The 115,082-nt window shown below is 62.5% G+C and carries 106 protein-coding genes, 1 tRNA gene and 2 pseudogenes (1 of these 109 running past the window's edge); 86 read left to right on the plus strand and 23 right to left on the minus strand.

Annotated features, from left to right (window positions below; genetic code table 11):
* The coding region (locus O0882_RS21285) for a hypothetical protein (RefSeq protein ID WP_289951249.1) at positions 1-196 on the plus strand (196 nt) is incomplete at its 5' end.
* Here the strand turns inward: O0882_RS21285 and O0882_RS21290 are convergent.
* A complete protein-coding gene (locus O0882_RS21290; RefSeq protein WP_289951252.1) occupies positions 177-2,522 on the minus strand; it encodes a penicillin-binding protein 1A in 2,346 nt (781 codons plus the stop codon). The two genes, O0882_RS21285 and O0882_RS21290, sit on opposite strands and share 20 nt — an antisense overlap.
* A gap of 291 nt (positions 2,523-2,813) precedes the next feature.
* On the opposite strand from O0882_RS21290, the gene pilM reads away from it, so the two are divergent.
* The 10 genes and pseudogenes from pilM to O0882_RS21340 all read left to right on the plus strand — a co-directional run bounded on the left by pilM (position 2,814) and on the right by O0882_RS21340 (position 16,965).
* Entirely contained in the window at positions 2,814-3,455 is a 642-nt protein-coding gene (pilM, locus tag O0882_RS21295) for a pilus assembly protein PilM (protein ID WP_289951254.1), read from the plus strand.
* On the plus strand, positions 3,452-4,012 hold the full coding sequence (locus O0882_RS21300; protein WP_289951256.1) for a PilN domain-containing protein: 561 nt from the start codon (positions 3,452-3,454) through the stop codon (positions 4,010-4,012). Before pilM ends, O0882_RS21300 begins: the two co-directional genes overlap by 4 nt.
* 15 nt (positions 4,013-4,027) lie before the next feature.
* Positions 4,028-5,056 (plus strand): pilus assembly protein PilP, encoded by a 1,029-nt coding sequence (locus O0882_RS21305; protein ID WP_289951258.1) that lies wholly within the window; start codon positions 4,028-4,030, stop codon positions 5,054-5,056.
* Between the two features lie 92 nt (positions 5,057-5,148).
* Positions 5,149-6,480: pseudogene (locus O0882_RS21310) on the plus strand (type IV pilus secretin PilQ family protein); the annotation flags it as partial.
* 97 nt (positions 6,481-6,577) lie between these two features.
* Positions 6,578-8,803, plus strand: coding sequence for a hypothetical protein (locus tag O0882_RS21315; RefSeq protein ID WP_289951260.1), 2,226 nt, complete (start codon positions 6,578-6,580; stop codon positions 8,801-8,803).
* A 60-nt stretch (positions 8,804-8,863) separates the two neighbouring features.
* A complete protein-coding gene (gene aroKB, locus O0882_RS21320) occupies positions 8,864-10,525 on the plus strand; it encodes a bifunctional shikimate kinase/3-dehydroquinate synthase AroKB (protein WP_289951261.1) in 1,662 nt (553 codons plus the stop codon).
* 1 nt (position 10,526) lies between these two features.
* On the plus strand, positions 10,527-11,663 hold the full coding sequence (locus tag O0882_RS21325; protein ID WP_289951264.1) for a deoxyguanosinetriphosphate triphosphohydrolase: 1,137 nt from the start codon (positions 10,527-10,529) through the stop codon (positions 11,661-11,663).
* A 243-nt stretch (positions 11,664-11,906) separates the two neighbouring features.
* Positions 11,907-12,617: a sulfate reduction electron transfer complex DsrMKJOP subunit DsrO gene (gene dsrO, locus O0882_RS21330; RefSeq protein WP_071079747.1), complete on the plus strand. Its 711-nt coding sequence runs from the start codon at positions 11,907-11,909 to the stop codon at positions 12,615-12,617.
* A gap of 3 nt (positions 12,618-12,620) precedes the next feature.
* Entirely contained in the window at positions 12,621-13,733 is a 1,113-nt protein-coding gene (gene nrfD, locus O0882_RS21335; RefSeq protein WP_289951266.1) for an NrfD/PsrC family molybdoenzyme membrane anchor subunit, read from the plus strand.
* A 10-nt stretch (positions 13,734-13,743) separates the two neighbouring features.
* A complete protein-coding gene (locus O0882_RS21340; RefSeq protein ID WP_289951267.1) occupies positions 13,744-16,965 on the plus strand; it encodes a molybdopterin dinucleotide binding domain-containing protein in 3,222 nt (1,073 codons plus the stop codon).
* Positions 16,966-17,087: 122 nt separating this feature from the next.
* Here the strand turns inward: O0882_RS21340 and O0882_RS21345 are convergent, their stop codons facing one another.
* From O0882_RS21345 to mutM, 5 genes are read right to left on the minus strand one after another with little or no spacing between them, the layout of a single operon-like run.
* A complete protein-coding gene (locus tag O0882_RS21345; protein WP_289951268.1) occupies positions 17,088-17,711 on the minus strand; it encodes a response regulator in 624 nt (207 codons plus the stop codon).
* Positions 17,708-19,501 carry a sensor histidine kinase gene (locus O0882_RS21350; protein WP_289951270.1) on the minus strand — a complete coding sequence of 598 codons (1,794 nt, stop codon included), beginning with the start codon at positions 19,499-19,501 and terminating at the stop codon, positions 17,708-17,710. The genes O0882_RS21345 and O0882_RS21350 overlap by 4 nt, the downstream gene beginning before the upstream one ends.
* Positions 19,501-20,664 carry an A/G-specific adenine glycosylase gene (gene mutY / locus O0882_RS21355; protein WP_289951271.1) on the minus strand — a complete coding sequence of 388 codons (1,164 nt, stop codon included), beginning with the start codon at positions 20,662-20,664 and terminating at the stop codon, positions 19,501-19,503. The genes O0882_RS21350 and mutY overlap by 1 nt, the downstream gene beginning before the upstream one ends.
* Before the next feature lie 33 nt (positions 20,665-20,697).
* A complete protein-coding gene (locus O0882_RS21360; protein WP_289951616.1) occupies positions 20,698-22,599 on the minus strand; it encodes a dynamin family protein in 1,902 nt (633 codons plus the stop codon).
* A gap of 34 nt (positions 22,600-22,633) precedes the next feature.
* A complete protein-coding gene (gene mutM, locus O0882_RS21365; RefSeq protein WP_071079741.1) occupies positions 22,634-23,470 on the minus strand; it encodes a bifunctional DNA-formamidopyrimidine glycosylase/DNA-(apurinic or apyrimidinic site) lyase in 837 nt (278 codons plus the stop codon).
* 166 nt (positions 23,471-23,636) lie between these two features.
* On the opposite strand from mutM, the gene O0882_RS21370 reads away from it, so the two are divergent.
* From O0882_RS21370 to O0882_RS21470, 21 genes are all read left to right on the plus strand, one after another.
* On the plus strand, positions 23,637-25,427 hold the full coding sequence (locus O0882_RS21370) for a tetratricopeptide repeat protein (protein ID WP_289951275.1): 1,791 nt from the start codon (positions 23,637-23,639) through the stop codon (positions 25,425-25,427).
* A gap of 61 nt (positions 25,428-25,488) precedes the next feature.
* Complete coding sequence (locus O0882_RS21375) at positions 25,489-26,139, plus strand: outer membrane lipoprotein LolB (protein WP_289951277.1); 651 nt, start codon at positions 25,489-25,491, stop codon at positions 26,137-26,139.
* Positions 26,136-27,020: a 4-(cytidine 5'-diphospho)-2-C-methyl-D-erythritol kinase gene (gene ispE, locus O0882_RS21380; RefSeq protein WP_289951279.1), complete on the plus strand. Its 885-nt coding sequence runs from the start codon at positions 26,136-26,138 to the stop codon at positions 27,018-27,020. The genes O0882_RS21375 and ispE overlap by 4 nt, the downstream gene beginning before the upstream one ends.
* Before the next feature lie 78 nt (positions 27,021-27,098).
* Positions 27,099-27,175: transfer RNA gene (locus O0882_RS21385), tRNA-Gln, on the plus strand.
* Between the two features lie 150 nt (positions 27,176-27,325).
* Positions 27,326-28,276, plus strand: a complete 951-nt coding sequence (locus O0882_RS21390; protein ID WP_034753270.1) for a ribose-phosphate pyrophosphokinase — start codon at positions 27,326-27,328, stop codon at positions 28,274-28,276.
* A gap of 166 nt (positions 28,277-28,442) precedes the next feature.
* On the plus strand, positions 28,443-29,051 hold the full coding sequence (locus O0882_RS21395) for a 50S ribosomal protein L25/general stress protein Ctc (protein WP_289951281.1): 609 nt from the start codon (positions 28,443-28,445) through the stop codon (positions 29,049-29,051).
* A 115-nt stretch (positions 29,052-29,166) separates the two neighbouring features.
* Complete coding sequence (gene pth / locus O0882_RS21400; RefSeq protein WP_071079737.1) at positions 29,167-29,751, plus strand: aminoacyl-tRNA hydrolase; 585 nt, start codon at positions 29,167-29,169, stop codon at positions 29,749-29,751.
* A 215-nt stretch (positions 29,752-29,966) separates the two neighbouring features.
* Positions 29,967-31,058 (plus strand): redox-regulated ATPase YchF, encoded by a 1,092-nt coding sequence (ychF, locus tag O0882_RS21405; RefSeq protein ID WP_219136128.1) that lies wholly within the window; start codon positions 29,967-29,969, stop codon positions 31,056-31,058.
* A 109-nt stretch (positions 31,059-31,167) separates the two neighbouring features.
* Complete coding sequence (locus O0882_RS21410) at positions 31,168-32,091, plus strand: glycosyltransferase family A protein (RefSeq protein ID WP_289951285.1); 924 nt, start codon at positions 31,168-31,170, stop codon at positions 32,089-32,091.
* Between the two features lie 55 nt (positions 32,092-32,146).
* Positions 32,147-32,695 (plus strand): dTDP-4-dehydrorhamnose 3,5-epimerase family protein, encoded by a 549-nt coding sequence (locus O0882_RS21415; protein WP_289951286.1) that lies wholly within the window; start codon positions 32,147-32,149, stop codon positions 32,693-32,695.
* A gap of 21 nt (positions 32,696-32,716) precedes the next feature.
* Positions 32,717-34,129 carry an oligosaccharide flippase family protein gene (locus O0882_RS21420; protein WP_289951288.1) on the plus strand — a complete coding sequence of 471 codons (1,413 nt, stop codon included), beginning with the start codon at positions 32,717-32,719 and terminating at the stop codon, positions 34,127-34,129.
* A gap of 121 nt (positions 34,130-34,250) precedes the next feature.
* Positions 34,251-34,769, plus strand: a complete 519-nt coding sequence (locus tag O0882_RS21425; protein WP_289951291.1) for a sigma-70 family RNA polymerase sigma factor — start codon at positions 34,251-34,253, stop codon at positions 34,767-34,769.
* 3 nt (positions 34,770-34,772) lie between these two features.
* Positions 34,773-35,753: a FecR domain-containing protein gene (locus tag O0882_RS21430; protein ID WP_289951293.1), complete on the plus strand. Its 981-nt coding sequence runs from the start codon at positions 34,773-34,775 to the stop codon at positions 35,751-35,753.
* Between the two features lie 103 nt (positions 35,754-35,856).
* Positions 35,857-37,623, plus strand: a complete 1,767-nt coding sequence (locus tag O0882_RS21435; RefSeq protein WP_289951295.1) for an ABC transporter ATP-binding protein — start codon at positions 35,857-35,859, stop codon at positions 37,621-37,623.
* Positions 37,617-39,386 (plus strand): ABC transporter ATP-binding protein, encoded by a 1,770-nt coding sequence (locus O0882_RS21440; protein ID WP_289951296.1) that lies wholly within the window; start codon positions 37,617-37,619, stop codon positions 39,384-39,386. The genes O0882_RS21435 and O0882_RS21440 overlap by 7 nt, the downstream gene beginning before the upstream one ends.
* Entirely contained in the window at positions 39,383-40,360 is a 978-nt protein-coding gene (locus tag O0882_RS21445) for an iron chelate uptake ABC transporter family permease subunit (protein WP_289951298.1), read from the plus strand. Before O0882_RS21440 ends, O0882_RS21445 begins: the two co-directional genes overlap by 4 nt.
* Positions 40,357-41,307: an iron chelate uptake ABC transporter family permease subunit gene (locus O0882_RS21450; RefSeq protein WP_289951301.1), complete on the plus strand. Its 951-nt coding sequence runs from the start codon at positions 40,357-40,359 to the stop codon at positions 41,305-41,307. Before O0882_RS21445 ends, O0882_RS21450 begins: the two co-directional genes overlap by 4 nt.
* The gene (locus O0882_RS21455) at positions 41,304-42,074 is read left to right on the plus strand and encodes an ATP-binding cassette domain-containing protein (protein WP_289951303.1); all 771 of its coding nucleotides are present in this window, start codon (positions 41,304-41,306) and stop codon (positions 42,072-42,074) included. Before O0882_RS21450 ends, O0882_RS21455 begins: the two co-directional genes overlap by 4 nt.
* Before the next feature lies 1 nt (position 42,075).
* Positions 42,076-43,059, plus strand: a complete 984-nt coding sequence (locus O0882_RS21460) for a siderophore ABC transporter substrate-binding protein (RefSeq protein WP_289951306.1) — start codon at positions 42,076-42,078, stop codon at positions 43,057-43,059.
* 106 nt (positions 43,060-43,165) lie between these two features.
* Positions 43,166-45,613: a TonB-dependent receptor gene (locus O0882_RS21465; RefSeq protein WP_289951308.1), complete on the plus strand. Its 2,448-nt coding sequence runs from the start codon at positions 43,166-43,168 to the stop codon at positions 45,611-45,613.
* 303 nt (positions 45,614-45,916) lie between these two features.
* Positions 45,917-46,600: a class I SAM-dependent methyltransferase gene (locus O0882_RS21470; protein WP_289951309.1), complete on the plus strand. Its 684-nt coding sequence runs from the start codon at positions 45,917-45,919 to the stop codon at positions 46,598-46,600.
* A gap of 169 nt (positions 46,601-46,769) precedes the next feature.
* Here O0882_RS21470 and O0882_RS21475 read toward each other — a convergent pair whose 3' ends face one another.
* Together O0882_RS21475 and O0882_RS21480 are read right to left on the minus strand one after the other, a co-directional pair.
* Positions 46,770-47,717: an acyltransferase gene (locus O0882_RS21475; RefSeq protein WP_289951311.1), complete on the minus strand. Its 948-nt coding sequence runs from the start codon at positions 47,715-47,717 to the stop codon at positions 46,770-46,772.
* Positions 47,718-47,982: 265 nt separating this feature from the next.
* Positions 47,983-48,510 carry a tetratricopeptide repeat protein gene (locus tag O0882_RS21480; protein ID WP_289951313.1) on the minus strand — a complete coding sequence of 176 codons (528 nt, stop codon included), beginning with the start codon at positions 48,508-48,510 and terminating at the stop codon, positions 47,983-47,985.
* Positions 48,511-48,643: 133 nt separating this feature from the next.
* On the opposite strand from O0882_RS21480, the gene O0882_RS21485 reads away from it, so the two are divergent.
* The 3 genes from O0882_RS21485 (at position 48,644) to O0882_RS21495 (ending at position 51,916) form a co-directional block, all read left to right on the plus strand.
* Entirely contained in the window at positions 48,644-49,738 is a 1,095-nt protein-coding gene (locus O0882_RS21485) for a type II asparaginase (protein ID WP_289951314.1), read from the plus strand.
* A 128-nt stretch (positions 49,739-49,866) separates the two neighbouring features.
* The gene (locus O0882_RS21490; protein WP_289951316.1) at positions 49,867-50,718 is read left to right on the plus strand and encodes an MOSC N-terminal beta barrel domain-containing protein; all 852 of its coding nucleotides are present in this window, start codon (positions 49,867-49,869) and stop codon (positions 50,716-50,718) included.
* A gap of 34 nt (positions 50,719-50,752) precedes the next feature.
* Complete coding sequence (locus tag O0882_RS21495; RefSeq protein WP_289951318.1) at positions 50,753-51,916, plus strand: DUF484 family protein; 1,164 nt, start codon at positions 50,753-50,755, stop codon at positions 51,914-51,916.
* Here O0882_RS21495 and O0882_RS21500 read toward each other — a convergent pair whose 3' ends face one another.
* Positions 51,917-53,896, minus strand: a complete 1,980-nt coding sequence (locus tag O0882_RS21500) for a monovalent cation:proton antiporter family protein (RefSeq protein WP_289951319.1) — start codon at positions 53,894-53,896, stop codon at positions 51,917-51,919.
* A gap of 108 nt (positions 53,897-54,004) precedes the next feature.
* On the opposite strand from O0882_RS21500, the gene O0882_RS21505 reads away from it, so the two are divergent.
* From O0882_RS21505 to O0882_RS21540, 8 genes are all read left to right on the plus strand, one after another.
* Positions 54,005-55,015, plus strand: a complete 1,011-nt coding sequence (locus tag O0882_RS21505; protein ID WP_289951320.1) for a KpsF/GutQ family sugar-phosphate isomerase — start codon at positions 54,005-54,007, stop codon at positions 55,013-55,015.
* On the plus strand, positions 55,015-55,548 hold the full coding sequence (locus O0882_RS21510; RefSeq protein WP_141171517.1) for an HAD hydrolase family protein: 534 nt from the start codon (positions 55,015-55,017) through the stop codon (positions 55,546-55,548). The genes O0882_RS21505 and O0882_RS21510 overlap by 1 nt, the downstream gene beginning before the upstream one ends.
* Before the next feature lie 45 nt (positions 55,549-55,593).
* The gene (gene lptC / locus O0882_RS21515; protein WP_289951324.1) at positions 55,594-56,205 is read left to right on the plus strand and encodes an LPS export ABC transporter periplasmic protein LptC; all 612 of its coding nucleotides are present in this window, start codon (positions 55,594-55,596) and stop codon (positions 56,203-56,205) included.
* A gap of 25 nt (positions 56,206-56,230) precedes the next feature.
* Entirely contained in the window at positions 56,231-56,812 is a 582-nt protein-coding gene (lptA, locus tag O0882_RS21520; protein WP_289951326.1) for a lipopolysaccharide transport periplasmic protein LptA, read from the plus strand.
* Positions 56,812-57,567: an LPS export ABC transporter ATP-binding protein gene (gene lptB / locus O0882_RS21525; RefSeq protein ID WP_099760888.1), complete on the plus strand. Its 756-nt coding sequence runs from the start codon at positions 56,812-56,814 to the stop codon at positions 57,565-57,567. The genes lptA and lptB overlap by 1 nt, the downstream gene beginning before the upstream one ends.
* Before the next feature lie 4 nt (positions 57,568-57,571).
* The gene (locus O0882_RS21530; protein WP_035824120.1) at positions 57,572-59,050 is read left to right on the plus strand and encodes an RNA polymerase factor sigma-54; all 1,479 of its coding nucleotides are present in this window, start codon (positions 57,572-57,574) and stop codon (positions 59,048-59,050) included.
* 69 nt (positions 59,051-59,119) lie between these two features.
* Positions 59,120-59,479 (plus strand): ribosome-associated translation inhibitor RaiA, encoded by a 360-nt coding sequence (raiA, locus tag O0882_RS21535; RefSeq protein WP_289951330.1) that lies wholly within the window; start codon positions 59,120-59,122, stop codon positions 59,477-59,479.
* A gap of 135 nt (positions 59,480-59,614) precedes the next feature.
* Entirely contained in the window at positions 59,615-60,700 is a 1,086-nt protein-coding gene (locus O0882_RS21540; protein WP_289951333.1) for an enoyl-CoA hydratase/isomerase family protein, read from the plus strand.
* On the opposite strand, the gene rapZ is transcribed toward O0882_RS21540, so the two are convergent.
* From rapZ to ilvA, 5 genes are all read right to left on the minus strand, one after another.
* On the minus strand, positions 60,701-61,564 hold the full coding sequence (rapZ, locus tag O0882_RS21545) for an RNase adapter RapZ (protein ID WP_289951335.1): 864 nt from the start codon (positions 61,562-61,564) through the stop codon (positions 60,701-60,703).
* Positions 61,565-61,817: 253 nt separating this feature from the next.
* Positions 61,818-62,753: an HPr(Ser) kinase/phosphatase gene (gene hprK / locus O0882_RS21550; protein WP_034753337.1), complete on the minus strand. Its 936-nt coding sequence runs from the start codon at positions 62,751-62,753 to the stop codon at positions 61,818-61,820.
* 36 nt (positions 62,754-62,789) lie between these two features.
* Complete coding sequence (locus O0882_RS21555; RefSeq protein WP_071079718.1) at positions 62,790-63,272, minus strand: PTS sugar transporter subunit IIA; 483 nt, start codon at positions 63,270-63,272, stop codon at positions 62,790-62,792.
* A 333-nt stretch (positions 63,273-63,605) separates the two neighbouring features.
* Complete coding sequence (gene queF, locus O0882_RS21560) at positions 63,606-64,448, minus strand: NADPH-dependent 7-cyano-7-deazaguanine reductase QueF (RefSeq protein ID WP_289951617.1); 843 nt, start codon at positions 64,446-64,448, stop codon at positions 63,606-63,608.
* A 111-nt stretch (positions 64,449-64,559) separates the two neighbouring features.
* Positions 64,560-66,095 carry a threonine ammonia-lyase, biosynthetic gene (ilvA, locus tag O0882_RS21565; protein WP_289951336.1) on the minus strand — a complete coding sequence of 512 codons (1,536 nt, stop codon included), beginning with the start codon at positions 66,093-66,095 and terminating at the stop codon, positions 64,560-64,562.
* A 201-nt stretch (positions 66,096-66,296) separates the two neighbouring features.
* On the opposite strand from ilvA, the gene O0882_RS21570 reads away from it, so the two are divergent.
* The 26 genes from O0882_RS21570 (at position 66,297) to O0882_RS21695 (ending at position 92,831) form a co-directional block, all read left to right on the plus strand.
* Positions 66,297-66,788, plus strand: a complete 492-nt coding sequence (locus O0882_RS21570; protein WP_289951338.1) for a YqaA family protein — start codon at positions 66,297-66,299, stop codon at positions 66,786-66,788.
* Between the two features lie 268 nt (positions 66,789-67,056).
* Positions 67,057-71,097, plus strand: a complete 4,041-nt coding sequence (locus tag O0882_RS21575; protein ID WP_289951339.1) for a DUF3683 domain-containing protein — start codon at positions 67,057-67,059, stop codon at positions 71,095-71,097.
* Complete coding sequence (locus tag O0882_RS21580; protein ID WP_289951341.1) at positions 71,097-71,546, plus strand: HIT family protein; 450 nt, start codon at positions 71,097-71,099, stop codon at positions 71,544-71,546. The genes O0882_RS21575 and O0882_RS21580 overlap by 1 nt, the downstream gene beginning before the upstream one ends.
* Before the next feature lie 9 nt (positions 71,547-71,555).
* The gene (locus O0882_RS21585; RefSeq protein ID WP_289951343.1) at positions 71,556-72,005 is read left to right on the plus strand and encodes a DUF971 domain-containing protein; all 450 of its coding nucleotides are present in this window, start codon (positions 71,556-71,558) and stop codon (positions 72,003-72,005) included.
* Positions 72,006-72,103: 98 nt separating this feature from the next.
* Positions 72,104-72,448, plus strand: coding sequence for a YciI family protein (locus tag O0882_RS21590; protein ID WP_289951345.1), 345 nt, complete (start codon positions 72,104-72,106; stop codon positions 72,446-72,448).
* 2 nt (positions 72,449-72,450) lie between these two features.
* Positions 72,451-73,695 carry a sigma-70 family RNA polymerase sigma factor gene (locus tag O0882_RS21595; protein ID WP_289951347.1) on the plus strand — a complete coding sequence of 415 codons (1,245 nt, stop codon included), beginning with the start codon at positions 72,451-72,453 and terminating at the stop codon, positions 73,693-73,695.
* Positions 73,696-73,724: 29 nt separating this feature from the next.
* A complete protein-coding gene (ubiE, locus tag O0882_RS21600; RefSeq protein WP_010394608.1) occupies positions 73,725-74,459 on the plus strand; it encodes a bifunctional demethylmenaquinone methyltransferase/2-methoxy-6-polyprenyl-1,4-benzoquinol methylase UbiE in 735 nt (244 codons plus the stop codon).
* A 31-nt stretch (positions 74,460-74,490) separates the two neighbouring features.
* Positions 74,491-75,435, plus strand: coding sequence for a Tim44-like domain-containing protein (locus O0882_RS21605; RefSeq protein WP_289951350.1), 945 nt, complete (start codon positions 74,491-74,493; stop codon positions 75,433-75,435).
* Positions 75,436-75,587: 152 nt separating this feature from the next.
* A complete protein-coding gene (locus O0882_RS21610) occupies positions 75,588-76,226 on the plus strand; it encodes an SCP2 sterol-binding domain-containing protein (protein WP_289951351.1) in 639 nt (212 codons plus the stop codon).
* Positions 76,223-77,794, plus strand: coding sequence for a ubiquinone biosynthesis regulatory protein kinase UbiB (gene ubiB, locus O0882_RS21615; RefSeq protein ID WP_289951352.1), 1,572 nt, complete (start codon positions 76,223-76,225; stop codon positions 77,792-77,794). The genes O0882_RS21610 and ubiB overlap by 4 nt, the downstream gene beginning before the upstream one ends.
* 18 nt (positions 77,795-77,812) lie before the next feature.
* Positions 77,813-78,415, plus strand: a complete 603-nt coding sequence (locus O0882_RS21620) for a methyltransferase (RefSeq protein WP_289951353.1) — start codon at positions 77,813-77,815, stop codon at positions 78,413-78,415.
* A gap of 90 nt (positions 78,416-78,505) precedes the next feature.
* Complete coding sequence (locus O0882_RS21625; protein WP_116743048.1) at positions 78,506-78,814, plus strand: FmdB family zinc ribbon protein; 309 nt, start codon at positions 78,506-78,508, stop codon at positions 78,812-78,814.
* A 39-nt stretch (positions 78,815-78,853) separates the two neighbouring features.
* The gene (locus tag O0882_RS21630) at positions 78,854-79,495 is read left to right on the plus strand and encodes a DUF502 domain-containing protein (RefSeq protein ID WP_096233558.1); all 642 of its coding nucleotides are present in this window, start codon (positions 78,854-78,856) and stop codon (positions 79,493-79,495) included.
* 63 nt (positions 79,496-79,558) lie between these two features.
* A complete protein-coding gene (gene aspS, locus O0882_RS21635; protein ID WP_289951355.1) occupies positions 79,559-81,361 on the plus strand; it encodes an aspartate--tRNA ligase in 1,803 nt (600 codons plus the stop codon).
* 85 nt (positions 81,362-81,446) lie between these two features.
* Positions 81,447-81,911 carry a dihydroneopterin triphosphate diphosphatase gene (nudB, locus tag O0882_RS21640; protein WP_289951356.1) on the plus strand — a complete coding sequence of 155 codons (465 nt, stop codon included), beginning with the start codon at positions 81,447-81,449 and terminating at the stop codon, positions 81,909-81,911.
* 19 nt (positions 81,912-81,930) lie between these two features.
* On the plus strand, positions 81,931-82,224 hold the full coding sequence (locus tag O0882_RS21645) for a hypothetical protein (protein ID WP_072457749.1): 294 nt from the start codon (positions 81,931-81,933) through the stop codon (positions 82,222-82,224).
* A 73-nt stretch (positions 82,225-82,297) separates the two neighbouring features.
* Positions 82,298-83,119, plus strand: a complete 822-nt coding sequence (locus tag O0882_RS21650) for an endonuclease/exonuclease/phosphatase family protein (protein ID WP_071079700.1) — start codon at positions 82,298-82,300, stop codon at positions 83,117-83,119.
* A gap of 9 nt (positions 83,120-83,128) precedes the next feature.
* On the plus strand, positions 83,129-84,292 hold the full coding sequence (clsB, locus tag O0882_RS21655; RefSeq protein ID WP_289951362.1) for a cardiolipin synthase ClsB: 1,164 nt from the start codon (positions 83,129-83,131) through the stop codon (positions 84,290-84,292).
* The gene (locus O0882_RS21660; protein ID WP_289951363.1) at positions 84,289-84,678 is read left to right on the plus strand and encodes an RNA-binding S4 domain-containing protein; all 390 of its coding nucleotides are present in this window, start codon (positions 84,289-84,291) and stop codon (positions 84,676-84,678) included. The genes clsB and O0882_RS21660 overlap by 4 nt, the downstream gene beginning before the upstream one ends.
* 258 nt (positions 84,679-84,936) lie before the next feature.
* Positions 84,937-85,539: a TetR/AcrR family transcriptional regulator gene (locus O0882_RS21665; protein WP_289951619.1), complete on the plus strand. Its 603-nt coding sequence runs from the start codon at positions 84,937-84,939 to the stop codon at positions 85,537-85,539.
* A gap of 79 nt (positions 85,540-85,618) precedes the next feature.
* Complete coding sequence (locus O0882_RS21670) at positions 85,619-87,409, plus strand: acyl-CoA dehydrogenase C-terminal domain-containing protein (protein WP_289951364.1); 1,791 nt, start codon at positions 85,619-85,621, stop codon at positions 87,407-87,409.
* Positions 87,410-87,423: 14 nt separating this feature from the next.
* Positions 87,424-89,823, plus strand: a complete 2,400-nt coding sequence (locus tag O0882_RS21675) for a 3-hydroxyacyl-CoA dehydrogenase/enoyl-CoA hydratase family protein (protein ID WP_289951366.1) — start codon at positions 87,424-87,426, stop codon at positions 89,821-89,823.
* Positions 89,824-89,834: 11 nt separating this feature from the next.
* Complete coding sequence (locus tag O0882_RS21680) at positions 89,835-90,332, plus strand: YiiD C-terminal domain-containing protein (protein WP_242428537.1); 498 nt, start codon at positions 89,835-89,837, stop codon at positions 90,330-90,332.
* A gap of 58 nt (positions 90,333-90,390) precedes the next feature.
* The gene (locus O0882_RS21685; RefSeq protein WP_100875372.1) at positions 90,391-91,587 is read left to right on the plus strand and encodes an acetyl-CoA C-acyltransferase; all 1,197 of its coding nucleotides are present in this window, start codon (positions 90,391-90,393) and stop codon (positions 91,585-91,587) included.
* Positions 91,588-91,660: 73 nt separating this feature from the next.
* Positions 91,661-92,440, plus strand: coding sequence for an enoyl-CoA hydratase (locus O0882_RS21690; protein ID WP_289951370.1), 780 nt, complete (start codon positions 91,661-91,663; stop codon positions 92,438-92,440).
* A gap of 13 nt (positions 92,441-92,453) precedes the next feature.
* Positions 92,454-92,831 (plus strand): hypothetical protein, encoded by a 378-nt coding sequence (locus O0882_RS21695; RefSeq protein WP_289951371.1) that lies wholly within the window; start codon positions 92,454-92,456, stop codon positions 92,829-92,831.
* A 63-nt stretch (positions 92,832-92,894) separates the two neighbouring features.
* On the opposite strand, the gene O0882_RS21700 is transcribed toward O0882_RS21695, so the two are convergent.
* A complete protein-coding gene (locus O0882_RS21700) occupies positions 92,895-93,482 on the minus strand; it encodes a TetR/AcrR family transcriptional regulator (RefSeq protein WP_289951373.1) in 588 nt (195 codons plus the stop codon).
* A 41-nt stretch (positions 93,483-93,523) separates the two neighbouring features.
* Here O0882_RS21700 and O0882_RS21705 point away from each other — a divergent pair, with 41 nt between their 5' ends.
* Complete coding sequence (locus O0882_RS21705; protein ID WP_289951375.1) at positions 93,524-94,051, plus strand: dihydrofolate reductase family protein; 528 nt, start codon at positions 93,524-93,526, stop codon at positions 94,049-94,051.
* On the opposite strand, the gene O0882_RS21710 is transcribed toward O0882_RS21705, so the two are convergent.
* Positions 94,048-94,851: a metallophosphoesterase family protein gene (locus O0882_RS21710; protein ID WP_289951376.1), complete on the minus strand. Its 804-nt coding sequence runs from the start codon at positions 94,849-94,851 to the stop codon at positions 94,048-94,050. The two genes, O0882_RS21705 and O0882_RS21710, sit on opposite strands and share 4 nt — an antisense overlap.
* A gap of 139 nt (positions 94,852-94,990) precedes the next feature.
* Here O0882_RS21710 and bla point away from each other — a divergent pair, with 139 nt between their 5' ends.
* From bla to O0882_RS21725, 3 genes are all read left to right on the plus strand, one after another.
* Positions 94,991-95,935: a subclass B3 metallo-beta-lactamase gene (gene bla, locus O0882_RS21715; protein WP_289951378.1), complete on the plus strand. Its 945-nt coding sequence runs from the start codon at positions 94,991-94,993 to the stop codon at positions 95,933-95,935.
* A 278-nt stretch (positions 95,936-96,213) separates the two neighbouring features.
* Positions 96,214-97,422: an RtcB family protein gene (locus O0882_RS21720; protein ID WP_289951380.1), complete on the plus strand. Its 1,209-nt coding sequence runs from the start codon at positions 96,214-96,216 to the stop codon at positions 97,420-97,422.
* 11 nt (positions 97,423-97,433) lie between these two features.
* Positions 97,434-97,607: a hypothetical protein gene (locus O0882_RS21725; RefSeq protein WP_289951382.1), complete on the plus strand. Its 174-nt coding sequence runs from the start codon at positions 97,434-97,436 to the stop codon at positions 97,605-97,607.
* On the opposite strand, the gene O0882_RS21730 is transcribed toward O0882_RS21725, so the two are convergent.
* Both O0882_RS21730 and O0882_RS21735 read right to left on the minus strand, forming a co-directional pair.
* Positions 97,604-98,407, minus strand: a complete 804-nt coding sequence (locus O0882_RS21730) for a metallophosphoesterase (protein WP_289951384.1) — start codon at positions 98,405-98,407, stop codon at positions 97,604-97,606. The genes O0882_RS21725 and O0882_RS21730 overlap by 4 nt on opposite strands.
* A 46-nt stretch (positions 98,408-98,453) precedes the next feature.
* A complete protein-coding gene (locus O0882_RS21735) occupies positions 98,454-99,359 on the minus strand; it encodes a LysR family transcriptional regulator (protein ID WP_289951385.1) in 906 nt (301 codons plus the stop codon).
* A 117-nt stretch (positions 99,360-99,476) separates the two neighbouring features.
* On the opposite strand from O0882_RS21735, the gene O0882_RS21740 reads away from it, so the two are divergent.
* Positions 99,477-100,343, plus strand: coding sequence for a pirin family protein (locus tag O0882_RS21740; RefSeq protein ID WP_289951386.1), 867 nt, complete (start codon positions 99,477-99,479; stop codon positions 100,341-100,343).
* 65 nt (positions 100,344-100,408) lie between these two features.
* Positions 100,409-101,110: an isochorismatase family protein gene (locus O0882_RS21745; protein WP_289951387.1), complete on the plus strand. Its 702-nt coding sequence runs from the start codon at positions 100,409-100,411 to the stop codon at positions 101,108-101,110.
* A 6-nt stretch (positions 101,111-101,116) separates the two neighbouring features.
* Here O0882_RS21745 and O0882_RS21750 read toward each other — a convergent pair whose 3' ends face one another.
* Positions 101,117-101,872 carry a transporter substrate-binding domain-containing protein gene (locus tag O0882_RS21750; protein ID WP_289951390.1) on the minus strand — a complete coding sequence of 252 codons (756 nt, stop codon included), beginning with the start codon at positions 101,870-101,872 and terminating at the stop codon, positions 101,117-101,119.
* Between the two features lie 228 nt (positions 101,873-102,100).
* Between O0882_RS21750 and pnuC the strand changes: the two genes are divergently transcribed.
* A complete protein-coding gene (gene pnuC / locus O0882_RS21755) occupies positions 102,101-102,703 on the plus strand; it encodes a nicotinamide riboside transporter PnuC (RefSeq protein WP_289951393.1) in 603 nt (200 codons plus the stop codon).
* A 331-nt stretch (positions 102,704-103,034) separates the two neighbouring features.
* Positions 103,035-105,593 carry a TonB-dependent receptor gene (locus tag O0882_RS21760; RefSeq protein ID WP_289951395.1) on the plus strand — a complete coding sequence of 853 codons (2,559 nt, stop codon included), beginning with the start codon at positions 103,035-103,037 and terminating at the stop codon, positions 105,591-105,593.
* A gap of 9 nt (positions 105,594-105,602) precedes the next feature.
* On the opposite strand, the gene O0882_RS21765 is transcribed toward O0882_RS21760, so the two are convergent.
* Positions 105,603-106,409 carry a response regulator gene (locus O0882_RS21765; RefSeq protein WP_289951397.1) on the minus strand — a complete coding sequence of 269 codons (807 nt, stop codon included), beginning with the start codon at positions 106,407-106,409 and terminating at the stop codon, positions 105,603-105,605.
* 12 nt (positions 106,410-106,421) lie between these two features.
* Positions 106,422-106,550, minus strand: a complete 129-nt coding sequence (locus tag O0882_RS21770) for a hypothetical protein (protein WP_289951402.1) — start codon at positions 106,548-106,550, stop codon at positions 106,422-106,424.
* A 281-nt stretch (positions 106,551-106,831) separates the two neighbouring features.
* Here O0882_RS21770 and O0882_RS21775 point away from each other — a divergent pair.
* The 4 genes and pseudogenes from O0882_RS21775 to O0882_RS21790 all read left to right on the plus strand — a co-directional run.
* Positions 106,832-106,987: pseudogene (locus O0882_RS21775) on the plus strand (spore coat protein U domain-containing protein); the annotation flags it as partial.
* A 201-nt stretch (positions 106,988-107,188) separates the two neighbouring features.
* Positions 107,189-107,746 (plus strand): helix-turn-helix domain-containing protein, encoded by a 558-nt coding sequence (locus O0882_RS21780; protein WP_100875388.1) that lies wholly within the window; start codon positions 107,189-107,191, stop codon positions 107,744-107,746.
* A 155-nt stretch (positions 107,747-107,901) separates the two neighbouring features.
* Positions 107,902-108,327, plus strand: coding sequence for a CHRD domain-containing protein (locus O0882_RS21785; RefSeq protein WP_289951403.1), 426 nt, complete (start codon positions 107,902-107,904; stop codon positions 108,325-108,327).
* Positions 108,328-108,422: 95 nt separating this feature from the next.
* Entirely contained in the window at positions 108,423-109,376 is a 954-nt protein-coding gene (locus tag O0882_RS21790) for an AEC family transporter (RefSeq protein WP_289951405.1), read from the plus strand.
* Here the strand turns inward: O0882_RS21790 and O0882_RS21795 are convergent.
* Complete coding sequence (locus O0882_RS21795; protein ID WP_289951407.1) at positions 109,360-110,013, minus strand: FMN-binding negative transcriptional regulator; 654 nt, start codon at positions 110,011-110,013, stop codon at positions 109,360-109,362. The genes O0882_RS21790 and O0882_RS21795 overlap by 17 nt on opposite strands.
* On the minus strand, positions 110,014-110,475 hold the full coding sequence (locus O0882_RS21800) for an OsmC family protein (protein WP_289951408.1): 462 nt from the start codon (positions 110,473-110,475) through the stop codon (positions 110,014-110,016). It abuts the gene before it with no gap.
* 106 nt (positions 110,476-110,581) lie between these two features.
* Between O0882_RS21800 and O0882_RS21805 the strand changes: the two genes are divergently transcribed.
* The 5 genes from O0882_RS21805 to epsC form a co-directional block, all read left to right on the plus strand.
* Entirely contained in the window at positions 110,582-112,066 is a 1,485-nt protein-coding gene (locus O0882_RS21805) for a PLP-dependent aminotransferase family protein (RefSeq protein ID WP_289951409.1), read from the plus strand.
* Positions 112,067-112,104: 38 nt separating this feature from the next.
* Complete coding sequence (locus O0882_RS21810; RefSeq protein ID WP_289951410.1) at positions 112,105-112,668, plus strand: DNA-3-methyladenine glycosylase I; 564 nt, start codon at positions 112,105-112,107, stop codon at positions 112,666-112,668.
* Positions 112,668-114,299 carry an FAD-dependent 5-carboxymethylaminomethyl-2-thiouridine(34) oxidoreductase MnmC gene (gene mnmC / locus O0882_RS21815; protein WP_289951412.1) on the plus strand — a complete coding sequence of 544 codons (1,632 nt, stop codon included), beginning with the start codon at positions 112,668-112,670 and terminating at the stop codon, positions 114,297-114,299. The genes O0882_RS21810 and mnmC overlap by 1 nt, the downstream gene beginning before the upstream one ends.
* Positions 114,300-114,496: 197 nt before the next feature.
* On the plus strand, positions 114,497-114,994 hold the full coding sequence (locus O0882_RS21820; protein WP_289951414.1) for a rhodanese-like domain-containing protein: 498 nt from the start codon (positions 114,497-114,499) through the stop codon (positions 114,992-114,994).
* Positions 114,995-115,013: 19 nt separating this feature from the next.
* Positions 115,014-115,082, plus strand: the beginning of a protein-coding gene (gene epsC / locus O0882_RS21825) for a serine O-acetyltransferase EpsC (RefSeq protein ID WP_289951416.1). It continues 918 nt past the right edge of the window; only the first 69 of its 987 coding nucleotides appear in the window; it begins with the start codon at positions 115,014-115,016; its stop codon lies off the right edge, out of view.

Below are 115,082 nucleotides of genomic sequence, written 5' to 3' on the forward strand. Positions count from 1 at the left end.
CCTGCTCGACAACGCTCAATTTAAAAGCCAGGCTGTAATCTCGCTGACTGCGTCGAAACCCTTGTTCCATCGGACACTCCTTCTCTGTAACGAAAAAGTGTCAACTTATTCCAGGACGGGTCAGCGCAATAAAAAAGGGCAGCCTCTTCAGGCTGCCCTTTTTGCATCAAACGATCTTAAAACAATTCGTTCTTGACCGCTTCCTTGGCTTTCTCTTCCTCCGGCGTGCCGCGCGCCGCGCCTTCCAGGCTGCCGACGCCCGTGCCCGGTGGATTTTCCGCATAGTAATACTCGTCGCCCACGCGGATCAGGCCTTCCGGCACGGCGCGTTCCTCGACGGGAATGCTTTTCAATGCCTTCGCCATGTAGTTGATCCAGATCGGCAAGGCCAGGCCGCCGCCCGTTTCCCGGTTGCCCAGGTTGCGCGGCTGGTCGTAGCCGATCCAGGCGATGCCCACCAGCTTGGCCTGGTAACCGGCGAACCAGGCGTCGATGGAATCGTTGGTGGTGCCTGTCTTGCCGGCCAGGTCAGGGCGCTTCAAGGCCATGGCCTTGTTCGCCGTGCCGAAGCGCACGACATCGTTGAGCATGCTGTTCATCATGAAGGCATTGCGCTCGTCGATGACTCTGTTGGCTTCCTCGCCCGCCAGGTCCGGCTTGGCTTGCGACAGGATATTGCCATCGCTATCGGTCACCTTGGCGATCAGGTAGGGGTTGATCTTGTAGCCGCCATTGGCGAACACGGCGTACGCGCCCGCCATCTGCAGCGGTGTCACGTTGCCGGCGCCCAGGGCCAGGGTCAGGTACGGCGGGTTCTTGTCCGCATCAAAGCCGAAACGCGTCGCGTATTCCTGGCCATACTTGGCGCCGATCTTGTGCAGGATGCGGATGGAAATCATGTTCTTCGATTTCATCAAGCCCTTGCGCATGGTCATCGGACCATCGTATTTGCTGTCGTAGTTTTTCGGTTCCCACGCCTGGCCGCCCGTCTGGCCCGCGTCGAACGAGATCGGCGCATCGTTGATGATGGTGGCCGGCGACAGGCCCCGTTCCAGCGAAGCGGAATAGATGAAGGGCTTGAAGGCCGAACCGGGCTGGCGCCACGCCTGCGTGACGTGGTTGAACTTGTTGCGGTTGTAATCGAAGCCGCCCACCATGGCGCGAATGGCGCCGTCCGTGGTGCTGGCCGAGACGAACGCCGATTGCACTTCCGGCATCTGCGTCAAGACCCAGGTATTGCCTTCCTGCATGACGCGGATCACGGCGCCGCGCTTGATGCGGCGGTTCGGCGCCGCTTTTTCCGACAGCCAGGCCGCGCCGAAGGTCAGGCCGGGCCCGGTAATGGTGATTTCCTCGCCGGCCGAGGTGACTGCCTGCAAGGACTTGGGCGACGCTTGCAGCACCATGGCGGCGATGATGTCGTCGCTGTCCGGGTGGTCGGCCAGTTCCGTCTCGATGGCGTCATCCGCTTCGGCCTTGGTTTTCGGAATCTCGATGTAGGCTTCCGGGCCGCGGTAGCCGTGGCGTTTCTCGTAATCCATCACGCCCTTGCGCAAGGCGATGTAGGCGGCGTCCTGGTCGGCCTTGGTGATGGTGGTGTAGACGTTCAGGCCGCGCGTATAGGTATCTTCCTTGAATTGCTCGTAGACCAGCTGGCGCGCCATTTCCGATACGTATTCCGCGTGCACGCCGAAGGCGCTGCTGTCGGTCTTCACTTTCAGCTCTTCATTTTTCGCTTCTTCGAACTGCGCCGGCGTGATGTAGCCCAGCTGGGCCATGCGCTGCAGAATGTATTGCTGGCGCATGCGCGCGCGTTTCGGATTGACGACGGGGTTGTAGGCCGACGGCGCCTTCGGCAAGCCGGCCAGCATGGCCGCTTCGGCGACGGTGAGATCCTGGATATTCTTGCCGAAATAGATTTGCGCGGCCGAGGCGAAGCCGTAGGCGCGCTGTCCCAGATAAATCTGGTTCATATACACTTCGAGGATCTGGTCCTTGCTGAGGTTTTTCTCGATTTTCCACGCCAGCAAGACTTCATACGCCTTGCGTTTCAAGGTCTGTTCGCTGGACAGGAAGAAATTGCGCGCCACCTGTTGCGTGATGGTCGAGGCACCTTGCTTGGCGCCGCCCGTCAGGTTGTGCAGGGCCGCGCGCGTGATGCCCAGATAGTCGACGCCGCCATGTTCATAGAAACGGTCATCTTCGATGGCCAGCACGGCTTTCTTCATGACATCGGGAATATCCTTGATGTGCACCATGTTGCGCCGTTCTTCGCCGAACTCGCCGATCAGCACACTGTCGGACGTGAACACGCGCAGTGGCATCTTTGGCTTGTAATCGGTCAAGGTATCGAGCGCCGGCAGGTTCGGATAGGCCATGGCCAGGCCAAAGACCACCAGCAAGACGCCGACGATGCCCAGGCCCAGCAGCGATACCAGGGCCATCAGCAGAAAACGTTTGGGTTTGCTGCCCTTGGTGGGCGGCTTCGAGCCAGCGGAGCCAGCGGAGTTTGAAGATGTCATGCGTCGTATGTCTTTCGGTTAATTATGCCGGTCAATTATAAGCGAGCTTGCCGGGGTGGCAGCGCGCCGTGGCGCTTGCCGGGGGAGTGTTGAAACTTGTCGATACTCTATATAAGCGTGTATTGGCCCGCTGGCAACCAGGATTTGGTAACAATTATTCTGCGCCAGATCACGGCCGGGCCAGATAGGCGCCGCGCACCGCAGACACCAGCGTGAAATCCGTTTACAAGCCAGCGCTGCCAGGACTAGGCTTGCCGATGGCAGCACCCCCTCCCACGCTGATGTTTCTCTATGAAAAACATATCCATCCGCAGTTTTCTTGGCATCGGTTTGCTGGGCATCGACATGGCGGACGATGCCGTGCGCGTGGTCGAGTTGCGGCGCCGGCGAGGGAAATTGTCGTGCCGGCATTGCGGCAGCGCCGCGCTGGCGGCAGGAGTGATGCTTGAAGGTCATGTCGAAGATCCGCAGGGCCTGGCCAGCGCCGTGCGCCTGGCATGCCGCAACAGTGGCAGCGCCTGCACCCGCGTGGCACTGGCCATGCCAGCCACGGCCCTGATCACGCATGCGATCCGCCTGCCCGCCGGTTTGCCGGAGGAACAGCTGGAAATCCTGGTGGAACTGGAAGCGGCCCAATACATGCCGTTTGCACTGGAAGACGCCAGCCTGGATTTTTACCAGCTGGGGCCGGCGCCACCGTTTGCCGGCCAGACGCAGCAGGAGATCGAAGTGCTGCTGGTGGCGGCGCGGCGCGCCAGCGTGCAGCGCCGCCTCGATGCGGCTACGGCGGCCGGCTTGACGCCCATCGTCATGGATAGCGAGGCGCTGGCCCTGCAGGCGGCACTCGCGCAGGGTGGCTGGCAAGCATTGCCGGACGGCGGCCTCAGTTATCAGCTGGCCTGGGGCCTGGCCATGCACCGGTACGCGCGATGACGGCCGTGGCGGAAGTGCCAGGCATCAACCTGTTGCCGCATCGGCAGGCGGCACGGCGCCGACGCAGTCAGCTGTTGCTGTGGCAACTGGCCGGTGGGGCGGTGCTGGGATTGCTGTTGGCCCTGGCGGCGGGCGCCTGGCTGCAGCAGCGGCTCGACGTGCAGCTGCGTCGCCAGCAAGGCTGGCGTCATGCCATGCAGCAAGTGAATGCCGTCCTCGTCTCCGGCAAGCTGGTGCAGGGCGAGACGGCGGCGCTGTTGCTGCGCCAACAGGCCATTGCCAATTTGCAAGAGCAACGCCATGCCTGGGTGCGCATGCTGGACGTGTTGGCCCAGGCGATGCCGGCTGGCGTGGCCTTGCACAGTGTGCGCCAGGAAACGGCGATGGTGCGCCTGCAGGGGCAGGCTGCGTCGCAAGACAAGGTCGCGGCACTGCTGCTGGCGCTGGAGCGGGCCGCGCCCTGGTCCCGTCCGGAATTGGTGGAAGTGCGCGGCGCGGCAGATGGCGCCGTGGAATGGACGATACGGCTGGCGTTGGCACCCGCTGGGCAATCTTAGTCGTGGAGGTTGATCATGCTGAGCTTGAAGACCGCGTCGCTGTGGCCGCTATCGGTGCGCGTCGCTTGCGCTGCCCTGGCGGGCATGCTGGTGACCGGGTTGCTGCACGCCGTGTGGCTCGATGGACTGAGTGCGGCCGTGCAGGTGGCGCAAGGCGAGGAGGGCCGCTTGCGCGCCGGGTATCTGGCGGCGCAAGCCAGGGCGAGCCAGTTGCCGCAGTGGCGTGCGCAGCGGTGCCAGGCCGGCGCCGAGCTGGCCCAGCTGGAACAGCAATTGCCCGACCAGCAGGCGATGGCGGTGTTGTTGACGGACATTAACGCCGCAGGCCAGTCGCGCGGCCTGCAATTTTCGCTGTTCAAGCCGGGCGCGGCCCGGCCGCAAGCGCCGTATGTCGCTTTGCCGATTGCCATCCAGTTGCGCGGCGGCTATCACGCCATGGGCGCGTTGCTGGGGGACCTGGCGCGCCTGCCGCGCATCGTTACGGTGCATGAGCTGGCCTTGACCCTGGGCAAGGATCGCTTGCTGACCCTGGATGCCGTGCTGCAGGCGTATCGCTTGCCCGACGCGGGGGAACGGGCGGCACAAGCGGCTTTGGCGCCCCAGGCGGCCGTACCCGCAGCGGCATGGCGCCCGCTTGCCGCTGTCGCGCCGCAGCCGTACGCCGCCGCCACCCTGGCCGACCCTTTTGGCGCCTTGCAGGCGGCAAGCGCGCCGGGTCAGCATGGCAGCGTGGCCGGACCCGACCCGCGTCGTGTGCGCGAGCCGCTGGAAAGCGTCGCCTTGCCGGCCATCAGCATGGTGGGCAGCGTGCAGCAGGAAGGGCGCCTGAGCGCGCTGCTGCTGGCGGGCCAGCGCGTGTACCGGGTGGCGGTGGGCCAGTATCTGGGGCCAGACCACGGCCGGGTCACGCAAATCAGCGAACAGGCGCTGCAGTACAAAGAGTTGCTGCCGGACGCGGGCGGCGGGTGGCGCGAACGGCATGGCAGCCTGTCCCTGCAAAGGCCGGGTGACGCCAGGGCCAGTGTGCCGGAGGCCACGCCATGAAGCCGTCTGTGTGGATGTGTTCGATGTGTTGGCTATTGCTGCATGGCGCCGCCCTGGCCGGCGACGAAGCGGTGGTGCAGGTGACGGCGCCGCGCCTGTATGCGGGCGAGAAAATCTCCGTCGACTTTCAGAACGTGGGCGTGCGCGCGGCCCTGCACATCCTGGCCGACGCGTCGGGGCAAAACATCATCGCCAGCGACAGCGTGACGGGCAACCTGACGCTGCGACTGCGCAACTTGCCGTGGGACCAGGCGCTCGACGTGCTGCTGCAGGCGAAGGGACTGGACATGCGGCGCAATGGCAACGTGTTGTGGATCGCGCCGCGTGAGGAAATGCTGGCGCGCGAAAAACTGGAGCTCGAAGCGCGCGCCCAGATCGCGGAACTGGAACCCTTGCAATCAGCCATCTTCCAGCTCAACTACCAGAAGGCGGAAGCGTTCCGCAGCGTGTTCGGCCTCGATGCGGGGGAAGGCCGCAGCCGGCTGCTGTCGCGCCGTGGCAGCGTGCTGATCGAGCCGCGCACGAATCAGTTGTTCGTCACCGACGTGCCGGCGCGCCTGGAGCAGATCCGTCAGCTGATCGCCAAGACAGATATTGCCACGCGGCAAGTGATGATCGAGGCGCGCATCGTCGAGGCGAACGACAGTTTCAGCCGCAACCTGGGCGCCCGCCTGGGTTTTACGGACCAACGACTGGCAGCGGGTCAGTTGCCCGGTTTTTCCCTGGGCGGCAGCGGGCGCCGTGCGGCCATCGGCGGCACGTATCAGGGCGTGGGCGAGGCAACGGGGCAAACGGTGGCCGGCGCCGGCGCCTTCGTGCCGAACACGCAATTCGTCAACTTGCCTGCCGCCAGCATCAATGGCTTGCAACCGGCCAGCTTCGCCCTGAGCCTGTTTTCGGCGGCCGCCAACCGCTTTTTGAACCTGGAATTGTCCGCATTGGAAGCCGATGGCAGGGGCAAGATCATTTCCAGCCCCCGCGTGGTGACGGCCGACAAGGTGCTGGCGCTGATCGAGCAGGGCATCGAGCTGCCGTACCAGGTGGCCACCAGCAGCGGCGCCACCTCGATCACGTTCCGCAAGGCGAACCTGCGCCTGGAGGTCACGCCGCAGATCACGCCGGACGGCAACGTGGTACTGGAAGTGGATGTGAACAAGGATAGCGTGGGCCAGGAAACGCGTTCCGGCTTCGCCATCGACACCAAGCACGTGCGTACACAAGTGATGGTGGAAGACGGCGGCACGGTGGTGCTGGGTGGCATTTATCAGCAGTCCGAACGGGGTACGGACAGCAAGGTGCCGCTGCTGGGCGACATCCCCGTGCTCGGTGTTTTTTTCCGCAGCACGGGCCGCAGTCAAGAAAAAACGGAACTGATGGTGTTTATTACGCCGAAAATAGTGGCAGATCGGCCAGCAACACGTTAATGTCACATCTTTACGTTTAAGTAACAATGCAAACGAAAGCGGACTGATGGCGACTATGCGGAATTTTTCTTTAGGCAATACTTCTTGGAGTAGGGCATTGAATTGGCTGGCTTTGCTGGTCTTGAGCACTGTGCTGGCCGCCTGTGGCGGCGGTGGCGGCGATCCGACCATTGATGGCGGCAAGGGCGGTGGTACCACCGGTGGTGTGGCCGCGACGGTCACGGTGAGCCTGTTGAACGCGGCCGACCAGCCTGCCAGTACGTTAAGCAGCACTGCGCCGCTGACGGCCAAGGCGCTGGTGATCGATAAAAATGGTGCTCCGGTCAGCAATACGATAGTCACTTTCGCCTCCGACGCCACACTGGTAAAGCTGTCGTCGAGCAATGGCACGGCGCTGACGGACGCCAAGGGCTATGCCAGCATCACTGTCTCGGCCTTGAATCCGACGGTCACCGGTGCGGGCAAGCTGACGGCCACTGTCGCGGCGGGCACCGCCACGGTCACCGGCGAGGCGAGTTATGAAGTCAAGGCGGCGCAGGCTGCGGGCGCGAAAATGACGCTGTCGCTGTTCAGTGGTGGCAGCGCCAGTAACGCGCTGTCGAGCGCCACGCCGCTGACAGCCAAGGCCCTGGTGACCGATTTAAACGGCAAGCCAATCGCCAACGCCCTGGTCGCGTTCTCCACTGACAACACTCTGGCCGTCATGTCGTCATCGGTGGGAACGGCACTGACCGATGCGACAGGCACGGCCAGCGTCACGCTGCGGCCATTCAGCCTGTCCGCCAGCGGCGCGGCCACTTTGCAGGCGACGACGACGGCCAATGGCGCCGTTGCCAGCAGCCAGATCAATTATGTGCTGGGAGCCACCGACCTGACAGCGAGCAACATGCAGTTTTCGCCCGCCAGTATCGCGGCCTATGGCACCACCAACGTCACGGTCGATGTCATGGCTGGCACCAGCCTGTACACGGGATCAGGTCAGACGGTCAATTTCAGTTCGACTTGCGTGCAGGCCGGCAAGGCTAGCGTGACCAGCGGCGTGCCGGTAGTCAACGGCAAGGCTACGGCTGTTTTCCGCGACCTGGGCTGCAATGACTACGATATGGTCAATGCCACAGTGATGGGCAGCGCTTCCATGTATCACGCGACGCTGCCGATCGGCCACGTCGCGCCGGCATCGGTACAGTTTTCCGCCGTCAGTCCGGTAGGAAAATCGATCGTGATTCAAGGGCAGGGCGGCATAGCGCGCACGGAAATGGCCACGCTGACTTTCCGCGTATTCGATACTTTCAACAAACCGCTGGTCGGCCAGAAAGTGACGTTTGCGCTGCTGAACGGCCCTGGCATGACACTCAATAAAGTGACAGACACCACGGATGACAACGGTGACGTCATCACCACCGTCAATTCCGGCACCACCCCGACCACCTTCCGCGTCAAGGCCAGCCTGGCCTCTGGCATTTCCACCTTGTCCGATTCCATCCTGGTAACAACTGGTTTGCCTGTGCAAACGGCGTTTTCGCTCAGCTCCGTCAAGTCCAGCGTGGAAGGCTGGTCGTATGACAGCCCCGTGGGCAACCCTGCCACGACCGTCACTATCTTGCTGGCGGATCAAGCGGGCAACCCCGTTCCTGACGGCACGCCAGTGGCATTTCAGAGCAATTTGGGCGCCATCGGCTCGTCCAGCATGGGCGGCTGCACCACCATGAACGGCGGCTGCTCGGTCGACTTCCGCAGCCAGAACCCGCGCGTGGCGACCAATCCGCCGCTCACGCCCTGCAATGACGTCAGCAATGGCGGCACGGCCGACAGCCTGTGGCCAGGCCTGGCAACCGTCTGCGCCAGCACTTCGGACGGCAGCAAGACGCTGTTCGCGAAGATCGCCATCTTCCTGAGCGGCAGCCGTGCCGACAATGTCACGCTGTTCGATCAGTCGGCCCAGGTAAGCCTGGATCGCAGCACTTATGATCTGGGGAGCGTTTCAGCCGCTGGCGTGCGTCAATTCAGTCTGCGATTGAGCGATTTGCGTCAAAATCCCATGCCTTCCGGGACGACTGTCGCGATCACGAACATGATCAATGGAGTCGGCTCCATCACCCCGGATAGCATCCAAAATATCTATCCGCACAACACGCTTGGCGTGGATGACCGTACCGGAGGCAACATTCAAGGTAACCAGGGAAGCCGGCATGCCGTTACAATTAACAGCCTGACGCCGACAAATTGTGTAGCGGATGTGGTCAGTACGTTTAATGTAACAGTGACGACGCCGCTGGGTAACGCCACCAGTTACCCGTTTAGACTGACATTCTCCTGTCCTTGACGCAAGGGGAAACGGGCGCCGTAGAGGCGGTGCCCGCTTATTTTCTGATTGATATAAAAAGTGTCTGAAATTTCCAACAGTAATATTTTCCTTGTCGGCCTCATGGGCGCAGGCAAGACCACCATCGGGCGCATCCTGGCCCGCAAGCTGGGCTTGCGTTTTGTCGATTCCGACCACGAGATCGAGGCGCGTACGGGGGCCACCATCCCGTGGATCTTCGAAATCGAGGGCGAGGCCAGCTTTCGCCGGCGCGAGGCCGAGGTCATTCGCGACCTGAGCGCCCAGGAAGGCATCGTCATGGCCACGGGCGGCGGGGCCATCCTCAATGCCGACAGCCGCGCCTACCTGAAGGAACGGGGCACGGTCGTGTATCTGCGCGCCAGCGTCAGCAACATCCTGGCGCGCACCAGCCATGACAAGAATCGCCCCCTGCTGCAGACGGCCGATCCGCGCCGCAAACTGGAAGAATTGACGACCCAGCGCGAACCCCATTACATGGAAGTGGCCGACATTGTCATCGACACGGGCCGTCCTAACGTACAATCGATGGTCCAGACAATTCTGATGCAGTTGGCCAGCCTCGAATGCGAGGCCTCGCCCAACTGCGTCATTCATGCAGAGCCTTCGATGAACGAGCAATCCAAAATGTTGTTGAGCGTAGACCTCGACGAACGCAGTTACCCGATCGCCATCGGTCCCGGCTTGCTGGCCGACGCCGATGCGCTGCTGCGCCATATCAGCGGCCACAAGGTGGCCATCGTCACCAATACCACCGTCGCGCCCCTGTATCTGGGCCGCCTGCAGGCGGCGCTGGCCAGCGACGGCCGCGACGTGATCAGTATCGTCCTGCCGGACGGTGAAGAATATAAAAACTGGGCCAGCCTGATGCAGATCTTCGACGCGCTGCTGGCCAACAAATGCGACCGCAAGACCACCCTGGTGGCGCTGGGCGGCGGCGTGATCGGCGACCTGACCGGCTATGCGGCCGCCAGTTACATGCGCGGCATCGGCTTCGTGCAGGTGCCCACCACCTTGCTGGCGCAGGTCGATTCTTCCGTCGGCGGCAAGACGGGCATCAACCACCCGCTGGGCAAGAACATGATCGGCGCGTTCTATCAGCCGCGCGCCGTGATCGCCGACACCTCGACCCTGGAAACCCTGCCGGCGCGCGAGCTGTCGGCCGGCCTGGCCGAAGTGATCAAGCATGGCGCCATCATCGATGCCGCCTTTTTCGACTGGATCGAGGCGAACATGGCCAAGCTGATGGCGCGCGACAAGGGCGCCCTGGCCTACGCCATCGCCCGTTCCTGCGAAATCAAGGCCGACGTGGTGCGCCAGGATGAACGCGAAGGCGGCTTGCGCGCCATCCTGAACTTCGGCCACACCTTCGGCCACGCCATTGAAGCGGGCCTGGGCTATGGCCACTGGCTGCATGGCGAAGCCGTCGGCTGCGGCATGGTGATGGCGGCCGACCTGTCCTGCCGCATGGGCTATATCGACCAGGCAGCCGTGGAGCGCTTGCGCAAGCTCGTCGCCGCCGCCGGCCTGCCCGTCAAGGCGCCGGACCTCGGTGTCGAGCGCTGGCTGGAACTGATGGAAGTGGACAAGAAGAACGAGGGCGGCGCCATCAAGTTCATCCTGTTGAAACCGCTGGGCAGCCCCTGCATCACGTCCGCGCCCCACGAACTGGTGCTGGCCACCCTGGCCGCCGGAGTGCAATAACATGCTGCCCGAAGACTTCCTTGCTCCCTACGCGGCTCACTCGGCACAGGGGCAGGGACGTCGCTTTGCCGAGGCGCCGCACGCCTCGCGCAGCCAGTTCCAGCGCGACCGCGACCGCATCATCCATTCCTCGGCCTTCCGCCGCCTCGAATACAAGACCCAGGTTTTCCTCAATCACGAGGGGGACCTGTTCCGCACGCGCCTGACGCACAGCCTGGAAGTGGCGCAGGTGGGCCGCTCCATCGCGCGCAACCTGCGCCTGAATGAAGATCTGGTGGAAGCCATCGCGCTCGCGCATGACCTGGGCCACACGCCATTCGGCCACGTGGGCCAGGACGTACTCAATGAATGCATGCAGGCGCACGGCGGCTTCGAGCACAACCTGCAAAGCTTGCGCGTGGTCGATACGCTGGAAGAGCACTACGGCGCCTTCGATGGCTTGAACCTGATGTTCGAGACGCGCGAAGGCATATTGAAACACTGCTCGCTGGCGCATGCGCGCGAACTGGGGCCCGTGGCCCAGCGCTTCATCGACCGCACGCAACCGACCCTGGAAGCGCAGCTGACCAATCTGGCCGATGAAATCGCCTACAACAGCCACGATATCGACGACGGCCTGCGTTCGGGCCTGATCACCATCAAACAGCTGGAAGAGGTGGAATTCTTCGGCCGCCTGTGGCGCGACGTGCAGCAGGCGTTTCCCGGCCTGTCGGGCCGGCGCGCCATCTACGAAACCCTGCGCCGCCTGATCACGGCGCTGGCGGACGATCTGATCGTCACCTCGAATGCGCTGATCCTCGATGCGGCGCCGCGCGATGTGAACGAAGTGCGCGCCAGCCCCCCGCTGATCCGCTTTTCGGATGCCATGCGGCGCGATGCGACGGACCTGAAACGCTTCCTGCGCGCGAACCTGTACCGCCACTACCAGGTCAACCGCATGCGCGTGAAAGCGAGCCGTATCGTGCGCGAACTGTATGACAGCTTCATGGCCGAACCGGCCCTGCTGCCGCCCGATTATCAAGTCAATGGCGATGATGTGACCAGGCAGGCGCGCAAGATCGCCGACTATATCGCCGGCATGACGGACCGCTACGCGATCCGCGAGCACCGCCGGCTGTATTCGCTCGACGAGCTGTAAGCGTCATTTTGGGGTCAGTCGCTTCGCGATCGCAACACGCCCCACTGGGGCGCGTTCCCCCGCCGGGTCTGACCCCAGCATTTGCCGTTGGGTTACAAGCGCGTACACCCATCCGACATCCTCTGTCAATTGGCATGATCATCTAGGTCCCCACCCGATCACCCCAATATCCGTACGGCAACTTCTTTTCTATCATGGCAGCAAGTCAACAAGGGCTTGCCGCCCATAGTCAAGGAGAGTGTCATGATTGAATCGCGCCGCAGTTTTTTGCGCGCCTTGCCAGCCGTTACCATCGGGGCGGCCATCGCGCCGCTGCCCGGCAAGGCTGCCACCAAGGGCGAGGGCGGGCAGCGCTGGGCGATGGTGGTCGATGTGCAGAAGTGCATCGGCTGCCAGGCGTGCACGGTCTCCTGCATCATGGAAAACGCCGTACCGGAAAACAGCTTCCGCACCGTCGTCTCGACCTATGAAGTCAAGGAAGAGAACCGCTGCGGCACCTACATGCTGCCGCGCCTGTGCAACCACTGCGCCAATCCCCCCTGCATTCCCGTCTGTCCCGTGGGCGCCACCTTCCAGCGCAAGGATGGCGTTGTCGTCGTCGATGGCGATCGCTGCGTGGGCTGCGCCTACTGCGTGCAGGCCTGCCCGTACGACGCGCGCTTCATCAACCACGAAACGGGCAAGGCCGACAAATGCACATTCTGCGCGCACCGCGTCGACGAAGGCCTGCTGCCTGCCTGCGTGGAAACCTGCGTGGGCGGCGCGCGCATCTTCGGCGACCTGAATGATCCGGAAAGCATGGTGCATCAGCTGCTCACCGAGAACAAGGTGAAGGTGCTGAAACCCGAGCAGGGCACCCAGCCCCACGTGTTCTACCTGGGACTGGACACGCGCTTCGCCGGCCACGTCGAGGGCGAAGCGACACTTTGGCAACCGAGCAAACACGGGAAATAAACCATGGACAGCCACATCACCGAAATTCTCAACGTCACGCGCGAAGCGGCATGGCTGCCGTGGGCGGTGCAGTATTTTTTCCTCATCGGCCTCAGTTACGGCAGCTTCATGCTGACCTTGCCGTACTTCGTCTTCGGCCGCAAGGCGTATGAACGTCTGGGGCGCATCGCGCTGCTGGCGTCCCTCGTGTGCGGCATGACGGCGCCCGTGGCGCTGCTGGCCGACCTGCACGGGCCGGGTCGCTTCTATCACTTCTATATTTACTTCCAGCCGCAGTCGTGGATGTCGTGGGGCTCGTTCTTCATTCCCCTGTATCTGGGCTGCCTGATGCTGTACGCATGGCTGGCGCTGCGCGTGGACTTCGCCACGCGGGGGCAGGGCCAGGACCGTCTGGCCTTCCTGTATCGCCTGGCCGGGCGCGGTGGCGCCGCCTCCCTGCGGGCCATCCGTATCGCCGCCGTCTTCACCTTGCTCGCTGCGTTTGTCGTGGGCCTGTACACGGGCATGGAGGTGATGGTGGTGCGCGCCCGTCCTCTGTGGTTCACGCCTTTCCTGCCGGCGCAATTTGCCGCCACGGCCTTTGTCGGGGCCGTTGGCCTGGCGTTGCTGTTCAACCGCTTCCTGCCGGGCCGCGACCAGGCCCTGGAAGTGTCGCTGAACCGCGCGCTGGCCCTGTCGCTGGCGCTGGTGCTGGCGCTGGGCGGCGGCTGGCTGTTCGTCAGTCTCTCCGGCGTGAGCGCCAGCCACAGCATGGCGTTTACCCAGGTGGCCGGCATGCCGCAATGGCAGCTCACGGCTGTCTGGGCCGTGCTGTCGTCCATCGTGCCGATGGCGCTGGCCATCTGGCGCCCGGCCACGAGTGGCCTGGTGAATGGCCTGATCGCGCTGCATAGCGCCTGGATGATGCGCTGGACGATTTTCATCGGCGGCCAGACGATCCCGAAAACGGGCGCGGGCCTGTACGACTACCACCTGCCGATGGGGAACGACGGCTTGCTGGGGATCATCGGCACGGCCGGCCTGTGGATCGCGCTGCTGTTGCTGATGCTGGAATTTTTGCCATGGGCGGGACGCGCGATTGCTACACGCAGCCGTCCTGCCATGGCCACGCACTGAGGAGTCAAAAATGAACGAACACACAAATAACGACGACCGCAACGACGTCCCTGAAGATGAAAACGAAAAGCGCCGCAAGCTGCTGCGCTACGGCGCCATCGGCGGCGGCCTGGCCGCCTTTGCCGCCAGCTTTTCCACCACGGCCGGCCGCATGGTCGACCACGCCCTGGGCAAGGACAAACCCGTACAGCGCTTGCACGGCAATTCCCTGCCGCCCGAGTTTTCCGTCGACACGGCCACGGGAAAATTGACCGTCAACCCGGACCAGCAGGTCAGCTACACCATGTGCATGGGCTGCACCACGTTTTGCGGCGTGCGCGTGCGCCTGGATAAAAAAAGCGGCAAGGTGCTGCGCGTGGCGGGCAATCCCTACAGCCCCATGTCGGCCGACCCGGCGCTGCCGTACCAGACCTCGATACGCGACAGTTTTGTGTCGCTCTCGCGCTTCCAGGAAAAGGGGCTGAAAGGGCGCTCGACCGCTTGCGGCCGCGGCAATGGCGTGCTGGAACAGATGGAGTCGCCGTTCCGCGTGCTGGCGCCCATGAAGCGCGTGGGACCGCGTGGCGGCGGCCAGTGGGAGCCGATCGCCTTCGATCAGTTGGTGAAGGAAGTGACGGAAGGCGGCGACCTGTTTGGCGAAGGCCAGGTGCAGGGCTTGCGCGCCTTGCGCGAGCTGGAAAAACCGATCGATCCGGCGCAGCCGGAACTGGGTCCGCAAGTCAACCAGGTGGGTCTGATGTGCAGCACTGACGATGGCCGCCTGGCGTTCGGCACGCGCTTTTTCAAGCAGTCGTACGGCAGTTTGAACCTGGTCAACCACGGCTCGTATTGCGGCGGCGCCTACCGCAGCGGCTCGGGCGCCATGTTCGGCGACATGAAGAAAATGCCGCACGCGAAAGTGGACCTGGAAAACACGGAGTTCTGCATTTTCGTCGGCACGGCGCCGGGCAATGCGGGCAACCCGTTCAAGCGCCAGGGCACCCTGATCGCGAAAGCCCGTTCGGGCAAGCGCGATTTCAGCTACGTCGTCGTCGACCCGGTGCTGACGAATGCCGACAGCCTGGCCGCGGGCGACCGCAGCCGCTGGGTACCGATCAAGCCGGGTACGGATGGCGCGCTGGCCATGGCCATGATCCGCTGGATCATCGAACACGAACGCTATGACCGCAACTTCCTCGTGCAGCCGAACCTGAAGGTGGCGGAAGCGGCGGGCGAGGCCGCCTGGTGCAATGCCACGCATTTGATCATCAACGAAAAGGGCCATCCGCGCGACGGCCGCTACCTGCGCGCTTCGGACATCGGCGCGGTGGAGCTGGCGGAAGAAGAGCGCTACAAGGATGGCGACGCATTTTGCGTGATCGACGCCGCCACGCAAGCCATCGTGCCGCACAACGCGGCCAAGGGCGAGGGGCGCCTGTTCTTCGACGGTCCGCTGGAGGTGGCGGGCGCGCCGCTGCACCTGAAGACGGCCATGACGATGCTCAACGAAGAAGCGCAGCGCCACAGCATGGATGAATATTCAAGCGCCTGCGGCATCGGGCGCGACATCATCGAGGGCCTGGCGCAGGAACTGACCAGCCACGGCAAGCGCGCAGCCGTCAATGCGCATGGCGGCATGATGTCGGGCGCGGGTTTTTATAACGCGTATGCGCTGGTCATGCTCAACACCCTGATCGGCAATTTGAACCGCAAGGGTGGCACCCTGGTTAATGGCGGCAGCTTCAAGGATGCGGGGCCTGGGCCGCGCTATAACCTGGAGAGTTTCGACGGCGAGATCAAGGCGACGGGCATGCCGATCGGGCGCAATGTGCCCTATGAGAAAACCTCGGAATTCAAGCTGAAGAAGGAAGCGGGCAAGGCGTATCCGGCCAGGGCGCCGTGGTATCCGAATGCGCCCGCGCTGGCGACCGAGTGGCTCACCAGCGCCATGAACGGCTATCCGTACACCTTGAAGGCGCTGATCCTGTGGAGCTGCAATCCCGTCTACGGCATCACGGGCTTGCGCGCGCAGATAGGCAAGGAGCTGGCCGATCCGAAGAAGATTCCCCTGATCGTCGCCATCGACCCCTTCATCAATGAAAGCTCGGCGTTTGCCGACTACCTGCTGCCCGATACCTTGCTGTATGAAAGCTGGGGCTGGGCCGGCGCCTGGGGCGGCATGCCTGTCAAGATGAGCACGGCGCGCTGGCCCGTGGTCGAACCGCGCGTGCAGAAAACGCCGGATGGCCAGACCATCTGCATGGAATCGTTCTTCATCGCGCTGGCCAAAACGATGGCCTTGCCGGGCTTCGGCCCCGAGGCCTTGCAGGACATGGATGGCCAGCGCTTCCCCTTGCTGCGCGCGGAAGACTGGTATCTGCGCGGCGGCGCCAACATCGCCTGGCAGGGCAAGACGGCCGTGCCGGAGGCGAGCGACGACGACATTGCGCTCTCTGGCGTGGCCCGCATCCGCCCCGAACTGGAGCGCACCCTGAAGCCGGAAGAGTGGCGCAAGGTGGCCTTCATGCTGGCGCGCGGAGGACGCTACCAGAGCTATGGCGAGATGTTCGGCCTGCGCCTGCCGCCACCGGCGAATGCCAAGGCGCCGGCAGCTCCCGTGCCGGTGCTTGATGAGACGCCGTATCCGCAGGACTGGTCCACACACCGCTATCTGAAACCGATGATGCTGTACAACGAGGGCCTGGGCGTGAGCAAGAACAGCTTGAGCGGCAAACGCTTCTCCGGCACGCCCGCCTGGAGAGTGGCGGCGTTTGCCGACGGCACGCCCGTGCGCAAGGCGTATCCGGCCAGCGAGTGGCCATTCGAGTTGATCAGTTTTAAATCGGCGCTGCAGAACTCCTACAGCATCGGCGCACGGCGCTTGCGCGGCATCCACCCGGACAATCCGGTTGCCGTGCATCCCGACGATGCGGCGCGTTTGAAACTGGAAAATGGCGATGAAATATATCTGGAAACGCCGGGCGGCAGGGCCAGGGCCACGGTGATGCTGCGCCATGGGGTGCAGCGCGGCGTGATCGCCATTGAACATGGCTTTGGCCACAAGGAGCATGGCGCGCGGGCCCACCGCATCGGCAAGTCGCGTCAGCCCGACGAGCCGGCCATCGGCGCGGGCATCAACCTGAACGATCTGGGATTGACGGACCCGAGCCGCGGCGACAAGAACGTGTTTGTCGATCCCGTTTCGGGCACGTCGGTGCGGCAAGGGCTGCCGGCACGTATCATTCGTGCATAACGAAGGCCCAACAAAACCGTAGCGAGCGGAAGGGAGGTGCGGTCGAGAAGCTCAGCTGTGCGAATGCACAGTGAGCATCGCAGGCCGTAAATCACGACGCGCAGTAGGTTTGGTTGGGCGTTCTAGATCTCGCCGCTGGCCATCAGCAACCGGGCTACCTCGGCTGCTGAGTGCAGGCCCAGTTTTTCCATCGTGTTATGGCGATGCACCTGTACCGTCTTGTCGCTGATGCCCAGCTCGCGGGCGATGACTTTCGAGGCTTTGCCTTCGGCCATCAGCAGCGCCACTTCGCGCTCGCGCGCGGTCAGCCTGGCCAGCGCCGATTGCGCCGTATTCGCGCTGGCGGCGTTGCGGCTCTCATCCACGCTGCGGGCCACGGCGCGCGAGACGGCATCCAGCAACACCTGGTCCTTGCACGGCTTTTCCAGGAAGTCACAGGCGCCGGCCTTCATCGTCTGCACGGCCATGGCCAGGTCGCCATGGCCACTGAGGAAAATCACGGGCAGCGATATGGCGTGCCCGGTTTTATTATTCAACTCCTGTTGCAGTTCCAGTCCGCTCATCAAAGGCATGCGCACGTCGAGCAGCAAGCAACCGGGCGCGTGGCCATCATAGCGCTGCAGGAAGTCGCGCGCCGATTCGAACGTCGCCACTTGCCAGCCGGCCGAATCGAACAGATAGGCCAGCGAACGGCGCATGGCCGCGTCGTCGTCGACGACAAAGATGATCGCATCGCTTTCATTCATGGTGTTTCCTTGTTTGCTTCCATACCGGTATCTTCGGGCAGGCGGAACCAGACCGTCAAGCCTGGTGCATCGGCGTTGGCATGCGCCGACAGGCTGCCGCCGAACGATTCGATGATGCTTTTGCTGAGTGACATGCCCAGGCCCAGGCCTTCGGCCTTGGTGGTAAAAAAAGGTTCGAACAGGCGCGCCATCTGCGTCGCCTGCAGGCCGCAACCGGCGTCGCGCACGGCCACCGTGCAGGCGCCGTTTTCGCGGTGCAGCAGCACGCCGATGGGGTGACCCGGATTGTCGTTTTCCACTTGCGCATCGAGCGCATTCTTGAGCAAATTGAGCAGCACCTGCTGCACTTGCTGCGGGTCGGCCAGCACGCGCGCGTCAGGGCTGGTGCTGTCGTGGCGCCAATCGATCCGCGCTTGCGGATGGGCCGCGCGGAACAGTGATACCGATTGCTCCACTGCGTCGGCCAGGGCGAAGGGCGTGCTGTGCGCGGGACGTTTTTGCGCCATCGCGCGGATGTGCCGGATGATGGCGCCCGCGCGTTCGCTTTGCGTGGCGATTTCCTGCGCGCCATCGAGCAGTGGCGCCGCGTCGAGCCGGCCTGCCGTGATGCGGCGCGCCATGCCGCGCGCGAAATTGCCGATGGCCGCCAGCGGCTGGTTCAATTCGTGCGCGATGGCGCTGGCCATCTCGCCCAGGATGGCCAGGCGCGCCGTGTGGTCGAGCGTGGCCTGGCGCTGGCGCGCCTGTTCTTCCAGCGCCCGCTGCTGGTGCTGGGCCGCGCGCAATTGCTCCGTGCGCCGGCTGACCAGGTATTCCACGCGCACCGTATGCACGGCCCAGGCCACCAGCAAGGCCAGCACGAGCAGCATCCAGCCCCAGTAGCGGCGCAGCGCCGTTTCGAACGTCAGCTTGTCCAGGTAGGCGTAGGGACCGATGCGCAGCTCGCGGAACAGTTCATCGACGATCTGGTAATCGCTGGGCACCGTCCAGCTGTAACCTTCATCGGTACGCGGCATGGCCAGCAGGGCCTGCGCCACTTTTTTCGCCAGCGCTGGCGGCGTCTGGCGCAGGGCCACGAAGGGCCAGTCCGGATACAGCCGCGACGAGCTGGCGCAGCGAAAACCGGGAATCGGGCGCGTGGTGATCACGCGCAGTTCATCGGCGCGCACTTCGCCGCGCGCCACCATCTGTTCCAGCAGACAGGTACGCACGATGCCGGCATCCATGCGTCCCGCCCGCACGGCTTCGACGATCTGCTGCGAGGGGAAACCGCTGTAGCGCAGGCTGGCAAAATCATGCGTGGGATCGATGCCAACTTCGCGCAGTTCGCGCGCGGCGATCTGGTAGCCGCCAAACGCATCGGGCGCCACCGCCATCACGTTCTTGCCCGCCAGGTCGGCCAGGTCATGCAGCGGTGACGCGCTGCGCACGACGATGGCCGAACCGATGGCCTGACGCGGCGAGTCCGTCCACGGCGATTCAATCGTGGCGATGCGGCTGGCGCCATCGCTGTGTTCGAGTGCCACGTAATGGCCGCTGCTGGTGATGGCGAAGGCGATCGATTGCGACTGCACGGCACGCGTCAGGCCCGCCTGGTCGTAGTCGGCCAATGTAAAACGGATGCCGGGGATGCTCGCCTGCAGGTGGCGCGTCACGTACGACCAGTCCTGCTGCACGGCGTCGCCGCCCTTGTAGGCGAGTACACCGATGCGTACCTCCGGCAGCGCGTCAGCTGCTTGCGCGCCATGCAAACACAGCGCCGTCAGCGCGAACAGTAAAAAACGTCGCACTAGAACATGCTGCGCTGCGCCGCGCGCGCATCGCCGAACAGTTCCAGCAGCAGTTTCTTGATGGGCGCGGGCAGCGGCGCGTCGGCGATGTTCGCGCCGTCGTACCAGACGTGCGTCGCTTCCCCGGCCAGCGCCAGGCGCCGCGCCAGGGTGATGCGACAGGGCACGATGTGCAGCTTGTAATGGGTGAAGACGTGCACGATGGGCAGCAGCCGTTCCTGCGTCTCGATTGCGCCGAACGGCGCCACCGCGCGTGCCAGTACCTGCTGGTCTATCTCTCGCGGCGAGTCCGCATCGGCCAGCATATGGCCATCGAGTTCGGGCAGCGACAGCAAGCCGCCCCAGATGCCCGAGCCGGGGCGCTGCTCCAGCAGCACCTGGCCGTCGTCGACGATGAGCAGCATGACGGCATGTTTTTCCGGGCTGGTTTTCTTCGGCTTGCGTACAGGCAGATCCTTGGTGCGGCCGGTGGCGTAAGCCACGCAGCGCGGTTGCAGCGGGCAGCGGCCGCAATCGGGGCTGCTGCGCGTGCACAGGGTGGCGCCGAAGTCCATCAAGCCCTGCGTGTAGGCTTCGATGCCAGTCTCCGGGAGTAGCGCTTCGGCACGGCGCCACATGGCTTCCTCGACGCGCTTTTCACCGGGATAGGCATCGATGCCGAAGGTGCGCGCAAACACGCGCTTGACGTTGCCGTCCATGATGGCCGCACGCGTGCCGCTGGAAAACGCCGAGATGGCGGCCGCCGTCGAGCGGCCGATGCCGGGCAGGTCGGCCAGCAGGGCCGGGTCGCTGGGGAAGACGCCATCGTATTCGGCCACCACGCGCTGCGCGCATTTGTGCAGGTTGCGCGCCCGCGTGTAGTAGCCCAGGCCGCTCCATTGCGCCATCACGTCTTCCACCGGTGCTGCCGCCAAATCGCGCAGGGTGGGGAAGCGTTCGAGGAAGCGCGCGTAGTAGCCGAGTACTGCGGTGACCTGTGTTTGCTGCAGCATGATTTCGGACAGCCAGATCAGGTAGGCATCGCGCGTGTTTTGCCATGGCAGCGCGTGGCGGCCATGCTGCTTTTGCCAGGCGATGACGGTGGCGGAAAAAGTCGGGTCGACGTAATCTTTCAAAGGTGCCGCGCCGTTGGCGGGCGAGAGCGGATGCAGCAGACGTTTCATGCGGGATTCCAGTGTTCTGTTGTTTGATGGTGCTCAGCTTGCGCTGGCCGCGCGCAAGGCGGCCAGCAATTGCGCCAGCTGCGCCTTGTCGCGCTCGAGCGCCGCCAGGCTGGCCTCGAAGCCGGCGATTTTCTGTTCCAGGCTGCCGGTGGCGTCGTGGATGCGCTGAATCGAGGCAAAGCGCAGTTTCAGCTGTTCCTTGTACTCGACGATCTGCGCTTCGAGGGGCGCCATGATGACTTTCAGCCAGGCGCTGGCGTCGTCGTTGGCGTTGGTGAAACTGCGGCGCACGCGCGAGGCGATGGTGTCGAAGAATTTTTCCATCAGCACGACCCGACTGGTGGTGAGCAGGGTCGCCGTGCCGAACTGTTTATGGTAGACGGCTTCGATGTCGGCGATCTCCTGGCGGTAGCGGGCCAGCGAAAACGGCATCGGCAAGGCCAGCGCCAGGCCATGTTCGGAGGCGAATTTGCGGTACATCACGTTCATCATTTCCGTGATCTCGGCCGTCTTGCCTTCCGAGCGATCCAGGTTACTGGCGATGCGCTCGAAGTACTGGCGCACGGCTTCGCGCAGGCCCGTGAAAAAGCGGCTGCGCTGCATGGCCGCGCGCACGCCATCGATATCGTCGCGCACGATGTCCATGCCCAGGCTCGTATACAGCTCCGTCGACAGGCGGGTAAATACGGCGCGCGTCGCTTGCAGCTTGAACAGGCTGCTGTCGAATTCCTTCTTCTCGATATCGATGCGCCGCATCATGTGGGCGATCACGCTCTGGTTCTTGCCGCGCAGGCTGTGCAGCTCGTGCAACTGCTCGGCGATGCCGCGCGCGCGCGCCGCCGCCTGCACCTGTTGCGCCGCTTCGATGGCGTCCAGGTCGAACGCCAGCTGGCGCCGGATGATGTCCTTGCGCGCGGGGATCAGCTCCTCGAACAGGGCCGTCTCCAGCGCCTGCAGGCGGCTCTTTTCCAGCAGCGCCGCATCGTGGTTGATCTTGCCCACCAGGGCTTTTTGCGCCGAGACGGGAAACACCTGGCCAGCGTCCAGCGTCAACAGATGCGCCACGCTGGCCTGCTGGCGCTCAATGGCTTGCGCCACCTCGGCGTCGCCGCGCAATTCATCCCACATGCTGTCGATCTTGTTGAGCACCACCAGGCGCCCCGCGCCAGCGCCGATATGGTTGCGCCATACCTCGATATCGCTGCGCGTGACGCCCGTGTCGGCCGCCAGAATAAACAGCACCGCGTGCGCATTCGGGATCAGGTTCAGGGTCAGTTCCGGTTCCGTGCCGATGGCGTTCAGGCCGGGCGTATCGAGGATGACCAGGCCCTGTTTCAGCAGCGGATGGGGGAAGTTGATGATGGCGTGGCGCCACATGGAAATTTCCACCTGGCCGTCTTCGTCCAGCATGGCGGGAGCGTCCGCGTCGTCGGCGTCGTACAGGCCGTAGCGCGCCGCTTCTTCCACGCTGACTTTTTTCGTCAGGCTGACCTGGCGGATGGCTTCCTGCATGTCGCCGCCCGCATCGATGTTCAGGGGCAGGACGGTCCAGGCGGCGGGCAGGTCGCGGTAGTCGCTGGTCGACAGGTTCTGCGCGCGCGTCTCGATGGGCAGCAGCCGGATCGATGGCGGCCAGGCCGCGTCGTACAGCAGCTCGGTGGGGCACATGGTGGTGCGGCCCGCGCCCGAGGGCAGGATGCGCTGGCCATAGCCGGCAAAGAAGATGGCGTTGATCAGCTCGGATTTGCCGCGCGAAAATTCCGCCACGAAGGCGACAGACAAACGGTCGTCGAGCAGGCGGGAACCACAGCGCGCCAGGCGCAGCGCGGAAGCGCCGTCGACCAGGCCCGCCGCGCTGGCGGCTTGCCGGTATGCCTGCAAGGCGGCCTGCACGTCCTGCCGCCATGCGCTGTATTGTTCCAGGTCCCTGACCATCTGACTCCCTTTTTCCATGACTTACTTTTGACCGCTATTTCTGACAATTCACGCAGTAAAACGTGGAACGCTGTCCCTGCACGATTTGCCGGATCGGCGCGCCGCATACGCGGCACGGCTTGCCCGCGCGGTTGTACGTGAAATACGTCTGCTGGAAGTAGCCGGACTGGCCGTTCACGCCGATGAAGTCGCGCAGGGTGCTGCCGCCTTGCACGATGGCTTCGGCCAGCACGTCGCGGATCGCTTGCGCCAGTTTCTCATAGCGCGCCAGACCGATGCGCCGGGCCGGCGTCTTCGGGTTGATCCCCGCGCGAAACAGGCTTTCGGAACAATAGATATTGCCCACGCCGACGACGATATCGCCCGCCATCAGTACCTGCTTGATGTTGGTGCCCTTGTTGCGTGTTTTTTCGAACAGTAGCCGGCCCGTGAAGCCGCCTTCCAGCGGTTCCGTACCCAGGCCGCGCAGCAGCGCGTGGCCATCGAGCGGGCCGTCTGCCTCGTCGTGCCACAGAACGGCGCCGAAGCGGCGCGGGTCCGTCATGCGCAGCACCTGGCTGCCGCCGTCCGCGTCTTCCACGACGAGGTCGAAATGGTCGTGCTTTTGCGCCTCCGTCCCCGTCGGCAGCACGCGCAAATGGCCCGACATGCCCAGGTGGATGATCAAGGTGCCGTGGCGGAAGTGGATCAGCAGGTATTTGCCGCGCCGCCCCGTCAGGCCGATGGTTTGCCCCGACAGTTGTTCGCCCAGGGCCGGGGGGAAGGGCCAGCGCAGGCCGTCGCGGCGCAGCACGACGGCGCGCACGGCGCGGCCCTCGATGTGGGGCGCGACACCGCGCCGTGTGACTTCGACTTCTGGCAATTCTGGCATAGGGCTCGAATGGTTGAAAACCGGGTAAAAACAGGCGGGTTGCCGGCGCAGGGCTGGCCCGGGCCGGCTACGCCGCCACGACGTATATATTTCGTTACATACGTGAAGTACGCGATAGCCGCGTTGGGCGTAGAATCAAACTTTGCCGTTTAGCCAGGATCAGCCTTTGAAAAACGCTTTCGCCATTGTAACCTTGTCCGCCCTGATGGCCACGCATGCCATGGCGCAGACGCCTGTCGCCCCCGCCGATGCCGCGGCCGGCCCCTCTGCGGCCGCGCCCGCCGCGCCGCAGGAGCCGGACGCCACCTCCAAGGCGGGGCCCGGCGGCGACGAGCTGCCGAAGGTCGAGCTGAGCAGCGATTTGCTGTACAAGCTGACCAAGGCCGAGATGGAATTCAAGAGCGGCCAGTGGCAAGGGCCGTACGTGACGATGATGGTGGCGGCGCAGCAGACGCGCGATCCGCGCCTGGCGCGCCGCGCATCCGAAATGGCGCTGGCCGCCAAGCAGGGCAGCGAAGCGCTGGCGGCCATCCGCCTGTGGCGCGAGCTGGCGCCCGATTCGGACGAGGCGACGCAGTTCTTCCTCGGCTTTGTCGTGTTGACGGACAAGATCGAAGAGGCGGAACCGATTTTCGCCGAGCGCCTGGCCAATGCGCCGGCGGGCGCGCGCGGCGTGGCCCTGTTTCAGATGCAACAGATCCTGTCGCGCTCGAATGACAAGCTGTATGCCTATTCGATGGTGACGCGCCTGGCGCAGCCTTACCTGGACATGTTCGAAGCGCATCTGGTGCTGGCGCAGGGCGCCCTGTCGATCGGTGAGCGTGAACGCGCCATCGGCGAAGCGAACAAGGCGCTGGCCATCAAGCCGAACTCCGAGCTGGCTGCGCTGACCCTGGCGCAGGTGACGGGCGAGCCCGAGGCGGCGGGCAAGGTGCTGGCCACTTTCCTGCAAAAGAATCCGGACGCCGTCGAAGTGCGCGGCGCGTATGCGCGCCTGCTGGTCGAACAAAAACAGCTCGAGCCGGCGCGCGACCAGTTCCTGCTGCTGCTGAAAAGCGCGCCCGATAACGTGGGCGCCCTGTATGCGCTGGGTATCGTGGCGTTGCAGCTGGAAGACACCAAGGGCGCGGAGCAGTACTTCAAGCGTTTCCTGGCCGTGCTTGAAAAATCCCCTGGCGATACGCGCGATCCGTTCAAGGCCCTGATGATTTTGTCGCAGATCGCCGAGACGCGCGGCGACACGGCCGGTGCGATCGCCTGGCTGGACAAGGTCGACAACAGCGCTTCCGCCGGCTATGTCGAGGCGCGCTTGCGCCGCGCCCAGTTGATCGCCCGTGGCGGCAATCTCGATGCGGCGCGCAAGGCGCTGACGGAAATCGAAACGGACGATCCGGCAAGCCAGGCGCAGGTGTTGCTGGTCGATGCGCAATTCCTGCGCGACGCCGGCTATGTGCAAAGCGCCTACACGGTGCTGGAAAACGCCTTGCTGCGCTTCCCCGACAATCCGGAACTGCTGTACGACTACGCCTTGCTGGCCGAGCGCCTGGATAAACTCGAGCTGATGGAAGCGAGCCTGCGCCGCGTGATGGCGCTGGCGCCCGACAATCAGCATGCGTATAACGCCCTGGGCTACTCGCTGGCCGAGCGGGGCATCCGCTTGCCGGAAGCCCATGCGCTGATCGAAAAAGCCTTGCAGATGGCGCCGGGCGACCCGTTCATCATGGACAGCATGGGCTGGGTGCAGTTCCGCATGGGCAACTTGGCTGCCGCGGAAAACGCCTTGCGCCGTGCCTATGCCGTGCGCAGCGATCCGGAAATCGCCGTCCACCTGGGCGAAGTGCTGTGGCAGAAGGGCGACAAGGATGAAGCGCAAAAACTGTGGCGCGATGCGCGAAGCAAGGACCCGAAAAACGATGCGCTGAAAAGCACCCTGGCGCGCCTGAATGTCAGTTTGTGATTGAATCGATTAACTCAACTATAAAAAACCAGCGCCATGGCGCTGGTTTTTCCTTGTGCCCATGTTAAAAAAACTCCTTCCCCTCACGCTCGTCTGCCTGTCCCTCTCGGCCTGCTCGACCCTGACTTCCCCCTTTTCGTCCGGCGCCGCGCCATCCGCTCAAACCGTCGCCCCATACCGCGAGCAGGTGGAGCTGACGGGCCGCTTGAATGTCGTGTACCAGAAGGATGACAAGCCCGAATCGGCGACCGTCAATTTCAACTGGCAGCAGACGGCGCAGCGCACGGACGTGACCCTGTATTCGCCCGTCGGCAGCACTCTGGCGACGATTGCCGTCACGCCGCAGCAGGCCGTGTTGACGCAAAGCGGAAAGGCGCCGCGCAGCGCGCCCGATGTCGATACCCTGAGCGCGCAGATGCTGGGCTGGTCCTTGCCCGTGTCGGGCTTGCGCGACTGGCTGCAGGGATACGCCGTGGGCGCCGACGGCAAGCGCTTTGTCGCTTCGCCCGCGAACGACAGCGTGACCACCAAAGACGGCTGGCGTTTGCGCTATGTGTCGTGGCAAGAAGTAGGGCAAAATGCGGCCGACAATACACCGGGCGCCTTGCCGCAACCGCGGCGTATCGATGCCGAACGCAATGCCAGCGCGCAGGCCGATGCCGTCTCGCTGCGCATCGTGCTCGATCCCGCCACTTCCGCACCTGCACCATGACACTGACGACCCTGAACAATTGCCCGGCACCGGCCAAGCTGAACTTATTTCTACACGTCAACGGCCGCCGCGCCGATGGCTACCATCTGCTGCAGACGGTGTTCCAATTGCTCGACCATGGCGACACCTTGCACTTCGCGCTGCGCGACGACACGGCGATTGTCCGCGTGACGGCGCTCGCCGGTGTGCCGCAGGAGCAGGACCTGATCATCCGCGCCGCGAAACTGCTGCAGGCCGAGGTGCTGCGCCGCAAGGGCGCCTTGCCGCGCGGCGTCGATATCGCCATCGATAAAGTGTTGCCCATGGGCGGCGGCCTGGGGGGCGGCTCGTCCGACGCGGCCACGGCGTTGATGGCGCTGAACCGTTTGTGGCAAGCGGGGTTGACGCGCGAGGAATTGATGGCGCTGGGCTTGCCGCTGGGCGCCGATATCCCGTTTTTTATCTTTGGCGAGAATGCCTTTGCCGAAGGCGTGGGCGAGGCCTTGCAGCCTGTCGCCACGCCAGCATGCTGGTATGTGGTGATCGAGCCGGGCGTGCAAGTACCCACCGCCGCAATTTTTTGCGCGGAAGGCTTGACGAGAAATACCGAACCCGTCACAATAGCGGACTTTTCCAGGTACCTCGCAGACGGAAACGATGCGGGCGGGTTTGGTAAGAATGATTTACAGCAAGTAGCATGCAGTCTTTTCAAGCCGGTAGCAGATGCGGTAAAATGGCTGGGTGCTTACGGTGAGGCCAGGATGACTGGTTCCGGTGCTTGTGTGTTTAGTGCGTTTGGCAGTCAGGAAGAAGCGGATGCGGTGCTCAGCAATGTGCCACCAGTCTGGATCGCCTGGAAGGCAAAAGCGCTGAGTCGCCATCCGATGCTCACCATGTTGTAGAGAGTAAAAAAAGATTTTGCTTAGCGTCAAATAGTCGGTATAATACTGGCCAACATGACGGCAAGCAGTCAGTAACGTAGGGGAATCGCCAAGCTGGTTAAGGCACTGGATTTTGATTCCAGCATGCGAAGGTTCGAATCCTTCTTCCCCTGCCACCATTTCACCGTAGTCTGTCGATGCGAAGTTGGCGTCCAGTGCGGGAAAAAGCAGATATGTCGCCACGCGGCATATTCTAAACAATGACTGACCGGGCCTATGCCCGGTTAGTGCTTTTCAAGACTTCTATATCACCTCTTGGGACTCCCATGGCTTACGAAAACCTGATGGTTTTTACCGGCAACGCGAATCCAGCGTTGGCAGAGGGGGTCGCAAAAAACCTCGGCATCCCTCTCGGTAAAGCAAACGTTTCGAAATTCTCCGACGGCGAAGTAATGGTCGAGATTAACGAAAACGTGCGCGGCAAGGATGTTTTTGTTTTGCAATCCACCTGCGCTCCAACCAACGACAGCCTGATGGAAATCATGCTGATGGTTGATGCCTTGAAACGTGCTTCCGCTGGCCGCATCACCGCCGCGATTCCTTACTTCGGCTACGCCCGCCAAGACCGTCGTCCCCGCTCCGCGCGTGTGGCGATTTCGGCCAAGGTGGTGGCGAACATGCTGGAAGAAGCCGGTGTCGAGCGCGTCCTGATCATGGACTTGCACGCTGACCAGATTCAAGGTTTCTTCGATATTCCAGTCGACAATATTTACGCTTCGCCAATTTTGCTGGGCGACCTGCAAAAGAAAAACTACCAGGATTTGCTGGTGGTGTCGCCGGACGTCGGCGGTGTGGTACGTGCGCGCGCCCTGGCTAAACGCCTGGGCTGCGACCTGGCCATCATCGACAAGCGTCGTCCAAAAGCGAACGTGTCCGAAGTGATGAACATCATCGGTGAAGTCGAAGGCCGCAACTGCGTGATCATGGATGACATGGTCGACACGGCAGGCACCCTGACCAAGGCTGCCGAAGTGCTCAAAGAGCGCGGCGCGAAAAAAGTCGTGGCGTATTGCACGCACGCGGTGCTGTCGGGCCCGGCGATCGACCGTATTTCGGCTTCGCCACTCGATGAGCTGGTCGTGACCGACACGATCCCCCTGTCCGAAGCGGCCCTGGCCTGCGGCAAGATTCGTCAATTGACGTGCGCGCCGCTGCTGGCCGAGACGTTCAAGCGCATCATCAAGGGTGATTCGGTTATTTCCCTCTTTATCGACTAATTCGGTAAATAGAAACAGACGTAATGCCTGCGGCGCGACCGGCTTTTTGCCTGTTGCGCCGCAGTGTTTTAGTTTTCGGGGTGCGTATGCGCCCATTTCCGAAGATTCCTGGTCGCGGGAATCTTCATAACACAAGGCGCAAGCCTTGTTCTTCTTGGAGTTTCACATGAAAGTTATCGCATTTAAACGCGAATTGCAAGGTTCCGGAGCGAGCCGCCGCCTGCGCATTTCCGGCCAAACCCCTGGTATCGTCTACGGTGGCGCTGAAGCCCCGGTGCTGATCTCGCTGGATCACAACGCCCTGTACCACGCGTTGAAAAAAGAAGTGTTCCACTCGTCGATCCTGGATCTGGAAATCGACGGCGTTTCCCAGCAAGTTCTGTTGCGCGACTTCCAAGTCCACGCATACAAACAACTGGTTCTGCACGCTGACTTCCAGCGCGTTGACGCTAAGCAAGCTATCCACGTGAAAGTGGCGCTGCACTTCATCAACGCTGACGTTTCGCCAGCAGTCAAACTGCACGGCGCGACCATCAGCCACGTAGCCAACGAAATCGAAGTTTCGTGCCTGCCAGGCCAACTGCCGGAATTCATCAACGTTGACCTGTCGAACATCGACGTCGGTCACTCGCTGCACGTCGGCGACCTGGTCCTGCCAGCTGGCGTGACCGTTGTCGCCCATGGCGACAACCTGACCATCGCTACCGCTTCGGTACCGGCTGGCCACGTTGCCGCTGAAGCCGAAGCCGCTGCTGCCGAAGCCGACAAGAAGTAATTTTGCCGCCGCAGCAATGCGGTAGTCGCAAGGAAAAACCCGCCAGGTTCGCCGCGCGGGTTTTTTTCTGCCTGTTTTCACCGATAATGTTTTCTTTTTCATTGCAGACACAGCCATGCCCATACGCCTGATCGTCGGCCTCGGCAACCCGGGACCCGAATACGAACAAACCCGCCACAATGCCGGTTTCTGGCTGGTGGACAATCTTGCCAACAGCTTGCCCGGCACGCGCTTGCAGCGCGATTCGCGCTATAACGCCATGCTGGCAAAAACGTCGATCGCCGGCAAGGAAGTCTGGCTGCTCGAACCGCTGACCTTCATGAACCGCTCGGGCCAGTCCGTGGGCGCGCTGGCGCGCTTTTTCAAGATCGCCGCCGATGAAGTGCTGGTGGTGCACGACGAGCTCGATCTGATGCCCGGCATTGCGCGCCTGAAGAAAGGTGGCTCGGCCGGCGGCCACAATGGCTTGAAAGACATCACGGCCGCGCTGGGCACGCAGGATTACTGGCGCTTGCGCCTGGGCATCGGTCACCCGCGCACCCTGAGCCTGCAGCAGCAGGTGGCCGACTTCGTGCTGCACCGGCCGCGCCGCGAAGACCAGGAATTGATCGAGCAAGCGATCGAGAAATCCTTGCAGGTGATGCCGCAGATCGTCGAAGGCAAGTTCGAGGCGGCGACCATGAAGCTGCATACGGCTTGAGAACAGGGCCTGATGGCGTCACGATACGGCTGTTTTGGCGTCATTTGCCCATCATCGGGCTTTTGAAGCGCGCCTGTCAGGGGTACAATTGACCCCTTGAAATGCAGCACACGCACCATTCCCGGAAAACGGCGAGCGATAGCTCCGTTTTCCCTAACAGCACGGCAAGCACGCCGATAGACGGCGCCATGTGCTTTGATTATTAAAGGTTTTCCATGAGTCTCCAATGCGGTATCGTCGGCTTGCCGAACGTCGGCAAGTCCACCCTGTTCAATGCACTGACGAAAGCCGGCATTCCGGCTGAAAACTATCCGTTCTGCACCATCGAGCCGAACGTCGGCGTCGTTGAAGTGCCGGATCCACGCATGGATGCGCTGGCCGCCATCGTCAAGCCGGAACGCACGGTCAACGCCATCGTGGAATTCGTCGACATCGCCGGCCTGGTGGCTGGCGCATCGAAGGGCGAGGGCCTGGGCAACCAGTTCCTGTCGCACATTCGCGAAACGGACGCTATCGTCAACGTCGTGCGCTGTTTTGAGGATGATAACGTCATCCACGTGGCCGGCAAGATCAGCCCGCTCGACGATATCGAAGTCATCCAGACCGAACTGGCGCTGGCCGACATGGGCACCGTGGAAAAAGCGATTCATCGCGAAAACAAGAAAGCCCGCTCGGGCGACAAGGACGCGGCCAAGCTGCTGGCCATCATGGAACGCATGATGCCTTACCTGAACGACGCCAAACCGGTGCGCGCGATGGGCCTGGACGCCGACGAAATGGAACTGATCAAGCCCTTGTGCCTGATCACGGCCAAGCCGGCCATGTTCGTGGCCAACGTCTCCGACACGGGCTTTACCAACAACCCGCTGCTGGACCAGCTGACCACCTACGCACAATCGCAAAACGCGCCCATCGTCGCCATCTGCGCATCGATGGAAGCGGAAATCGCCGATCTGGATGCCGCCGACAAGGGCGCTTTCCTGGCTGACATGGGCCTGGAAGAGCCCGGCCTGGACCGCCTGATCCGCAGCGCCTACAAGCTGCTGGGCCTGCAAACCTACTTCACGGCGGGCGTGAAGGAAGTGCGCGCCTGGACCATCCATGTGGGCGACACGGCACCGCAAGCGGCCGGCGTGATCCATACCGACTTCGAACGCGGCTTCATCCGCGCGCAAACCATCGCCTATGACGATTTCATCGCCTACAAGGGAGAAGCCGGCGCCAAGGAAGCGGGCAAGATGCGCGCCGAAGGCAAGGAATACGTGGTCAAGGATGGCGACGTGCTGAACTTCCTGTTCAACGTCTAGCACAGACGCTTGCTGGCGAACACCAGCAACATATTGCATCAGTCCATTGCGAAATGCCGCTCAATATATCTGGGCGGCATTTTTGTTTGTATATTTGAAAAGGCCAGCCATGCAGTCAGAGAAACAACCGCTCGTTTCCATTGTCATGGCCACGTATAACCGTAGCAATATCCTCGGCTATGCGATTCAATCGGCACTCGCCAGCACTCTGCAGGACTGGGAGCTGATTGTCGTCGGTGACTGCTGCACCGATGATACTGCCGAGGTGGTCGCCGCGTTCGGCGACGCGCGTATCCGCTTTGTGAATCTGGAAACCAATTACGGCGAGCAGACGGGGCCAAACAATATGGGCGTCAGCCTGGCGCGCGGCACCTATCTGGCATTCCTGAACCACGATGACCTGTGGTTGCCCGATCATTTGCAAAGTAATATCGATGTCCTCGAGCGCACCGGGGCCGACCTGGTCTTTGGCCAGGGACTGGTGGTCTTGCCGGTGGGATATCACATGGTGGGGGCGCTGGTGGACGGTGTGCAACCTTACCGTCCGTGGATGGACGTGCCGGCTACCCTGTGGGTCATGCGGTGTGAACTGGCCCGGCAGATCGGGCCATGGCAGCCATCATGGGAAGTGCGCTGCTGGCCATCGCAAGCCTGGTTGCACCGCGTCTATCGTGCGGGACGGCCGATGTTGGCCCATCCCCGCATCGGCGCCATCCTGATCCAGTCTGGCAGCCGCAGCAATGCCTATCTGGACCGGCAGCACAGCGAGCATGCATACTGGTGGGCGCACATGCAAGATCCGCTGAATATTTTGCAGGCGGTCAGCACGCTATATGGCAAGGTGGGCCATGAACGGCTGATTGCGCCGCTACAGTCTGCCATGACGACCATGAAAGTGTTGTCGCGCCGCCTTTGTTATATGTTGGGGTTGTGGCCGCCGCATCCCGGTTTCTGGCTCAGGTATTGGCGCAAAGGGACGTTTATACGTGAATTACGCCGCCGCCGGGGATTAAAGGACATGCCGCGGCGATAGATAATACGCTGGCAATACATAAGCGCATTTTTATAAAATTTCGGGGGTAAATCTGGTGGCTGAGAAAAATAACTGGTTGTTGGCTGGCGCGAAACAGGATGGTGAAAGCATTACCAAGGAATGGAAGCCGACGGCTCCTTTCTTGATCGATGGCGTGATCTTTCAGGAAATCAAGCCCGTGCTGACGGCGTACGGCAGCCTGACGGAAATTTTCCGGACTGAATGGGTGCCCGATGCAGCCCAGATAGGCCAGATATTCGCCTCGACCCTGGAGCCCGGCGGACTGAGCGCCTGGCATGCGCATGCCATCACGACGGACCGTCTGTTCGTGGCGGCAGGCCAGATGCGCGTGGTGCTGTACGACGCGCGCGAGGACTCGCCCACCTTTGGCATGCTCAACGAATTCAAGCTGGGCACCAAGCGTCCCGGCCTGCTCGTCGTGCCGCCGCGCGTCTGGCATGGTGTGCAAAATTACTGCAGCACGCCTGCCATCCTCGTCAATGCGGTGGACCATGCGTATCGCTATGATGCACCGGACCACTGGCGCGTGCCGGCCGATTCGGACACGGTGCCGTATCGCTTTTCCAACGACAGGCACGGCTGAGATGCCTGGCCCGGCTGAACGATGCGCCTGAACCGTCTCGCGGGTTTTTCAGCCGGTCCCATTTTGTCGCTGCTGTGCAGCCTTGCCATCGTGCCTGCCGTAGCCTGGCTGTTTCCCCCTGCCGACATCGGCAAGCTGGATTTCTTCATGACCGCGTGCACGGTGGCCGGTTTGCTGCTGTCGCTGGGGCTGGATAAGGCCTTTCTGCATGAATACCATTACAGCACGAGTCGTAGCGGCTTGCTGAAAGCGTGCCTGCTGCCGGCCGTGCTGCTCGCCCCGGTGGCGCTGGCTGTGATATTCGTGTTTGCCATGCCGGTAGCGCGACTGTTATTTGATGTGACGCAACCAGCACTGGCCTTCCTGTTCGCTGCGGGCATGCTGAGCGCCCTGGCCAATCGCCTGATCGCGCAGTTATTTCGCATGCAGGAGCGCGCCTGGGTATTCAGCCTGGCGCAGGTGCTGCCAAAAATCACACTGCTGTTGCTGCTGCCTGTCCTGTGGTGGGATCCGCAGCGCAATTTCGTGCACCTGGCAAGCCTGGTTGTGGCCACCACCTGGGTGGTCACGCTCTGGCTGCTGTGGCATGCGCGCGCATCGCTGGCGCAAGCCTGGAACGCCGCCATGGACCGCGCGCTGCTGCGGCGCCTGCTTTCCGAGGCGGGGCCCCTGCTGGTGAGCGGTATTTTCTACCTGTCCATGCTGTCGGCCGGCATGGGTTTGCTGCGTTTCTTTGCCGGCTTTGACGAGCTTGGGATTTATGCGCTGGCCACGCGCGTGGCCGCCGGCGCCTGGCTGGTGCAGTCGATTTTTACGATTGTCTGGGTGCCGCAAGTGCACAAATGGGCCGCCGTCGGCGGCGACCTGTCGAATATCGCGGCCATTTGCCGTCATGCGCAGGCCATCGTGGTCGTGGGTTTTTGCCTGGCGGGCGCTCTTGCCTGGCTGATCGGATGGGTCTTGCCTCCCAACTATCATGGCGTCGCCTATCTGGCGGTGGCCACCGTGGGCCAGCCGCTGTTGTATGCCCTGGCGGAAGTGACCGGTGTCGGCATCAATCTGGCCCGCCGGCCCGCCTTGGTCATCCTCTCCTTCGCGCCAGGTTTGCTGACGACGTTGCTGATCGGCGCCTTGCTGGTACCTTCCTGTGGCGCCACGGGCGCCGCCGTGGCGCAGCTGCTGGGTTTCCTCGTGTATTTTGTCATCAAGACGGAACTGGGCATGCGCGTCTGGCGTCCGTTGCCGCGCCGTTCGCTGTATCTGAGTGCCGTCCTGCTGTCGCTGCTGGCGGCGGGCCATGCGTTTTTTGCGCAGCGTCTGGGGCCGCTTGCCCCGCTGGCATGGTGCGTGCTGCTGGCGGCCGCACTGCACGTCTACCGGCCTTCGCTGTGGGCCGCCTTCAGGCTGCTGAGGCCGGTCCAACAGCAGGGCTGACAGCATTTGCTGCGCATAGCCGTATTGCGCTTTCCTTGTCACTCCGCGTACAATGAGAATAATTCTCATTTATAATCCGATGCGCCTGTTCTTGCCGGCCGTTGGCGACAGGAAGGGTATCGTGAGCACCGCCGAGTTAGCGCTTCAGCAGCAAGTCCGCAGTTTGTACACCGACCACCATGGCTGGCTGCGGGGCTTGTTGCGCCGAAAGCTGGGCAATGCCTTCGATGCAGCCGACCTGGCGCACGACGTGTACCTGCACCTGATGAAGACGGGGCGCGTACCGCCGGCCGGGGAGTCGCGGCGTCATCTGACGCAGATCGCCAACGGCATGGTCATCGACCTGTACCGCCGCCGCCAGATCGAAGCGGCCTACCTGGCAGTGCTGGCCCTGGTGCCCGAAGCGCTGGCGCCGTCCGAGGAAGAGCGCGCCCTGGTGCTGGAAGCGCTGGCGGAAATCGACGCCGTGCTGCACCGGCTGCCGGCCAAGGCGCGCCAAGCCTTGCTGCTGTGCAAGCTCGACGGCATGAGTTACCGCGACATCGCCGCCGAACTGCACGTTTCTGTTTCGTCCGTTGAAAAATATATCGCCGCCGGCTTGCTGGCCTGCTACCAGGCCTTGCATGGGCAGGATGCCTGAGCCATGGAAGTGCTGATTGCGCCGGCCATCGTCCGGCAGGCTGCCCGGTGGATGGCGCGCCTGTGGTCCGATGACGCCAGCGACGAGGACCAGGCCGATTGCGCCCGCTGGCGCGCTGCCCATCCGCACCACGACCTCGCCTGGCAGCGCCTGCAAGCGTTCGAAGGCAGGCTGCACAGCGTGCCGCGCGACGTGGCCCGCCATGCGCTGCGCGAACCGGCCTGCGCCGCCTACCTGAACCGCCGCCGTGCCCTGAAGTTGCTGGCCATGCTGTTGCCCGTGGGCGGCATGCTATATGCGGCGCGCGGCACGGATGCCTGGCAAGTGGCCATGGCAGGCCACGCTACGGAGAAAGGGGAAATTCGCGAAATCATGTTGCCTGACGGTACGCGCGTGATGCTCGCTTCCGCTTCCGCCATCGACGTGCGCTTCGACGCCAGCGAGCGCCGGCTGATCCTGCGGGCAGGGGAAATCCTCGTCACCACGGCGCACGATCCCGATCCGGCGCAGCGGCCTTTCCGCGTGCAGGGCCGCCACGGCACGGTGCGGGCCCTGGGCACGCGTTTTACTTTGCGACAAGACGAACACACGTCGCGCGTCGCCGTCTTCGAGGGCGCCGTCGAGGTGCGCCTCGCGCATGCGCCGGAGCGGCCCGTGCGCATCGCCACGGGCCAGGGCGCCGTCTTCTCGGCCGACATCGTACAGTCTGGCGCGCCTGCCTCCGCCAGCGCCGCAGCCTGGACGAAAGGCGTGCTGGTGGCCGACAACATGCGCCTCGATGACCTGCTTGCGGAACTTGCCCGCTACCGGCCCGGCCTGTTGCGCTGCGACCCGGCCGTGGCCAGCCTGAGCGTCAACGGCGTGTTTTCCTTGCGCGATACGGACCGCGCGCTGCACAACCTGGCGCTGGCCTTGCCGGTGCAGGTGGTCGCGCGTACGCGCTACTGGGTCACGGTGCAAGCCATCCCCCAGGCCGCTGCCTGATAATTTCGCACGCGCGATTGAGGGTTTGGCATTCTCGTTCGGGATATAGGGTAAGAGCCACCCTTATCCATTGAACTTATGCACGTTTTTCCCCGCTTTCTCCATGAGTAGCCCAAGCCGCCAAGCCGGCCCGATCAGCCGGATACTGCACCCCATCCGCAGACGCCTGATCGCCGCCGCCATGCTGGCCGGCACAGGTTCCATGCTCACCCTGGTGCCGCTGGCGGGCATCGCACACATCGCGCAAATCGCCCTGGACCCTGCGCTGGCGCAAGGCGAGCTCTGGCCTATCATCATCGCCAGCGTCGCTTGCCTGTTCCTTGGCATGGCGTTGATGTCGCTGGGCGAGCTGGCAGCCCATCTGGCCGACAACCGCCTCACCCACCAGTTGCGCCTGCAAGCCATGCAGCGCCTGGGGCAAGTGCCGCTGGGCTGGTTCACCAGCCGGGCCTCGGGCGAGGTCAAGCAGGCGATGCAGGATGACATCAACACCCTGCACAGCCTCACTGCCCATTTTTATACGACGACGGGACGCGCCGTGGGCGCCATCGCCATTTCCGTGATTTATCTGTTCGCCATGGACTGGCGCCTGGCCCTCGTGGCTATCCTGCCATTTCCCGGATTTTTCCTGTTCTTCGGCCGCGCCATGAAGGCCAGCGGAAGCAATATGGAGCAATTTGTCGCCGGCATGGGGCGCATCAACAATGCGGTGGTGGAGTTCGTCAATGGCATTCCCGTGGTCAAGGCTTTCGGCGCCACGGGCCGTGCGCATGGCAGCTACCGCGCGGCCGTCGACGCTTTCGCCGACTCTTTTGCCGCATTCACGCGTCCGCTGGTCGGTTCGATGGCCAACGCCAATGCGCTGATCGCGCCCGTCGCCGTGCTGGGCGTGGTGGTGCTTGCCGGTACGGCCTTCGTGGCGCTGGATTGGATGGCGCCCGTGGACATCCTGCCGTTCTCCCTGGTGGCGCCCGGCATCTCCGCGCCCATGCTGCTGTTGCATTACCTGACGCACGACCTCAACAACGCCACGGGCGCCGCCCAGCGCGTGCAAGCCTTGCTCGATACACCCGTGCTGGCACAGCCGGCGCCCGACCAGCAGCAGTTGCCGAACGGCACCGAGATCCGAGTCGAACACGTTGCTTACACCTACGACGGACAGAACAAGGTGCTGTCGGACATCAGTTTCACTTTGCAAGCTGGCACGGTGACCGCCATCGTCGGCGCCTCCGGTTCCGGCAAGTCGACCCTGGCGCGGCTGCTGCTGCGCTTTTTCGACCCGACCGAGGGACGCATCACCCTGGGCGGCGTCGACCTGCGCCACATCGCCACGCCCGAGCTGTACCGGCGCATCGGTTTCGTGCTGCAGGAAGTGCGGCTGATCCACGCCAGCGTGCGCGAGAACATCGCGCTGGGGCGGCCTACGGCCAGCAGCGACGAGGTTGAGGAAGCGGCGCGCCTGGCGAACATCCACGAACGCATCCTGGCCTTGCCGCGTGGCTACGATTCCGTGATCGGCGAGGATGCGCAACTGTCCGGAGGCGAGTTGCAGCGCGTGAGCATCGCCCGCGCCGTGCTGCTCGATCCAAACGTGCTGGTGCTCGATGAAGCGACTGCGGCGGCCGACGCGGAAAACGAGGTGGCGATCCAGGATGCGCTGTCGCGCTTTGCCCGGGGCCGCACCCTGCTGGTGATCGCGCACCGGCTCGATACCATCATGCACGCCGACCACATCATCGTCGTCGAGAGCGGCGCCATCGTCGAGCAGGGCAGTCATGCCGGATTGCTCGCAGACAAGGGCCGCTACGCGCAACTGTGGGCGCTGGGCGGTTACCAGGATACCCAGGAAGAGGCGAGCCCGTCATGCTGAAGACTTTCATACAATTGCTGGGAGACGATGCGCCTGTCTTCCGCCGCTACTGTGCCATGGCCGTCGCGTATGGCGTACTCAGCGGGCTGACGATCACCGCGCTGGTGCTGGCGCTGGGCCGGCTGCTGGCTGGTGACACGGGCGGCGCGGCCCTGTGGCTGCTGGTGCTGCTGGCCGGGCTGGTCGCCTGCTGGGGCTGGCGGCGCCAGGTGGAAAAGGCGGGCGTGCGCGTGGGCGTGACGGTGCTGCAAGGGGCGCGCCAGCGCCTGGGCGACCACGTGGCGCGCCTGCCCGTCGGCTGGTTCACGCCGGAGAACACGGCGAAACTGGGCCACGTCATCACGCAGGGCATGATGAACGTGGCGCAACTGCCGGCCCACGTGCTCACGCCCGTCATTTGCGGCGCCGTCACACCCCTGGTGCTGCTGGCCGCGCTGTTCGCGCTGCACTGGCAGCTGGGCGTCATGGCGCTGCTGGCGCTGCCCCTGCTGGCGGGCGCCTTGCGGCTCACGGCGCACCTGGGCCAGCGCGCCGACGACGCCTACCACCGGCATTTTGCCCAGACCAGCCAGCGCCTGGTGGAGTTTGCGCAAGCGCAATCCGTCTTGCGCGCCTTCAATGGTAACGGCGGTGGCGACGGTACGCGCTTTTTGCGGCTAGCCATCGACGGGCAACGCCACGCCGGCTCGCGGCTGATCTATCTGTCGGCCCTGTCGTCGGTGCTTAACGCCTGGGCCGTGCAAGCCATCTTCGCCGCCTTGCTGGCCGCCGCCGCGCTGTGGCTGCAGGGCCTGCTGGGTGCGGCATCGGCTGCGGGTGACGCTATTTCTGTCATCGTGGCGCTGCTGCTGGTGGTGCGCTTTGTCGATCCGCTGCAGGAAGTGGCCAGCTATGGCGAAGTGCTGCGCGGCGCGCGGGGGCCGCTCGACGCGGCGCGCGATATTTTCGCCGTGCAGCCGCTGCCGGAAGCGCACAAGCCGCAAGCGCCGCGCGATGGCGCCGTCGAGTTGCGCGGCGTAGGTTTTCGCTATGTACAGGAGCAGGCCGACGTATTGACGGACATCAATCTGCACATTGCACCGGGCAGCATGACGGCGCTGATCGGCGCCTCCGGCTCCGGCAAGACGACATTAGTACGTCTGATCGCGCGGTTCTTCGACGCTAGCCAGGGTGAAGTGCTGGTGGGCGGCGTCGATGTGCGGAATATGTCCAGCGAACAACTGGCAGGGCAGATCAGCCAGATCTTCCAGGATAGTTATCTGTTCCAGGGCAGCATCGGCGACAACATCCGCCTCGGCAAGCCCGGCGCCACCGATGCCGAAGTGCTGGATGCGGCGCGCCAGGCGGGCGTGGCCGAGATCATCGCCCGCCTGCCGCAGGGACTCGCTACGCCGGTGGGCGAGGGCGGCGCGCGCCTGTCCGGCGGCGAACGCCAGCGCATCGCGATTGCCCGCGCGCTGGTCAAGGATGCACCGATTTTGCTGGTCGACGAAGCGACGGCCGCGCTCGATGCGGAAAACCAGGCCGCCATCGCCGAGGCGCTGGCGCGGCTGCGCGGCAAGCGCACGGTGATCGTCATCGCCCACCAGCTGTCGACGGTGGCCATGGCCGACCAGATCGTCGTGCTCGATGGCGGCACGATCCGCGAGCAGGGCGCGCCAGCCACCTTGCGCGCTCAGCATGGCTTGTATGCCTACTTCCTGGCCCAGCGCCAGGCGGCCAAGGGCTGGCGTATCGCCTGCGCGCCGGAGTCCGGCAGTTGACACGCGCGCGTCTGCTTTTTCTTTTCATACTGCTCTGCTGCGCTTCCTTGCTGGTCGGCGCCAGGCAGATGGAGTGGGCACAGCTGCTGTCACCATCGTTGTCTTCCGGCGTGCTGTCCGACGCGCTGTCCGCCGATGCCTGGCTGACGCTCACGGCCAGCCGCCTGCCGCGCCTGGCGGCGCTGGTGCTGACAGGTATCGGCCTGTCCGTCTGCGGTGTCATCCTGCAGCACATCGTGCGCAACAAATTCGTCGAGCCGGCCACCTCGGGCGGCCTCGACGCGGCCAAGCTGGGCATCCTCGTGTCGCTGACGGTAGTTCCCGCAGCGGGCACGGCGGGCAAGATGGCGTTCGCGCTGGCCTTTTGCCTTGCCGCCAGCGTACTGTACGTGGCCTTGATCCGCCGTATCCGCTTCAAGAACACGATTCTGGTGCCCGTCATCGGCCTCGTGTATGGCGGCGTACTCAGTGCCGTGGCCGAGTTTTATGCCTATCGCAACAACATCCTGCAAAGCATGCAGGGTTGGCTGCTCGGCGATTTCTCGCGCATCGTGCAGGGCAACTATGAAATCATTTATCTGATCTTGCCCATCGTTGCCCTCACGTATCTGTACGCGCAACGCTTTACCGTGCTGGGCATGGGAGAAAGGATGGCCACCAGCCTCGGCCTGAACTATGCGGCCACGGTGGCGCTGGGCCTGATGCTGGTGGCCGTCACCGTGGCGGCCACGGTGATCACGGTAGGGGCGATTCCGTTTGTCGGGCTGGCCATTCCGAACCTGGTGGCTTTGCGCCATGGCGACAATCTGGGCCGCACCCTGCCCATCGTGGCGTTGTGCGGCGCCTCGCTGCTGCTGGCCTGCGACATCGCCGGACGCTTGCTGATCTACCCGTTCGAGGTGCCGATCGGCCTGACGGCTGGCGGCGTGGGCGGCCTGCTGTTCCTCATATTGATCATCCGGGGGCGGCGATGAAGCGGCTATTCAAGCAGCGGACGCTGTGGCTGGCCGTGTTTGCCCTGGCGCTGGCCTTTCTCTTCCTCGGCGCGAATTTTGACTTCGATTACATCATCCCCAAGCGCATCTCTCGCCTGGCCGCCATTGCCATCGGCGGCGTCTGCGTGGCCGTGTCGTCCATCGTGTTCCAGACCATCGCCGGCAACCGCATCCTGACGCCGGCCGTCATGGGCTATGAAGCCGTGTACCTGCTGCTGCAGTCGCTGCTGATCCTCGCGATGGGCATGCACAGCGTGGTGCTGCTGGGACACAACGGCAATTTTGTCGTGTCGATCGCGCTGATGCTGGCGTATTCCTGGGCCATCCACTATTGGCTGTTTCGTGATGGCAAGAACAACGTGTATTTCCTGTTGCTGCTGGGATTCGTGCTGACGATGGTGATCGCTACGTTCACTCAGTTCATCCAGCTGCGCATCAGCCCGGGCGAATTTGCCATCTTGCAGGGATTCAGCCAGGCATCGTTCAACAAGGCGCAGCCCGCACAATTGTTGACCTCGGCCCTGCTGGTGGGTGCCGCCTGCGTGGCCGTGCTGAAAACCTTGCCGGCGCTCGACGTGCTGGCGCTGGGACGCGAGCAAGCCATCTCGCTGGGGATCGATTACCGGCGCATGGTGCAGCTGCAACTGGCGCTGATCTCCGTGCTGGTGGCGGTGTCGACGAGCCTGCTGGGTCCGACGGCCTTCATGGGCATCTTTGTGGCGAACACAACGTATGCCCTGGCCCGCACTGCGCGCCATCGCGTCACTTTGCCCCTGGGCTGCGCCATCGCCATCGTCATCTTCCTGGCCGCCCAGCTGTTGGTCGAGCACGTTTTTAACTACCGGACCACGGTCGGCATCCTCGTCAACCTGGTGTGTGGCGCGTACTTCCTCGCGCTCATGGTCCGTACCCGAGGCACCGCATGATCCACGTCAACCATATCGAAAAAAGCTACGGCGCCAGGCGCGTGCTGGCCAACGTCAGCGCGCAGTTTCCCAAGGGGAAAGTGACATCCTTGATCGGCCCCAACGGCGCCGGCAAGACCACCTTGCTGATGCTCATCGCGCGCCTGCTGGAACCGGATCAGGGGGAAATTCTGCTCGGCGGGCGCAGCATCGCGGACATGCGCATTGCTGACTATGCACGGCAAGTGGCCACCTTGCGCCAGTCGCCTGATTTCAACCTGCGCCTGACGGTGGAAGAGCTGGTCGCCTTCGGCCGCTTCCCCTACAGCCGTGGCACGCTGACGCCGCAGGACCGGCTGGCCATCGACGAGGCGATCGCCTTTTTGTCGCTCGAAGCGCTGCGTGCCGCCTATGTCGATGAACTGAGCGGCGGCCAGCGCCAGATGGCCTTCCTGGCCATGACGATTGCCCAGCAGACGGACATTGTGCTGCTCGACGAGCCGCTCAACAACCTGGACATGAAACACGCCGTGCAGATCATGCGCGCGCTGCGCCGCCTGTGCGACGAGCAGGGCCGCACGGTGATCTTGGTGATTCACGACATCAACTTCGCCGCCAATTTCTCGGACCACATCGTCGCCATGCAGGGCGGCGCCGTGCGCTTTTCCGGCCCCGCGCACGAGGTCGTCACCGGGGAACGCTTGCGCGCCTTGTACGACATCGATTTCCACATCGTGCGCGACGAACGCGGCTGTGTCTGCAATTACTTTACCCCCACAGGAGCTTGAGATGATCTGCAACAAATCTTTCTGCGCGCTGGCCGTGCTGGTCGCCGCCTTAGCCGTCTTGCAAGGCTGTACCGACAAGACGGCGAGCGCACCGCCAGCGCCTGCCGCCTCGGCCACACAGCCGGCGTTTGCTCCCATCACCATCGTGCACAAGTTGGGCACGACGGTGATCGAACAGCGTCCCCGGCGCGTGGCCGTGCTCGACATGAATGAAGTCGATTTCCTTGACCAGCTGGGCGTGCCGGTTGCCGGCATGGTGAAGGATTACGTGCCGCACTTTCTCACCCGCTACAAGGACGACCAGGGCATCCGCGACCTGGGCGCCATCGTGCAGCCGAATCTCGAACATATCCACGCGCTCCAGCCCGACCTGGTGCTGATGACGTCGATCCAGGCCAACCACTATCAGGAACTGAGCCAGATCGCGCCCACCTTGCACTTTGACGTGGATTACCAGAACAGCGAGAGCAAGCACATCGAGGTGGTCAAGCAGCACTTGCTGACACTGGGGCGTATCTTCGGCAAGGAAGACATCGCCAGCAGGAAAGCGCAGGAACTCGACGCCAAGGTGGCGGATGCGCGCAAGGTGACGCAGGACCGTCCCGAGAGGGCGCTGATCGTGCTGCACAACAACGGCGCCTTCAGTGCATTCGGCGTGCAGTCGCGCTACGGCTTCGTCTTCGATGCGCTGGGCGTGAAACCGGCCAGCACGGCCGTCGAAGCGGGCTTGCATGGGCAGCCCATTTCCAGCGAGTTCATCCAGCAAGCCAATCCCGACATCATTTATGTTGTCGACCGTACGGCCGTGATGGAACACCGTCCCGTCATGACGGCCGAACAGATGGCCAATCCGCTCTTGCGCCAGACCAATGCCTGGAAGAATGGCCGTGTCGTCTTCGTCGATGCCGATGCCTGGTACATCACGGCAGCCAGCGTGACGTCGCTGAAACGGGTGATCGACGACGTGCTCAGGGGGTATCAATAATACGAGCTATTTTTTAATGATTCGTATTTGCATTGAGGGTTTTGCCTTTTCGTTCGGGAGATAGGGTGAGAACAAGCAATCATCCCATCTGAAAAGGACTTAACTTATGGCAACACGCATGGCGACACGCCACCTTCCCGCCTTGAACCTGAGCCGTATCGCCACCGCCGTGCAACTGGCGCTCGTCACGGGCCTGACCGTGGGGGCGCTGGGCGTGGCGGCCCCGCAGGCCTTTGCGCAAGCGGCGCAAGTCCGGCAAGCGTTCAGCGTGCCGGCCGGTGCGCTGGGCCTGGCGCTCAACACCTTTGCTGCCGAGGCGGGGGTCGAACTGACGGTCGATGCAGGTTTGCTGCAGGGCAAGAACAGCGCCGGCCTGTCCGGCAGCTATAGCGTGCCCGAAGGATTTTATGAATTGCTGCGTGGACACGGCTTGCAGGCCGTGCGCGAGGGCAATGGCAGCTACACGCTGCGCCGCGAGCCGGCGCACAGCGCCAGTGCAGAGGCCGCCGCAACCATGCCGGCCGTGACGGTCTGGGGCACAGGCAACACTGTTACTGATGCCTATGCAGGTGGGCAAGTGGCGTCCGGCGGGCGCGTGGGTTTTCTGGGCGACAAGGATTTCATGGAAACCCCGTTCAACACCATCAGCTATACGGATAAATTCATCGAAGACCGGCAAGCGCGCGACATCACCGATGTGATCTCGGCTGCCGACCCTACCGTCTTCAGCAGCGGCATGACGGGCATCATCGGCGAGAATTATTCGATACGCGGGTTCAGTTCCGGCACCAGCGACGTCGCGTTTGGCGGGCTGTTCGGCATCTCGCCCGTGTACCGCACTTCTCCCGAGATGTTCGAACGCATCGAAGTGCTGAAAGGCCCCTCGGCCTTGCTCAACGGCATGCCGCCGGGCGGTTCGGTGGGCGGCAGCATCAATCTGGTGCCCAAGCGCGCGGGCGAGGCGCCGCTGGCGCGCGTGACGGCGTCGTATATGTCGGATTCCCAGTTCGGTGGACATGTAGATATGGGTCAGCGCTTTGGTGCAAACAAGCAATTCGGCATCCGCATCAACGGCGTCTACCGCGACGGCGAAGGCGCCATCGAGCATCAGAAAAAGAAGACACAACTTGCGTCGGTAGGACTCGACTGGCGCGGCGTTGGTGCGCGCCTGTCCGCCGACCTGTACAGCAGCGAAGACCGCGCGCGGGGTTTGAACCGTGGCGTCAACCTGGCCGCCGGCCTGCCCGTGCCGCGTCCGCCAAAACCGGAGACCTTGCTCAATCCCAGCTGGGCCTTCTATGACACGAAGGACAAGGGCGCCATGCTGCGCGGCGAATATGATGTGAACGAACAACTGATGGCGTATGCCGCCATCGGCGCCGGCAAGGCCGATTACCAGTCGACGGGCGCCTACCTGATCCAGGTGTTCAATGCGGCTGGCGACTACCGCACCAATCTGGCGGACCTGGGTTTTAAGCTGGAAAAACAATCGGCGGAAGTGGGCGTGAAGGGCAAGTTCCGCACAGCCGGCATCAGCCATCAATGGGCGGCCAACGCCACGTATTACCACCACACGGACCAGCAGTTCGGTCGCAGGAATACCTTGGCGCAAGATTGGATCACGAATATCTACCATCCCGTCTGGGGTCCAGCGACCCGCTTCGAGGCGCCGCAAATTTCGAAGACGGAACTGCGCCTGGCCAGTGTCGGACTGGTCGATACCCTGTCGTTTGCGCAGGATCAAGTGCAACTGACGGCGGGCTTGCGACGCCAGGAAGTGCTCAACGACAGCTTCAATGTGAAGACGGGCGCGCGAACCTCCCGCTATGACGCCGCCGCCACGACGCCGGCCGTCGCCTTGCTGGTCAAAGCCGCCAGGAATATCGCGCTGTACGCCAATTACATCGAAGGCTTGAGCCAGGGTGCGACGGCTCCCATGACGGCGGCCAACGCGGGGGAAGTCTTTGCCCCGTACAAATCCAAGCAGATGGAGGCTGGCGTCAAGGTCGACCTGGGCGAATTCGCCCATACGTTCAGCGTGTATGAAATCAAACGCCCCGGCAGCTATGTTGATCCGGTCAGCAATGTCTTTTCCTTTGGCGGTGAGCAGCGCAACCGCGGCGTCGACTGGGGATTTTTTGGCTCGCCCGTGCGCGACGTGCGCCTGATGGGCGGTATCGCCTATGTGGACCCGACCCTGGCCAGGACGAATAACGGTGTCAACCAGGGCAAGCAGGCGGCGGGCGTGCCCAAGCTGCAGGCCAAGCTGGGCGTGGAGTGGGATGCGCCGCCTGTGCCGGGGCTGACCCTGACGGCGAACGCGACGGCGGCATCGAAGCAATACATCAATGAAGACAATTCCATGTCGGTACCGGGCCGCAGCGTATTTGACATGGGCGCGCGCTATGCCACCCGTGCCGCCGGCCGGCCGTTGACCGTGCGCGCCAGCGTGAGCAACGTGGGCAACAAGGCGTACTGGGCGTTACCGCAATGGACCAGCCTGGGGCTGGGCGCGCCGCGCACTTTCATGCTGTCGGGAACCATGGATTTTTGAAGGCGGTGTGTCGCACCTGCTGTTTGACAATGCCCCGCCTGTGCGGGGCTTTGTCGTTCTCGGGCCTTGCTGCTTGCCCAGATCGGCTTCCGGGTTTGGGCCCAAAAAATACCGCTACCACAACTGATAAAAATCAAAGCCAGAAGACGCGCAGTGTCAGGATTGATGTTACTATTTTTTGAATGTTTGTGAAAAAATCATGCCTGCAGTGCGCGCATGCGAAGTAGTGCACCATTTTGCAGGAACCGATATCGTTGGGATTTGGCTGCTCGCGGCCAGGAACAAGACTTCAAAGGGTTAGCCATGGTGATGACTTCCTTAGCGCAAACGCAATGCCAGATATTTCTGGAGGGGGAGGGTGATCGCTGGTTTGACCGCAATCGATCTACCTTGAACCAGCAGAAGTCATTCTACGAGAACGAAACGATCAAGCGCGTCCTGGCCAGTCATCGTGACCGTATCGGGCATATCCTGGAAATCGGCTGTGGCAACGGCGTCAAACTGGCGGATCTCAGCCAGTTTTTTGCTGCACAGGGCCATGGCATCGATCCCTCTGCCGAGGCCGTGCGCGAAGGCATGGATAAATTTCCTAATATTAATGTTCAACTGGACGTTTCGATCGCGTCGCACATTCCGCACGGCGATGCCAGCATGGATTTGGTGTACTTTGGCTTTTGCCTGTACCTGGTAGACCGGACGGAAATTCTCAAGGCTGTTGCCGAGGCTGACCGGGTATTGAAGAGCGGCGGGTTTCTTGCCATCCTGGACTTCGATCCAGGCTATCGCCACAAGCGGACCTATCATCACAAGCCCGGCCTTTTTTCCTACAAGACGTCCTATGCGGATTTCTTTACTGCCAGCGGTCATTATTATCTGGTCGCCAAAGACAGCTTTTCCCATAGCGAACATGCCTTTACGCTCGATAGCGATGAGCGTGTTTCCATCTGCATCCTCTACAAAGAACCCGAGCCATATGGCAAGGACTGACAAAGCAGTCGTCAACGGACGAAATTGCTGGTTGGCGGCCATGCCCTAGCACCGGCGAGCACAGGCGCCACCAAATCGTAAGGTGCTGCAGACTTTATTCGGTGTTTCTACAGCCCTCCACTCGCTTGCTCGTCCGGTATCCGGATTGCCGTTTGCTGGCGCATACCCCCTATTTTTCCAGGCGTTTTGCAATGCGATGACCAAGTGAAATCAATGGCGTTTCTATGAGTTTGTACATGATAAATGCCAGAAGTAAGGTGGCGACAGTGATGGCTATCCGATAATTTTCAGCCCAGTGATCCGGCAGTTCGAACTCGATCTTCCATTTGTTGCGCCCGAGCTCCATGAAAAGGACCCAGTGAACCAGATAGAGTGAGAATGATGCGTTGCCAATGGCGATCATGAATTTTGTGTATCTGCTGTGCCAAAAACTGTTTGTGTTGCTGGCATTTAATTTCTCTGAATTCAAGAAGGCCATAATTAACAGGGCTGAACATATGCTGGTTCCCAATGTGGTAATCAAGGTGTTCCAGCTTGAGTTTGGCCAACCCAGCATGTTTTCCCAAATGAGAAATACAATGATAGAGGCAAGCAGCGGCCCAGCCGATTTGAATTTCAAAAGTCGATCTTGATTTTTGTAAATCAGAATTCCTGTTAGAAAGTTAATGTGAGTCGCAGACAATAAGTGGTAATCCCAGAAAGGTGGGAGTGTGCCCTGATTTATCAGGATGGGTAAAGCCATGCCGATTCCGCCAAGCAAGGCGAGAGTGATGATTAATGTTCTTAACCTGGAAAAATATAAAATAATCGCACTCAGGAGATAGAATATTATTTCATGTTCCAGCGTCCAGCCGACGGCATAGGGTGGATGATTTTCCAGCGGGAAGATGCTAAAAGACTTGATGATTTCCGACATTCCCAGGTCGCCGCCGCCAAGGTTGTAGCCGTAGTATAGTTGCAGATAGACAGCCAGCCCGCAAAATATCCAGTATAGGGGGTAAATTCTGAAGAAGCGTCTTGTTAAAAACGATGCCGGTTGAATTTTTCCCTTGCTTGCGATATGGGCAATGATGAAGCCACTAACGACAAAAAAAGATCGACGCCGAGATAACCCCATTTATAAACAAATGGAAGAGTGACTTTATATTCATCTGGGAATGAGGCGACTACGAAGTGAGAATGAAACATTACGACGGACAGCGCTGCAATTGCTCTAATTATTTGAATTGAGGAGAATTTCTGAAGCATTAGTGCAGCCTGTCAGTTGTGGGAACATGATTATAGTAAGGTCTTGAGGAATACGCTAACCCTTAATTCCTTGTCATAGAGGAAAGAAATGTACATGTGGAGATGTTTTTTCACAATGTCAGCCGTCGATTGCCTCAATTCATCGCTGGTGTAGGCGATGCCTTGCACGGCTCATGATTGGGGCGGCCGGCCATCGTTGGCAGCGATTCCCGGTCAGCAAATGCGCCCAGCGCCCACGATTGAGGCCAGCCCAGTTCATTGCGCACGGCCAAGGCTTCCGTCGCCTTGCCCTGGCGTTCATACTGGTCGATCAGCGCCTTGTAGCTGAGGGCGCTCGACCGTTCGCTCTTCTTTGCCAGCGCGATGGCCTGGCGGAAATGAAACTCGGCCGCATCGTAGCGGCAGGCCCCGCTGGCGGCGCGTCCCGCCTGGTGATGCAGTCGCGCCTGCCAAGCGAAGTCGCCCCGGCCCAGTTCGACATTGTCGACGGCCGCCTCATAGCTGCGCATGGCCTGCGCCCAGTCGCCCTGGCTGGCCGCCTCGCGTGCGAACTGCTCCTGCTGCGCGGCCATGCGCAGTTCGGTTTGCGTGGAGCAGGCGCCCAGCGCGATCAGGATCAGCGGCAGGACGAGGCAAGCGCGGAAGGGGAGTAGTGTGGACATGGCGCCACTGTAGCGCAAGCAAGGGCGCGCACGTTTGCGCGGGACGCATGAATTGGGGGATTTGTGCGGCACTGATGACATATAATTTGCACACGACTTTGTTATTTTTGACAGTACACCTCTCGGGAGCACCATGTTTTCACGCAAATTCCATTCTTGTGCACAGCTGATGCTGGCCACCTTGCTGATGAGTTTTGTCGCCACCGCGCCCGCGCGCGCGCAAGAGGCGGCCGTCAAATTGCCGAATGTGGTGATCCTGGCCACGGGCGGCACCATCGCCGGCAGTGGCGCCGACAGCACCACCACCGTCGGCTACACCTCGGCCACCGTGGGCGTCGAGCGCCTGATCGCGGCCGTGCCGGAACTGAAAAAAGTGGCGAATGTGAAAGGCGAGCAAGTGTTCCAGATCGCCAGTGAAAGCATGGGCAATAGCCACTGGCTGGCCCTGGCCAAGCGCATCAACGTGCTACTGGCCTCGAACGATGTCGATGGCGTGGTCGTCACGCACGGCACCGACACCATCGAAGAGACGGCGTATTTCCTGAACCTCACCGTGAAGAGCCACAAACCCGTGGTCGTGGTGGGCGCCATGCGGCCATCGACCGCCATCTCGGCTGACGGCCCGATCAACCTGTACAACGCCGTGATGCTCGCTGGCAGCAAGGAAGCCGTGGGCAAGGGCGTGCTGGTGGCCTTGAACGACCAGATCAACGCGGCGCGCGAAGTGACCAAGACGAACACGTCGACCACCGACACCTTCAAGTCGCCGGAACTGGGCATGCTTGGCTACATCCAGGGCAGCAAGGCCTTTTTCTACCGCCAGTCGACGCGCAAGCACACCCTGGAATCGGAATTTGACATCAGCAAGCTCGATGCCTTGCCGCAAGTGGACATCGTGTATGGCTACGCCAACATGAACCGTGTCGGCATGGACGCGTTTATTGCCGCTGGCGCCAAGGGCATCATCCACGCGGGCGTGGGTGATGGCAGCGTGGCCGCGCAAATGAAGCCGGCCCTGGTGGAAGCGCGCCAAAAGGGCGTGCTGATCGTGCGTTCGAGCCGCGTCGGTCAGGGCATCGTGGCGCGCAATGGCGAAGCCAACGACGATGAACTCGACAGTGTCGTGTCCGACACCCTGAACCCGCAAAAAGCCCGCATCCTGCTGATGCTGGCCTTGACCAAGACCAACAGTACGCAAGAAATCCAGCGTATTTTTTACACGTATTGATCCTTCTCGTGCCAGGCCAGCCTTATTGGCTGAGCCTGGCTGATTTACGCTTGCCCGCTTTGCTGCCATACTTCGCTTCTGAATAACTTCCTGGCAGAAGCAGCAACACTGTTCCTTGTCCCTTGTCCATGGCTATCCTGTCCGACATCATCCTGTATCCGATCAAATCGTGCGCCGGCATCCACTTGCAGGAGGCTGTGCTCACACATTCCGGGCTGATGAGCGAACACGTGTTCGACCGCGAATGGATGGTGGTCGATGCGCAGGGCCGCTTCCTGACCCAGCGCGAACATCCGCGCATGGCGCTGATCGTGCCGTCCATCAAGGCCACCACGCTGGAATTGCGCGCGCCGGGCATGCTGCGCCTGGAAATCGAGCTGGGCTTGCCGCATCCGCAACTGGCGCCCATGCTGGAAGTGCAGGTGTGGGACGATAGCGTGCGCGCCTACGATTGCGACGACGTCACGGCCACCTGGTTTTCCAACGCCATCGGCGTGCCGTGCCGCCTGGTGCGCTTTCACCCGGACGTGGTGCGCGCCACCAGTACCAAGTGGACGGACGGTGTGGCGGCCGCGACCATGTTTGCCGATGGCTACCCGGTGCTGATCGCCGGCAGTGCTTCGCTCGACGACGTCAATGACAAGTTGCGCGCCGCCGGCCGCGAGGCGCTGCCGATGAACCGGTTCCGTCCCAATCTGGTGATCGGCGATATCGGCGCCTTCGAGGAAGACTACGCCGCGTTCCTGCAATTTGGCGCCACCGTGTTAAAACCCGTCAAGCCGTGTTCGCGCTGTCCGATCCCGTCGGTGGACCAGGCCACTGGCGTGCCGGGACCGGACCCGCTCGACGTCATGCATGGCTATCGCGCCAAGCCCGAACTCGATGGCGCCATCTGCTTCGGCATGAACGCCATCGTCACCGACGGCGGCGACGAGCGCATCGTGGTGGGGCAGGACATCGGTTTCGAACTGGCATTTTAAGCATGGCGCCCGTACAGAAGGGTTTAAGGTTTCTATGAATCAAGCAATACCGCCGGACCCGCGCATTGCCAGCCTCGAAGCCGAAAACCAGGCCTTGCGCGCGCGCATGGCTTTCCTGCTGGAACAGGTCGAGCGCAACCACGACATCATGTGCCGCCACCAGGCGTTTGACCTGGAAATCGTCAGCGCGTCCACCTTTCCCGAGTTGATCGGCACCATTTTTCGTACCTTGCCCGTGATCTCTGACCTCGACGGCGTCACCTTGAGCCTGCTCGACGAGGATGACGATATCGTACTGGTGATGGAAAAGCTGGGCGTCGATTTCAGCGCCTTTCCGCAGTTGCTATTCGTGCATGCCGTGGCGGAGCTGGGTTTTGCTTCGCCTGCGCCTGCGCCCGTGGCCGAAGGGGACGCGGCCTTGCCGCCGTTGCCCCTGCTGGGACAGTTCGACGCCGCCGTGCATGGCCCCCGCTTTCCGCAGATCAACGCTTTGCGTAGCGTGGCGCTGGTGCCCTTGCTGCGCAACAAGCGGCTGATTGGCAGCCTGAACCTGGCCAGCGGCGACGTGACGCGCTTCACGCCTTCGCTGGGCACGGATTTCATCAAGCACATGGCCTCCATCATCGCCATTTGCCTGGAAAACGTGATCAGCAATGAAATGCTGAAATACATCGGCTTGACCGATTCCCTGACGGGCGTCTATAACCGCCGCTATATCGACCGCCGGCTGCTGGAAGAAATCGGCCGCGCGCGGCGCCAGAATTATTGCATTTCATGTATGTATATCGATATCGACCATTTTAAACGGGTCAATGACACCTATGGCCACCAGGGCGGCGATGAAGTGCTGCGCGAAGTGGCCACGCGCATCCGCACGGAATTGCGCCGCTCCGATGCGCTGGGCCGCTTCGGCGGCGAGGAATTCGTCGTCCTGCTGATCGATGCCGACCTCGACAGCGCGACCTTTGTTGCCGAACGCATCCGCGCCAGCATTGCCGGCACCATGTTTGACTTGCCGGGCAGCGCGCAAGCGTGGGTCAGCGTGTCGATCGGCGTGGCCAGCCTGGAAGCGGACGTGGCGCTGCTACCCATCGAAACGGTGGCGCAGCAGCTGGTGGCGCATGCCGACCAGGCCCTGTATCAGGCCAAGGCGGGCGGCCGCAACAAGGTCATCAGCTGGCAGGCGCAGATCGGCTGACTATTTCAATAATAAGGTTTCGGCCTTGGCCACGGCATCGGCAGTGCCGCGCAGCACCACCACGTCACCGCTGGCCAGCTGCGTCTCTGGCGTGATATCGAGGCGGTCGCGGCCGCGGCGGATGGCCGTCACAAACGCGCCGCAGCCGGTCACGTCGACCGTGCTCAACGGCAAGCCCACACACTGCGCGCCCTCGCTGACGGTGACCGTATGCAGGCGTTCCAGCTCGGCATCGTCGCCCGCGTCGCTGGAGCCGTGGAAATAGCCGCGCAGGGACGCATAGCGTTCCTCGCGCGCCGCCTGCACCCGGTGCACCACGCGGCGCAGGGGCACGCCCATCATGATCAGTGCGTGCGAGGCGAGCATCAGGCTGCCTTCCATCAATTCCGGCACCACTTCGGCCGCGCCCGCTTTCTTCAACTGGTCGAGGTCGCTGTCGTCGTGGCTGCGCACGATGACGGGCAGGGTCGGCGCCATATCGTTGAGTAAATGCAGTAACTTCAGTGCCGAGGGGGTATTCGCATAGGTGATCACCACGGCGCTGGCCCGGTAGATACCGGCCGCCACCAGGCTTTCGCGCCGGCCCGCGTCGCCATACGAGACGTGGGCGCCAGCCAGCTGCGCTTCCTGCACCCGTTCCGGATCCAGGTCCAGCGCGTGGTACTCGATCTTTTCTTCCGCCAGCAGGGTGGCCAGGCTTTGCCCGCTGCGCCCGAAGCCGGCGATCAGCACGTGTTTCTGCGACGCCATGGTGCGCGTGGCGATCTTGGTCAGCGCCAGCGATTGCATCATCCAGTCGTTGGCCGCCAGCTTCATGACGATGGCGTCGGACTTGGCGATGAGGAAGGGCGCCACCAGCATCGACAGCACCATCGAGGCCAGCACCACCTGCACGACGAACGGGTCCATCAGCTTGATGCCGCCCGCCAGGTTCAGCAGCACGAAGCCGAACTCGCCCGCCTGTGCCAGTCCCAGTCCCGTGCGCAGGGCCACGCCGTTGCTGGACCCGAACAGCCGGGCCAGGCCCGCGATCAGGGCAAATTTCAGCAACACGGGGCCGCACAGCAGCAGCAAGACCAGCCACCAGTTGTCGAGCACCACGCGGATATTGAGCAGCATGCCGACGGTGATGAAGAACAGGCCCAGCAGCACGTCGCGGAAGGGCTTGATATCCTCTTCCACCTGGTGCTTGAATTCCGTCTCGGAAATGAGCATGCCGGCAACAAACGCCCCCAGGGCCAGCGACAGCCCCGCCCGTTCCGTGATCCAGGCCGCGCCCAGCGTGATCAGCAGCAGGTTGAGCATGAACAATTCCTGCGAGCGGCGCTTGGCGACCATGGTCAGCCAGCCGCGCACCAGCTTCTGGCCGATGAAAAGCAACAAGATCAGCACCACCAGGGCCTTGCCGCCGGCCCAGGCCAGGGTTTCGGCCAGATTGTCGGAATCGCGCGTGAGGGCGGGAATCAGGATCAGCAGGGGCACCACGGCCAGGTCCTGGAACAGCAAAATGCCGATGATCTTGCGGCCGTGTTCGCTTTCCAGTTCCAGCCGTTCCGTGAGCATTTTCGAGACGATGGCCGTCGACGACATGGCCAGCGCACCGCCCAGGGCGAAGGCGGCTTGCCAGCTCAGGTGTATGTAGGAGGACAGGTAGCGTCCGACGAACCAGCCGAAGATGACGGTGGCGACGATGGTGGTGACCACCTGCGCCATGCCAAGGCCGAAGACGATGCGCCGCATGGCGAGAAACTTGGGAAGTGAAAACTCGAGCCCGATGGAAAACATCAGGAAGACGACGCCGAACTCGGCCAGGGTATGGCTGGCTTCGTTCTCGGCCGCCAGGCCCAGCGCGTGGGGGCCGATGACGATGCCGACGGCCAGGTAGCCCAGCATGGGCGGCAAGTGCAACATTCTGAAAGCGACCACGCCCAGCACGGCGCTGCCGAGTAACATCAGGGTCAGTTCAAGCGAGGAAAACATGGGTTGCCCGGTGCGGTCAATGGAAATCGTTGTTTGTTGTGACTGGCAAGTTTTTTGCTTTCCTAATTCGTTTATACTTTGGGCATGAGTGTAACCCATGAAAAAACAATGCTGAAAGCTTTTGATCGAATTGACATGCAAGCGACGACCGAGCGCGCCGTCGCGCTGGCCCGTACCACCTTGCAGATCGAGTCCGACGCCATCGTAGCGCTGCGCGCGCGCCTGGCCACGGACGACAGCGTGGGCCGCGCCGTGGCGATGTTGCTGCAATGCAAGGGGCGTGTCGTCGTCTCCGGCATCGGCAAGTCCGGCCATATCGCGCGCAAGATTGCCGCCACCCTCGCTTCCACCGGCACGCCGGCCCTGTTCGTGCATCCGGCCGAAGCGGCCCATGGCGACCTGGGCATGGTCACCTCGGACGATGCTTTTATTGCCATATCGTACTCCGGCGAATCGTCGGAACTGATGGCCATCATGCCCGTCGTCAAGCGCATGGGCGGCGTGCTCATTTCCATGACGGGCAAACCGAACTCCAGCCTGGCCCAGCTGGCCGACGTCCACCTGGATATTTCTGTTGAGAAAGAAGCCTGTCCGCTGAACCTGGCGCCGACGGCCAGCACCACTGTCACCCTGGCCCTGGGCGACGCGATCGCCGTGGCCTTGCTCGACTTGCGCGGCTTCAAGGAAGAGGATTTCGCCCGCTCGCACCCGGGCGGCGCCCTGGGCCGCCGTCTGCTCACGCACGTGCATGACGTCATGCGCAGCGGCGAACGGGTGCCGAAGGTGCCCGTGGACGCTTCCTTGCTGCAGGCGCTGGAAGAAATGACGAAGAAGGGCATGGGCATGACGGCCGTCGTCGATGCGGACAACCGCCCCGTGGGCGTGTTTACCGATGGCGACTTGCGCCGCATGTTCGAGCGCGTGCAGGATTTCACGCAAGTGGCGATCCGCGACGTCATGCATGTGCAGCCGCGCAGCATCGCGCCCGAACGCCTGGCCGTCGATGCCGTGGCCGTGATGGAGCAGTTCCGCATCAACCAGATGCTGGTGGTCGACGCCGACGGCAAGCTGGTGGGCGCGCTGCACATCCATGATCTGACGCAAGCGAAGGTGATCTGATGGATAGCGTAGCGGACAACCTGGCGCGCGCGGCCAAGGTCAAACTGATGATCTTTGACGTCGATGGCGTGCTCACCGACGGCAGCCTGCATTTCGGCCCCGATGGCGAGATGATGAAAACGTTTAATGTGTATGATGGCCTGGGCATCAAGCTGCTGCAGGAATCGGGCGTGCAGACGGCCATCATCAGCGCGCGCCGCTCGGCCATCACGGCGCGCCGCGCGCAAGACCTGGGCATTACCCATGTGCACCAGGGCGGTCACGACAAGCTGACGCCGTTTCGCGAACTGCTGGCGCTGACGGGCTTGACGGAAGAGCAATGCGGCTATATCGGCGACGATGTCATCGATGCGCCCATCCTGCGCCGCGTGGGCTTTGCCGTCAGCGTGCCGGGCGGGCGTCCGGAAGCGCTGGACCTGGCGCACCATGTGACGCAAGCTGGCGGCGGCCGTGGCGCCGTGCGCGAGATCTGCGAATTCCTGCTGCGCGCCCAGGATAACTATGCGCGCGTCATGGCGCCGTTCCTGGAGTGAGGCGCATCGCCTCGCCGCCAGTGAGATTTGAAAGAGTGAAACCCTATGCGTAAGCCAGGAGGCGCCCATCGCTGGCGCATGATTTTTACCGTGCTGGGGGCCATCGTCTTTGCGCTGGGCAGCTTCTGGCTGCTGGAAGTGATGAACAAGAATGCCCAGGACATCACGGCCAGCAAGCATCTGGATGAGCCCGACTATTTCATCACCAATTTCAGCCTGGTGCGCATGGACTTGACGGGCAAGCCCAGCTATATCGTATCGGGCACCAAGCTCACGCATTATCCGCTGGACGATTCATCCGATATCGACCAGCCTTTCGTGCGCAAGCTCACGCCAGGCATGCCGCCGATGAACATGAATGCGGAACTGGCGCATATCGACCAGGACAATACCCGGCTGCAACTGTACCGCAATGTCGTGATCGACCGGGTGGCCAGTCCGAAGGCGCAGAACCTGACAGTCAAGACGGAAGCGCTGACGGTGTTCCCGGATGAGGAAAGAATGGAAACGGACGTGCCTGTCGATATCCTGACGGGCGCCTCGCGCATGAATGGCGTCGGCATGAAGGCCAATAACGCCACTGGCGTGGTGGAAGTGCAGAATGCGCTGCGCATGGTCCTCCCGCCGAAACCGCGCCCGGCCGCGGCGGCAAAATGACAGAATGAAACAAGGAAACCATACTATGAAGAATATCTTGCTGTTGACCGTATTTTCTCTGGCCATGATGGGCGTGGCGCATGCCGAGAAGGCCGATTCCGAGAAGGAAGCCGTCATCACGGCACGCAGCGGCCACGTCGATGACGTCAAGCAGATTCGCACCCTGACGGGCGACGTCGTGCTGGTCAAGGGTACCTTGACCATGAAGGCGGGCCGGGCCCTGATCACGGAAGACCCGCAAGGCTACCAGTTCATCACTTTCTGGGCCGATCCCGGCAAGCTGGCCACCTTCCGCCAGAAGCGCGATGGCGCGGGCGACCTGTGGGTGGAGGGCGAAGCGGAGCGCGTGGAATACAACAACAAGACGGAAGTGGTGAAACTGTTTTCCAAGGCCAAGCTGACGCGCCTGGAAGGCACCAAAGTGACCGATGTGGCCAACGGCGCCTTCATCTCGTATGACAGCCGCAAAGAAGTGTTTGCGATGGAAAATTCCGACAGCGGCACCAGCACCCCCGATGGCGGCAGCGTGCGCATGGTGATCCAGCCGAAGCCCAAGGCACCGACGGCGGAGAAAGCGCCGGCCACGCCCGCGCCAGGAAAGAAATAATGGACAATACTCGTTGCGGCAGCACCCTGATCGTTCGCGGGCTGCAAAAAACCTATGGCAAGCGGCAAGTCGTGCATGATGTCTCGCTGCAAGTCGAATGCGGCGAAGTGGTGGGTTTGCTGGGCCCGAACGGCGCCGGCAAGACCACCTCGTTCTACATGATCGTCGGCCTGGTGCCGTCGGACGGCGGCAGCATCGATATCAGCGGTGTGGACATTTCCCGCCTGCCGATCCACCGCCGCGCGCAGATGGGCCTGTCGTATCTGCCGCAGGAAGCGTCCGTCTTCCGCAAGCTGACGGTGGAAGACAATATCCGCGCCGTGCTGGAAATCCAGACCGTCGAAGGCCGTCCCCTGAAGAAGGCCGAGATCGAAGAGCGCCTGGATAAATTGCTGGCCGACTTGCAAATTGAAAAGTTGCGCGAGAACCAGGCGCTGTCCCTGTCGGGCGGCGAGCGCCGCCGTGTGGAAATCGCCCGCGCGCTGGCCACCGACCCGCGTTTCGTGCTGCTCGACGAGCCGTTCGCCGGTGTCGATCCCATCGCCGTGATCGAGATCCAGCGTATCGTGCGCTTCTTGAAGGAGCGCAATATCGGCGTGCTGATCACCGACCATAATGTGCGCGAGACGCTGGGTATCTGCGACCGTGCCTACATCATCAACCAGGGCTCGGTGCTGGCGTCGGGACGCCCCGACGACATCATCGCGAACGAGTCGGTACGCCGGGTCTATCTGGGCGAACACTTCCGCATGTGAGCCAATGAAACAATCATTGCAGCTGCGCACTTCGCAGCACCTGGCACTGACGCCGCAGTTGCAGCAATCGATACGCCTGTTGCAATTGTCTACCCTGGAATTGCACCAGGAACTAGAGCAACTGCTGACGGACAATCCCTTGCTCGAGCGCCTCGACGATCCGCTCGACCGTTCGCTGCGCCTGCTGTCCGACGGGGCCCTGAGTTCCACGGCCGCGCCGGCCGAAGCACCGCCCCAGCCGCCAGGCCAGGAAGCGCCTGCGGCGCCGGCCGAAGCGGAAACCTTTGACGGCGAGGCGGGCGACAGCCCGGCCGCCGCGGACGGCGGCGACAGCGACTGGAGCGAGGCGAGCCGGGGCAAGGCGCCCGACGACGAAGATTCGCGTCCGCAATTGGAGGCCCATCACTGCACCCTGCGCGAACACCTGATGGAGCAGATGCGCGTGACGGTGCTCGAATTGCGCGACCGCGCGTTGGTCGAGCTGATCATCGACGCGCTCGACGACAATGGCTACCTGGAAGAGTCGCTCGACGACATCCTGGCGCGCCTGCCGGAAGAGCTGGAAATCGACGCCGACGAGATGCGCACGGCCTTGTCCCTGCTGCAAAGTTTCGATCCGCCCGGCGTGGGCGCGCGCAACGCGTCCGAATGCCTGGCGCTGCAAATCAAGCGTTTGCCGCACATCGCCATGGTGACGCGGCGCATGGCCCTCGTCATCGTGGAAAAGCACCTGGCCTGGTTTGCCCAGCGCGATTTCAACAAGCTGAAAAAAGCCCTCGATTGCGACGAGGAAGACTTGCGTGAAGCGCAGACGGTGATTCGCCAGTGCAATCCGCATCCGGGCGCCGTGTTCGCCTCCGATGTGTCCGATTACGTGGTGCCCGACGTCGTCGTCAAGCGCGCGCGCAATGGCTGGCAAGTCACCCTGAACAATGACGTCATGCCGCGCCTGCGCGTCAACGCCATGTACGCCAACTTGCTCAAGCAGGGCAAGGGCGAGGGCGCCATGGGCGCGCAATTGCAGGAAGCCAAGTGGCTGATCAAGAATATGCGCCAGCGTTTCGACACGATCTTGCGTGTGGCGCAGGCGATAGTAGAAAGACAAAAGAACTTTTTCTCGCATGGGGCCGTTGCCATGCGCCCCCTTGTGCTCCGTGAAATAGCTGATACACTGGGTTTACACGAGAGTACTATCTCGCGGGTAACAACCCAAAAGTACATGCTGACCCCGCATGGCATGTTTGAGTTGAAATATTTCTTTGGTAGCCACGTCGCCACCGAAGCGGGGGGCGAAGCATCATCGACGGCGATACGGGCATTGATCGTGCAACTGACAGGAGCAGAAGACCCTAAAAATCCTTTATCCGACAGTAAGATTGCGGACATGCTGGGGGAACAAGGCATGGTGATTGCGCGACGTACTGTTGCCAAATACCGGGAAGCGTTGAAAATTCCGCCAGTGAGTCTGCGTAAGTGTTTGTAAGTTTTTTTCGGTTCCTCTGCGGGCCGGATAGGATGGACCGCACGAACCCGATCATCTTTAGGAGTGTGTATGAATCTCACCATCAGCGGACATCATCTCGAAGTCACACCAGCCATCCGTGAATACGTACAAACGAAGCTGGAGCGCGTGAAACGTCATTTCGATCAAGTTATCGATATCGCCGTGATTCTGACCGTGGATAACCTCAAAGAGAAAGAAAAACGTCAAAAGGCCGAAGTCAACCTGCGTCTGAGTGGCAAAACAGTCTATGTGGAAAGCCTGGCGCACGACCTGTATGCCGCCATCGATATCCTGATCGACAAGCTGGACAGGCAAGTGATGAAGTACAAAACCAAAGTGCAAGGGCACGGTAAAGAGGCGATCAAGCATCTGCCAGACAACTCGGAAGACGAATTCGCCGCCGCCTGAGCGGCCTGCGACTTTCAACCGGTTGTGATCAACTAAGGGCGCACATTGCGCCCTTTTTTGCGCCTGGACCTTTTGAACGCAATGTTGCCCGTGCAGGCGCTAGAATGTGCCTACTCTCACTTCTTTCATTTTGCCATGAGCGACTTCGTCCAGACCTCCATCCGCAACCGCACGGGCCACATCGTGCTCGACCGCCCGAAAGCCTTCAATTCCCTGTCGCTGGAGATGGTGCGCGCCCTGAGTGCCGTTTTGCTGGCCTGGCGCGACGATCCGCAGGTGGACGCCGTCGTGATCCGTTCCAGCAGCGAGAAAGCCCTGTGCGCCGGTGGCGATATCCGTTTCTTTTACGATGCGGGCCTGGCTACACCGCAAGGCGGCAGTGCGTTACTGGAAGATTTCTTTACGGAAGAATACGCCTTAAATCATGTGATTCATTTCTACCCGAAACCGTATATCGCCGTGATGGATGGCGTGGTCATGGGCGGCGGCATGGGCGTGGCGCAAGCGGGGCCCGGCAACCGCTTGCGCATCGTCACGGGCCGCACGCGCATGGCCATGCCGGAAGTCAATATCGGCTTGTTCCCCGACGTGGGCGGCAGTTATTTTCTGTCCCGCCTGGCCGGCCAGCTGGGCCTGTACCTGGGCTTGACGGGCTCGACGATCAACGCGGCCGATGCCCTGTACACGGGGCTGGCCGATGTCTACCTGCCCGAGGCGCAGATGGGGGCGCTGCTGGCCCTGTTCGAATCGACGCCGGGCGAGGCCTTGCCGGTGGCCATCAAGGCGCTGGCGGCACCGTTCCAGGCCGAGGCGGGGGCTTCTCCTTTGGCTACGGCGCGCGCGGCGCTGGACCGCCACTTCGGCGCCGGCTCGGTGGCGGCCATCATGGCGTCGCTGGCGCAGGACGACAGCGCGTTCGCGGCGAAGGCTCTGGCGGCCATGCGCCTGCGTTCGCCCTTGATGATGTCGGTGACTCTGGAATTGCTGCAGCGCGGTGCCCACCTGGGCGTGGCCGATTGCCTGCGCCTGGAGCGCAGCGTGGTGCGCCACAATTTCGAGCATGGCGAAGTGCTTGAAGGCGTGCGCGCGCTGGTGGTCGACAAGGACAATGCGCCGCGCTGGAACCCATCCAGCCTGGACCAGGTTGACGCGGCCATGGTGGCGCGCTTCTTTGCGCCCGTCTGGCCGGCCACGGCGCATCCGCTGCGCCACCTCGACTGATTAAGCGCGCTCGCGATGGCGCAGCACGACTCTTTCGTTGGGGCCGAAGTATTGCGCCAGCCGTTCCGCCATGTACACGGAGCGGTGCTGGCCGCCCGTGCAACCGAGCGCCACCGTCAGGTAGCTGCGGTTGTCGGATTTGAATGACGGCAACCACTTCTCGATGAAGGCGCGGATGTCGGCCAGCAGTTCCAGCGCGCTCGGTTGCGCGTCGAGGAAGGCGATCACGGGCGCATCGCGTCCGTCGAGCGGACGCAGCGCCAAGTCGTAATAGGGATTCGGCAAGGCCCGCACATCGAAGACGAAATCGGCGTCCAGCGGCACACCCAGCTTGAAGGCGAACGATTCGAAGAACAAGGTCAGCGGTGCGCGTTCGGAGGCGACGATATCCTTGATCCAGGCGCGCAATTTATTGGCGCTCAGTTCCGAGGTATCGATCACATGGCCCAATTGCTCGATGGCCGACAGGCGCTCGCGTTCTTCCGAAATGCATTCGATCAGGGTGCGGCGGCTGGCCGGGTTCTGGTTCGGACGCAATTCGTGCGACAGCGGATGGCTGCGCCGCGTTTCCGAGAAGCGCGCCACCAGCGAATGCGTGGTGGCCGTGAGGAACATCACCTTGACGTCGTGCCCTTGGTCGCGCAGCAGGGCCACATTGTGCGGCAGGCTGGCCAGCGACTCGGCGCTGCGCGCATCGACGGCGACGGCCAGTTGCGGAGTGCCTTCGTCGAGCAAGGTTTGCACCAGGCTGGGCAGCAAGGCCGGTGGCAGGTTGTCGACACAATAGTAGCCGGTATCTTCCAGCACATTGAGCGCGACGGATTTACCGGAGCCGGATATTCCGGTGATAAGGACGATATGCATACGCCGATCATACAATAAAGATCGGCATTGCGCTCCCGAGGCAATGCTCTTTACAAATTATTGCAATTATTGTTCGAGCATTGCTTGTATTTAATTGTTGCCATTGGCGTCAATGTGGGGTCAGACCCGTCGGGTCGGACCCCGGTAATTAGTCACCACTCATTGCCAAACGCTGGTGTAGCAGGGGTTTCGGAGAGCCTTGCTCTCCGCCTGCGTAACGGTTCACCCATGCATGGGTGAACTCCTTGCAACGCTAATCGCCGCTCATTGCCAAACGTTGCCGCTCCATGAACTCCTGCAAGGTATCGATGCCGCGCAGCTGCAGAATCGTATTGCGCACGGCCGCTTCCAGCAGCACGGCGATGTTGCGGCCGGCGGCGACGGGGATGACGACCTTGCGCACTGGCAAGCCGAGCACGTCTTCCGTGGGGAACAGGAAGGGCAGGCGTTCGACTTCCTCTTCCAGCGCGTTGCGGCGCACCAGGTGCACGATCAGTTTCAAACGCATCTTGCGGCGCACGGCCGTTTCGCCAAAGATGGCCTTGATATCGAGCAAGCCCAGGCCCCGCACTTCCAGCAGGTTTTGCAGCAGGGGCGGGCAGCGGCCTTCGATCATGTTGGGCGCGATGCGCGAGAATTCGACGGCGTCATCGGCCACCAGGCCGTGGCTGCGCGAAATCAGTTCCAGGCCCAGCTCGCTCTTGCCCAGACCCGAATCGCCCGTGATCAGCACGCCCACGCCCAGCACGTCCATGAACACGCCATGCATGATGATGCGCTGCGCCAACTTTTTGGACAGGTAGACGCGCAGGAAGTCGATCACTTGCGCGGCCGGCAGCGGGGTCGAGAACAGGGGAATGTTTTGTTCGTCGCAGATGGCGAGGATGTCGGGCGGCGTTTCCAGCCCCTGCGCGATGATCAGCGCGGGCGGACCGCCGGCGATCAGTTCGCCAATCACGTGGGTGCGCGTGTTGACCTTCAGGCGCTGGTAGTAATTGATTTCCTGGTGGCCGAAGACCTGGATACGGCCTGGATGGATCAGGTTCAAGTGACCCACCTGGTCGGCGGCCGACGAGACGTCGCCCGAGATCAGGCGTTCGCCGCCGGGAAAGCCGGCGAACCAGCCCAGTTGCAGACTTTCACGATTATCGTCGTACAGGCGTTGTATCGTCAGCGGCGTTTGCAACATGGCAGTCTTCTTCAGGAGTGGAGGAATACCTGAAGTTTAACCCGCCGCTTGCAGACTGGGTTGCCAATTGACGATGCGCGAATGCACGGATTTCGGTTCCGGATCCGTGGCCAGCGCCGTGCGGAAGGCATCGTCGGAAAACATTTCGGCGATTTCCGACAAAATTTCCAGATGTTGCTGGGTGACATGATCGGGAATCAGCAGGAAGAACAGCAGATTGACAGGCTTGCCATCGGGCGACTCGAAGGGAATCGGCTCGGCCAGGCGCACGAAGGCGCCCAGCGGCGCTTTCAGGGTCTTGCTGCCTTTGACCCTGCCATGCGGCACGGCCACGCCATGGCCCAGGCCTGTCGAGCCCAGGCGTTCGCGGGCAAACAGATTGTCCGAAACGGTAGAGCGGGCGATGCCGTAATTGTTTTCGAAGATCAGGCCGGCTTGCTCGAAGGCGCGCTTTTTACTGGACACTTCCAGGTCCAGCAGGACGTTTTCGAGGGATAAAATTTTGCTAAGATTAGTCATGACACTCAATGAAATGGTGCAATGCGCAGAGGGCTTGCGAGCCGAATTATAGGCCTGTTTCCGCGGCCTGTAACGCCAATTCTCAACAGTATACGCCCGCTGCGGGCGCAGTGGGCGCTACAGCCCATGTCGCCATCATTTTAGCAAAAAAATAACATCGGGGTGTATCGGCTATTTCTTGATTAAAAACACACGGCGAACAGATTTTTCCGCCGCCGAATGCCGATTTTCCGATTTTTCAGCGTCTTTGACATGCTCTGCGGCACTACTGCAACGTTGTTTTAAAACACAGCCAACATTCCTGTTGGCATGGTTTTGTGGTGTTGCCTGGTATTACTGGCGCGCATTGCGCAGATTGCCCGGCATCGTGCCCGTGCTGTAGTTGCTGCGCCACGGATTGATATCGAGCCCGCCGCGGCGCGTATAGCGCGCATACACGGACAGTTTTTGCGGCTTGCACTGGCGCAAGATATCGACAAAGATGCGCTCCACGCATTGCTCGTGGAATTCATTGTGTTCGCGAAAACCAATCAGGTAGCGCAGCAGGCTTTCCTGGTCGATCTGCGGTCCCGCATACGCGATCTGCACGCTGCCCCAGTCCGGCTGGCCCGTCACCAGGCAATTCGATTTGAGCAAGTGCGAGACGAGTTTTTCTTCCACCGGTGCCTCATTCAGCGCCGCCTTCAGCAGCAGCGGCGAGGGCGTGTATTGCGTGATTTCCAGGTCCAGGCGATCCAGCAGCACGCCGTCGAACTCGCCCATTTTGAGCTTGCCGAAATCTTCCTGCAAGGTCAGTTCCACTTGCACGGGCGCGCCAAAGCCATTCGACAAATCCTGCTTGAGCAAGGTCAGCAACGCTTCCGGGCTATCCAGCTTGGTCTGGTTGAACGAGTTCAGGTACAGCTTGAACGATTTCGACTCGATGATGTTGGGCGAATCGGCTGGGGCACTGACCTTGGCGATCGCCACCTGGGGCTTGCCGCGCTGATTCAGCCACGACAGTTCATACGCATTCCAGATATCGAGGCCGAAGAACGGCAAGGTGCCGTGCAATTCCAGTTCGTCGCGCTTGCCCTGGCGCGGAATCGGAAACAGCAGTTCCGGTGCGTAATCGCTGCGGTAGGCGGAGCTTTTGCCCAGGGGAGATTGTTCGGCGAGGTCGTTGGTGGTGGTCATGGTCGGGTGGCGTAGTTCGGTCAAGGACGCATGGTAGCCTATTTCAACCCAACGGCGACGGCTGGGGTCGTACCCTGCAGGGTACGACCCCAGTATTTGCAGTTGGGCTTATTACCCCAGGAACAGTTTGTACACAGGATTGCTGCTTTCATCCCAATAACGATAGCCGAGGGTGTCGAGGAAACGGGCGAATTCTCCCATCTCATCGGGCGGCACTTGCAGACCCACCAGGATGCGGCCCACGTCGCCGCCCTGGCTGCGGTAATGACACAGGGAAATATTCCAGTTCGGCGCCATGCTATCGAGGAAGCGCATCAGTGCACCGGGGCGCTCGGGGAATTCAAAGCGGTACAGCAGCTCATCCTGCGCCAGGCGGCTCTTGCCGCCCACCAGATGGCGGATGTGCGACTTGGCCAGCTCGTCGTGGGTCAAGTCCAGCGTCTTGAATTCATGCTCTTCGAATTTCTTCGCCATCGCCCCGGATTCATGCCGGTCGGCAATCTGGATGCCGACGAACACGTGCGCGGCCTTTTCATCGCTGATGCGGTAGTTAAATTCCGTCACGTTGCGCGCGCCGATGAGCGAGCAGAAGCGCTTGAAGCTGCCCCGCTGTTCGCGCATGGTGACGGCAAACACGGCTTCGCGGAACTCGCCCAGCTCGGCACGCTCGGCGACGAAGCGCAGGCGGTCGAAATTCATGTTGGCGCCGCAGGCGATGGTGACCAGCGTCTGGTTGACGATGGGGTGCTTGCTCAGGCTGGCCCGCTCCACGTAGGCCTTGGCGCCGGCGATGGCCAACGCGCCGGCCGGTTCCAGAATGGAGCGCGTATCGGTAAACACATCCTTGATGGCGGCGCAGATGGCGTCCGTGTCGACGATGATGATGTCATCGACATATTGCTGCGCCAAACGGAAGGTTTCCTCACCCACCAGGCGCACGGCCGTGCCGTCCGAAAACAGGCCCACGTCGGGCAGGGTCACGCGTTCGCCCGCTTTCAGCGAGCGCGCCATGGCGTCCGAATCGACCGTTTGCACGCCGATGATCTTGATGTCGGGGCGAATCTGTTTCACATACGCAGCCACGCCGGCGATCAGGCCGCCGCCGCCGATGGCGACGAAGATGGCGTGGATGGGGCCGGAATGCTGGCGCAGGATTTCCATGCCGATCGTGCCCTGGCCGGCGATTACGTCCGGATCGTCGAACGGGTGCACGAAGGTCAGCTTCTGTTCTTTTTCCAGGGTCAGCGCGTGGTTGTAGGCGTCCGTGTAGGACTCGCCGTGCAGCACGATTTCCACCTGCACGCCGCCGCGCGCCTTGACGGCGTCGATCTTGACGGGGGGCGTGGTGGTGGGCATGACGATGACGGCGCGGCAGCCCATGCGTGCGGCCGACAAGGCCACGCCCTGGGCATGGTTGCCGGCCGAGGCGCAAATGACGCCGCGCTTGCGTTCCGCATCGCTGAGCTGGGCCATCTTGTTGTAGGCGCCGCGAATCTTGAAGCTGAACACGCTTTGCATGTCTTCGCGCTTGAAGTAAATCTGGTTGTTCAGGCGCTGCGACAGGGCAGGGGCCAGTTCCAGCGGCGTTTCGGTGGCGACGTCATAGACGCGGGCGGTCAGGATTTTCTTGAGGTAGTCGATGTTCATAGTCTGCTAGCAAGTGATTCTGGGCCAGAAAGGGTCTGGAGCGTGTCGGGCGATAGCGGCGGCGCCGCGGCGGATAGCCTGGCGACAATAATGCTCTGTGGAACTGCGGGCGGGTATGCCTTTGCCGGTCGGCGCGATGTGTGCGGCGCCCAGGCTGCTCTTCATTATAATGGAGAGCCTTACCGCATCGCGAAGTGTTCCATGATCGAATCCGCAATCGTCTGGCTGCTGCAGTTGATCGCAGCACCGGAAGTCGGGCTGACATCGGTCTTTCTGATCAGCTTTATTTCCGCCACCTTGCTGCCGCTCGGCTCGGAACCGGCCGTGTTTGCCGTCATCAAGGCCAATCCCGCACTGTTCTGGGCCGCCATCGGCGTCGCCACCCTGGGCAATACTCTGGGCGGCGTCGTCGACTACTGGATGGGCTACCGGGCCAAGCAGGCGTTCGCCAAGGAGCGCGACACACGCTGGTTCCGCTGGCTGGCCCGCTATGGCGCCAAGACTATGCTGCTGGGCTGGCTGCCCATCGTGGGCGACCCCCTGTGCACCCTGGCGGGCTGGCTCAAGTTGCCATTCTGGCCCAGCGTGGCCTACATGGCCATCGGCAAGTGCGCGCGCTATCTGAGCATGACGGCTTTGCTGCTGTACGTGCCCGATGGCGTATGGCACCGGATCGGGCAAATGCTGGCGTAAACGGCACGCAAACGGGCGTAATGCAACGCCTGTTTGCCCTATTTTTGGGCAGTTCGATAGTTTGCAGTAGAGTCCGATTCTTGGCATTTTTGCGTCAAAAAATCATGGAAACTGGTTTTTTATTCATGCAAAAGTAGGCTTTTCCGTATTTGCTATGGCGGCGGATGAGGTGCTTAAACCTTAGGCGGCCTAAGGCTGTTCCGGCATGGTGCGGCGCAATAAGATAAAATGGTCCTTTAGGGTCCAGTCCACATCGTCACCACATTCCATGAACGCTCCCGCACATATCCAAGCTTTACTGGCAGAAACGCCGAATGGTCCCGCAGCAAGCCGCCTGCGCGAAATCCCGTATAACTACACGTCGTTTTCCGATCGCGAGATCGTCATACGCCTGTTGGGGGAGGACTCCTGGCGCCTGCTCGACGAGCTGCGCGGCGCCCGCCAGACGGGCCGTTCGGCCCGCATGCTGTACGAGGTGCTGGGCGATATCTGGGTCGTGCGCCGCAACCCCTACCTGCAAGATGACTTGCTGGACAATCCGAAGCGCCGCCAGGGCTTGATCGACGCCTTGCATCACCGCCTGGCCGAAGTCGACAAGCGCCGCCTGGGCATCGATGCGGCCGGCGGCGACGTCGCGGCCAGTGGCGAAGCGCCGGAAGTGGCCAAGGCGCGCAGCGCCAACGTGGAACTGCTGCTGAAGGCTGCCAGCAAGGCCGTGGCGGACTTCGGCGACGAATTCCGCAAGACCTATGACTTGCGCAAACGCACGGTCAAGGTGCTGGGCCGCTACACGGAAAAACACAATGTGCGCTTCGATGGCATGACGCGTGTGTCGCACGTGACGGACGCCACCGACTGGCGCGTCGAATACCCGTTCGTCGTGCTCACGCCCGACACGGAAGAGGAAATGGCCGGCCTGGTGAAGGGCTGTATCGAGCTGGGGCTGACCATCATCCCGCGCGGCGGCGGCACCGGCTACACGGGTGGCGCGATTCCCTTGACGCCGATGTCGGCCGTCATCAACACGGAAAAGCTCATCACCCTGGGCGCTGTGGAAATGACGGTCTTGCCGGGATTGAGCCACGAATACGCGACGATCAATTCGGGCGCGGGCGTGATCACGAATAAAGTGTCGGAAGCGGCGGAAAAAGCCGGTTTCGTGTTTGCCGTCGACCCGACCTCGGCCCACGCCTCTTGCATCGGCGGCAACGTCGCCATGAATGCGGGCGGCAAGAAGGCCGTGCTGTGGGGCACGGCGCTGGACAACCTGGCCTCGTGGCGCATGGTCGACCCGAACGGCGACTGGCTCGATGTCACGCGCCTCGACCATAATCTGGGCAAGATCCACGATATCGCACTGGCACGTTTCCAGCTGGAATGGCGCCACCCGAGCACGCGCGACGCGACGAAACCGAACGCGCCGTTCAAGACGGAAATCCTGGAAATTCCTGGCCGCAAGTTCCGTAAAGAGGGCCTGGGCAAGGACGTCACCGATAAATTCCTCGCCGGCTTGCCGGGCATCCAGAAAGAAGGCTGCGACGGTCTCATCACGTCGGCGCGCTGGATCTTGCACAAGATGCCGAAATTCGCCCGCACCGTCTGCCTGGAATTCTTTGGCCAGGCGCGCGACGCGATCCCGTCGATCGTGGAAATCAAGGATTACCTCGACGGCTTGCCGGCCAAGGGCGAGCAATACACGACCATCCGCCTGGCGGGCCTGGAACACCTGGACGAGCGCTACCTGCGCGCCGTCGGCTACGCTACCAAGTCGAAGCGGGGCGTGCTGCCGAAGATGGCCCTGTTTGGCGACATCGTCGGCGACGATGAAAATGCTGTCGCGCAAGCGGCGTCGGAAGTGGTGCGCATCGCCAACACCCGCGTGGGCGAAGGCTTTGTGGCCGTCAGCTCTGAAGCGCGCAAGAAATTCTGGCTCGATCGCGCCCGCACGGCGGCCATCGCCAAGCATACGAATGCGTTCAAGATCAATGAAGACGTGGTGATTCCGCTCAACCGCATGGGCGAATACACAGATGGCATCGAGCGCATCAATATCGAGCTGTCGATCAAGAACAAGCTGCAACTGGCCGATGCCCTGAGTGAATTCTTTGCCAAGGGTAATTTGCCAATCGGCAAGAGCGACGACGCCTCGGACGACCGGGTCGATGACGCGGAAATGCTGGGCGACCGCGCTGAGCAGGTGCAGCAGTTGCTGGCGCAAGTCACGGCACGCTGGACCTGTCTGCTGGCCCAGCTGGACCGCCCGCTGGCCGACGTAAAGGGCGAACTGGCCGAGCTGGGCATGGAGCGTTTGCTGCCCGTCTTCGATGCACGCCTGGAAACACAGCCGGACGCCACCCTGTTCGACGTGGTGCAGGACCGCACCGTGCGCATCACCTGGAAGCAGGAAATTCGCGCCCAGCTGCGCCAGATCTTCAATGGCGCCGCTTTTAAACTGATCCTCGACGAAGCGACGGCGATTCACGCGCGTATCTTGCGTAGCCGCGTATTCGTCGCGTTGCACATGCATGCGGGCGACGGCAACGTGCACACGAACTTGCCCGTCAACTCGGACAATTACGAAATGCTGCAGGATGCCCACCAAGCCGTGGGCCGCATCATGATCCTGGCCCGCTCGCTCAATGGCGTCATTTCCGGCGAACACGGTATCGGCATCACCAAGCTGGAATTTTTGACCGAAGAAGAAATCGGCGAGTTCCGCAGCTACAAGCAGCGCATCGACCCGGAAGGCCGTTTCAACAAGGGCAAATTGCTGAACCTGCCGGGCATGGGCGCCGACTTGCGCAATGCCTACACGCCATCGTTCGGCCTGATGGGCCACGAATCGCTGATCATGCAGCAAAGCGATATCGGCGCCATCGCCGACAGCGTCAAGGATTGCTTGCGCTGCGGCAAGTGCAAACCCGTGTGCTCGACTCACGTGCCGCGCGCCAACTTGCTGTACTCGCCGCGCGACAAGATCTTGGCGACCTCGTCCCTGATCGAAGCTTTCCTGTACGAAGAGCAGACGCGGCGCGGTATTTCCATCAAGCATTGGGAAGAGTTCGAAGACGTGGCCGACCACTGCACGGTGTGCCATAAATGCGTCACGCCCTGTCCCGTCAACATCGACTTCGGCGACGTGTCGATGAACATGCGTAACTTGCTGCGCAAGATGGACAAGAAAAGCTTCAATCCGGGCACCAAGGCGACGATGCTGTTCCTCAACGCCACCGATCCCGTGACCATCAACGCCACGCGCAAGGTCATGATCGGCTGGGGTTACAAGGCGCAGCGCCTGGGCCACGATTTGCTGAAGAAATTTGCCAAGAAGCAAACCAAGGCGCCACCGCCATCGACGGGAAAACCACCCGTCAAGGCGCAGGTGATCCATTTTATTAATAAAAAGATGCCGGGCAACTTGCCGAAGAAAACGGCACGCGCGTTGCTCGACATCGAAGACGATAAAGTCATCCCGATCATCCGCAATCCGAAGACGACCACGGCCGATACGGAAGCCGTGTTCTACTTCCCCGGTTGCGGTTCGGAGCGATTGTTCTCGCAAGTGGGTCTGGCGACGCAAGCGATGCTGTGGGAAGTGGGCGTGCAGACGGTCTTGCCGCCAGGCTACCTGTGCTGCGGTTATCCGCAGCGGGGCGCAGGCGAGTTCGACAAGGCCGAGAAGATGATGACGGACAACCGCGTCCTGTTCCATCGCATGGCCAACACGCTCAATTACCTGGACATCAAGACGGTGCTCGTCTCGTGCGGCACCTGCTATGACCAGCTGGCGACGTACCAGTTTGAGAAGATTTTCCCCGGCTGCCGCATCATGGATATCCATGAGTATTTGCTGGAGAAAAACGTCAAGCTGGAAGGCGTCAACGGTACGCGTTATATGTACCACGAGCCTTGCCACAATCCGATGAAACTGCAAGAGTCGGGCAAGACGATCAATTCTCTGATCAGCACGGTGGATAACGTGAAGATCGAGAAAAATGACCGTTGCTGCGGCGAATCGGGTTCCCTGGCCGTCACGCGTCCCGACATTTCCACGCAAGTGCGTTTCCGCAAGGAAGAAGAGATGGTCAAGGGCGCCGACAAGTTGCGCGGCGATGGGTTCACGGGCGACGTGAAGATCCTCACCAGCTGTCCGTCGTGCCTGCAAGGCTTGTCGCGCTACAATGATGATTCGGGCACGACGGCCGACTACATCGTCGTCGAGATCGCCAAACACTTGCTGGGAGAGAACTGGATGCCGGATTATGTGAAACGCGCCAATGACGGCGGCATCGAACGGGTGCTGGTGTAATGTCCACGAGCTGCGATTTGTGCCAGTTGCTGGATGGCTACGCCAACAAGCAGGGTCTGGAGACCTTGCTGTGGCGCAGCGAACGCTTGTCCGTGGTGGCCGTCGATGATCCAGGCTACCCCGGCTTTTGCCGCGTGATCTGGAACAAGCACGTGAAGGAAATGACGGACTTGACGCCGGGTGAGCGCAACTATGTCATGGAAGTCGTGTGGCAAGTCGAGCTGGCCGTGCGTGAAGTGATGCAGCCGGAAAAGGTGAATGTGGCCAGTTTCGGCAACGTGACGCCGCATGTGCACTGGCACGTGATTCCCCGCTACCGCGACGATGCGCATTTCCCGAACCCCAGCTGGGCGGTGGTCCAGCGCGAGACGGCGCCGGAAGTACTGGCCACGCGCCGCGCCCAGTTGCCGGCCTTGCGCGACGCCATCATTCAACGTTTATCCGCATAAAGTATCGTCATGACTGAAAAAACAGCAACACCCCAACCGACCGGCTTGACCGTGCACAACCAATCGCGCGTGCTCGACGTGGCTTTCGACGATGGCAGCACATTTACGTTGCCGTTCGAATACCTGCGCGTGTATTCGCCGTCGGCCGAAGTGCAGGGCCATGGCAAGGGCCAGGAAACCTTGCAATTAGGCAAGCGCCTGGTGGGCATCACGGGCCTGGAACCTGTCGGCAACTACGCCGTGCAACCGACCTTCAGCGATGGCCATAATTCCGGCCTGTACACCTGGGCTTACCTGTACAAGCTGGGCGCGCAGCAAGCGACCCTGTGGCAAGCCTACCTGGACCAGCTGACGGCAGCCGGCTACCCCGGTGACAGCGGCCGCGACGCGAAGGCAGACATGACGGTCAAACAATCTTCCGGCCACGTCCATGGACCCAGTTGCGGGCATAAACACTAAGGTGAAAAAATAGTGCGGTAAGCTTGTCGGATTGCCGCATATCCATTCGTCGTATGAATGCCCGCGCTTGCGGGCATTTTTCTTTTGGAGAAGAGACCATGGAATACCTGATCCTGATCTACGCCGATGAATCCCGCTATGAAACCATGCCGGAAGGAAAGATGGCCAGCCTGATGGCCGACTTTGCCAGCTATACGCAGGCACTGGAAGCGGCTGGCGTGCTGCGCGGTGGGGCCGAGCTGGCGCCCGTGCGCAGCGCCACCTGCGTGCGTGTGCGCAATGGCAAGCCCGTCATCACGGATGGGCCGTTCGCGGAAACCAAGGAGCAGCTGGGCGGATATTACCTGCTGGACTGCGCCAACCTGGACGAGGCGCTGGCCTGGGCCGGGCGTTGTCCGGCAGCCTCGCTGGGCACCATCGAAGTGCGGCCCGTCACGGCCTGAGCATGGCCGGCGACGCCCTGTCGGCCGTCGAACACGTGTTTCGCCAGGAAAAGGGCAGGGTGCTGGCCGGCCTGATGCGGCGCTTTGGCGACCTGGGCCTGGCGGAAGACGTGTTGCAGGAAGCGTGCCGCAAGGCACTGGAACTGTGGCCGCGCACGGGCATCCCCGATCAGCCCGCCGCCTGGCTCAGTGCCGTGGCCCGTAATGCAGGCCTCGATCAGGTGCGCCGCGCGGGCAAGAGCATCATCATGGATGCCGAGCTCATCCTGTCGAGTCTGCCGGCATCCGCGATGGAAGAGCCACAAGCCATCGAGTATGATCGGCTGCGCCTGCTGTTCATCTGCTGCCATCCCGCGCTGGCACCCGAGGCGCAGGTGGCGCTGGCCCTGCGCACCCTGTGTGGCCTATCCACGGCCGAGATCGCGCGCGCCTTTGGCGTGGCGGAAGCGGCCCTGTCGCAACGGCTATTGCGCGCCAAACGCAAGATCGCTGAAGCGCGCATCCCCTTCGAGTTGCCGCCAGCGCAAGACTTGCCGCCACGGCTGGCGCAAGTGTTGCACGTGATTTACCTGGTGTTCAGCGAAGGCTATTGCGCCAGCGGCGGCGATGTTTTGCTGCGCGCGGACCTGTGCGCGGAAGCGCTGCGGCTGGGGCGGCTGCTCGACAGCCTGCAACCGGACCAGCCGGAAGTGCAAGGTTTGTTGGCTTTGATGCTGCTGCAGGCGTCGCGCGGCCCGGCCCGCCTGTCGCCCGAGGGGTATTTGTTGACACTGGAAGAACAGGACCGGCGCCTGTGGCAGGGGGACTTGATTGCCGAGGGACTGGCGCTGCTGGAACTTGCCTTGCCGGCGCGCGCGCCGGGACCATACCAGCTGCAGGCAGCGATTGCCGCCTTGCACGCCCAAGCGCCCACGGCCAGCCAGACGGACTGGCGCCAGATCCACGTCCTGTACGGCGCCTTGCTGCGGCACAAGCCGGAACCCTTGATCCTGCTCAATGCCGTGATCGCTTGCGCCATGGCGCATGGCGCCGCACACGGCCTGGTGTGGCTGGAGCGGCTGGAAACCGTGCCCAGCCTTGCCAACTCGCATTATCTGCATGCGGCCCGGGCCGACTTGCTGCGCCGCCAGGGCGACCGTGCGGGTGCTCTCGCGGCGTATGCGCAGGCGGCACTGCTTGCTTCAAATACAGTGGAAAGGCAATACCTTCTCCGGCGTCAGGGGGAAATGCGCCTGCCGCTTGTATAATGCGTGCAAGTTCAAACAGACTGCCTACCATGACCAATACGACCCATTTCGGATACAAAACAGTTGCAGAAGACGACAAAGTGCGCGAAGTCGCCAAGGTGTTCCATTCCGTCGCTGCCAAATATGACGTGATGAACGACTTGATGTCGGGCGGGCTGCACCGTCTGTGGAAGACGTTCACCATTGCCAACGCGGGCGTGCGCCCCGGCTTCAAGGTGCTCGACATCGCCGGCGGCACGGGCGACCTGTCGAAGGCGTTTGCCAGGCAGGCGGGCCCCACGGGCGAAGTCTGGTTGACCGATATCAATGAATCGATGTTACGCGTGGGCCGCGACCGCCTCTTGAATCGCGGCTTGCTCACCCCCACCTTGTTGTGTGACGCGGAAAAACTGCCGTTTCCCGACAATTATTTTGACCGTGTCAGCGTGGCCTTTGGCCTGCGCAACATGACGCACAAGGATGTGGCGCTGGCCGAAATGCGCCGCGTGCTGAAGCCGGGCGGCAAGCTGCTGGTGCTGGAGTTTTCCAAGGTGGCAGCACCGCTGCAAAAGCCGTATGACCTGTATTCGTTTTCGGTCTTGCCGTGGTTCGGACAGAAAATCGCCGGCGACGCGGAAAGCTATCGCTACCTGGCAGAATCGATCCGCATGCACCCGGACCAGGAAACGCTGAAGACCATGATGGAAACGGCGGGCCTGGAGCGCGTGCAGTACTACAATTTGACGGCAGGCATTGCCGCTTTGCATACCGGCATCAAGATGTAATGCATCAATGTTGGTGATTTTAGGAGATGGAATGAAATTGAAGAAATTTATGGTCGGCATGATGTTGGCCGCGACCACGGTATCCATGCTGGGTGAGGCGCTGGCCCGTCCGATGGGCGGTGGCCGTTCGTTTGGCCGCCAATCGCAAAACGTGGGCCGTCAGGCGCCCGCACCGGCGCCAACCCCGGCACCGGCTGCCGCACCACGCCAGGCGCAACCTGCGCCAGCTCCCGCGCCGGCACCTGCCGCCAAGGCACCGAGCCGCTGGAAGGGCTTGCTGGGCGGCGCCTTGCTGGGCCTGGGCCTGGGCGCGCTGCTGTCGCATTTCGGCCTGGGCGGCGCCCTGGCCAGCATGATCAGTACCCTGCTGATGGTGGCCTTGCTGGCCGGCGTGGCCTACTTCATCTACCGCATGGTGCGCGGCAAGCGCGACAGCAATGCCAACTCGGGCAATGCGCCGTTCGCCGGCTTCGGCAACCAGCCTGCACCGGCAGGCAACGTGCCTGACATCGGTTCGCGCATTCCGCCGCTGCCGCCGCTGCAGCCCGTCTCGTCCGGTGTCGGCCTGGATAAGCCAGCAGAGGTTGCCGCGCCATGGGGCGTGCCAGGCGACTTCGACAAGGAAGCCTTCCTGCGTCACGCGAAAAGCAATTTCATTCGCCTGCAAGCGGCCTGGGACAAGGCCGACGTCAACGATATCCGTGAATTCACGTCGCCGGAAGTGTATGGGGAACTGCGCATGCAAATCCAGGAACGGGGCGCGCAGCCAGACTTTACCGATGTCGTCACCATCGATGCCGAACTGCTGGGCATCGAGACGAGCGTCAACGACTACCTGGCCAGCGTGAAGTTTACGGGCCTGATCCGTTCGGCGCCGGGCGCGGCAGCCGAGCCGTTCGCGGAAGTGTGGAATATGTCGAAACCCGTCAGTGGCAACAGCGGCTGGGTCCTGGCAGGCATCCAGCAATTGAATTAATTGTCAAAACTTGCTGAATAATGGCTTAAGTTCATGCGCAATGCATGATGCTTGACAGATATTTCCCGCTGAACTGGTAAGATCGAAACCGCCCACGTTGTTTTACGGGCGGTTTTTTCTTTTTAGGGGCGCGCGCGGCGCGCAGTATATAGATGGCACCACTTTCCGATCTCTCCCTGATGACGCCCGTCATCGCGACCATCAACCATTTGCTGGCGCAAGAGCCGTGGGCGCGCCAGCAGTTGGCCGTGCACGCCGGCAAGCTGGCCTGCATCGACACGGGCGCCGTAGCCTTGCGCCTGCGCGTCGACAGCGCCGGCATGCTGGAGGCGGCGCCGGCCGATATGCCGGCCAACGTCACCATCCGCGTCAAATTGTCCGATGTGCCTCTGATCCTGCAAAACCGCGAGCGGGCGTTTTCGTATGTAAAAATCGAAGGCGATGCCGAGTTTGCCAATGCTATTTCGCAATTGAGCAAGGGGTTGCGCTGGGAAGCCGAGCACGACCTGGAAAAAGTAGTCGGCCCCATGCTGGCTACGCGCCTTGTTTCGGGCGCCAAGGATGTCGTCGCTTTTGTGCGTACGGGCCAGCAAAAGCTGGCGGAAAACGTGGCCGAATATTTTCTCGACGAACAGCCGATGCTGATCCGTCCTGCCACCTTGCAAGAGTATTCCTCTGGCGTGACGCGCGTGCGCGATGATGTCGAACGCCTGGCCAAGCGCCTTGCCCGGCTGGAAAAGGCGGCCGCCGCCGTCCAGCCGCAGTCCTCTTCACCGGATTTGTCTACATGATATTGAAATTCCTGCGCCTGTTTAAAATCATCCGTGTTTCCATCAAGTACGGTCTGGATGAGATAGCGATTTCTGGTCTGCAAGTTCCCCGCACCGCCAAATTGATCGACACCCTGATATTCTGGCGCGACCTGTCGTCGCCACGGGGCATGCGCCTGCGCCTGGCGCTGGAAGAGCTGGGTCCGATTTTCGTGAAATTCGGCCAGGTGCTGTCGACCCGGCGCGATCTGATGCCCCTCGACATCGCCGAAGAACTGGCGCGCCTGCAGGACCGGGTGCCGCCGTTCGATTCCGACCTGGCCGTGGCGCAGATCGTCAAGTCCTTGGGCGCGCACCCGGATCAACTGTTTGCCAGCTTCGAGCGCGAGCCGGTGGCGTCCGCCTCGATTGCCCAGGTGCACTTCGCTACCCTGAAAGATGGCCGCGAAGTGGCCGTGAAGGTCTTGCGTCCAGGCATGAAAAAGCTGATCGACGAAGACGTGGCCCTGATGCACATCGCGGCCGACTGGACCAACCGCCTGTGGGCCGACAGCAAGCGCCTGAAGCCCAAGGAAGTGGTAGGCGAGTTCGACAAATACCTGCACGACGAGCTGGACCTGATGCGCGAGGCGGCCAACGCCAGCCAGCTGCGGCGTAACTTTGCCAACTCGGACTTGCTGCTGGTGCCGGAAATGCACTGGGATTATTGCTCCAGCAGCGTCATCGTCATGGAACGCATGGTCGGCATTCCCGTGTCGCAGACCGACCGCCTGGTGGCGGCCGGCGTGGATTTGCGTAAACTCTCCAGCGATGGCGTGGAGATTTTCTTCACGCAAGTGTTCCGCGACGGCTTTTTCCATGCGGACATGCATCCGGGGAATATTCTCGTGTCGATCGCGCCCGAATCGTTCGGCCGCTACATCGCGCTGGACTTCGGCATCGTGGGCACGTTGAACGATTACGACAAGGATTATCTGTCGCAAAACTTCCTCGCCTTCTTCCGCCGCGACTACAAGCGCGTGGCCGAGGCGCACATCGAATCGGGCTGGGCGCCGAAAGACACGCGTGTCGATGAACTGGAAGCGGCCGTGCGCGCCTGCTGCGAACCGATCTTCGACCGTCCGCTGAAAGATATTTCTTTTGGGCAAGTTCTGCTGCGGCTGTTCCAGACCTCGCGCCGCTTCAACGTGGAAGTGCAGCCGCAGCTGGTGCTGCTGCAAAAGACCCTGCTCAATATCGAAGGCCTGGGCCGCCAGCTGGATCCGGAACTGGATCTGTGGCAAACGGCCAAGCCCTACCTGGAAAAATGGATGAGCAACCAGGTGGGGCCGCAAGGCTTCATGGAACGCCTGCGCGCCGAGGCACCCCGTTATGCGCACATCTTCCCGCAACTGCCGCGCTTGCTGCATCAGGCCTTGACGGTGCATGGCGAACCGCGTGAAAACGATATGGAATTGATGAAAACCTTGCTGGCAGAGCAACGCCAGACGAACCGCTTGCTGAGCTTTATCGTGTACTTCGTGGGCGCCTTCGCGCTCGGCGCGCTGGGCTTGCAAGTGTTCATGCGCTGGCATCAATTGCCGTTTTAAAGGCTAAGGACGTAAGTGATGGCTGACTTTCAAACCCGCGACCCGCTCTCGCCCGCCTTCTGGGACGAGCGTTTCGAGAAGCAATTTACACCCTGGGACCAGGGCGGCGTGCCCACGCGTTTGCGCCGCTTCGTTGCCGGCAGTCCGGCGCCCCTGCGCTGCCTGATTCCCGGCTGCGGCTCCGCGTATGAACTGGTTTTCATGCTCGATCACGGCTGGGATGCCACGGCCATCGACTTTTCGCCGGCCGCCGTGGCCGCCGCGCGCGCCGTCGTCGGCGAACGGGCAGGGCAGGTGGTGCAAGCCGATTTCTTCACCTGGCAGCCAGCAGCACCGCTGGATCTGATCTATGAAAGGGCGTTTCTGTGCGCCATGCCGCGCGCCATGTGGCCGCAAGTGGCGGCGCGCTGGGCGCAGCTGCTGGCGCCGGGCGCCATGCTGGCCGGCTACTTTTTCTTTGACGACAATGCCAAGGGGCCGCCGTTCGGTATGTCGCGAGAGACACTGCAGGCCTTGCTGGCGCCGCATTTCGACTGCCTGGCCGATGAGGCCGTGGACGATTCCATCGCCGTCTTTGCCGGCAAGGAACGCTGGATGAGCTGGCGCCGCCGGGCGGACTGAGGCGGCAACGGTCGCGGCCGGGCATTTTCCGCTGGGAATGGCGGAAAAGCTTTATAATTCAGGGTTTTTGATGATTTTCTCGGAGTAGAGATGCCGATTTATGCTTACCGTTGTGACGAGTGTGGTTTTGCCAAGGACGTCTTGCAAAAGATCTCCGATCCAGTACTGACGGTGTGCCTGTCGTGCGGCAAGCCCAGTTTCAAGAAACAATTGACGGCCGCCGGTTTCCAATTGAAGGGCACCGGCTGGTACGCGACCGATTTCCGCGGCGGCACGGCGCCCACCACGGCCATTCCGACGGGTCCGGCCGATGGCGCCAAGCCCGCCCCAGCCGCCGAGAGCACGCCTGCCGCGGCAGCTGCGTCCGCCCCGGCTGCCGCTGCGCCGAAAGCGGACTGAGAGCGCGCCGCGCCGATACGTTCCATTACCGAGAAACCGATGCGTAAATACTTTATTACCGGATTACTGATTTTGGTACCCCTGGCCATTACGGCCTGGGTCTTGAATCTGGTGATCAGCACGATGGACCAGTCGCTGTTGCTGGTGCCCGGCAGTACGAAGCCCAGCGTCTGGTTCGGCCACCAGCTTCCCGCGCTGAGCACCATTCCCGGCCTGGGCACGGTATTGACGGTATTGATCGTGTTCTTCACGGGCTTGCTGACGAATAACCTGGTCGGCAATTACGTGGTGAAATTGTGGGAAAAATTGCTGCAACGCATACCCATCGTCAATTCCCTGTATTCCAGCGTCAAGCAAGTGTCCGATACCCTGTTTTCCCCGTCGGGCAATGCCTTCCGCAAGGCCGTGCTGGTGCCGTATCCGCACCAGAATTCCTGGACCATCGCTTTCCTGACCGGCGTGCCGGGCGGCGATGCGGCAAACCACCTGGTGGGCGACTATGTCAGCGTGTACGTGCCGACGACGCCGAATCCGACATCGGGCTTTTTCCTGATGATGAAACGCAGCGATGTCGTCGAACTCGACATGAGCGTCGATGCGGCGCTCAAATATATCGTCTCGATGGGCGTGGTAGCGCCTGCGGAAGTTGTTGCTGTACCGGCCCCGGCAGCCAAAGAATAAAGGCAGGCGTCCCACGCGGGACGTGGCCGGATTGAACACTCACTAACCTGAACTGAGAATTTTATGTCTATGCGTACTGAATACTGCGGCCTCGTCACCGAAGCCATGCTGGGACAAACCGTCAGCCTGTGCGGCTGGGTACATCGCCGCCGCGACCACGGCAGCCTGATTTTCATCGACTTGCGCGACCGTGAAGGCCTGGTGCAGATCGTCTGTAACCCGGAACAAGCGGAGATGTTCAAGGTCGCCGAAGCCGTGCGCAATGAATTCTGCCTGCGCGTGACGGGCGTCGTGACCAGCCGTATCGATGGCACCATCAACAACAACCTGAAATCGGGCAAGATCGAAGTAGTCTGCTCGGAACTGGAAGTGCTGAACCCGTCCGTGCCCGTGCCGTTCCAGCTCGATGACGACAACCTGTCGGAAACGACGCGTCTGACGCACCGCGTGCTGGACCTGCGCCGCCCGCAAATGCAGAACAACCTGCGCCTGCGCTACAAGGTGACGATGGAAGTGCGCAAGTACCTCGACGCGCTGGGCTTCATCGACATCGAAACACCGATGCTGACCAAGTCCACGCCAGAAGGCGCGCGCGACTACCTGGTGCCGTCGCGCGTGAACGCGGGCAGCTTCTTCGCCTTGCCGCAATCGCCACAGTTGTTCAAGCAACTGTTGATGGTCGCTAACTTCGACCGTTACTACCAGATCACCAAGTGCTTCCGCGACGAAGACTTGCGCGCTGACCGCCAGCCTGAATTCACGCAGATCGATTGCGAAACCTCGTTCCTGACGGAACAGGAAATCCGCGACCTGTTCGAAGACATGATCCGCGTCGTCTTCAAGAACACCCTGAACATCGACTTGCCGAACCCGTTCCCGGTGATGGATTTCGCCGAAGCGATGGGCCTGTATGGTTCCGACAAGCCGGACATGCGCGTCAAGCTGGCCTTCACGGACTTGACCGAAATCATGAAAACGGTCGAATTCAAGGTCTTCAACGGCGCCGCCAACATGAAGGGCGGCCGCGTGGTGGCCCTGCGCGTACCGCAAGGCGGCAGCATGCCCCGTTCGGAAATCGACGCCTACACGCAATTTGTCGCCATCTACGGCGCCAAGGGCCTCGCTTACATCAAGGTCAACGAGAAAGCCAAGGGCCCTGAAGGCTTGCAATCGCCGATCGTCAAGTTCCTGCCTGCCGACGTGCTGGCCACGATTCTCGAGCAGACGGGCGCGCAAGACGGCGACCTGATCTTCTTCGGCGCCGACAAGGCCAAGGTCGTCAATGACGCCATCGGCGCGCTGCGCGTGAAAATCGGTCACAGCGAATTCGGCAAGAAAGCCGGCCTGTTCGAAGACGTGTGGAAGCCATTGTGGGTGGTCGACTTCCCGATGTTCGAGCACGACGAAGAAGCGGACCGCTGGACGGCGACCCACCATCCATTCACGGCGCCGAAAGACGGCCATGAAGACATGCTGGAAACCAATCCGGGCGCCTGCATCGCCAAAGCCTACGACATGGTCTTGAACGGTTGGGAACTGGGTGGCGGTTCGATCCGTATCCACCGCGAAGAAGTGCAAAGCAAGGTCTTCCGTGCGTTGAAAATCGATGCCGAAGAAGCGCAGCTGAAGTTCGGCTTCCTGCTTGACGCCCTGCAATACGGCGCGCCACCGCATGGCGGCCTGGCATTCGGCCTGGACCGTATCGTGACCATGATGACGGGTTCCGATTCGATCCGCGACGTGATCGCCTTTCCGAAAACCCAGCGCGCCCAGTGTCTGCTGACACAAGCGCCGTCGGAAGTAGACGAGAAGCAACTGCGCGAGCTGCACATCCGTTTGCGCGGCGCCGAGCCAAAAGTAGCGTAATGCGGCATGCGGCCGCTGCGGCGGCCGCTGTTTGATAATGCTATGCAAAAAGAGGCGCTGACGAGGCGCCTTTTTCATTGTTGATATGAACCATAAAATTCCCGTTTCCGTGCTGGTCGTCATTCATACGATTGATCTGGACGTCTTGCTGATCGAGCGCGCGGGCCAGCCTGGTTTCTGGCAATCGGTGACCGGTTCCGTCGACGCCGTCGATGAGCCGCTGCTGCAGACGGCCGCGCGCGAATTGTGTGAGGAGACCGGCATCGTTGCCGATGGACACGACATCGTGCTGCGCGACTGGAACTTGTCGAATGTGTACGAGATCTATCCGATCTGGCGCCACCGCTATGCGCCCGGCGTGACGCGCAACACGGAACACGTGTTCAGCGTGCAAGTGCCGCGCGACACGGTGATTACGCTGAGTCCCCGCGAACACTTGCAATACGCGTGGCTGCCGTATCTGGCGGCGGCTGACCGCTGTTTCTCGTCGTCCAACGCGGAAGCGATTTTGCAATTGCCGGCCATGACGGGCCTGGCGCGTCCCACCTGATTTCCCTAGAAAGCATTCCATGTTGAACTGGTTACACTTGACTGCGCAGCAAAAACTGCTGGGCACCCTGGGCATCGTTTTCTGCCTGTGCTTTATCTTCCTGCTGTTCAGCTCCACCGTGCCTGGCCGCACGCCGCCCATCGGTATGCCGCTGATGGCAATTGGCTGGCTGCTGCATCCGGGCGCCTTTGCCAAGGGCAAGCGCACCGTGGCCTGGCGCGGCGCACCGTTGCTGGTCAAGATCGTCTGGGCGGCCGGCATTACCGCGCTGCTCGTCAGCGTGACGGCGGGCGTGGGACGCATGCTGGCGTGATTGTGTGCGTTTAGGTGCGCACGCGCACCTACGCTGGCGCCGCGCGGGGCCTGTCTGGGAGTAGAATCAAGGCATGAAAATCCGCGTAGCAACTTATAATATACACAAGGGTGTCTCCTCCGTGCGGGGCTTGCCCAGGGTGCATGCTTTAAAACAGGCGATTGCCCTGTTCAATGCCGATGTTGTCTTCCTGCAGGAAGTGCAGGGCAAGCATGACCGCAATGCGGCCCGCTATGGGGCCGAGAACAACGGCCACAAGCATTGGCCGGAAGCGTCGCAGCATGAATTCTTTGCCGGCGCCGAACACCATTCCGCGTATGGCATGAACGCCGTGTACGACCATGGTCACCATGGCAACGCCTTGCTGAGCAAATTCCCCATCGCCTCGCAAACCAACCACGACGTGTCCGACCACGCCTACGAACAGCGCGGCATCCTGCATTGCGTGCTCAAGACGCCGCAGGCCGACGTGCACTGTTATGTCGTGCACCTGGGCCTGTTTGAATCGGGACGGGGACGCCAGACGCAGGCGCTGATTGACGCCGTCCTGGAATCGGCGCCGAATGGCGAGCCCGTCATCATCGCGGGCGACTTCAACGACTGGCGCAACACGCTCAGCGACAAGCTGCGCAATGCGCTCGGTGTGGTGGAAGTGTTCGACCAGCGCGCGTCGAACTCGGCCCTGGGCGACCTGGTACGCACCCTGGCGCGGCGCCAGACGAAAACACCGGTCCCCGTACCGGCGCGCACCTTTCCCGCCGCCTTGCCGTGGTTCCGCCTGGACCGCATCTATGTGCGCGGTTTCCACGTGGAAGGCGCGCAAGTGATGCATGGCACCCTGTGGGCAAAACTGTCGGACCACGCGCCGATCGTTGCTGCCTTGAAACTCGCGTAGACTGCAGGCATGCGCACAGTCAATTTCATCGCTCACAACGACATCGACCTGCTGTATTGCGGCACCGATTACTTTCCCGCGCTGGTCCAGGCCATCGATGGGGCGCGCTCGGAAGTGTATTTCGAAACGTATATCTTTGCCGATGACGCCACGGGCACGCTGGTGCTCGACGCGCTCAAGCGTGCCGCCGCGCGCGGCGTGCTGGTGTGCATGATCACGGACTGGTTTGGCACGGGCAATCGCCGTGTGAAAGCCATGCATGCGCAGCTGGAAGCGGCCGGCGTGCATCACCGCATCTTCAACCCGTGGTTCCGGCGCGGTATCACGCGCACGCACCGCAAGATCTGCGTCGCCGATGGGGAAATTGCCCTGGTGGGCGGCATCAATATCAACGACGATATGTTTTGCGACTATGACCACAGTATCAGCCTGGAAGCGCCGCGCTGGGACTTCGCCGTGCAGGTGAAGGGCCCGCTGGTGGACGCCATCCATGAAGAAGTGCAGGCCCAGTGGGCGCGCTTGGGCAAGATGAACCTGGTGCGGCGTATCAAACTGTATCGCAAGATGCGCGTGGTCAGCAAGGAGCTGGCGAAGAACCCCGTCGTGGCCGGTTTTGTCGTGCGCGACAACCTGCGCAACCGCCGCACCATCCAGCGCGCCTACCTGCAGGCACTGGGCCAGGCACGCAAGAGCGTGATGCTGGCCAACCCGTATTTCGCGCCCGGGCACAAGCTGCGCCACGCCCTGGCCCAGGCGGCCCAGCGGGGCGTCGACGTGGTGCTGTTGATCGGCGTGGGCGAATTCCGCATGCAAGATGCCGTGGCGCACTCGTTTTATCCGAAACTGCTGGCTGCCGGCGTGAAAATCGTCGAATACCGCAAGACGCAGCTGCACGCCAAGGTGGCCGTGGTCGACGATGACTGGGCGACTGTGGGGTCGAGCAATATTGACGCGCTGAGCCTGTTCCTGAATCAGGAAGCGAACGTGGTCATCAAGGACGTGGCGTTCGCGCAAAGCCTGCGCCAGCACATTGAGCAGGGCGTGGCCGACGGCATCGTGATTCACCAGGATGATTTCAAGCACATCGGCCGTGTCCGACGCATCGGCTACGAAGCCGCCTTCCTCGTGTACCGGCTGGTGATGCGCATTTTTTCAGTAGGCAAGTACGCATGAACGAGATGACAACGGTAAGGCTGGACAAATGGCTGTGGGCGGCGCGCTTCTTCAAGACGCGCTCGCTGGCCAGCGAAGCCGTCGACACGGGCAAGGTCAAAGTGGGCGGCGAGCGCGTGAAACCGGCGCGCAGCCTGCGCGTGGGCGATGAGCTGGCCATCGACAATGGCGCGGAGACGTGGGAAGTGGCCGTGCTGGGCCTGTCCGACAAGCGCGGCGCGGCAAGCGTGGCGCGCTTGTTGTATGGCGAAACACCGGCCAGCATCGCCCGCCGCGAGCAGCTGGCCGAGGAGCGCAAGCTGTTCCGCGAGCCGGGCACCACCATCAAAGGGCGGCCGACCAAGCGCGACCGCCGTCAATTGAGCAAGGCAGGCGACCTGTCCTGAGGCGAACTTGTTGCTGTAAGGCAAGGGCGCGCGACGCTTTTGTCCACCTGAAATTGCCATAAACACGCAGTCAAAAAATGCTGCGCTGCACCAATAGAACGCCGGCTCTAAAGTTCCCGTTTGACTTTTACGTGGTAGTAGATAATAGTACGAGCGTTCGGATTTTTTCGGAGCGTGCTTTTTTTTACCCTCGCTTCAGTCCGCCAAATCGGCAACATCACTTTTAGAACGGACCTCTTGAATACTTCAGTCAAATTCATGCGCAAGGGCGAACTGACCCGTGCAGCCATCCTCGACGTGGCGCTGGACCTGTCCAGCCGCGACGGCCTGGAAGGCCTGACCATTGGGCTGCTTGCGGACAAAATGAACATGAGCAAGTCGGGCGTGTTTGCCCACTTTGGCTCGCGCGAAGACTTGCAGATGGAAGTGCTGAAGCTCTACCACTATCGTTTCGAGCAAGAAGTCTTTTTCCCCAGCATGAAAGAACCACGCGGCATCCAGCGATTGCAATCGATGTTTGCGCGCTGGGTCAAGCGGGTCAGCGTGGAAATCGCTTCCGGCTGCATCTATATCAGCGGCGCCGTCGAGTATGACGACCGTCCCGGCCCCATCCGCGACTCCCTGGTGGCCATGGTGCGGGCCTGGCAGGGTGCGCTGCTGCGCAGTGTCGAGCAATCGATCGCCACGGGCGACCTGAAAGCGGACACGGACGCCCAGCAGCTGGTGTACGAGATGTATGGCCTGATCCTGGCCCTGCATCACGATGCGCGCTTCCTGCGCGTGCCGGGCAGCATAGAACGGGCGCAGGCAGGATTTGTCCGCTTGCTGGCGTCGTACCAGAATTCCGTCACAAGCAAATAAGCCGTCAGGCAGTATCCGCAGCAACGCACACGCAGTTCACAAGTACAACACTTTAGTTAAACGCCTTCAGGAGAAAATTATGGGTCAATACGTCGCGCCAATCCGGGATATGCAATTCGTTCTGCATGAGTTCCTGCAAGTGGAAGAAGAACTGAAGCAAATGCCGTCGTACGCCGACGTCGACGCCGATATCATCAACCAGGTACTGGAAGAGGGCGGCAAGTTCACTTCCGAAGTATTGTTCCCCCTGAATCACTCCGGCGACCGCGAAGGCTGCCACCACGATCCCGTCACGAAAAGCGTGACCACGCCTAAAGGCTTTAAAGAAGCCTACAAGCAGTACGTCGAAGGCGGCTGGGCGGCCTTGGCGTGCGATCCGCAATACGGCGGCCAGGGCTTGCCGGTGGTGCTGAACAATTCGTTCTATGAAATGCTGAACTCGTCGAACCAGGCCTGGTCCATGTACCCGGGCCTGTCGCATGGCGCCTACGAGTGCCTGAAGGAACACGGCACCGACCACCAGAAGGAAGTGTATCTGCCGAAACTGGTGTCGGGCGAATGGACGGGCACCATGTGCCTGACCGAACCGCACTGCGGCACCGACCTGGGCCTGCTGCGCTCGAAGGCGCTGCCTGAGGCGGACGGTTCCTGGACCATCACCGGCAACAAGATCTTCATCTCGGCCGGCGAGCACGACATGGCGGAAAACATCCTGCACCTGGTGCTGGCCCGCGTACCGGACGCGCCGGAAGGCTCGAAAGGCATCTCGCTGTTCCTGGTGCCGAAATTCCTGCCAAACGCGGACGGCACGGTCGGCGAGCGCAACCCGATCACCTGCGGCGCCATCGAAGAAAAAATGGGCATCCACGGCAACTCGACCTGCCAGATGAACCTGGACGGCGCAAAAGGCTGGATCATCGGCCAGCCGAACAAGGGCCTCAACGCCATGTTCGTCTTCATGAACGCGGCCCGCCTGGGCGTGGGCATGCAGTCGCTGGGCCTGACGGAAATCGCCTACCAGAACGCACTGATCTACGCCAAGGACCGCACGCAAATGCGTTCGCTGTCCGGCATCAAGAACCCGGAACTGCCGGCCGACCGCATCATCGTGCACCCTGACGTGCGCCGCATGCTGTTGACGGGCAAAGCCTACGCCGAAGGCGCGCGCGCTTTCACTTCCTACGTGGCGCTGCAGATCGACCGCGAACTGCACCACCCGGACGCCGACGTGCGCAAGGAAGCCGCCGACGAAGTGGCGCTGCTGACCCCTGTCATCAAGGCCTTCATTACCGACAACGCCTGGATCGCCACCTCGGAAGCGATGCAAGTGTTCGGTGGCCACGGCTACATTGCGGAATGGGGCATGGAGCAGTATGTGCGTGACGCGCGCATCAACATGATCTACGAAGGCACGAACACGATCCAGTCGCTGGACCTGCTGGGTCGCAAGATCCTCGGCGACAACGGCGCCAAGCTGCGCAAGTTCGGCGAAAAGATCAAGGCGTTTGTCGAAGACAACGGTACCGATGAAGCGATGAGCGAATTCGTCACCCCACTGGGCGACCTGGGCGACAAAGTCACCAAGCTGACCATGGAAATCGGCATGAAAGCCTTCCAGAATCCTGACGAAGTGGGCGCGGCATGCGTGCCTTACCTGCGTGTCGTCGGCCACATGATCTACAGCTACCTGTTCGCGCAGATGGCCAAGATCGCCCTCGAAAAAGAGTCCAGCGGCGACAAGTTCTATACCGCCAAACTGGCTACCGCACGTTTCTACTTCGCCCGCTTGCAGCCTGAAACGGCAACCCTGATCCGTCAGGCGCGTTCCGGTTCGGCCAACCTGATGGCACTCGACGCAGACCTGTTCTAAGACTTGAGGAAAATATGACCAATTTCATCGTTAAAAAAGTAGCCGTCCTCGGCGCCGGCGTGATGGGCGCGCAGATCGCCGCCCATTGCATCAACGCGAAAGTGCCGGTCGTGCTGTTCGACCTGCCGGCAAAGGAAGGCCCAAAGAATGGCATCGTGCTGCGCGCCATCGAGAACCTGAAAAAACTGTCGCCTGCGCCGCTGGGCAACAAGGATGACGCATCGCTGATCCAGGTGGCCAACTACGAAGACAACCTGGACCTGCTGGCCGGTTGCGACCTGATCATCGAAGCCATCGCCGAGCGCATGGACTGGAAACACGACCTGTATCAAAAGGTCGCACCGCACATCGGCCCGAACGCGATCTTCGCCTCGAACACCTCGGGCCTGTCGATCACCAAGCTGGCCGAAGGCTTCGACGCCGACCTGAAATCGCGCTACTGCGGCGTGCACTTCTTCAACCCGCCGCGCTATATGCACCTGGTCGAGATCATCCCGACCGAGTTCACCAAGCCCGAGATCAGCGATCAGCTGGAAGGCTTCCTGACCACCACCCTGGGCAAGGGCGTCGTGCGCGCCAAGGATACGCCGAATTTCATCGCCAACCGCGTTGGCGTGTTCGGCATCCTGGCCATCGTGCACGAAGCCGAGAAATTCGGTCTGTCCGTGGACGTCGTCGATGACCTGACGGGCTCCAAGCTGGGCCGCGCCAAGTCGGGCACCTTCCGCACGGCGGACGTGGTCGGCCTCGACACCATGGGCCATGTGATCAAGACCATGCAGGACTACCTGCCGAACGACCCGTTCGCCGCCGTCTACAAGACGCCGGCCGTGCTGGCGCAGCTGGTGGAAAAAGGCGCGCTGGGCCAGAAGAGCGGCGCGGGCTTCTACAAAAAGGTCGGCAAGGAGATTCAACGCCTCGATTTCGCCACCGGTGAATACGTCGCTGGCGGCGCCAAGGCCGCCGACATCATCGCCCGCATCCTGAAGGAAAAGGATCCGGTCAAGAAGATGAAGGCGCTGCGCGAATCGACGAACCCGCAAGGCCAGTTCCTGTGGGCGATCTTCCGCGACGCTTTCCACTACATCGCCATTCATCTGGACACCGTGGCCGACAATGCGCGCGACATCGACTTCGCCATGCGCTGGGGCTTCGGCTGGAACGTCGGTCCGTTTGAAACGTGGCAGGCATCGAACTGGCTGCAAGTGGCCAACTGGGTCAAGGAAGACATCGACGCCGGCCACGCGCTGTGCAACGCACCGCTGCCAGCCTGGGTCTTCGAAGGTCCGGTCGCTGAAAAAGGCGGCGTGCACACGCCGGAAGGTTCCTACTCCGCCGTGTCGAACAGCTTCGTGCCCCGTTCGAGCCTGGCCGTGTATGACCGCCAGCCATTCCGCGCGCCCGTCCTGGGCAGCGGCGCCATCGACGGCAAGACCGCCGGCACCACCGTCTTCGAAGACGAATCCGTGCGCGTCTGGCATACGGGCGACGACGTATTGATCATCTCGTTCAAGACCAAGATGCACGTGATCGGCGAAGGCGTCATCAATGGCCTGAAACTGGCGCTGGCCGAAGCGGAGAAGAACTTCAAAGGGCTGGTGATCTGGCACGCCGACGCAGCCGAAGGCGGCGCCTTCTCGGCCGGCGCCGACCTGCAATCGGCCCTGCCAGCGTTCATGCAAGGCGGCGTGAAAGCGGTCGACCCGATCATCGCCGAACTGCAAAACACCTTCATGTCGCTGAAATACGCGAACGTGCCGGTGATCGCCGCGGTCGCTGGCCTTGCCCTGGGCGGCGGTTGCGAGCTGGCGCTGCACTCCTCGAAGCGCGTGGCCTCGATCGAGTCCTACATCGGTCTGGTGGAAGTGGGCGTGGGCCTGATTCCAGCGGGCGGCGGCTTGAAGGAAGCGGCGCAGCGCGCCTACAAGGAAGCCAAGGGTAACGATATCCTGCAATTCCTGAAAACGGGCTTCACCAATGCGGCCACCGCCAACGTGTCGAAATCGGCGCTGGAAGCCAAAAAAATGGGCTACCTGAAAGAAGACGACGTGATCGTGTTCAACGCCTACGAGCTGCTGCACGTGGCCAAGGTCGAAGCGCGCGCCATGTTCGATGCGGGCTTCCGTCCAGCGCTCCCTTCGCTGATCCAGGTCACGGGCCGTTACGGCTGGGGCACCATCAAGGCGCAGCTGGTCAACATGCGCGACGGCGGCTTCATTTCGGCGCACGATTTCAAGCTGGGCGAGATGATCGCCGAGATCGTATCGGGCGGCGACGTGGACCAGGGCAGTTTCGTCAGCGAACAGTGGCTGCTGGATATGGAACGCAAGGCATTCCTGGAACTGTTGAACCATCCGAAAACCCAGGAACGGATCATGGGCATGATGCAGACCGGTAAGCCGGTTCGCAACTAAGCACAACGTCGATGACGATCCTGTCACTCGTTTTTAAAGTACTGCTGCGCGTGAGGCCAAGCATGGTGTATGACCGTATCAAACAACAGATGATGGACACCTTGCCCTTCGTGCGGCTGCTGGGGATCAGCATCGACGAGATCGGCGCCGGCACCTCGAAGGTGTCGATGCCGGACGATCCAAAACTGCATAATCACCTGGGCACGCAGCATGCGGGCGCCTTGTTTACCCTGGCCGAAACGGCGTCCGGCGCGGCCATGGCTGGCGGCTTCGCCGAGCTGATACTGGGCTTGCGCCCGGTGGCCAAGGAGTCGCGCATCGCCTACCAGAAGCTGGCCCGGGGCGCGACGCGCGCCGAAGGCCGGGTACCGGGCGACCTGGCTGCATTGAAGGCGCAGCTGGCACAGGATGGCAAGGTGGCGTTTCCCGTGGCAGTCGATATCTTCGACTCCGAAGGCACGCTGGCGGCACAGGTGACGGTGGACTGGTATTTGTCGCAGAAGCGATAAGGCAGTTCCGGACATTCGACAGAACACGAACCTCGTTCAACATCTTTGAAAGAATAAAATGAGCAAACAACTTCAAGACGCTTACATCGTCTCTGCAACCCGCACCCCGATCGGCAAGGCGCCGCGCGGCATGTTCAGAAACACCCGCCCGGACGACCTGCTGGTGCGCGTGCTGCAATCGGCCCTGGCGCAAGCGCCTGGCCTCGACCCGGCCCTGATCACCGACGCCATCATCGGCTGCTCGTTCCCGGAAGCGGAGCAGGGCTTCAATATTGCGCGTAACTCGGTGCTGCTGGCCGGCTTGCCGAAGACCGTGGGCGGCGTCACCGTCAACCGTTACTGCGCTTCGGGCATCACGGCCATCGCCATGGCGGCCGACCGCATCCGCGTGGGCGAAGCCGACGTGATGATCGCAGGCGGCATCGAATCGATGTCGATGGTGCCGATGATGGGTCACCACCCATCGATGAACCTGGACATGTTCAGCGATGAAAACATCGGCATGGCCTACGGCATGGGCCTGACGGCCGAGAAAGTGGCGCAGCAATGGAAAGTGTCGCGCGAACAGCAGGACGCGTTCTCCGTTGAATCGCACCGCCGCGCCATCGCCGCGCAGCAAGCCGGCTTCTTCAAGGCCGAAACGACGCCCGTCGAAATCATCACGCGCACGCCGAACCTGGCCACCGGCCAAGTCGATGTATCGCGCCGCACGGTCGACACCGACGAAGGCGCGCGCGCCGATTCGTCGATGGAGTCGCTGGGCAAACTCAAACCCGTGTTTGCCGCCAAGGGCACCGTCACGGCCGCCAACAGCTCGCAGATGTCCGACGGCGCCGGCGCGCTGCTGATCGTCAGCGAAAAAATCCTGCGCGAACATAACCTGACCCCGCTGGCGAAATTCTCCTCGTTCGCCGTGCGCGGCGTGCCGCCGGAAATCATGGGCATCGGTCCGAAATTCGCCATTCCCGCAGCGTGCGCCGCCGCCGGCATCACGCAAGACCAGCTGGACTGGATCGAGCTGAACGAAGCGTTTGCCGCGCAAGCCCTGGCCGTCATCGGCGACCTGGGCCTGGACCCATCGAAGGTCAACCCGATGGGCGGCGCGATCGCCCTGGGCCATCCGCTGGGCGCCACCGGTGCCATCCGCGCCGCCACCGTGATCCACGCGCTGCAGCGCACCAAGCAGAAGTACGGCATGGTCACCATGTGCGTGGGCGCCGGCATGGGTGCTGCAGGAATTTTCGAGCGCGTATAAGTTTGGCGGGCTAAAGCAATACAACAGGGCGCTGCGGGATTACCCCCGGCGCCCTTATTCTTTTGGAGACGACATGGATATTTTGTGCAGCAAGAGCGAGGGCATTTTGACCCTGGAATTCAACCGCCTGGAACGCAAGAATGCGATCACGGGCGCCATGTACCAGACCCTGGCCGATGCGCTGGTGGCGGCCGAGACGGACGACGCCGTGCGCGCTATCCTGATCTGCGGCAAGCGCGAGATTTTCACGGCTGGCAACGACCTCGATGATTTCATGAAGACGGCGCGCCCGAAGGATGGCTCGCTCGACCATGACCGTCCCGTGTTCCAGTTCATGCGCGCCCTGTACGGCAGCAGCAAGCCCGTGGTGGCGGCAGTCTCCGGCCCGGCCATCGGCATCGGCACGACCTTGCTGATGCACTGCGACCTGGTGTATGCGGCCGACAACGCCAGCTTCTCGATGCCGTTTACACAGCTGGGCCTGTGCCCGGAATTCGGCTCCAGCCTGCTGCTCACGCAACTGGCCGGCTACCCGCGCGCGGCGGAAAAGCTGATGCTGGGCGAGTCCTTCCCTGCCAGCGAAGCGCTGGAAATGGGCCTGGTGTCGAAAGTCGTGCCCCTGTACGACTTGATGACGTACGCGCAAGGGCAGGCCGCCAAGTTGGTGGCCCTGCCGGCGGCCTCGATCCGCGCCACCAAGCGCCTGATGAAGCAAAGCCGCATGGAACCGATGAAGGCGGCCATCGCCGACGAAAACAAACTGTTCAGCGCCATGCTGGGCGGCGCCGAGGCGAAGGAAGCGTTTACGGCCTTCTTTGAAAAGAGGAAGCCGGATTTCAAGAAGTTTGCCTGATGACGGAATAAACGTGAGGAATGGTTACACTTTCGCGGCGCTGGTGAAGCAAGATGTGTTGGCAGGACCTCCTGCGGACGTGCTGTTCTTTAGCATGCTGGCACTGACACAGCATGGCGTCTGTGTGTCGGCATGCGATTCCATCGATGCACTGCGCCAGCATATGACGGCACCGTCATATTACGTGGCCCACAATCTGGTGACGCATGTAGGTAGGCGCGCCATCTTTAAGGGGGCTCTGGTGCAAGCAAGCACTGCCAATCTGCTGGTATTCCTTGATGCCGCGCTGACTGGCGATGATCTGCGCCCCATGCTGATCGCACCTGTGTTTGCGGGAGCGCCGACGCAGGTGATACACCTCGATGACGATGTGCGCCATGTCTATGCATGAATGTCCAGTCTGACTATACATGCCGGGTCGGGCCGCGCATTTCCCGCGCCCCGAGTAACAGATTCAGCTTGTTGCCAGCATCCCCGCCAGGATCAGGCCGACCGAGGCGTGCCAGGCTGTCTCGCTGGCCGGCCTGCCCGCCAGCGCATAGCCGTGTAAAAAATCGACGAGCGCATCGCGCCCGCGCAGCCGGGTTTTTTTGTCCAGCTCAAGGCCCTCGACGGCCAGCTCGAACAGCGCCGTGAATCGCTCGGCCACGTCGGCTTGCGTCACCAGCCCGCGCGCCATCAGGCGCACGAAATACGGTGTGGCGCTGACCAGTTCCAGGTACAGCGCGCACAGCGCGAGCACACGCCGTGGCGCTGCCTGGCGCCGCGTAAACGGCGGCTGGCGCGGATCGAGCGCGGCAAAACGCTGCGCCATCAAGGCCAGCAATAACTCCTCTTTTCCCGCGTAGTAGTGATACACGGCCATGGCGTCGACGCCCAGGCTTAGCGCCAGCGCGCGCATGGAAAACGCTTCGCCTTGTTCTTCCAGCAGGACCAGGGCAGCGTGCAGGATGGTGGCGCTGTCCAGTGCGGGTGCGGCGCGGCGTGGACGCCCCGCGCGGCGCACGGGATTTTCAATAGCTTGAAGTTTTGGCGGTTTCATGGGCATAATTCTACACTGTAGAATTAAATGAAGGAGCACCCATGCAAAAACCTTTCGTCAGTGCCTTTCTCGGCATCAGCATCGACGGCTGCATCGCCGGAGAAAACGGCGACCTGTCCTGGCTGGCCGAACTGGCTCCCGACTCGCCCGACGCCACCGGCTACACGGCCTTGATGGAGCAAGTCGATACGCTGCTGATCGGCCGCACCACGTATGACGCCGTGCTGGGTTTCGATCCTTGGCCGTATGCGGGCAAGCGCGTGGTGGTACTCAGCCACCGCGACTTCGCGCCACGGCATGGGGAGCAGCGCCGCGAAGGCGGCGTGCGGGAAGTACTGGCAGGTCTGGCAGCGGGGGGCTGCCGCCATGTGTATCTCGATGGCGGCGCCGTCATCCGCGCCGCTTTGCGCGAAGGCGTCATCGACAGCCTGACCTTGTCCGTGCTGCCCGTGGTGCTGGGCAAGGGCGTGCGCCTGTTCGATGACGCGCTGCCGCGCAGCGACTGGCGCCTGGAAGACACGCGCCCGCTACCCAGCGGCGTGGTGCAGCTGCGTTATGCAAAGCGTTAAACCGCGTCGGCCAGTTCGACGATGAAGCCTGTGTCAAAACGGTCATTTTCGGGCGTGCCATCGGGGCGCTTGTAGCCGCAAGGGTTGCACACGACGCGGCACTCGCCTATCTGGTAGTCGAGCGAGGCGTGCATGTGGCCATGCACCCACAGGTCCGCCTGCGCCACCAGTTCGTCCAGCTGCGAGGCGAAGGCGGGTGAGCCCAGGTTGGCTGCGTATTGCTCGTCCACCGACAGCATCGATGGCGCCATGTGAGTGATGACGACGGTCTTGCCGGCGAACGGTTGCGCCAGTTGCCCGGCTAGCCAGGTCTTGTGCCGCGCGTGCAGCTGCGCCGTGTCGCTGGCGCACAGCAGGCGCGGCGTGTCACCACCCGTGCTGATGCGCTTGTAGTCGGGCATGTAGGCTTGCGCCGCCTGCATGGCTTCTTCCTGGCGCGCCGCGCCGAAGAGTAAAAAATCCGTCCACAGCGTGATGCCGAGGAAGCGCACGCCGTTCAAGACGACGGTGTCGCCGTCGAGCAGGCCGATGTTGGCACCCTGCGCATTCGCGCTTGCACAGGCATCGCGCACGGCGTCCTGCATGTGTTCGAGCTGGTGCCCATAGCCCTCGTGATTGCCGTGCACGTACAGCACGGGCAGGGCGCCGAAGGTGCGCGCGGCCCAGGCGATGGCATGGTTGCCCGTGGCGATGTCGCCGGCCAGGATCACCACGTCGGGGCGGCTGGTGGCAAGGTCGATGGCGGGTGTGTCGTCACCCCAGACTTCCAGGTGCAGGTCGGACAGGATCAGCAAACGCATGGCAGTGGGCGCGGCAAGGCGCGCGGCAGTCAATGGGCCTCTATCGTAGCGCAAGTCGCTGCGTCCGTCTGCTTGACCGCGCCAGGGTGGCGACGTTACCCTATGGCATCGATTAGCACACACGCATTCCTGGAGCCGCATGCCGCCTTTCTTCCTTCCCAAGACCTTGCTGAACATCGCGCTGGCCGCCATGGCGCTGCCGTTGACGGCACATGCCGCCACGCCGGCCATCGATCCCCTGACGCAGCCGATCGCCTCGCCGTATGCGGCGCAGTGGAACCGTCCGCAACAACCGGCGCGCATCCACGGCGACACGTATTATGTGGGCGTGGGCGGCTTGAGCGTGGTGCTGATCGATACGCGCGACGGCTTGATCCTGATCGATGGCGCGCTGCCGCAATCGGTGGCCGCCATCAAGGAACATATCCTCGAGCTGGGCTTTCGCCTGCAAGACATCAAGTTCATCCTGAATACGGAAGCGCATTTCGACCATTCGGGCGGCATCGCCGCCCTGGCCCGCGACAGCGGCGCGCAAGTGGTCGCCAGCCCGCTGGGCGCGGAGGCGCTGCGCGCGGGAGCGGTGCTTGCCCTGGACCCGCAAGCGGGTGAAATCGATCCCATGCCGGCCGTGGAAAACGTGCGCGAGATCGCCGATGGCGAAACCCTGCAGCTGGGTGACGTGACCATCACGGCGCGCTACACGCCGGGCCATACGCCGGGCAGCACCAGCTGGACCTGGGTCTCGTGCGAGGATGCGCAGCGTCAGGACTGCCTGAACGTGGTATTTGGCGCCAGCCTCACGCCGGTGGCGGCCGACGATTTTCACTATCTGGGCGATGAACGCCATGCGGACCTGACGCCGGCTTTTCGCCGCGTCATGCAGGACTTTGCCAAACTGCCGTGCGACATCCTGATCTCGGCCCACCCCGACCACTCCGGCGGCGACCGCAAGCTGACGCAATTGCTGGAAGGCGCCACGCCGAACCCCTTCATCGATGCGCAGGCGTGCAGCCACTACGCGGCCAAAAATGAAGCCAAGCTCGATGCCCGCATCGCCAAGGAAAAGGCGGCTGCGACAAATTAACAACGTTGGCGCATTCGCCATGAAAAGCGGTTGACGCACTGCAGCATAAGGTGCAGAATCAGCATCCGCAGTTGAGATTAACCAGACAAAAGAAAGGATACCCATGTTCGAGCAGGCTGGCAGCACGTTGACTTACCACTAGCCCCGCGCATGACGCTCGGGGCCATCGGCACATTGCCGATCCCGAGCCGGTGTCCTTCAAACCCCGGTGAGGAAACTCGCCGGGGTTTTTTGTTTTGGACGACCCCGGCATAACGACAATACCAAGGAATACCGTTATGCCCATTCATCAGACACTGCGCGGCGCCCATGTGCCCGTGCATATTTTCACCGACGATATCGATGCGCAGGCGCTGCGCCAGCTGCACAATATCGCCAGCCTGCCCATCGTCCATCCGCATGTGGCGGCCATGCCCGACGTGCATGCCGGCATCGGCGCCACCGTCGGCAGCGTGATTCCCACGCGCGGTGCCATCATCCCGGCCGCCGTTGGCGTCGACATCGGCTGCGGCATGAACGCCGTGCGCACGACCCTGACGGCCAGCGACCTGCCCGATAACCTGGCGCGCCTGCGCAGCGCCATCGAAGCGGAAGTACCCGTCGGCTTCGAGCAGCACGAATGGAGCCGGGTGCAAGGCTCGCGCCAGGCGCGCGCCGTGCGGCCCCTCGGCGACCGCCTGGCGCACATCGTCGAGCGTCACCGCGGCATCGCCAAGATGCTGCGCCAGTTCGAGCGCACGTGGATCTGCCAGGCGGGCACCCTGGGCGGCGGCAATCACTTCATTGAAGTCTGCCTCGACGAGGAGCAGCGCGTGTGGGTCATGCTGCATTCGGGTTCGCGCGGCATCGGCAACGTGATCGGCCGCTATTTCATCGCCGCCGCGCAGAAGGATATGCGGCGCCACCAGCTGCAGCTGCCGGACGCGGACCTGGCGTACCTGAGCGAGGGCTCCACGGTATTTGACGACTACGTGGAAGCGGTGGATTGGGCGCAGGATTACGCGCTGCTCAACCGCAGCGAAATGATGCGCCGCGTGCTCGACGTGCTGGCGAAGTTTGCTCCGCCGTTCCGGCTCGACGGGGAGGCCATCAACTGCCACCACAACTACATCGCGCGCGAAACGCATGGCAATGAGGATTTGTATGTGACGCGCAAGGGCGCCATTTCGGCGCGGCAGGGAGAACTGGGCATCATCCCCGGCAGCATGGGCGCGCGCAGCTTCATCGTGCGCGGCAAGGGGAACCCGGAATCGTTCTGTTCCTGCTCGCACGGGGCGGGACGCAGCATGAGCCGCAGCGAGGCGAAGCGCCGCTTCAACCGCTTCGACCTGGCCGAACAGACGGCAGGCATCGAGTGCCGCAAGGATGGCGGCGTGATCGATGAAATTCCGGCCGCGTATAAAGATATCGACGCCGTCATGGCGCACCAGAGCGATCTGGTGGAAGTGGTGCATACCTTGCGCCAGGTCGTTTGCATCAAGGGCTGAAAGGAGAAGACATGAAGATCAAGCTCAAGCCTGTATCCAAGCCGCGCAATCCGCTGGTGGCGGCCGCCAGGCTGCGCGGCGGCGCCGGCGCGCATCAGTCGGAAGCGTCGCCGCGCGCGGCGCGCCGGGCCGGCAAGCACCGTTTGCAGCAGTGGCTGGCGGGGCGTCTGAAGCCTGACGATTAGCGGGCCGGCAGCTCGACGATGAAGTTCGGATCAAAAGCGGGATTTTGCGGCGTGCCGCTGCGCGTCTTGTAGCCGCAGGGGTTGGCTACGACGCGGCACGGGCCGATGCGGTAGTCGCGCGTGACGTGGAGGTGGCCATGCACCCACAGGTCCGCCTGCGCGGCCAGGTCGTCCAGGCGCGAAGCGTAGGCGGGCGAACACGCCTCGCTGCCATACGCATCATCGACCGACAGCAGCGATGGCGCCATGTGGCTGATGACGACTGTCGCGCCCTCGAAGGGCTGCGCCAGTTCGCGCGCCAGCCAGGCTTTTTGCTGCGCGTGGAACATGGCCGTATCGGCCGCGCGCAGCTTGCGAAAGCCCATGTTGGCCAGGCGGATGCGCTTGTAGTCGTTCATGACGGCTTGCGCGTCGTGCATGGCCGCCTGCCGCGTGTCGTCGCCCAGCAGGCGGAAATCCGTCCACAGGGTGGCGCCCAGGAAGCGCACCTGCTTGCCTGCCTGGTCGGTGAGAACGTGCGTGCCGCAGTCGAGGAAATGCACGTTCTGCGTGGCGGCGCAGGCCGCGCGCAGCTCCTGGCGCACCTTGTCCAGATGGTGGCCGTAGCCTTCGTGGTTGCCATGCACGTACAGCACCGGCAGTCCCGCAAACGTGCTGGCGGCCCAGGCGACGGCGCGGGTGCCCGTGTCGATGTCGCCAGCCAGGATCACGGCGTCGGGACGGCTGAGCGCGAGGTCGCCTTGCGGCGCATCCTCGCGCCATAACTCATGGTGCAGGTCCGACAAAATCAATAAACGCATGCGGCATCCAGGCGATTGGCGGGTACGCCATCGTACCTGAAAAGCCTCACTCTTCCTCCAGCGCGGCGAAGCTGTGCGCCAGGTAGTCGAGCAGCGCGCGCACGGCCGGCAGCAGGCCGCGCCGCGACGGGAAGACGGCGTGGATGATTTCGCGCTGCGGCCGCCACTGCGCCATCAGCGGCAGCAGGCTGCCGTTGGCTACCTGCTCGACGATCATCATGGTCGGCAGCTGCACCACGCCCACGCCGGCCACGGCCGCGTCGCGCAGGGTCAGCATGTCGCCCGTGACGAAGCGCGGCGTATGCCGCAGCTGGGCGCGCGCGCCGTCCGGGCCGTGCAAATCCCACTGGTAGTGCTGTTGCGGCGTGCCCAGGGCCAGGCTGGGCCAGTCGGCCAGGTCGGCCGGCGCGGTTGGCCTGGCGGCGTCGCCGAACAGCAGCGGGCTGCCCACCATGCACTGGCTGCGCTCGGCCAGCACGCGCAGCACCAGGTCACTGTCGGGCAGCGGCGGCGGACGCACGCGGATGGCCACGTCGATGCCTTCGGCCACCAGGTCGACGCGGCGGTTGCTCGCTTCGAGCAGCAGGGTCACTTGCGGATGCTCGCGCATGAAGCCGGCCAGCATGGGCGCGACCAGCGAATGGAGCAGGGCGATGGGGCAGGACAGGCGCACCGTGCCGCGCGGCGCCGCCCGCGTCAGCTCGATCGCTTCCTGCGCCGCCTCCGCTTCCACCAGCATGGCCTTGCAATGCTCGTAAAACGTCTGGCCCACGTCGGTGACGGAAAAATGCCGTGTCGTGCGCTGCAGCAGGCGCGCGCCGAGGCGCTCTTCGAGCAGCGCGATGCGCCGGCTCAGTTTGGATTTCGGCATGCCCAGCGCGCGTCCGGCCGGGGCGAAGCCGCCATGGTCGACCACCTGCACAAAGTAATACAAGTCATTCAAATCCTGCATGCCGCCTCCTTGATCGTTCTATTTTTGGAACGCTGATGGCGTATTTTACCGTCTACCGCCTCCATCGTTGCAAGCGTATTCTGTCTTCATCGTATTGCACACACCAAGGAGATCGAGATGAACACAGTCACAGGTATCTACAGCGCACCCCGCCAGCACTGGGTAGGCGACGGTTTTCCCGTGCGCTCGATGTTTTCGTATAACGGCCATGGCAAGCAGCTGAGCCCCTTCCTGCTGCTCGACTATGCAGGCCCTGCCGAGTTTGCGCCCGGCACCCGTCCGCCCGGCGTCGGTTCGCACCCGCACCGCGGCTTTGAAACGGTGACCATCGTCTACAAGGGCGAAGTGGCGCACCGCGATTCGACGGGCCAGGGCGGCGTGATCGGCCCCGGCGACGTGCAGTGGATGACGGCCGGTGCCGGCATCCTGCATGAAGAGTTTCACTCGCCCGCCTTCACGCAGTCGGGCGGCACCCTGGAAATGGTGCAGCTGTGGGTGAACCTGCCGGCGAAAAACAAGATGACGGCGCCCGGCTACCAGGCCATCACCAGCGACACGATTCCTACCGTGGCGCTGCCCGACGGCGCCGGTTCCGTGCGCGTGATCGCCGGCGATTTCGATGGCCAGCATGGCCCGGCCCGCACGTTCTCGACTATGCAGGTGTGGGATGTGCGCCTGGCGCAGGGCAAGCTGACGCAGCTGCCCGTGGCCAAAGGCTGGAGCACCGCGCTGATCGTCCTGCATGGCACGGTGCTGGTGAATGGCGAGAGCGTGGTGGGCGAAGCGCAGATGGCGCTGTTCGAACGCGATGGCGACAGCATCACCGTCGAGGCGAACAGCGACGCCGTGGTGCTGCTGCTGAGCGGCGAGCCGATCGATGAGCCCATCGTCGGCCACGGCCCCTTCGTCATGAACACGGATGCGGAAATCGCGCAGGCGTTCGAGGATTTCAACAGCGGCCGCTTCGCCCGTATCGCGACGTAATTTGTGTAGTTAATTTGTGCAGTACCCATGCCGCATCCCGCGGCATGGTTTTTCAGGAGACCACCATGAGCACCCCCGCCAACTTCCACGGTTTGCCACCGATGATCGATCCCGACGACGCCGTCATGCTGCTGATCGACCACCAGAGCGGTTTGTTCCAGCTGGTGCGCGACATCGAGCAGCACGTGCTGCGCGGCCACGTCACGGCGCTGGCCAAGCTGTCGCGCCTGGCCAATATGCCGACCTTCACCACCGCTTCCGTGCCCGACGGCCCGAACGGCCCATTGATCCCGGAAATCCACCATTTCAATCCGGACGCCGTCTACATCCCGCGCACGGGCCAGATCAATGCCTGGGACAATCCGGCCTGGGTCGAAGCCATCGAAAAGACGGGCCGCAAGACCCTGCTGATCGCCGGCACGCTCACCAGCGTGTGCATGGCTTTTCCCACCATCAGCGCGCTGGCGGCCGGCTACAAGGTGTTTGCCATCATCGACGCCTCGGGCAACTGGTCGAAGATGGCCACTGACATCACCGTGGCGCGCGTGACGCAGGCGGGCGCCGTGCCGATCGATACGTATGCCGTGCTGGCTGAAGTGATGAGCACCTGGAACCGCGCCGATGCGATGGAATTCGCCGCCATCATGACGGACCATATCGTGCCGCCGTACCGCGCGCTGATCGAAAGCTACGACAAGGCGCAGGGCGTGCAAAAGAATGGCCGGGAGACGAAGCTGGACATCCTGGAAACGGCCAGCAAGGGCTGATCGCAGCTACGGCGCTTCATAGCGGGCGCGTATCGCTGCCAGCATGCCACGCTGTTCCAGGCGCGTGATGGCGGCGTTCAGGCGCGCCAGGTCGTCACTGCTGGTCGTGCGCGCATTGAGCATCAGGTGCACGGGGGCGCGCAGCACCAGGAAGGGCAGGGTGTTCAAGGCGACGCCCTGCAGGCGCGCTTCGTGGCGTACGGCCAGCACGTCGCCCAGCAGCAGGTCGGCGCGGCCCGCGTCGAGCATGCGGATGCCCTGCCGGAAGCTGCCGAAAGTATTCAGGCGACCGGCCTTTTCCAGCGTCGGCCGGGCCGCCGCATACTGCGCGCCATACCAGCCCACTTTGGGCGCCAGCAAGGTCGACTTGCCGCGCGCCAGCTGGCCGAAGCTGCCGACATGGCGCGGCACGGCGTGCGTGCCGGCCTTGCCGAAGATGCCCACGGTTTCGTCGCGGTAGCTCACGCTGAAACGCGCATACGCATGGCGCTCCGAGGTGTCGGAGGCGGCCAGCATCAGGTCCAGCCCCCCTTTCTGGAACAGCAGCTGGCGCCGCGCCGTGGGCAGTTCCGGTGCGGTCAGCAAGGTGCAGCGCGCTTCCTTGAAAATGGCGCGCAGCAGCTCCAGGTCCAGGCCCGTATAGCGGCCCTGGGCATCGCGGTAGAGATACGGCGGCCACTGTTCCAGCGCCATCGTCATGCGGCAAGCTACGGCGGGCAGGGCAGATACGCCGAGCACTGCCGCAAACAGGAGATGGCGCATGCGCATAAGGGAGCTTCCTGGAGTTTTAACTTGATATTCAATTTGCCAGAATGGCCACGGAAGTCAAGGGCTGTTGCCGCTGAAGGCCGGCCTGGTTCGCTTTTCCTCGATGTTTGCGCGTTTTTTTGCCGCTTTCTCCCCTGGTTTCGCCTCCGGCGTGGCGAACACCGGGTAGTGTAATCGGCTATAGTGGTGCGGTGCCACCACTGCCCCGCAAAGGAAGACCGCTTGACTCCCCCGCTCGAGATCGCCGCCAATGTCTTGATGACTGTTTCCATCATCCTGGCCGGACGCAATAATATTCATTCCTGGTGGATCGGCATGGTCGGCTGCGTGCTGTTTGCCGTGCTGTTTTTCCAGGTGAATCTGTATGCCGACGTGATGCTGCAGCTGTTTTTCATCGTCACCTGCGTCATCGGCTGGCTGCAATGGCGGCGTGGCGCGGGCGGCAAACCGTTGCCAATCACGCGCACGGGCTGGCGCAGCCTGGCCTGGGTGGTGCCGGCCGGTATCGCCGCCGTGGCCATCTACGGCATGCTGCTGCACCGGTTTACGAATGCTTACGCACCCTTCATCGATTCCGCAGTGTTGGTATTTAGCATCATCGCGCAATTCTTGCTGATGAGCCGGCGCATCGAAACCTGGGCCTTCTGGCTGCTGGTCAATACCGTGGCCGTGCCCCTCTACTATAGCCGCGGCCTGCACCTGACGGCCGTGCTGTATGCGGCTTACTGGGTCAATGCCCTGATTTCCTGGTACTGGTGGGGCGTGCAGGCACGCCGCGCGGCGCAGGTGCCCGCGGTGCCGTGCGCGGCAGTCGTCGACGCCTGACATAGCCCAACGCCAAGTCCTTAGATTCAAATCGTATATACAATCAATTTTTAATTCGTTCACGCCATAAAGACACCGGGATATAGTGGCCTTTCCCCGCTTACCGGTGTTTTTTATGTTGAGTTTTAGTCCTTCCACCTGTTTTTATGCCGTCCTGCACCAGCTGACCATGCAATGCATGGCGCAGTTGATGCCGGTGCGTGCCCGTCCACGCATCCCCTAAGTCATTCCCATTCATTTCGTTGTCGTTTGCCCGCTGGCCCACCCGGTCCGCGTGCCCCTGCTCGGCCTTTTTTATCGGAAAAAGGCTCAATCCCAATAAGAGGAAACCATGTTCAAACCACTCGCCATCAGTCTTGCCATCGCCGCCGCCTTTCCCTCCCTTGCCCACGCCGAAGAGGACATGCTGCGGGTCAACGTCACCGGCTCGAATATCCGCGTCAGCGAAAAGGAGGGCGCCAGCGCCGTGCAAGTCATCACGGCCAAGGAGTTGAAAGCCAGCGGCAAGAGCAGCGTCTCGGATGTGCTGCGCGCCATCTCCGCCAACAGCGGCAACAGCTACAACGAACAATATACGGGCAGTTTCTCGGCCGGCACTTCGGGCCTGTCGCTGCGCGGCATCGGCCAGAAAAATACCCTGATCCTCGTCAATGGCAAGCGCGTGGCCAGCTATGCGACGGCGCAAAACCTGCAGGAAACCTTTGTTGACCTGAACAGCCTGCCGATGGCGGCCGTGCAGCGCATCGAAGTGCTCAAGGATGGCGCCTCGTCCATCTACGGTTCCGATGCCGTGGCCGGCGTGGTCAACATCATCCTGTACAAGGAATTCACGGGCACGGACATCACGGCGCAGTGGGGCGGCTCTACCGAAGGCACGGGCCAGCATGAAAAGAGCGCGGCGCTGCAAACGGGTTTCGGCAAGCTCGAGGAAGACGGCTACAGCCTGGTCTTCTCGATCGACGCGCAGCAGCGCGACAAGCTGCAGCAAAGCGACGTGGCGTGGATGCGCGATGCGGACTTCCGCAAGCAGCAGCGGGGCAGCCTGGGCTGGGCCATCACCAATTACGCGGGCACGGACCCGACCCGGACCCTGGGCGGCGTGCGCGGACCACTGCAACTGGTCAATTATGGCGACATCACGCCCGGCAAGACGGGGAACGTGCTGGCGTATAACCCGTCGCCGTATAAAACCTTGATTCCCGGCATCCAGCGCGTGCACACGGCCGCGCGCGCCACCTTCAAACTGAACGCGGATACGGAAGCGTATGTCGACTTGCTGCACAGCTATTCGCGCGCCGACCAGACCTTCAGCGCCCCGCTCACCGTCAACAATGCCACGCGCGTGTGGAACAACGCCACCCAGGCGCTCGACACCATTCCTGTCGTGCTGCCTGTCGGCCACCCGAACAATCCGGGCGCCACGCCCCTGCCGTTCACGGCTACCCTGTTCGACCTGGGACCGCGCCTGAAGCAGGACAAGGTCACCTTCTACCGCGCGCTGGCAGGTGCCAAGGGCACCCTGGCGGGCTGGGACTGGGATGCGGCCGTGGGCCATTCGAGCAGCAAGCTGGAAGAAACCGTGCAGAACTTCGTCAACCGCTACGAATTCCAGAAGGTGCTGGCCGACGGCAGTTATAACTTCTTCGACCAGTCGCAAAACAGCGAGGCCGTGCGCAACCGCCTGCGCCTGTCGACCCTGCGTCCGGCCGAGTCGACCCTCGACACCGTCGATTTCTCGGCCGCGAAAGACTTGTGGCAGCTGCCGGCCGGTCCGCTGGGCTTTGCCGCCGGTGCTCAGTGGCGCCGCGAAAAGATGGATTCGCAAACCTCGACGGCCGTGCTGTCGGGCACGGAGCTGCGCCCGGCGATCAACATCATCAACGGCTCGCGCAGCGTGTCGGCCCTGTTTGCCGAATTCAACGTGCCCGTCGTGAAAGACCTGTCCGTCAACCTGGCGGGCCGCGCCGACCATTACAGCGATTTCGGCAATGCGTTTTCGCCGAAAGCCAGCGCGCGCTACCAGGCGGCGCCGTGGCTGCTGGTGCGCGGCACCGTGTCGCGCGGCTTCCGCGCGCCGTCGCTGCCGGAAATCACGCAAAGCACGGCCGTCAGCTATGTCAGCGTGCTCGATCCGAAGGACCCTGTCACGCCGACGCAGACGCGCGGCGTGACGGCCATTACCATCGCCAATACGGCGCTGCGCCCGGAACGGTCGAATAACCTGAACCTGGGCGTGGTGGTCTCGCCGACCAGCAGCTCGAGCATCGGCCTCGATTACTACCGCATCAAGCAAGATGGCGTGATCGGCACGGAAAGCGCCACCACGACCCTCGCCAATGAAGCGTCGGCGCCGCAGAAGATCACGCGCGACGCCGATGGCCGCATCACGACCCTGTACCGCCAGTATCGCAACCAGGGACAGCGTGAAGTGTCGGGCATCGACCTCGACCTGCGCCAGCGCTTCGTCGACCAGGACTGGGGCAAGCTGACCCTGGCCGGCCAGCTGAGCCGCGTGCTGCGCTTTGCCGAACCGTTGTCCGATGGCGCGCCGCTCACCGACGGCGCCGGCACGAACTATTTCGGCTCCATCCCGAAATGGCGCGGCGTCACCTCGGCCACCTGGGAGCAGGGCAAGTGGTCGTCCACGCTCACCTGGAACTATGTGGGCAGCTATGCGCAAAACACGCATCTCGATGAATCGGTAGCCGCCTTCAGCACCTTCGACGTGACCACCAGCTGGCAGGTGACACCCAAGGCGAACGTCACCTTCATCGTGCAAAACCTGGCCAACAAGCGCGCGCCGTGGGATTACTCGGCCTCGGGCTTCGACTATACGCAGGCCGACCCGCGCGGACGCTTTGCGTCGCTCAAGCTGAACTACAAGTTCTGATCTGCAGTTCTAATGCCCGTTTGACACCTGCCGCTGGCCCGTCTGCTCCTGCAGACGCTGGCGGTAGGCGCTGGGCGTGACGCCCATGCGCTCGCGGAAGGCGGTGGCGAAGTTGCCCGCGTTGTGAAAGCCGATCAGCAGGGCGATATCCTGCACGTCGATGTCTGTCTGCTGCAGCAATACCACGCCGCGGGCGATGCGCGCTTCGCGGATGAAGGCAAACACCGTCATGCCCGTCTGCTCTCGGAACATCAGGGTCAGCTTTTCGCGGTAGGTGCCCACGCTGCGGGCGATGTCGGACAGGTTGGGCAGGCTGCCCAGGTTGTCGAGAATGAGCTGTTTGACCGCATTGACGAACACCAGGTCGGGATGCTGCTGGCGCTCGCTGGCCGGGACCGCGACGGGTAAGGTGCTGTTGCTTTTACGCATCAATCCCAGGTGGATATGGATGCGCGCGGCCAGTTCTTCCGGCGTGAACGGCTTCGAAATGTAGTCGACACCGCCCACCTGCAAGCCCATGATGCGTTCCTTGGCGGCATCGGCGCCACTGAGAAAGATGACGGGTATCTGTTCCGTTTCGGGATTGGCCTTGAGCAATCGGCATGCCGTGTAGCCATCCATCTCGGGCATGCGCACGTCGAGCAGGATCAGGTCGGGCAGCGTGGCCAATGCCAGCTGGTAGCCCTGGTAGCCGTTGAACGCGATGCTGAAACGGTAGGGCTGCTCGCCGAGCAGCTCCATCAGCATGCGCTGCTCGAACGCGGAATCGTCCACGATCAAGATGTTCTTTTTGACGGTTTCGCTGGTCAATGGCATGGCATGGATGACTTAACCAAAAAGCAAGTTGTGGCTTATTATGCCTCGCTTTTTCTTTTTTTTCTGCTTTTCTCGTGTTTCAAAAGAGCTTTCTCCGCCAGAAGAAGCGGCGATTTCCCAGATCGCTAATAATTCACCCATGCATTGACTCAAAGCAATGTCGATTGTTAAAAAATCTGTTTTGTAAATGCGGCAAAAAACCGACGTCCTCAGTTTCCTGGCTCTCGGCGCTGATCTTTTGTTGTCCTGGTTTGCGTGCCCCAAAAAACGCCGGCAATACCGTGACTATCCTCGACGTCCTTCATATTGACGGGCTCATTAATGATGTTCGATCATCAGGAGGTATCATGTTGCGCGTTATTTCCCCCCACCTTATCGTTGCCGCCAGCACGGCATTGCCGCCACGTGGCGCCGACGCGGCCGTGTATCTGAACGGCAGCGCCAATATCACCTTTGACCAAAGCCCGGGTGTACTGGCGACTGCCGTGAACGTCAATACGAGCGTGAGTGTGACCTGCGCCAATAGCACCCCGTATAACGTGGGCCTGACGGCGGGTACGGGGTCGACCGGCACCGGCGCCCGATATCCGCAAGCGAGCATCACGGCCACCGTTGACTGTTAAGCCAGGCGCTGCGTGAAGGCCGGTTCCGCTTCCCTGACGCTCAACCTCCGCCTTGTCCGTGCCGAGGCTGGCCTCGTCGCGCAGGAAAACACATGTTTTTGTGTTGTAACTGAGATTTTTTCGATTGTTGTGTTGAATCAACGTGAGGAGATGGTCATGAAACATACCAACTTTAATAATTTGCCTTGCCCGATTGCCCGCAGCCTGGGCAAGGTGGGCGAATGGTGGAGCATCCTCATCCTGCGCGAAGCGTTTTATGGCAAGACGCGCTTCGACGAATTTGAAAAAAGCCTCAAGATCGCCCCCACCATCCTGACGCGCCGCCTGGCCGACCTGGTCGAAGGGGGCTTGATGACGCGCCGCCTGTATTGCGCCAAGCCGCCCCGCTACGACTATGTGCTGACCAAATCCGGGCGCGCCTTCAAGCCCGTTCTGCTGGCCTTTATCGCCTGGGGCAATGAAAACTTCGCGCCGGAAGGCGCCAGCCTCGTCATCGCCAGCCGCGACACGGGCCTGGCTGCCGATCCCGTGCTGGTCGACGCCATGACGGGCTTGCCCATCAATGATGAGTACTACGCGTTCGCGCCGGGGCCGGCCGCCAGCGACAGCATGCGCAGCATCATCCTCGATGCGGAAAAAAGCAGCGGCATCGCACCCAAACCGAAGCCAGCGCCAGCCAACCGGGGCTGGGTGGCGGAAGGGCATCTGGCCTGAGGCGCGACGGCAGGCGAACAGCAAGTTTGGCGCACAGCAAAGCGGGCACGGCGGTATGGCGTTACCGTCGCAGTATGCAACACCAGTGCGGCGCAGGCCCGCTTATGCGGACCGGGCGCCCTCCATGATCCGCTGTCCGTTGAAGGAGATCTGCGATGAGCACATTGCACCACGGCGCCACCGTGCTGGCGCTGGCCGCCTTGCTGGGCGCCTTTTCCCATGGTCCGCATCATCCGGGCGGCCATGATGTCACCTTGACGGGCACGCAGGAAGTGCCGGCCAATATCAGTACGGCCAGCGGCGGCAGCACCATCCGCGTCGCCCACGACCGCAGTGTCAGCGGCGGCGTGCGCTACACGGGCATGCTGGCTACCGTCGCGCATATCCATGAAGCGCCGGTGGGCGCCAACGGCCCCGTCATCGTGCCGCTGCTGAAAACCGCCGAAGGCATGTTTGCCGTGCCGGCTGGCACCCTGCTCACGCCGTCCCAACATGCGAGCTACCAGGCCGGCAAGCTGTACGTGAACGTGCACAGCGCAGCCTACCCGGCCGGCGAGATCCGCGCCCAGCTCAAGCCCTAGCTGCCGGCGTTATCCCCGAAACCTCCTTGGGCCGCGCGAGCGGCCTTTTTTTGCGCCCGGCGGCCAGCCAGTGCAGCGCGCTACAATGGCGCTCCATGCTGACCATCCTCGCCATCACTTTTCCCTTCTTCGCTCTGGTGCTGTGCGGCTACCTGGCCGTGCGGCGCACGCTGCTGCCGCTGGCCGCCATCGGCGGCTTGAACAGTTTTGTCCTGTACTTCGCGCTGCCCTGCATGCTGTACCGCTTCGGCGCCGCCACGCCCATCGCGCAGCTGCTCGACGCCAGCGTGTTCGGCGTCTACCTGCTATGCGCGCTGATCATGGTGGGCGTCACCACGGCCATGACCCTCAGCCACCGCATCGACTGGAACAACGCCGCCTTCGGCGCGCTGGTGGCGGCCTTCCCGAACACGGGCTTCATGGGCGTGCCCCTGCTATTGACATTGCTCGGGCCGCGTTCCTCGGGCCCCGTCATCGTCACCATCGTCGTCGACTTGCTCATGACCAGCTCGCTGTGCATCGCCCTGTCGCGCATCGGTAGCGGCGGCGCGTACGGCAGCCGCACGGCCGTCGTCAACGCCATGAAGGGCATGCTGGGCAACCCCATGCCATGGGCGATTGTGCTCGGCGCCTTGACGTCGTGGCAGGCACTGGCCTTGCCCAAGCCATTGACGCAGACGGTGGGCCTGCTGGCCGATGCCGCCTCTCCTGTCGCCCTGTTTACCATCGGTGCCGTGCTGGCCCGTTCGCAGATGAGCACCAGCGACCCGGCGCCGCTGGGGGAATATGTGCCGGTGGCGCTGAAAAAACTGCTGCTGCATCCGCTGCTGGTATGGGGCATCGGCCACGCGGCCATCGCGCTGGGCGCGCCGCTCGATCCGTTCGCGCTGACCTGCATGGTGCTGGTGGCTTGCCTGCCCAGCGCCAGCAACGTGTCGCTGCTGTCCGAGCGTTTTGGGGCGAACACGGCGCGCATCGCCCGCATCATTTTAGTATCGACGGCGCTGTCGTTTTTGACGTTTTCGGCGGCCGTCAGCTGGCTGGCTTGACGTTGGCGGCGATCAGCGCGCCCAAGGCTTGCGCCGCGCCGGGCTGGGCGGCGGTGGTCAGTTCGCGCGCCATCGTGGCCTGATCTTCCTGCGTGCGGTTCTGCCCCAGCTTCCATTTCCCCGTGATGCGCGTGAGGGGAATTTCGATGCCGACGATGGCTTTTAACAGCTTGTCGATATAGTCGGCCGGCGCATCGCTCACCCGCCACGGCGCGGCTAGCTCCGCTTCATGGCGTGTGGTCAGCCGCTCCACCAATCCCAGCAGCCATGCCGCGTCGTCGATGGCGCGCAGGGGGCCGTGCGCGTGCACGACCGCATAGTTGAAGGTGGGGACTTCCTTGCCGCTGCGCTGCTTTTCCATATACCAGGCGGGCGTGATGTAGGCGTGCGGCCCCTGGAAGATCACCATGCATTCATCTTCTTCGCCAGCCGCGCGCCACACGGGATTGGCGCGTGCCACGTGGGCGCGCAGGATGCCGAATGGGGCGTCAAGCGTGGGTGCGGCGATCTCGAACGGCAGATGGTCGGCGCACAGGCCATCGGCGCCGTGGCGCACCAGCGCGCCCAGCGGATGCGCGGCTATCAGGCCATGCAGCACGTCGAGGCGTTCTTCGCGGAAGGTGGCGGGCGTGTACATCTAGGCGACGCCTTCCACGACCACGTCGGCCGTCAGCGAATTGGCGATGTAACAGCGCTCGTGCGCGTCGTGGTGCAGGGTGGCCAATGCCTCAGGCGTGGGCGATGTTCCCGCGAAGGAGATGCGTGGGCGCAGCACGATGCGGGTCATGGCCAGCCGCCCCGCGGCATTTTTACCCAGCTCGCCGACGGCGGCGTCGCGGTAGTCGTCGATGACGTAGCCGCGCTGTGCTGCCAGCGACAGGAAGAACAGCATGTGGCAGCTGGACGTGGCGGCCACCAGCGCTTCTTCCGGATCGATATTCTCCGCCACCGACATCGGCAGCGGCACGGACAGGGGGGAAGACGAGGCGGGGACCGTCAGGCCGCCGTCGAACTGCCATGCATGGCCGCGGCTGTAGCGCTGGCCGGCGAAATCCTGGCCGTCGCGCTGCCAGGCCACGGTGGCGAAAAACTGATGCATGGGTGCTCCATGAGAGTAAGAGGGATGCATCATCTTAGCGCCAGTCTTGGCTATTTAAAACAGCCAATAAGTGCTATCTTGAGGCTACCAATTCAAGAGCGCCACCATGCCAGCTTCCCACCTGAACCAGATCGTCGCCGCCTTGCCGCTGCGGCGCGGCGCCAGCGAACCGCTGTTTCGCCAGCTGTATGCGGCCGTCAAGGCCGCCATCCTCGATGGCCGCATGAGTCCCGGCATGCAGCTGCCGCCCACGCGTGACTTTTGTCGCCTGCTGGCCGTGTCGCGCCAGACGGTGCTCAATGCGTATGCGCTGTTGACGGCAGAAGGTTATCTCGATGGCGCCGTGGGGCGCGGCACCTTTGTATGTCGCGACGTGCCGACCCCTGTCGCAGCCTCGGAGACAGCGGCACCGGGACTGCTGCGGCCCCTGTCGGCGCGCGGTCAAGGCGTGGTGGCGGCCATGCGCCAGGTGGCGTTTCATCGTGGCCCGCTGCGCGCTTTTCGCGTCGGCATGCCGCGCATTGACCATTTCCCGTTTGACGTGTGGAACCGCCTGGAAGCGCGGCGCTGGCGCCGGCCTGACCACCAGTTCGGCTACAGCGACCCGGCCGGCTACCTGCCGCTGCGCGAACTGCTGTGCGTGTACCTGAAGGCGTCGCGCGGCGTCCAGTGCACGCCGCAGCAGATCGTCATCACCTCCGGGTCGCAGCAGGCGCTGTTCATGCTCTCGACTATTTTGCTGGCACCGGGCGACGCGGCCTGGATGGAGTCGCCCGGCTACCGGGGCGCCAGCGGCCCCTTGCGCGCGGCCGGCGCGCGCGTCTTTCCCGTTCCCGTCGATGCGCAGGGACTGGACGTGGCGTATGGCGTGGCGCACTGTCCGCAGGCGAAGCTGGCCTATATGACGCCGTCGCACCAGATGCCGCTGGGCGTGAGCATGAGTTTACCGCGCCGCCTGGCCCTGCTGGCCTGGGCCGCGCAGCACAAGGCGTGGCTGGTGGAGGACGATTACGACAGCGAATACCGCTACTCGGGCGCGCCGCTGGCGTCCCTGCAAAGCCTGGACCGCGATGGCTGCGTGGTCTACGTGGGTACCCTGTCGAAAGTGATGTTCCCCGGCCTGCGCCTCGGTTACATGGTGGCGCCGCCCGCGCTGGCCGAGGCGCTGGTGCAGGCCAAGGCCGTGATGGACCGCCACACGGCCATCGTGCCGCAGATGGCGCTGGCGGACTTCATCGCCGAGGGCCACTTTGGCCGGCATATCCGCCGCACGCGCGACAGCAATGCCGAACGGCGCGACCAACTGGTGCGCGGCCTGGCGCACGAACTCGGCGATCAGCTCGTGTGCGGCCCGGCCGACAGCGGCCTGGAATTGTGCGCGTATTTTCGCGGCGGCCATGATGAGGAAACGGTGTCGCGCGCGGGGCTGGAGCGGGGCATCGAACTGCGCCCTCTGGGGCACTATGCCGACCCTGACGCCGGTGCCGCCTGCGCCACGCCGCCCGGGCTGTTATTGGGCTTTGCCGCCATTCCCCCGGCAGAGATGCAGCACGGCTTGCAGGAACTGGGGCGCCTCTTGCGCGGCCGATAAACTATACTGGTGCTTGCCCGCACATGAAGAACACGACCATGAATATTACCCGCTGCGCCTGGGCCAATCCGGCCAATCCCCGCTACCTTGATTACCACGATACGGAGTGGGGCGTCCCCTGCCACGACGAGCGCCGGCTGTTCGAGATGCTGAACCTGGAAGGCGCGCAGGCTGGCCTGAGCTGGGAAACCATCCTGAACAAGCGCGATACCTACCGCGCCGCTTTCGATGGCTGGGATGCGGAAAAGATCGCCGCGTATGGCCCGGACAAGGTGGCGCAGCTGCTGGCGGACCCCGGCATCGTGCGCAACCGCCTGAAGGTGGCCGCCGCCATCACGAATGCGCAAGCCTACCTGCGTCTGCGCGCGCAAGGCCAGACCCTGGACAGCTTTTTGTGGGCGTATGTCGATGGCCAGCCCATCGTCAACAGCTGGCAGCCGGGCGCATTTCCCGCCAAGACGGCCTTGTCCGACACATTGTCGAAAGACTTGCTCAAGCTGGGCTTCAAGTTCGTCGGCTCGACCATCGTCTACGCCTACATGCAGGGTATCGGCATGGTCAACGACCATGCGCCGACCTGCTTTTGCCGCGCGGGGCATTGATGCGCCGCGCGCTGGTCCTGCTCGACACGGACTTTGACGGCGCTCGCTTTGGCGCAGCCTGTGCGGCGCATGGCGGGCGGCGCCTGCATTACATCGCGCTGGCGCCGCGTCCCGTCGATGCCAGCCACTTGCCCGGGCAGTGGCGCACACAGTGGCCGCTTTGCGTGCCGGGCTTGCACCGCATGGTCTCGCGCGACGGCCTCGTCACGCTCGATGTGCTGATCGGCGAACCTGATGCCTGCCTGGCGCAATTGTCGGCGCGTATCGATGAAGTGCTGCTGGCCTGGGTGCCTGCCGCCATGGCGGTGCTGGCGCGCCTGATGGTCGATGGCGGCCAGCTGCATGCGGTGCACCTGGACGAGGCGCAGCGCGCGGAGTTGCAAAAGAATGGCTTTGTTTTCGACGAGAGCCGCTTGCGCGCCGTATTTTATGCGCGGCGCGCAGAGCACGTGGCCGTCACCGCACCCGAGCGGCGCGCCATCGTCATCGGCGCGGGCGTGGCCGGCGCGGCCGCCTGCGAACGGCTGGCCGCGCGCGGCTGGAAGGTGACCCTGATTGAACGCCACGCGCAGCCGGCCAGCGAGGCGTCGGGCAACCTGGCCGGCATCTTCATGCCGCTGATGTCGAAGGATGACAATATCCCCACGCGGCTGGTGCGTGCCGCCTACCTGTACTCGCTGAATCGCTGGAAAGACCTGGGCGGCATCGGCGCCGCCATCGAGGGTGTGCAAAGCGGCGTGCTGCACCTGGCGCGCGACGCCGCGCATGCGCAGGTGCAGCGGCAGATCGCCGCCAGCGGCGTGTATCCGCGCGAATTCGCCCGCTGGCTGGAAGCGCCCGAGGCGAGCGCCATGCTGGGCGCGCCGGCGCCCGACGGCGCCTGGTGGTTCGCACAGGGCGGTTGGGCGCGCCCGTCTTCCGTCTGCGCGGCCATGCTGGACGCTTGCGGCACCTTGCTCACGCGGTGCTTTTCCAGCAGCGCCCTGCGCCTGGAGCGTGGCGATCAGGAGTGGCTGGTGCGCGATGCGGACGGCGCCCTGATCGCGGCGGCGCCCACCGTCATCGTGGCGGCGGGCACGGGGGCAGTCGATTTTGAGCAGGCGGCCGGCCTGCCGCTGGACGCCGTGCGCGGCCAGGTCACGCACCTGGCCGAAGGCAGTCTGCCATCCTTGCCGTTCGTCGTCTGCCGCGAAGCCTACATGACGCCGGCATACCAGGGCGTCGTGTGTGTGGGCGCGACCTATGCTGCCGATGCAGACAGCAGCCTGCGCGTGGATAGCCAGCACGACAATATCGCGAAGATCGCCGACATCCTTGATGTGGCTCCGTTCGACGCGCCGCTGGCCGGGCGCACGGGCTTTCGCTGCATGGCGCCGGACCGCCTGCCGCTGGCGGGCGCCTTGCCCGATCCCGGCGTGCCAGGCCGCTGCGAGCGCTTGCGCGACGTGCCCCGCTGGCCAGGCCTGTTTGGCTTGCTCGGTTACGCTTCGCGCGGCCTGATCTGGGCGCCGCTGGCGGCCGAGCTGCTGGCTTGCCAGCTGGAGGGCGAGCCGTTGCCGCTGGAGAGTCAATTGGCCGCTGCTTTGGACCCCGCCCGCTTCCTGCTGCGCGAACGCCGCCGCGCTTCCTGATGACACCCAGAGGCAAATTCTGGGGTCGGACCCTCAGGGGGAATATGCCCCAATGGGGCATATTCCGATTCCGAAGGAACTGACCCCATATACGTTTTTCAGCTTTCCAAACTCTTTTTAATTTGTTTTCCGAACAACATAAGTTCGCTACAGTGGACTCGTGCTGGTTTTTGACGACGAAATAAAGAGGTGGAACGATGGCTGCTGCAGAACTGATTTTCGATCCCCGCGCCGTGCACGGCGAGGCGGCTTTTGACGAAGTACTCCATCTCGCGCGCACCCAGGCGCAGGCGCAGGGCTTGCCGTATGCGGGCATCGTCAGCGCGCAGGATGCATGGCAGCTGGTGCAGGCTGGCAAAGCCGTGCTGGTCGACGTGCGCACCAATGAGGAACGCACTTTCGTCGGCTACGTGCCCGCCTCGCTGCACGTGGCGTGGGCGACCGGCACGTCCATGAACCGCAATCCCCGCTTTACGCGCGAACTGGAAGCGAAGGCGGGCGGCAAGGATGCCGTCGTGGTTCTGCTGTGCCGCAGCGGCAAGCGCTCGGCCCTGGCCGCCGAAGCGGCCGCCAAGGCCGGTTTCACGCACGTCTTCAACATCGCACAAGGTTTCGAGGGCGACCTCGACGCGCAGCAGCAGCGTGGCCACAGCGGTGGCTGGCGCTGGCATGCGCTGCCCTGGCTGCAAGATTAAATCTCTTCCCGGAGCCACCATGCACCAGCGAGCCATACCCCCCGCCTCCCTTGCCGCGCAGCCGCAATGGGAACTGCACCAGATCGTC

This window comes from Janthinobacterium sp. SUN073, assembly GCF_030397665.1.
Classification (GTDB): domain Bacteria; phylum Pseudomonadota; class Gammaproteobacteria; order Burkholderiales; family Burkholderiaceae_D; genus Janthinobacterium.

Bases quoted from the DNA above. Each gene is read 5' to 3' on its own strand.
- O0882_RS21290 (WP_289951252.1), bottom strand. From the start codon at position 2,522: ATGACATCTTCAAACTCCGCTGGCTCCGCTGGCTCGAAGCCGCCCACC.
- pilM (WP_289951254.1), top strand. From the start codon at position 2,814: ATGAAAAACATATCCATCCGCAGTTTTCTTGGCATCGGTTTGCTGGGC.
- O0882_RS21300 (WP_289951256.1), top strand. From the start codon at position 3,452: ATGACGGCCGTGGCGGAAGTGCCAGGCATCAACCTGTTGCCGCATCGG.
- O0882_RS21305 (WP_289951258.1), top strand. From the start codon at position 4,028: ATGCTGAGCTTGAAGACCGCGTCGCTGTGGCCGCTATCGGTGCGCGTC.
- O0882_RS21325 (WP_289951264.1), top strand. From the start codon at position 10,527: ATGCTGCCCGAAGACTTCCTTGCTCCCTACGCGGCTCACTCGGCACAG.
- dsrO (WP_071079747.1), top strand. From the start codon at position 11,907: ATGATTGAATCGCGCCGCAGTTTTTTGCGCGCCTTGCCAGCCGTTACC.
- nrfD (WP_289951266.1), top strand. From the start codon at position 12,621: ATGGACAGCCACATCACCGAAATTCTCAACGTCACGCGCGAAGCGGCA.
- O0882_RS21340 (WP_289951267.1), top strand. From the start codon at position 13,744: ATGAACGAACACACAAATAACGACGACCGCAACGACGTCCCTGAAGAT.
- O0882_RS21345 (WP_289951268.1), bottom strand. From the start codon at position 17,711: ATGAATGAAAGCGATGCGATCATCTTTGTCGTCGACGACGACGCGGCC.
- mutY (WP_289951271.1), bottom strand. From the start codon at position 20,664: ATGAAACGTCTGCTGCATCCGCTCTCGCCCGCCAACGGCGCGGCACCT.
- O0882_RS21360 (WP_289951616.1), bottom strand. From the start codon at position 22,599: ATGGTCAGGGACCTGGAACAATACAGCGCATGGCGGCAGGACGTGCAG.
- mutM (WP_071079741.1), bottom strand. From the start codon at position 23,470: ATGCCAGAATTGCCAGAAGTCGAAGTCACACGGCGCGGTGTCGCGCCC.
- O0882_RS21375 (WP_289951277.1), top strand. From the start codon at position 25,489: ATGTTAAAAAAACTCCTTCCCCTCACGCTCGTCTGCCTGTCCCTCTCG.
- ispE (WP_289951279.1), top strand. From the start codon at position 26,136: ATGACACTGACGACCCTGAACAATTGCCCGGCACCGGCCAAGCTGAAC.
- O0882_RS21390 (WP_034753270.1), top strand. From the start codon at position 27,326: ATGGCTTACGAAAACCTGATGGTTTTTACCGGCAACGCGAATCCAGCG.
- O0882_RS21395 (WP_289951281.1), top strand. From the start codon at position 28,443: ATGAAAGTTATCGCATTTAAACGCGAATTGCAAGGTTCCGGAGCGAGC.
- pth (WP_071079737.1), top strand. From the start codon at position 29,167: ATGCCCATACGCCTGATCGTCGGCCTCGGCAACCCGGGACCCGAATAC.
- ychF (WP_219136128.1), top strand. From the start codon at position 29,967: ATGAGTCTCCAATGCGGTATCGTCGGCTTGCCGAACGTCGGCAAGTCC.
- O0882_RS21410 (WP_289951285.1), top strand. From the start codon at position 31,168: ATGCAGTCAGAGAAACAACCGCTCGTTTCCATTGTCATGGCCACGTAT.
- O0882_RS21420 (WP_289951288.1), top strand. From the start codon at position 32,717: ATGCGCCTGAACCGTCTCGCGGGTTTTTCAGCCGGTCCCATTTTGTCG.
- O0882_RS21430 (WP_289951293.1), top strand. From the start codon at position 34,773: ATGGAAGTGCTGATTGCGCCGGCCATCGTCCGGCAGGCTGCCCGGTGG.
- O0882_RS21435 (WP_289951295.1), top strand. From the start codon at position 35,857: ATGAGTAGCCCAAGCCGCCAAGCCGGCCCGATCAGCCGGATACTGCAC.
- O0882_RS21440 (WP_289951296.1), top strand. From the start codon at position 37,617: ATGCTGAAGACTTTCATACAATTGCTGGGAGACGATGCGCCTGTCTTC.
- O0882_RS21450 (WP_289951301.1), top strand. From the start codon at position 40,357: ATGAAGCGGCTATTCAAGCAGCGGACGCTGTGGCTGGCCGTGTTTGCC.
- O0882_RS21455 (WP_289951303.1), top strand. From the start codon at position 41,304: ATGATCCACGTCAACCATATCGAAAAAAGCTACGGCGCCAGGCGCGTG.
- O0882_RS21460 (WP_289951306.1), top strand. From the start codon at position 42,076: ATGATCTGCAACAAATCTTTCTGCGCGCTGGCCGTGCTGGTCGCCGCC.
- O0882_RS21465 (WP_289951308.1), top strand. From the start codon at position 43,166: ATGGCAACACGCATGGCGACACGCCACCTTCCCGCCTTGAACCTGAGC.
- O0882_RS21470 (WP_289951309.1), top strand. From the start codon at position 45,917: ATGGTGATGACTTCCTTAGCGCAAACGCAATGCCAGATATTTCTGGAG.
- O0882_RS21475 (WP_289951311.1), bottom strand. From the start codon at position 47,717: ATGGGGTTATCTCGGCGTCGATCTTTTTTTGTCGTTAGTGGCTTCATC.
- O0882_RS21480 (WP_289951313.1), bottom strand. From the start codon at position 48,510: ATGTCCACACTACTCCCCTTCCGCGCTTGCCTCGTCCTGCCGCTGATC.
- O0882_RS21485 (WP_289951314.1), top strand. From the start codon at position 48,644: ATGTTTTCACGCAAATTCCATTCTTGTGCACAGCTGATGCTGGCCACC.
- O0882_RS21490 (WP_289951316.1), top strand. From the start codon at position 49,867: ATGGCTATCCTGTCCGACATCATCCTGTATCCGATCAAATCGTGCGCC.
- O0882_RS21495 (WP_289951318.1), top strand. From the start codon at position 50,753: ATGAATCAAGCAATACCGCCGGACCCGCGCATTGCCAGCCTCGAAGCC.
- O0882_RS21500 (WP_289951319.1), bottom strand. From the start codon at position 53,896: ATGTTTTCCTCGCTTGAACTGACCCTGATGTTACTCGGCAGCGCCGTG.
- O0882_RS21505 (WP_289951320.1), top strand. From the start codon at position 54,005: ATGCTGAAAGCTTTTGATCGAATTGACATGCAAGCGACGACCGAGCGC.
- O0882_RS21510 (WP_141171517.1), top strand. From the start codon at position 55,015: ATGGATAGCGTAGCGGACAACCTGGCGCGCGCGGCCAAGGTCAAACTG.
- lptC (WP_289951324.1), top strand. From the start codon at position 55,594: ATGCGTAAGCCAGGAGGCGCCCATCGCTGGCGCATGATTTTTACCGTG.
- lptA (WP_289951326.1), top strand. From the start codon at position 56,231: ATGAAGAATATCTTGCTGTTGACCGTATTTTCTCTGGCCATGATGGGC.
- lptB (WP_099760888.1), top strand. From the start codon at position 56,812: ATGGACAATACTCGTTGCGGCAGCACCCTGATCGTTCGCGGGCTGCAA.
- O0882_RS21530 (WP_035824120.1), top strand. From the start codon at position 57,572: ATGAAACAATCATTGCAGCTGCGCACTTCGCAGCACCTGGCACTGACG.
- raiA (WP_289951330.1), top strand. From the start codon at position 59,120: ATGAATCTCACCATCAGCGGACATCATCTCGAAGTCACACCAGCCATC.
- O0882_RS21540 (WP_289951333.1), top strand. From the start codon at position 59,615: ATGAGCGACTTCGTCCAGACCTCCATCCGCAACCGCACGGGCCACATC.
- rapZ (WP_289951335.1), bottom strand. From the start codon at position 61,564: ATGCATATCGTCCTTATCACCGGAATATCCGGCTCCGGTAAATCCGTC.
- hprK (WP_034753337.1), bottom strand. From the start codon at position 62,753: ATGTTGCAAACGCCGCTGACGATACAACGCCTGTACGACGATAATCGT.
- O0882_RS21555 (WP_071079718.1), bottom strand. From the start codon at position 63,272: ATGACTAATCTTAGCAAAATTTTATCCCTCGAAAACGTCCTGCTGGAC.
- queF (WP_289951617.1), bottom strand. From the start codon at position 64,448: ATGACCACCACCAACGACCTCGCCGAACAATCTCCCCTGGGCAAAAGC.
- ilvA (WP_289951336.1), bottom strand. From the start codon at position 66,095: ATGAACATCGACTACCTCAAGAAAATCCTGACCGCCCGCGTCTATGAC.
- O0882_RS21570 (WP_289951338.1), top strand. From the start codon at position 66,297: ATGATCGAATCCGCAATCGTCTGGCTGCTGCAGTTGATCGCAGCACCG.
- O0882_RS21575 (WP_289951339.1), top strand. From the start codon at position 67,057: ATGAACGCTCCCGCACATATCCAAGCTTTACTGGCAGAAACGCCGAAT.
- O0882_RS21580 (WP_289951341.1), top strand. From the start codon at position 71,097: ATGTCCACGAGCTGCGATTTGTGCCAGTTGCTGGATGGCTACGCCAAC.
- O0882_RS21585 (WP_289951343.1), top strand. From the start codon at position 71,556: ATGACTGAAAAAACAGCAACACCCCAACCGACCGGCTTGACCGTGCAC.
- O0882_RS21590 (WP_289951345.1), top strand. From the start codon at position 72,104: ATGGAATACCTGATCCTGATCTACGCCGATGAATCCCGCTATGAAACC.
- O0882_RS21595 (WP_289951347.1), top strand. From the start codon at position 72,451: ATGGCCGGCGACGCCCTGTCGGCCGTCGAACACGTGTTTCGCCAGGAA.
- ubiE (WP_010394608.1), top strand. From the start codon at position 73,725: ATGACCAATACGACCCATTTCGGATACAAAACAGTTGCAGAAGACGAC.
- O0882_RS21605 (WP_289951350.1), top strand. From the start codon at position 74,491: ATGAAATTGAAGAAATTTATGGTCGGCATGATGTTGGCCGCGACCACG.
- O0882_RS21610 (WP_289951351.1), top strand. From the start codon at position 75,588: ATGGCACCACTTTCCGATCTCTCCCTGATGACGCCCGTCATCGCGACC.
- ubiB (WP_289951352.1), top strand. From the start codon at position 76,223: ATGATATTGAAATTCCTGCGCCTGTTTAAAATCATCCGTGTTTCCATC.
- O0882_RS21620 (WP_289951353.1), top strand. From the start codon at position 77,813: ATGGCTGACTTTCAAACCCGCGACCCGCTCTCGCCCGCCTTCTGGGAC.
- O0882_RS21625 (WP_116743048.1), top strand. From the start codon at position 78,506: ATGCCGATTTATGCTTACCGTTGTGACGAGTGTGGTTTTGCCAAGGAC.
- O0882_RS21630 (WP_096233558.1), top strand. From the start codon at position 78,854: ATGCGTAAATACTTTATTACCGGATTACTGATTTTGGTACCCCTGGCC.
- aspS (WP_289951355.1), top strand. From the start codon at position 79,559: ATGTCTATGCGTACTGAATACTGCGGCCTCGTCACCGAAGCCATGCTG.
- nudB (WP_289951356.1), top strand. From the start codon at position 81,447: ATGAACCATAAAATTCCCGTTTCCGTGCTGGTCGTCATTCATACGATT.
- O0882_RS21645 (WP_072457749.1), top strand. From the start codon at position 81,931: ATGTTGAACTGGTTACACTTGACTGCGCAGCAAAAACTGCTGGGCACC.
- O0882_RS21650 (WP_071079700.1), top strand. From the start codon at position 82,298: ATGAAAATCCGCGTAGCAACTTATAATATACACAAGGGTGTCTCCTCC.
- clsB (WP_289951362.1), top strand. From the start codon at position 83,129: ATGCGCACAGTCAATTTCATCGCTCACAACGACATCGACCTGCTGTAT.
- O0882_RS21660 (WP_289951363.1), top strand. From the start codon at position 84,289: ATGAACGAGATGACAACGGTAAGGCTGGACAAATGGCTGTGGGCGGCG.
- O0882_RS21665 (WP_289951619.1), top strand. From the start codon at position 84,937: ATGCGCAAGGGCGAACTGACCCGTGCAGCCATCCTCGACGTGGCGCTG.
- O0882_RS21670 (WP_289951364.1), top strand. From the start codon at position 85,619: ATGGGTCAATACGTCGCGCCAATCCGGGATATGCAATTCGTTCTGCAT.
- O0882_RS21675 (WP_289951366.1), top strand. From the start codon at position 87,424: ATGACCAATTTCATCGTTAAAAAAGTAGCCGTCCTCGGCGCCGGCGTG.
- O0882_RS21680 (WP_242428537.1), top strand. From the start codon at position 89,835: ATGACGATCCTGTCACTCGTTTTTAAAGTACTGCTGCGCGTGAGGCCA.
- O0882_RS21685 (WP_100875372.1), top strand. From the start codon at position 90,391: ATGAGCAAACAACTTCAAGACGCTTACATCGTCTCTGCAACCCGCACC.
- O0882_RS21690 (WP_289951370.1), top strand. From the start codon at position 91,661: ATGGATATTTTGTGCAGCAAGAGCGAGGGCATTTTGACCCTGGAATTC.
- O0882_RS21700 (WP_289951373.1), bottom strand. From the start codon at position 93,482: ATGAAACCGCCAAAACTTCAAGCTATTGAAAATCCCGTGCGCCGCGCG.
- O0882_RS21705 (WP_289951375.1), top strand. From the start codon at position 93,524: ATGCAAAAACCTTTCGTCAGTGCCTTTCTCGGCATCAGCATCGACGGC.
- O0882_RS21710 (WP_289951376.1), bottom strand. From the start codon at position 94,851: ATGCGTTTGCTGATCCTGTCCGACCTGCACCTGGAAGTCTGGGGTGAC.
- bla (WP_289951378.1), top strand. From the start codon at position 94,991: ATGCCGCCTTTCTTCCTTCCCAAGACCTTGCTGAACATCGCGCTGGCC.
- O0882_RS21720 (WP_289951380.1), top strand. From the start codon at position 96,214: ATGCCCATTCATCAGACACTGCGCGGCGCCCATGTGCCCGTGCATATT.
- O0882_RS21725 (WP_289951382.1), top strand. From the start codon at position 97,434: ATGAAGATCAAGCTCAAGCCTGTATCCAAGCCGCGCAATCCGCTGGTG.
- O0882_RS21730 (WP_289951384.1), bottom strand. From the start codon at position 98,407: ATGCGTTTATTGATTTTGTCGGACCTGCACCATGAGTTATGGCGCGAG.
- O0882_RS21735 (WP_289951385.1), bottom strand. From the start codon at position 99,359: ATGCAGGATTTGAATGACTTGTATTACTTTGTGCAGGTGGTCGACCAT.
- O0882_RS21740 (WP_289951386.1), top strand. From the start codon at position 99,477: ATGAACACAGTCACAGGTATCTACAGCGCACCCCGCCAGCACTGGGTA.
- O0882_RS21745 (WP_289951387.1), top strand. From the start codon at position 100,409: ATGAGCACCCCCGCCAACTTCCACGGTTTGCCACCGATGATCGATCCC.
- O0882_RS21750 (WP_289951390.1), bottom strand. From the start codon at position 101,872: ATGCGCCATCTCCTGTTTGCGGCAGTGCTCGGCGTATCTGCCCTGCCC.
- O0882_RS21760 (WP_289951395.1), top strand. From the start codon at position 103,035: ATGTTCAAACCACTCGCCATCAGTCTTGCCATCGCCGCCGCCTTTCCC.
- O0882_RS21765 (WP_289951397.1), bottom strand. From the start codon at position 106,409: ATGCCATTGACCAGCGAAACCGTCAAAAAGAACATCTTGATCGTGGAC.
- O0882_RS21770 (WP_289951402.1), bottom strand. From the start codon at position 106,550: ATGGGTGAATTATTAGCGATCTGGGAAATCGCCGCTTCTTCTGGCGGA.
- O0882_RS21780 (WP_100875388.1), top strand. From the start codon at position 107,189: ATGAAACATACCAACTTTAATAATTTGCCTTGCCCGATTGCCCGCAGC.
- O0882_RS21785 (WP_289951403.1), top strand. From the start codon at position 107,902: ATGAGCACATTGCACCACGGCGCCACCGTGCTGGCGCTGGCCGCCTTG.
- O0882_RS21790 (WP_289951405.1), top strand. From the start codon at position 108,423: ATGCTGACCATCCTCGCCATCACTTTTCCCTTCTTCGCTCTGGTGCTG.
- O0882_RS21795 (WP_289951407.1), bottom strand. From the start codon at position 110,013: ATGTACACGCCCGCCACCTTCCGCGAAGAACGCCTCGACGTGCTGCAT.
- O0882_RS21800 (WP_289951408.1), bottom strand. From the start codon at position 110,475: ATGCATCAGTTTTTCGCCACCGTGGCCTGGCAGCGCGACGGCCAGGAT.
- O0882_RS21805 (WP_289951409.1), top strand. From the start codon at position 110,582: ATGCCAGCTTCCCACCTGAACCAGATCGTCGCCGCCTTGCCGCTGCGG.
- O0882_RS21810 (WP_289951410.1), top strand. From the start codon at position 112,105: ATGAATATTACCCGCTGCGCCTGGGCCAATCCGGCCAATCCCCGCTAC.
- mnmC (WP_289951412.1), top strand. From the start codon at position 112,668: ATGCGCCGCGCGCTGGTCCTGCTCGACACGGACTTTGACGGCGCTCGC.
- O0882_RS21820 (WP_289951414.1), top strand. From the start codon at position 114,497: ATGGCTGCTGCAGAACTGATTTTCGATCCCCGCGCCGTGCACGGCGAG.